106 protein-coding genes and 1 riboswitch (1 of these 107 running past the window's edge) are annotated in these 111,601 nt (G+C 62.6%); of the genes, 56 read left to right on the top strand and 50 right to left on the bottom strand.

Translation table 11 applies throughout. The annotated features are described in order from the left end of the window. Positions 1–684 carry the 3' portion of a LacI family DNA-binding transcriptional regulator gene (locus ACNAOT_RS19920; RefSeq protein WP_420179101.1) on the top strand. It extends 303 nt beyond the left edge of the window, so the window shows 684 of its 987 coding nt (coding positions 304–987); its start codon lies off the left edge, out of view; it ends in the stop codon at positions 682–684. Between the two features lie 28 nt (positions 685–712). On the opposite strand, the gene ACNAOT_RS19915 is transcribed toward ACNAOT_RS19920, so the two are convergent. Then, on the bottom strand, positions 713–1,348 hold the full coding sequence (locus ACNAOT_RS19915; RefSeq protein WP_420179100.1) for a TetR/AcrR family transcriptional regulator: 636 nt from the start codon (positions 1,346–1,348) through the stop codon (positions 713–715). Between the two features lie 92 nt (positions 1,349–1,440). On the opposite strand from ACNAOT_RS19915, the gene ACNAOT_RS19910 reads away from it, so the two are divergent. The 5 genes from ACNAOT_RS19910 to ACNAOT_RS19890 all read left to right on the top strand — a co-directional run bounded on the left by ACNAOT_RS19910 (position 1,441) and on the right by ACNAOT_RS19890 (position 6,911). Beyond that, positions 1,441–2,484 carry an agmatine deiminase family protein gene (locus ACNAOT_RS19910; protein WP_420179099.1) on the top strand — a complete coding sequence of 348 codons (1,044 nt, stop codon included), beginning with the start codon at positions 1,441–1,443 and terminating at the stop codon, positions 2,482–2,484. Then, a complete protein-coding gene (locus ACNAOT_RS19905; RefSeq protein WP_420179098.1) occupies positions 2,484–4,202 on the top strand; it encodes an amidase in 1,719 nt (572 codons plus the stop codon). Before ACNAOT_RS19910 ends, ACNAOT_RS19905 begins: the two co-directional genes overlap by 1 nt. Positions 4,203–4,291: 89 nt before the next feature. Continuing rightward, entirely contained in the window at positions 4,292–4,633 is a 342-nt protein-coding gene (locus tag ACNAOT_RS19900; protein ID WP_014922851.1) for a hypothetical protein, read from the top strand. A gap of 446 nt (positions 4,634–5,079) precedes the next feature. Then, positions 5,080–5,742, top strand: coding sequence for a GntR family transcriptional regulator (locus ACNAOT_RS19895; RefSeq protein ID WP_364309059.1), 663 nt, complete (start codon positions 5,080–5,082; stop codon positions 5,740–5,742). Next, positions 5,739–6,911, top strand: coding sequence for an MFS transporter (locus ACNAOT_RS19890; RefSeq protein ID WP_420179097.1), 1,173 nt, complete (start codon positions 5,739–5,741; stop codon positions 6,909–6,911). Before ACNAOT_RS19895 ends, ACNAOT_RS19890 begins: the two co-directional genes overlap by 4 nt. A gap of 26 nt (positions 6,912–6,937) precedes the next feature. Here ACNAOT_RS19890 and ACNAOT_RS19885 read toward each other — a convergent pair whose 3' ends face one another. Further along, positions 6,938–7,636, bottom strand: a complete 699-nt coding sequence (locus ACNAOT_RS19885) for a helix-turn-helix transcriptional regulator (RefSeq protein WP_364309062.1) — start codon at positions 7,634–7,636, stop codon at positions 6,938–6,940. Positions 7,637–7,709: 73 nt separating this feature from the next. Between ACNAOT_RS19885 and ACNAOT_RS19880 the strand changes: the two genes are divergently transcribed. After that, a complete protein-coding gene (locus ACNAOT_RS19880; RefSeq protein ID WP_364309063.1) occupies positions 7,710–8,450 on the top strand; it encodes an alpha/beta fold hydrolase in 741 nt (246 codons plus the stop codon). A 24-nt stretch (positions 8,451–8,474) separates the two neighbouring features. On the opposite strand, the gene ACNAOT_RS19875 is transcribed toward ACNAOT_RS19880, so the two are convergent. Beyond that, entirely contained in the window at positions 8,475–11,930 is a 3,456-nt protein-coding gene (locus ACNAOT_RS19875; RefSeq protein ID WP_420179096.1) for an SNF2-related protein, read from the bottom strand. Between the two features lie 165 nt (positions 11,931–12,095). Between ACNAOT_RS19875 and ACNAOT_RS19870 the strand changes: the two genes are divergently transcribed. The 4 genes from ACNAOT_RS19870 (at position 12,096) to ACNAOT_RS19855 (ending at position 15,849) form a co-directional block, all read left to right on the top strand. Beyond that, on the top strand, positions 12,096–12,944 hold the full coding sequence (locus ACNAOT_RS19870; RefSeq protein ID WP_420179095.1) for a DMP19 family protein: 849 nt from the start codon (positions 12,096–12,098) through the stop codon (positions 12,942–12,944). A gap of 284 nt (positions 12,945–13,228) precedes the next feature. Then, a complete protein-coding gene (locus ACNAOT_RS19865) occupies positions 13,229–14,023 on the top strand; it encodes an ABC transporter permease (RefSeq protein WP_091470063.1) in 795 nt (264 codons plus the stop codon). A gap of 55 nt (positions 14,024–14,078) precedes the next feature. After that, the gene (locus ACNAOT_RS19860; RefSeq protein ID WP_420179094.1) at positions 14,079–14,870 is read left to right on the top strand and encodes an ABC transporter permease; all 792 of its coding nucleotides are present in this window, start codon (positions 14,079–14,081) and stop codon (positions 14,868–14,870) included. Position 14,871: 1 nt separating this feature from the next. After that, positions 14,872–15,849 (top strand): ABC transporter ATP-binding protein, encoded by a 978-nt coding sequence (locus ACNAOT_RS19855; RefSeq protein WP_420179093.1) that lies wholly within the window; start codon positions 14,872–14,874, stop codon positions 15,847–15,849. Between the two features lie 97 nt (positions 15,850–15,946). Here the strand turns inward: ACNAOT_RS19855 and ACNAOT_RS19850 are convergent, their stop codons facing one another. Further along, on the bottom strand, positions 15,947–16,540 hold the full coding sequence (locus tag ACNAOT_RS19850) for a DUF5655 domain-containing protein (RefSeq protein ID WP_420179092.1): 594 nt from the start codon (positions 16,538–16,540) through the stop codon (positions 15,947–15,949). A gap of 165 nt (positions 16,541–16,705) precedes the next feature. Between ACNAOT_RS19850 and ACNAOT_RS19845 the strand changes: the two genes are divergently transcribed. Next, positions 16,706–17,656, top strand: a complete 951-nt coding sequence (locus ACNAOT_RS19845) for a hypothetical protein (RefSeq protein WP_420179091.1) — start codon at positions 16,706–16,708, stop codon at positions 17,654–17,656. A 92-nt stretch (positions 17,657–17,748) separates the two neighbouring features. Here the strand turns inward: ACNAOT_RS19845 and ACNAOT_RS19840 are convergent, their stop codons facing one another. Then, positions 17,749–18,288: a hypothetical protein gene (locus tag ACNAOT_RS19840; RefSeq protein ID WP_420179090.1), complete on the bottom strand. Its 540-nt coding sequence runs from the start codon at positions 18,286–18,288 to the stop codon at positions 17,749–17,751. A 145-nt stretch (positions 18,289–18,433) separates the two neighbouring features. On the opposite strand from ACNAOT_RS19840, the gene ACNAOT_RS19835 reads away from it, so the two are divergent. Further along, a complete protein-coding gene (locus tag ACNAOT_RS19835) occupies positions 18,434–18,931 on the top strand; it encodes a sigma-70 family RNA polymerase sigma factor (protein WP_420179089.1) in 498 nt (165 codons plus the stop codon). Then, entirely contained in the window at positions 18,928–19,602 is a 675-nt protein-coding gene (locus ACNAOT_RS19830; protein WP_420179088.1) for an anti-sigma factor family protein, read from the top strand. The genes ACNAOT_RS19835 and ACNAOT_RS19830 overlap by 4 nt, the downstream gene beginning before the upstream one ends. Positions 19,603–19,605: 3 nt before the next feature. Here the strand turns inward: ACNAOT_RS19830 and ACNAOT_RS19825 are convergent, their stop codons facing one another. Genes ACNAOT_RS19825 through trmB form a run of 3 tightly spaced genes read right to left on the bottom strand, consistent with a single transcriptional unit; the run spans position 19,606 to position 21,419 of the window. Continuing rightward, a complete protein-coding gene (locus ACNAOT_RS19825) occupies positions 19,606–20,100 on the bottom strand; it encodes a type II toxin-antitoxin system RatA family toxin (protein WP_420179087.1) in 495 nt (164 codons plus the stop codon). After that, positions 20,100–20,492 (bottom strand): hypothetical protein, encoded by a 393-nt coding sequence (locus ACNAOT_RS19820; protein WP_420179086.1) that lies wholly within the window; start codon positions 20,490–20,492, stop codon positions 20,100–20,102. Before ACNAOT_RS19820 ends, ACNAOT_RS19825 begins: the two co-directional genes overlap by 1 nt. A 21-nt stretch (positions 20,493–20,513) precedes the next feature. Then, on the bottom strand, positions 20,514–21,419 hold the full coding sequence (gene trmB, locus ACNAOT_RS19815; RefSeq protein ID WP_364309079.1) for a tRNA (guanosine(46)-N7)-methyltransferase TrmB: 906 nt from the start codon (positions 21,417–21,419) through the stop codon (positions 20,514–20,516). Between the two features lie 644 nt (positions 21,420–22,063). Here trmB and ACNAOT_RS19810 point away from each other — a divergent pair. Next, positions 22,064–23,341, top strand: coding sequence for a CynX/NimT family MFS transporter (locus ACNAOT_RS19810; protein WP_420179085.1), 1,278 nt, complete (start codon positions 22,064–22,066; stop codon positions 23,339–23,341). A 75-nt stretch (positions 23,342–23,416) separates the two neighbouring features. On the opposite strand, the gene ACNAOT_RS19805 is transcribed toward ACNAOT_RS19810, so the two are convergent. Together ACNAOT_RS19805 and ACNAOT_RS19800 are read right to left on the bottom strand one after the other, a co-directional pair. Then, complete coding sequence (locus tag ACNAOT_RS19805; RefSeq protein ID WP_178995951.1) at positions 23,417–24,709, bottom strand: MFS transporter; 1,293 nt, start codon at positions 24,707–24,709, stop codon at positions 23,417–23,419. A gap of 30 nt (positions 24,710–24,739) precedes the next feature. Further along, positions 24,740–25,957 carry a M20 metallopeptidase family protein gene (locus ACNAOT_RS19800; protein ID WP_420179084.1) on the bottom strand — a complete coding sequence of 406 codons (1,218 nt, stop codon included), beginning with the start codon at positions 25,955–25,957 and terminating at the stop codon, positions 24,740–24,742. A 141-nt stretch (positions 25,958–26,098) separates the two neighbouring features. Here ACNAOT_RS19800 and ACNAOT_RS19795 point away from each other — a divergent pair, with 141 nt between their 5' ends. Continuing rightward, positions 26,099–27,136, top strand: a complete 1,038-nt coding sequence (locus ACNAOT_RS19795) for an Lrp/AsnC family transcriptional regulator (protein WP_178995955.1) — start codon at positions 26,099–26,101, stop codon at positions 27,134–27,136. A 13-nt stretch (positions 27,137–27,149) separates the two neighbouring features. On the opposite strand, the gene ACNAOT_RS19790 is transcribed toward ACNAOT_RS19795, so the two are convergent. Next, on the bottom strand, positions 27,150–27,863 hold the full coding sequence (locus ACNAOT_RS19790) for an SAM-dependent methyltransferase (RefSeq protein ID WP_420179083.1): 714 nt from the start codon (positions 27,861–27,863) through the stop codon (positions 27,150–27,152). Positions 27,864–27,908: 45 nt separating this feature from the next. Then, positions 27,909–28,364 (bottom strand): redox-sensitive transcriptional activator SoxR, encoded by a 456-nt coding sequence (gene soxR, locus ACNAOT_RS19785; protein ID WP_026005695.1) that lies wholly within the window; start codon positions 28,362–28,364, stop codon positions 27,909–27,911. A 65-nt stretch (positions 28,365–28,429) separates the two neighbouring features. On the opposite strand from soxR, the gene ACNAOT_RS19780 reads away from it, so the two are divergent. Then, the gene (locus ACNAOT_RS19780; RefSeq protein WP_420179082.1) at positions 28,430–29,884 is read left to right on the top strand and encodes an MFS transporter; all 1,455 of its coding nucleotides are present in this window, start codon (positions 28,430–28,432) and stop codon (positions 29,882–29,884) included. 510 nt (positions 29,885–30,394) lie between these two features. Then, the gene (locus ACNAOT_RS19775; protein WP_178995961.1) at positions 30,395–32,116 is read left to right on the top strand and encodes a DEAD/DEAH box helicase; all 1,722 of its coding nucleotides are present in this window, start codon (positions 30,395–30,397) and stop codon (positions 32,114–32,116) included. Between the two features lie 142 nt (positions 32,117–32,258). On the opposite strand, the gene ACNAOT_RS19770 is transcribed toward ACNAOT_RS19775, so the two are convergent. The 5 genes from ACNAOT_RS19770 to ACNAOT_RS19750 all read right to left on the bottom strand — a co-directional run bounded on the left by ACNAOT_RS19770 (position 32,259) and on the right by ACNAOT_RS19750 (position 35,615). Then, a complete protein-coding gene (locus ACNAOT_RS19770; RefSeq protein ID WP_420179081.1) occupies positions 32,259–32,909 on the bottom strand; it encodes an MBL fold metallo-hydrolase in 651 nt (216 codons plus the stop codon). A 9-nt stretch (positions 32,910–32,918) separates the two neighbouring features. Next, positions 32,919–33,926 carry an aldo/keto reductase gene (locus tag ACNAOT_RS19765; RefSeq protein WP_364309083.1) on the bottom strand — a complete coding sequence of 336 codons (1,008 nt, stop codon included), beginning with the start codon at positions 33,924–33,926 and terminating at the stop codon, positions 32,919–32,921. A gap of 211 nt (positions 33,927–34,137) precedes the next feature. Further along, entirely contained in the window at positions 34,138–34,539 is a 402-nt protein-coding gene (locus tag ACNAOT_RS19760) for a DMT family transporter (protein ID WP_420179080.1), read from the bottom strand. 2 nt (positions 34,540–34,541) lie between these two features. Then, on the bottom strand, positions 34,542–34,856 hold the full coding sequence (locus ACNAOT_RS19755; protein ID WP_089596307.1) for a DMT family transporter: 315 nt from the start codon (positions 34,854–34,856) through the stop codon (positions 34,542–34,544). A gap of 9 nt (positions 34,857–34,865) precedes the next feature. Further along, positions 34,866–34,931, bottom strand: a riboswitch (guanidine-III (ykkC-III) riboswitch). 57 nt (positions 34,932–34,988) lie between these two features. Next, a complete protein-coding gene (locus ACNAOT_RS19750) occupies positions 34,989–35,615 on the bottom strand; it encodes a HutD family protein (protein ID WP_420179079.1) in 627 nt (208 codons plus the stop codon). Between the two features lie 98 nt (positions 35,616–35,713). Here ACNAOT_RS19750 and ACNAOT_RS19745 point away from each other — a divergent pair, with 98 nt between their 5' ends. The 3 genes from ACNAOT_RS19745 (at position 35,714) to ACNAOT_RS19735 (ending at position 37,369) form a co-directional block, all read left to right on the top strand. Next, on the top strand, positions 35,714–36,310 hold the full coding sequence (locus ACNAOT_RS19745) for a phosphoribosylanthranilate isomerase (RefSeq protein ID WP_420179078.1): 597 nt from the start codon (positions 35,714–35,716) through the stop codon (positions 36,308–36,310). Between the two features lie 109 nt (positions 36,311–36,419). Then, the gene (locus tag ACNAOT_RS19740) at positions 36,420–36,872 is read left to right on the top strand and encodes an SRPBCC family protein (RefSeq protein WP_091470117.1); all 453 of its coding nucleotides are present in this window, start codon (positions 36,420–36,422) and stop codon (positions 36,870–36,872) included. Positions 36,873–36,967: 95 nt separating this feature from the next. Further along, complete coding sequence (locus tag ACNAOT_RS19735) at positions 36,968–37,369, top strand: YccF domain-containing protein (protein WP_091470118.1); 402 nt, start codon at positions 36,968–36,970, stop codon at positions 37,367–37,369. Positions 37,370–37,471: 102 nt separating this feature from the next. Here ACNAOT_RS19735 and ACNAOT_RS19730 read toward each other — a convergent pair whose 3' ends face one another. Both ACNAOT_RS19730 and ACNAOT_RS19725 read right to left on the bottom strand, forming a co-directional pair. Beyond that, entirely contained in the window at positions 37,472–38,341 is an 870-nt protein-coding gene (locus tag ACNAOT_RS19730; protein ID WP_420179077.1) for a DUF4031 domain-containing protein, read from the bottom strand. 130 nt (positions 38,342–38,471) lie between these two features. Then, complete coding sequence (locus ACNAOT_RS19725; RefSeq protein ID WP_420179076.1) at positions 38,472–39,806, bottom strand: FAD-binding oxidoreductase; 1,335 nt, start codon at positions 39,804–39,806, stop codon at positions 38,472–38,474. Between the two features lie 246 nt (positions 39,807–40,052). Here ACNAOT_RS19725 and ACNAOT_RS19720 point away from each other — a divergent pair, with 246 nt between their 5' ends. The 4 genes from ACNAOT_RS19720 to ACNAOT_RS19705 are packed head-to-tail and all read left to right on the top strand — an operon-like array spanning position 40,053 to position 43,159. Further along, entirely contained in the window at positions 40,053–40,463 is a 411-nt protein-coding gene (locus ACNAOT_RS19720; RefSeq protein ID WP_054809108.1) for a TOBE domain-containing protein, read from the top strand. After that, complete coding sequence (gene modA, locus ACNAOT_RS19715; RefSeq protein WP_420179075.1) at positions 40,460–41,260, top strand: molybdate ABC transporter substrate-binding protein; 801 nt, start codon at positions 40,460–40,462, stop codon at positions 41,258–41,260. Before ACNAOT_RS19720 ends, modA begins: the two co-directional genes overlap by 4 nt. A gap of 16 nt (positions 41,261–41,276) precedes the next feature. Then, positions 41,277–42,089, top strand: a complete 813-nt coding sequence (locus ACNAOT_RS19710; protein WP_420179074.1) for an ABC transporter permease — start codon at positions 41,277–41,279, stop codon at positions 42,087–42,089. After that, positions 42,086–43,159 carry a sulfate/molybdate ABC transporter ATP-binding protein gene (locus ACNAOT_RS19705; protein WP_420179073.1) on the top strand — a complete coding sequence of 358 codons (1,074 nt, stop codon included), beginning with the start codon at positions 42,086–42,088 and terminating at the stop codon, positions 43,157–43,159. Before ACNAOT_RS19710 ends, ACNAOT_RS19705 begins: the two co-directional genes overlap by 4 nt. 27 nt (positions 43,160–43,186) lie before the next feature. Here ACNAOT_RS19705 and ACNAOT_RS19700 read toward each other — a convergent pair whose 3' ends face one another. Further along, a complete protein-coding gene (locus ACNAOT_RS19700; protein ID WP_420179072.1) occupies positions 43,187–43,804 on the bottom strand; it encodes an MSMEG_1061 family FMN-dependent PPOX-type flavoprotein in 618 nt (205 codons plus the stop codon). 148 nt (positions 43,805–43,952) lie between these two features. Between ACNAOT_RS19700 and clpB the strand changes: the two genes are divergently transcribed. Further along, a complete protein-coding gene (clpB, locus tag ACNAOT_RS19695; RefSeq protein ID WP_420179071.1) occupies positions 43,953–46,610 on the top strand; it encodes an ATP-dependent chaperone ClpB in 2,658 nt (885 codons plus the stop codon). A gap of 9 nt (positions 46,611–46,619) precedes the next feature. On the opposite strand, the gene ACNAOT_RS19690 is transcribed toward clpB, so the two are convergent. Further along, positions 46,620–47,525, bottom strand: a complete 906-nt coding sequence (locus tag ACNAOT_RS19690; RefSeq protein WP_420179070.1) for a septum formation family protein — start codon at positions 47,523–47,525, stop codon at positions 46,620–46,622. Between the two features lie 243 nt (positions 47,526–47,768). On the opposite strand from ACNAOT_RS19690, the gene ACNAOT_RS19685 reads away from it, so the two are divergent. The 3 genes from ACNAOT_RS19685 (at position 47,769) to ACNAOT_RS19675 (ending at position 49,725) form a co-directional block, all read left to right on the top strand. Further along, complete coding sequence (locus ACNAOT_RS19685) at positions 47,769–47,993, top strand: DUF3073 domain-containing protein (RefSeq protein WP_011776148.1); 225 nt, start codon at positions 47,769–47,771, stop codon at positions 47,991–47,993. A gap of 182 nt (positions 47,994–48,175) precedes the next feature. Then, the gene (locus tag ACNAOT_RS19680) at positions 48,176–48,958 is read left to right on the top strand and encodes a VOC family protein (RefSeq protein ID WP_420179069.1); all 783 of its coding nucleotides are present in this window, start codon (positions 48,176–48,178) and stop codon (positions 48,956–48,958) included. After that, positions 48,955–49,725, top strand: coding sequence for a VOC family protein (locus ACNAOT_RS19675; protein WP_420179068.1), 771 nt, complete (start codon positions 48,955–48,957; stop codon positions 49,723–49,725). Before ACNAOT_RS19680 ends, ACNAOT_RS19675 begins: the two co-directional genes overlap by 4 nt. A 210-nt stretch (positions 49,726–49,935) precedes the next feature. Here the strand turns inward: ACNAOT_RS19675 and purM are convergent, their stop codons facing one another. The 7 genes from purM to ACNAOT_RS19640 all read right to left on the bottom strand — a co-directional run bounded on the left by purM (position 49,936) and on the right by ACNAOT_RS19640 (position 55,649). Continuing rightward, positions 49,936–51,084: a phosphoribosylformylglycinamidine cyclo-ligase gene (gene purM, locus ACNAOT_RS19670; RefSeq protein ID WP_091470140.1), complete on the bottom strand. Its 1,149-nt coding sequence runs from the start codon at positions 51,082–51,084 to the stop codon at positions 49,936–49,938. Continuing rightward, on the bottom strand, positions 51,081–52,712 hold the full coding sequence (gene purF, locus ACNAOT_RS19665; RefSeq protein WP_091470142.1) for an amidophosphoribosyltransferase: 1,632 nt from the start codon (positions 52,710–52,712) through the stop codon (positions 51,081–51,083). Before purF ends, purM begins: the two co-directional genes overlap by 4 nt. Before the next feature lie 136 nt (positions 52,713–52,848). Then, positions 52,849–53,181 carry a hypothetical protein gene (locus ACNAOT_RS19660; RefSeq protein WP_014922809.1) on the bottom strand — a complete coding sequence of 111 codons (333 nt, stop codon included), beginning with the start codon at positions 53,179–53,181 and terminating at the stop codon, positions 52,849–52,851. Between the two features lie 91 nt (positions 53,182–53,272). Next, a complete protein-coding gene (gene uraH, locus ACNAOT_RS19655; RefSeq protein ID WP_017199951.1) occupies positions 53,273–53,614 on the bottom strand; it encodes a hydroxyisourate hydrolase in 342 nt (113 codons plus the stop codon). After that, the gene (gene uraD, locus ACNAOT_RS19650) at positions 53,611–54,120 is read right to left on the bottom strand and encodes a 2-oxo-4-hydroxy-4-carboxy-5-ureidoimidazoline decarboxylase (RefSeq protein ID WP_420179067.1); all 510 of its coding nucleotides are present in this window, start codon (positions 54,118–54,120) and stop codon (positions 53,611–53,613) included. The genes uraH and uraD overlap by 4 nt, the downstream gene beginning before the upstream one ends. 155 nt (positions 54,121–54,275) lie before the next feature. Continuing rightward, the gene (locus ACNAOT_RS19645; protein ID WP_420179066.1) at positions 54,276–55,106 is read right to left on the bottom strand and encodes a phosphatase PAP2 family protein; all 831 of its coding nucleotides are present in this window, start codon (positions 55,104–55,106) and stop codon (positions 54,276–54,278) included. An 81-nt stretch (positions 55,107–55,187) separates the two neighbouring features. After that, positions 55,188–55,649, bottom strand: a complete 462-nt coding sequence (locus ACNAOT_RS19640; RefSeq protein WP_420179065.1) for a winged helix-turn-helix transcriptional regulator — start codon at positions 55,647–55,649, stop codon at positions 55,188–55,190. Between the two features lie 63 nt (positions 55,650–55,712). Here ACNAOT_RS19640 and ACNAOT_RS19635 point away from each other — a divergent pair, with 63 nt between their 5' ends. From ACNAOT_RS19635 to ACNAOT_RS19625, 3 genes are read left to right on the top strand one after another with little or no spacing between them, the layout of a single operon-like run. After that, positions 55,713–56,348 carry an MFS transporter gene (locus tag ACNAOT_RS19635; RefSeq protein WP_420179064.1) on the top strand — a complete coding sequence of 212 codons (636 nt, stop codon included), beginning with the start codon at positions 55,713–55,715 and terminating at the stop codon, positions 56,346–56,348. Continuing rightward, positions 56,336–56,986 carry a hypothetical protein gene (locus ACNAOT_RS19630; protein ID WP_420179063.1) on the top strand — a complete coding sequence of 217 codons (651 nt, stop codon included), beginning with the start codon at positions 56,336–56,338 and terminating at the stop codon, positions 56,984–56,986. Before ACNAOT_RS19635 ends, ACNAOT_RS19630 begins: the two co-directional genes overlap by 13 nt. A 26-nt stretch (positions 56,987–57,012) precedes the next feature. Further along, complete coding sequence (locus ACNAOT_RS19625; protein WP_420179062.1) at positions 57,013–58,107, top strand: pyridoxal-phosphate-dependent aminotransferase family protein; 1,095 nt, start codon at positions 57,013–57,015, stop codon at positions 58,105–58,107. Between the two features lie 65 nt (positions 58,108–58,172). Here the strand turns inward: ACNAOT_RS19625 and ACNAOT_RS19620 are convergent, their stop codons facing one another. The 15 genes from ACNAOT_RS19620 to ACNAOT_RS19550 form a co-directional block, all read right to left on the bottom strand. Next, on the bottom strand, positions 58,173–58,580 hold the full coding sequence (locus tag ACNAOT_RS19620) for a hypothetical protein (protein ID WP_420179061.1): 408 nt from the start codon (positions 58,578–58,580) through the stop codon (positions 58,173–58,175). Between the two features lie 313 nt (positions 58,581–58,893). Then, positions 58,894–60,113 (bottom strand): IS3 family transposase gene (locus ACNAOT_RS19615; RefSeq protein ID WP_420181171.1). Its coding sequence is split into 2 segments (ribosomal slippage): positions 58,894–59,846 and positions 59,846–60,113, totalling 1,221 coding nucleotides; the frame shifts between segments, so codons are not numbered across the junction. 185 nt (positions 60,114–60,298) lie between these two features. After that, the gene (locus ACNAOT_RS19610) at positions 60,299–60,718 is read right to left on the bottom strand and encodes an ATP-binding protein (protein WP_420179060.1); all 420 of its coding nucleotides are present in this window, start codon (positions 60,716–60,718) and stop codon (positions 60,299–60,301) included. Beyond that, on the bottom strand, positions 60,711–61,043 hold the full coding sequence (locus tag ACNAOT_RS19605) for an STAS domain-containing protein (protein WP_091470163.1): 333 nt from the start codon (positions 61,041–61,043) through the stop codon (positions 60,711–60,713). The genes ACNAOT_RS19610 and ACNAOT_RS19605 overlap by 8 nt, the downstream gene beginning before the upstream one ends. Further along, positions 61,033–63,009, bottom strand: a complete 1,977-nt coding sequence (locus ACNAOT_RS19600) for a glycosyltransferase family 2 protein (protein ID WP_420179059.1) — start codon at positions 63,007–63,009, stop codon at positions 61,033–61,035. The genes ACNAOT_RS19605 and ACNAOT_RS19600 overlap by 11 nt, the downstream gene beginning before the upstream one ends. Before the next feature lie 19 nt (positions 63,010–63,028). After that, positions 63,029–64,147 (bottom strand): PP2C family protein-serine/threonine phosphatase, encoded by a 1,119-nt coding sequence (locus tag ACNAOT_RS19595; protein WP_420179058.1) that lies wholly within the window; start codon positions 64,145–64,147, stop codon positions 63,029–63,031. A 147-nt stretch (positions 64,148–64,294) separates the two neighbouring features. After that, positions 64,295–64,762, bottom strand: coding sequence for a thioredoxin-dependent thiol peroxidase (bcp, locus tag ACNAOT_RS19590; protein ID WP_420179057.1), 468 nt, complete (start codon positions 64,760–64,762; stop codon positions 64,295–64,297). 98 nt (positions 64,763–64,860) lie between these two features. Beyond that, complete coding sequence (locus ACNAOT_RS19585) at positions 64,861–65,601, bottom strand: winged helix-turn-helix domain-containing protein (protein WP_420179056.1); 741 nt, start codon at positions 65,599–65,601, stop codon at positions 64,861–64,863. Between the two features lie 10 nt (positions 65,602–65,611). Beyond that, positions 65,612–66,961 carry an allantoinase AllB gene (gene allB, locus ACNAOT_RS19580; protein ID WP_011776129.1) on the bottom strand — a complete coding sequence of 450 codons (1,350 nt, stop codon included), beginning with the start codon at positions 66,959–66,961 and terminating at the stop codon, positions 65,612–65,614. Next, positions 66,954–68,123, bottom strand: a complete 1,170-nt coding sequence (locus tag ACNAOT_RS19575) for a glycerate kinase (protein ID WP_420179055.1) — start codon at positions 68,121–68,123, stop codon at positions 66,954–66,956. Before ACNAOT_RS19575 ends, allB begins: the two co-directional genes overlap by 8 nt. 25 nt (positions 68,124–68,148) lie before the next feature. Further along, the gene (gene gcl / locus ACNAOT_RS19570; RefSeq protein ID WP_364305879.1) at positions 68,149–69,924 is read right to left on the bottom strand and encodes a glyoxylate carboligase; all 1,776 of its coding nucleotides are present in this window, start codon (positions 69,922–69,924) and stop codon (positions 68,149–68,151) included. A 130-nt stretch (positions 69,925–70,054) separates the two neighbouring features. Further along, entirely contained in the window at positions 70,055–70,933 is an 879-nt protein-coding gene (locus tag ACNAOT_RS19565) for a 2-hydroxy-3-oxopropionate reductase (RefSeq protein ID WP_420179054.1), read from the bottom strand. A 128-nt stretch (positions 70,934–71,061) separates the two neighbouring features. After that, the gene (locus tag ACNAOT_RS19560) at positions 71,062–71,865 is read right to left on the bottom strand and encodes a hydroxypyruvate isomerase family protein (RefSeq protein WP_420179053.1); all 804 of its coding nucleotides are present in this window, start codon (positions 71,863–71,865) and stop codon (positions 71,062–71,064) included. 1,256 nt (positions 71,866–73,121) lie between these two features. Continuing rightward, positions 73,122–76,583 (bottom strand): helicase-related protein, encoded by a 3,462-nt coding sequence (locus ACNAOT_RS19555; RefSeq protein WP_420179052.1) that lies wholly within the window; start codon positions 76,581–76,583, stop codon positions 73,122–73,124. Continuing rightward, positions 76,580–80,587, bottom strand: a complete 4,008-nt coding sequence (locus tag ACNAOT_RS19550) for an Eco57I restriction-modification methylase domain-containing protein (protein ID WP_420179051.1) — start codon at positions 80,585–80,587, stop codon at positions 76,580–76,582. The genes ACNAOT_RS19555 and ACNAOT_RS19550 overlap by 4 nt, the downstream gene beginning before the upstream one ends. An 869-nt stretch (positions 80,588–81,456) precedes the next feature. Here ACNAOT_RS19550 and ACNAOT_RS19545 point away from each other — a divergent pair. The 7 genes from ACNAOT_RS19545 (at position 81,457) to ACNAOT_RS19515 (ending at position 89,277) form a co-directional block, all read left to right on the top strand. Further along, the gene (locus tag ACNAOT_RS19545) at positions 81,457–82,452 is read left to right on the top strand and encodes a LacI family DNA-binding transcriptional regulator (RefSeq protein ID WP_420179050.1); all 996 of its coding nucleotides are present in this window, start codon (positions 81,457–81,459) and stop codon (positions 82,450–82,452) included. 200 nt (positions 82,453–82,652) lie between these two features. Further along, positions 82,653–83,966, top strand: a complete 1,314-nt coding sequence (locus tag ACNAOT_RS19540) for an ABC transporter substrate-binding protein (RefSeq protein ID WP_420179049.1) — start codon at positions 82,653–82,655, stop codon at positions 83,964–83,966. A 2-nt stretch (positions 83,967–83,968) separates the two neighbouring features. Continuing rightward, on the top strand, positions 83,969–84,940 hold the full coding sequence (locus ACNAOT_RS19535; RefSeq protein ID WP_420179048.1) for a carbohydrate ABC transporter permease: 972 nt from the start codon (positions 83,969–83,971) through the stop codon (positions 84,938–84,940). After that, positions 84,937–85,839: a carbohydrate ABC transporter permease gene (locus ACNAOT_RS19530; RefSeq protein ID WP_420179047.1), complete on the top strand. Its 903-nt coding sequence runs from the start codon at positions 84,937–84,939 to the stop codon at positions 85,837–85,839. Before ACNAOT_RS19535 ends, ACNAOT_RS19530 begins: the two co-directional genes overlap by 4 nt. Positions 85,840–85,884: 45 nt before the next feature. Continuing rightward, positions 85,885–86,988: a Gfo/Idh/MocA family protein gene (locus tag ACNAOT_RS19525; RefSeq protein ID WP_420179046.1), complete on the top strand. Its 1,104-nt coding sequence runs from the start codon at positions 85,885–85,887 to the stop codon at positions 86,986–86,988. Between the two features lies 1 nt (position 86,989). Further along, positions 86,990–87,739 (top strand): ThuA domain-containing protein, encoded by a 750-nt coding sequence (locus tag ACNAOT_RS19520; protein WP_420179045.1) that lies wholly within the window; start codon positions 86,990–86,992, stop codon positions 87,737–87,739. A 224-nt stretch (positions 87,740–87,963) separates the two neighbouring features. After that, on the top strand, positions 87,964–89,277 hold the full coding sequence (locus ACNAOT_RS19515; protein WP_420181201.1) for an Nramp family divalent metal transporter: 1,314 nt from the start codon (positions 87,964–87,966) through the stop codon (positions 89,275–89,277). 28 nt (positions 89,278–89,305) lie between these two features. On the opposite strand, the gene ACNAOT_RS19510 is transcribed toward ACNAOT_RS19515, so the two are convergent. From ACNAOT_RS19510 to ACNAOT_RS19500, 3 genes are all read right to left on the bottom strand, one after another. Then, a complete protein-coding gene (locus tag ACNAOT_RS19510) occupies positions 89,306–90,166 on the bottom strand; it encodes a nucleotidyl transferase AbiEii/AbiGii toxin family protein (RefSeq protein WP_420179044.1) in 861 nt (286 codons plus the stop codon). Continuing rightward, on the bottom strand, positions 90,163–90,699 hold the full coding sequence (locus ACNAOT_RS19505) for a type IV toxin-antitoxin system AbiEi family antitoxin domain-containing protein (RefSeq protein ID WP_420179043.1): 537 nt from the start codon (positions 90,697–90,699) through the stop codon (positions 90,163–90,165). The genes ACNAOT_RS19510 and ACNAOT_RS19505 overlap by 4 nt, the downstream gene beginning before the upstream one ends. Positions 90,700–90,830: 131 nt before the next feature. Further along, positions 90,831–91,724 (bottom strand): LysR substrate-binding domain-containing protein, encoded by an 894-nt coding sequence (locus tag ACNAOT_RS19500; RefSeq protein WP_420179042.1) that lies wholly within the window; start codon positions 91,722–91,724, stop codon positions 90,831–90,833. A gap of 116 nt (positions 91,725–91,840) precedes the next feature. Here ACNAOT_RS19500 and ACNAOT_RS19495 point away from each other — a divergent pair, with 116 nt between their 5' ends. From ACNAOT_RS19495 to ACNAOT_RS19485, 3 genes are read left to right on the top strand one after another with little or no spacing between them, the layout of a single operon-like run. Then, a complete protein-coding gene (locus tag ACNAOT_RS19495; protein WP_420179041.1) occupies positions 91,841–92,605 on the top strand; it encodes an enoyl-CoA hydratase/isomerase family protein in 765 nt (254 codons plus the stop codon). A gap of 17 nt (positions 92,606–92,622) precedes the next feature. Further along, positions 92,623–94,215, top strand: coding sequence for an acyl-CoA synthetase (locus ACNAOT_RS19490; protein ID WP_420179040.1), 1,593 nt, complete (start codon positions 92,623–92,625; stop codon positions 94,213–94,215). Beyond that, complete coding sequence (locus tag ACNAOT_RS19485; RefSeq protein ID WP_420179039.1) at positions 94,212–95,534, top strand: MFS transporter; 1,323 nt, start codon at positions 94,212–94,214, stop codon at positions 95,532–95,534. Before ACNAOT_RS19490 ends, ACNAOT_RS19485 begins: the two co-directional genes overlap by 4 nt. 86 nt (positions 95,535–95,620) lie before the next feature. Here ACNAOT_RS19485 and ACNAOT_RS19480 read toward each other — a convergent pair whose 3' ends face one another. Beyond that, positions 95,621–96,142, bottom strand: a complete 522-nt coding sequence (locus ACNAOT_RS19480; RefSeq protein ID WP_420179038.1) for a hypothetical protein — start codon at positions 96,140–96,142, stop codon at positions 95,621–95,623. 217 nt (positions 96,143–96,359) lie between these two features. Between ACNAOT_RS19480 and mpaB the strand changes: the two genes are divergently transcribed. The 13 genes from mpaB (at position 96,360) to ACNAOT_RS19415 (ending at position 106,704) form a co-directional block, all read left to right on the top strand. Then, positions 96,360–97,457, top strand: a complete 1,098-nt coding sequence (mpaB, locus tag ACNAOT_RS19475; RefSeq protein WP_420179037.1) for a daptide biosynthesis RiPP recognition protein — start codon at positions 96,360–96,362, stop codon at positions 97,455–97,457. Beyond that, a complete protein-coding gene (gene mpaD, locus ACNAOT_RS19470) occupies positions 97,457–98,743 on the top strand; it encodes a daptide-type RiPP biosynthesis aminotransferase (RefSeq protein WP_420179036.1) in 1,287 nt (428 codons plus the stop codon). The genes mpaB and mpaD overlap by 1 nt, the downstream gene beginning before the upstream one ends. Continuing rightward, positions 98,740–99,954, top strand: coding sequence for a daptide-type RiPP biosynthesis dehydogenase (mpaC, locus tag ACNAOT_RS19465; protein ID WP_420179035.1), 1,215 nt, complete (start codon positions 98,740–98,742; stop codon positions 99,952–99,954). Before mpaD ends, mpaC begins: the two co-directional genes overlap by 4 nt. 6 nt (positions 99,955–99,960) lie before the next feature. Continuing rightward, positions 99,961–100,104 carry a daptide-type RiPP gene (locus ACNAOT_RS19460; protein WP_166660324.1) on the top strand — a complete coding sequence of 48 codons (144 nt, stop codon included), beginning with the start codon at positions 99,961–99,963 and terminating at the stop codon, positions 100,102–100,104. A gap of 48 nt (positions 100,105–100,152) precedes the next feature. Continuing rightward, the gene (locus ACNAOT_RS19455; protein WP_256870618.1) at positions 100,153–100,278 is read left to right on the top strand and encodes a daptide-type RiPP; all 126 of its coding nucleotides are present in this window, start codon (positions 100,153–100,155) and stop codon (positions 100,276–100,278) included. Positions 100,279–100,325: 47 nt separating this feature from the next. Then, entirely contained in the window at positions 100,326–100,463 is a 138-nt protein-coding gene (locus ACNAOT_RS19450; protein ID WP_166660325.1) for a daptide-type RiPP, read from the top strand. An 85-nt stretch (positions 100,464–100,548) separates the two neighbouring features. Further along, positions 100,549–101,367, top strand: coding sequence for a daptide-type RiPP biosynthesis methyltransferase (gene mpaM, locus ACNAOT_RS19445; protein ID WP_420179034.1), 819 nt, complete (start codon positions 100,549–100,551; stop codon positions 101,365–101,367). Continuing rightward, entirely contained in the window at positions 101,364–102,593 is a 1,230-nt protein-coding gene (locus tag ACNAOT_RS19440) for a YcaO-like family protein (RefSeq protein ID WP_420179033.1), read from the top strand. The genes mpaM and ACNAOT_RS19440 overlap by 4 nt, the downstream gene beginning before the upstream one ends. A 38-nt stretch (positions 102,594–102,631) precedes the next feature. Continuing rightward, complete coding sequence (gene mpaP / locus ACNAOT_RS19435; RefSeq protein WP_420179032.1) at positions 102,632–104,308, top strand: daptide biosynthesis intramembrane metalloprotease; 1,677 nt, start codon at positions 102,632–102,634, stop codon at positions 104,306–104,308. Then, positions 104,305–105,015: an ABC transporter ATP-binding protein gene (locus tag ACNAOT_RS19430; RefSeq protein WP_420179031.1), complete on the top strand. Its 711-nt coding sequence runs from the start codon at positions 104,305–104,307 to the stop codon at positions 105,013–105,015. The genes mpaP and ACNAOT_RS19430 overlap by 4 nt, the downstream gene beginning before the upstream one ends. Further along, the gene (locus ACNAOT_RS19425; protein ID WP_420179030.1) at positions 105,012–105,779 is read left to right on the top strand and encodes a hypothetical protein; all 768 of its coding nucleotides are present in this window, start codon (positions 105,012–105,014) and stop codon (positions 105,777–105,779) included. The genes ACNAOT_RS19430 and ACNAOT_RS19425 overlap by 4 nt, the downstream gene beginning before the upstream one ends. Further along, positions 105,780–106,484, top strand: coding sequence for a hypothetical protein (locus ACNAOT_RS19420; RefSeq protein ID WP_420179029.1), 705 nt, complete (start codon positions 105,780–105,782; stop codon positions 106,482–106,484). A gap of 31 nt (positions 106,485–106,515) precedes the next feature. Next, a complete protein-coding gene (locus ACNAOT_RS19415; RefSeq protein WP_091470216.1) occupies positions 106,516–106,704 on the top strand; it encodes a hypothetical protein in 189 nt (62 codons plus the stop codon). A 45-nt stretch (positions 106,705–106,749) separates the two neighbouring features. Here the strand turns inward: ACNAOT_RS19415 and ggt are convergent, their stop codons facing one another. The 3 genes from ggt to ACNAOT_RS19400 all read right to left on the bottom strand — a co-directional run bounded on the left by ggt (position 106,750) and on the right by ACNAOT_RS19400 (position 110,737). Then, on the bottom strand, positions 106,750–108,585 hold the full coding sequence (gene ggt, locus ACNAOT_RS19410) for a gamma-glutamyltransferase (RefSeq protein WP_420179028.1): 1,836 nt from the start codon (positions 108,583–108,585) through the stop codon (positions 106,750–106,752). A gap of 221 nt (positions 108,586–108,806) precedes the next feature. Continuing rightward, positions 108,807–109,709 (bottom strand): hypothetical protein, encoded by a 903-nt coding sequence (locus ACNAOT_RS19405; protein WP_420179027.1) that lies wholly within the window; start codon positions 109,707–109,709, stop codon positions 108,807–108,809. 8 nt (positions 109,710–109,717) lie between these two features. Continuing rightward, positions 109,718–110,737 carry an SPFH domain-containing protein gene (locus tag ACNAOT_RS19400; protein WP_420179026.1) on the bottom strand — a complete coding sequence of 340 codons (1,020 nt, stop codon included), beginning with the start codon at positions 110,735–110,737 and terminating at the stop codon, positions 109,718–109,720. 78 nt (positions 110,738–110,815) lie between these two features. Between ACNAOT_RS19400 and ACNAOT_RS19395 the strand changes: the two genes are divergently transcribed. Next, a complete protein-coding gene (locus ACNAOT_RS19395) occupies positions 110,816–111,577 on the top strand; it encodes an NUDIX hydrolase (RefSeq protein WP_420179025.1) in 762 nt (253 codons plus the stop codon). Positions 111,578–111,601 lie beyond the last annotated feature (24 nt).

Below are 111,601 nucleotides of genomic sequence, written 5' to 3'. Positions count from 1 at the left end.
GCGCGCGAACTCACTCCCCGGATGGCTTTCCAAGTCGATGGAGTCATAGCCATCGACCCTGCTCCGGGGGAGCCGCTCGTGGCGGCCCTGCTCGCCGACGGCATCCCGACTGTTAGCGTTGGACGGTACGCCGGTCCTGGTGAGGAGCGTGTCAAAGGAACGCTGGAAGCGCATCACGTTGAATTGCAGACCGAGGTGTTGGAGCATTTGCTGGACCGTGGGCGTCGTCGTCCGGCGTTGCTCGCCGTCGACGACGCGATCGCTTCGTCCTGGGCCGTTGACACGCGCCGCACCTACACCGACTGGTGTGTCCGGAACGGCCTTGAGCCCCGCGTCCATGAGGTTGGTGCGGGTGCAAGCCCGCGGGACCTGGTGGCTGCCATTACCCAGGCTGTGGACATCGGTGGCGCAGATGCGCTGGTCTGCGGTGCCCAGGGGCAGGCTGCCCAGAGCCAGATCGTTTTGGAAAGCCGGGGGATTCTGCTGGGCAGGGACCTGGATGTTGTCTCGTTCGCAGGTGCGGCCACTGTGGAAACGGGCAATCCGCTGATCAGCTCAATCGACCTCGCACCCCGCGCCTACGGGAAGGCGGCTACTGAGCTGTTGGATGCAATTATCAGGGAACCGGACGGCCCGCCAGTGCATCGGTGGTTTGAGGGCGCGAGCGTATTGTTGGCGCGCTGATCTGGCGCCCATGGCCGACGCGCTCGCCCTAAAGCGCGGTGTTAGAAGTGAGTGAACCTCGCGCCGCGCCCACCATTCCCTCGACGGCGTGGGCCAGGTGGGTGCCGCGGTCGTTGACCCCATCCCAGCGGACCAAGGCCTGGGCGTTCAGGCCGTCGACCATGCCCAGGATCTGCCATGCGACGGCGGCGGGATCGGAAACATTGAAGGCTCCCGTCGCGTTTCCGTCCTCCACCACTCCCTGGAAGACCTCCTGCCAGGCATCCATTTGCTCACGGACAGAGGCGGCCAGGGTTTCGTTGCGGCGTCCCAGTGTCCAGGCTTCGACCCAGATTGCGGTGACGTCGAGCCTGCTGTTGTCCAGGAGCGTCTCTACCAGGAGGCCAAGGCGTTCGGTGGGGTTGGGGCGCTGGCTCAGCAGGCCTGCGATTTCTTGTGTTTCGGCGGCCACGATGGTGGCGAACGTGCTTGAGACGAGCGCGTCCATATTGGGCTGGTAGTGCGCCACCAGGCCGGAAGCGACACCCACGCGGGCGGCAACATTGCGCAAGGTGAGTGCTGTGAGACCTGCTTCGAGTGCGATCTCGCGGGCGGCCTCGGTGATTTCTGCGGCGCGTTCCGCCGGCGACTTCCGGATTGCGCGCTTCTGTGGGGTGCTTGACATCAAGGACCAGTCTAGATTACCTTTTTAGCATTGTTGATCGTGTGATCAACAAGAGAATCGCCGCAACGCGTAAGAAGACGAAGGAGTCACCCATGGCTTGGAGAATGCCGGCCGAAACCGCACCGCATGAGCGCACCTGGATGGCGTTCCCCCGCACCGGCCTGACACTTGGTGACGACGCCGCTTCTGCCGAAGAGGCCTACGCGACGTGGACCGCCGTCGCCCACGCAGTGGCGGAGTTCGAGCCGGTCGCTATGGTGGTGGACCCCAGCGAGCGCGATCGGGCCGCCCGCATGCTGGGCAGCGGCATCGAGCAGGTCGAGGCGCCGCTGGATGAGTTCTGGATGCGCGACGTCGGACCCACCTTTGTGCTGGATGACGAGCGTCCCGGCGTGCTTGGCGCAGTGGACTGGATCTTCAACGGCTGGGGCGCGCCGGCGTGGTCCGAATGGGAGAAGAGTGCCGGCATGGCCCGTTTCGTCGCGGAAAAGTCCGGTGCCGAGCTGGTGAGCTCGTTGCTGGTGAACGAAGGCGGCGCTATCCACGTGGACGGCGAAGGAACCGTGCTGGTCACCGAAACAGTGCAGCTGGATCCCGGCCGGAACCCCTACGCGGACAAGGCAGCAGTCGAGGCTGAACTGGCCCGCACCATCGGCGCCACCAAGATCATCTGGGTTCCCCGCGGCCTGACCCGCGACTACGAGGACCTGGGCACCCGCGGCCACATCGACATGGTGGCCGCCCTTCCCGCTCCGGGCCGGATCCTGTTGCACTCACAGACCAACCCGGAGCACCCGGACTACGAAGTCAGCCGCACACTCCAATCGTTCCTGGAAACGCGGACCGACGCGGCAGGCAAACCTTTCGAGATTGTGCCACTGCCCGCACCGGAAACGCTGCGCGACGAAGACGGCTTTGTGGACTGGAGCTACGTCAACCACCTCGTGGTCAATGGCGGCGTCATCGCCTGTGGTTACGGCGAAGAGCGCGCGGACTCGCTCGCGGCAGAAATCCTGGCTGAGGCCTATCCTGGCCGGCGCGTTGTCACCGTCGACGCACGCCCCATCCTTGCCCGCGGCGGCGGTATCCACTGCATCACCCAGCAGCAGCCCAAACTCAACGGCGGTGCAAGGTAGTGGCTCACTTCGACGTCGTTGAAGCCTCCATCGCGCAGCTTCGCGAGGCACTGGAAGCAGGGGAGGTGACCAGCGAACAGCTCACCCAGGCATACCTTGACCGCATTGATGCTTATGACCGCAACGGCATCAAGCTCAACGCACTGGTGGTCATGAACCCCGATGCTTTGGCGGACGCCCGCGCATCGGATGAGCGCCGGGCCCAAGGCTCGGTAAGGGGTCCGTTGGATGGCATTCCCTACACCGCCAAGGACAGCTACTTGGCCAAGGGGCTCACTGCCGCGGCCGGATCGCCCGCCTTTGAGCAGTTGGTGGCGCAGCGTGATGCCTTCACCATCGAGCGACTCCGCGATGCCGGCGCGGTGCTCATCGGCCTGACCAACATGCCGCCCATGGCCAACGGAGGCATGCAGCGCGGCGTCTACGGCCGGGCTGAAAGCCCGTACAACGCAGACTTCCTGACAGCCGCCTTCGGTTCCGGTTCCTCGAACGGTTCCGGCACCGCGACGGCCGCCAGCTTCGCCGCTTTCGGCTTGGGCGAGGAGACCTGGTCGAGTGGCCGCGCACCGGCGTCGAACAATGCTCTGTGCGCGTACACGCCCTCCCGCGGCGTCATTTCGGTGCGCGGCAACTGGCCGCTCGTCCCCACCATGGACGTGGTGGTCCCGCACACGCGGAGCATGGCTGACATGTTGGAGTTGCTCGACTTGATTGTGGCTGACGACGCAGAAACCCGAGGCGACTTCTGGCGCGCGCAACCCTGGGTACAGATCCCGAAGTCCTCCGAGGTCCGGCCGGAGTCGTATGTGGCACTGTCACCGGAAAACCTCGACGGCGGACGGTTGGCGTTGCGGGGAAAGCGCTTCGGAGTTCCGCGAATGTACATCAACGCAGATCCCGACGCAGGGACCAGCATCAAGCCGGGGATCGGCGGGCCCACCGGGCAACGCATAGAGACCCGGGCTTCCGTGATGGAACTGTGGGAGGCTGCCAAACGCGACCTCGAATCAGCCGGGGCCGAGGTTGTGTTGGTGGATTTCCCGGTGGTTTCAAATTACGAAGGCGACCGCCCGGGCGCACCCACCATCGCCACCCGCGGCCTTGTCAGCCCTGAATACTTGAAGCGCGAAATCGTGGACCTTTCCTCCTGGGCTTGGGACGACTTCCTACGCGCCAACGGCGACCCCGCGCTCAGCAGACTCGCCGATGTGGACGGTGCAACGATCTTCCCGCACCCTGAAGGCGCCTTGCCGGACCGGTACGCCGGGTTCGACGACGACATCGCCGAGTATCCAGGACATGTCCGTGAGCACGGAGTTTCCCGATTCACCGAGATCCCCGAATTGGAGGGCGGTGTGCGGGGGCTTGAGGAGACAAGGCGTGTTGACCTTGAGGAGTGGATGGACGCACTCGGATTGGACGCTGTCCTGTTCCCGGCAGCCGCGGATGTCGGTCCTGCCGACATGGACGTCAACCCTGCGTCTGCGGACCTCGGCTGGCGCAACGGCGTCTGGGTGGCCAACGGCAACCTCGTCCCAAGGCACCTGGGCATCCCCACGGTTACTGTACCGATGGGAACCATGGCGGATATCGGCATGCCCGTGGGCCTCACTTTTGCCGGCCGCGCGTACGATGACACGGCACTGCTGCTGCTGGCTGCAGCCTTCGAAGCCACCGGTTCGCGCCGGACGGTGCCACCCCGTACGCCGGCGCTGTAACGGATTCGACGGCGGCCCTACGGGACCCAATGCGTGATGGGGCGTCGGCTCTGATTACAATCAAAGGGACGTCGACCACTGAGGGAACCATGAAGAAACTCACCACTGTCCTGATCGCTGCCGGGCTTATTGCCTCGGCATCCGCCTGTTCCGCTCAGCAGCAGCTGACCACCGCGGAAACCTGTGACCGCGTTGGCGTCGCCGCAGCCAGTATTCCGCAGAACCCGAGCCAGACGGCTTCGAACCGCGCAGCCAACGCCATCAGGCCCATCGAACCGGTGGCGTCCACCGAGATGAAGCCTGTAGTCACAGCCATCCTTGAGTATTTGGATGAGCAGGCGAAGGAAGAGCCGAACGAAGCAAAGATGGGCGAGCTCACGTCGGCCTTCCAGGAAGCCGGCGCCAAGTTCGGCGAGCTCTGCCGCGGCTAATGACGCCCGCGCGCTGAACGCACAGACGTGCTGAACACACAGACGTGCTGAACACGCAGAAGGGGACCGGTTGGATAACCGGTCCCCTTCTGCGTGCCCAACCCCCTATCACTTTCCCGCCCTAAAAACGGAACCCTCTCTCACCTCCCGTCGCTTTGGTGCCAACCGTCTATCACCTCCCGACCCTTTGGTGCCGCACCGTCTATCACTCTTCTGAAGAAAGGGAGAGAGGGTGGGTGGGAAGGGCTCGGGATGTGAGAGAGGGTTACTTTTCGTCGGGGCCAAGGTCAGGCCCGACGGCGAAGCTCACCTCGCGCGTCGCGCTTCCGTGGAGTCCCACGGCATCGACTGGCTGCCTAAGTGGTCGCAGCTGAATCTCTTTTGCTCACCCGCCTGAGAGCGGTGTATAGATGTATACAAGTACACTTCCCTGAAGGCGGCACGTCATGGCAGAACAACCACGAAATACGGGGGCGCACCTTGTCTACGGCGAGCTGAAGCGCCAGATCCTCAGCCTCGAACTTAAGCCAGGTGCGCGCATCTACGAACCCGCCATGGCCACAGCCCTGCAGGTCAGCCGTACCCCACTGAGGGAAGCTATCCGCCGCCTGATTTCCGAGAGCCTGCTGGAACAGCAGGCCACCGGAGGAGTCCTGGTTCCCGCGCTGGATGAGAAGGTGATTTCTGAGCTGTACGATGTTCGCGCAGCGTTGGAATCCCTGATGGCACGTGAGGCCTGCGCCAACGCCACCGCGGCGGACCTTGAGGAACTGCGCGGCATCCTGGCCCGCAACGCCGCGATGGTGGAGTTTGCCGACGAGGCCATGAAATACGGGGTTGCCCTGCACGCTGCGATCGCCAGGATTGCGCGGAACTCCTGGGCCCAGCGCTTCCATGAGCAGATCGCCAGCCAGGTTGAACGCTACCGATACTTCACCAACAACGCTCCCGAACGCCGTGACGAAGCGCTTGCCAATCACCGGCTCTTGGTCGAAGCCATTGTTTCCAAGGATGCGGATAAGGCAGCCAAGGTCGCCTTCGATCATGTCATTGGCGCACGTGATGAGACCTTGCGCGTCATCTCGAGCACTGGCCTCGTGGTCGAATGATCGGCGAACTCGGACGGCGTTCGTCCACCGCACTCCTGGTCCACTCGGCCCTCATCCAGGCTGTCACCTTCCTGGTCCGGCCGGCCACCACGTACCGCGCCTTGGAGCTGGATGTTCCTGGGTTCGCCCTCGGCCTTCTTGCCGCGAGCTACGCTGTGTTTCCCCTACTGCTCGCCCTGCCCATCGGCGGACTGGTGGACCGCCTTGGTGAGCGTCGCCTCATGGCGATCGGGGCCGCCGTCGTGCTGGGTTGTTCCGCCTTTCTGCTGTTCTGGGGGACGTCAGTCCCCGCGCTGGTGGCGGGCACAGCGCTTCTGGGCGCAGGGCAGTTGGCCTGCGTGGTGGGGCAGCAGGCTGTGGTTGCGAACAATGCGGCGTCAACGCGCCTGGACTCCGCTTTCGGTTATCTGACCTTCGCAGCCTCTCTGGGCCAGGCTCTTGGACCGTTGGCCATATCCGTGGTTGGCGGTGCGTCTGTTCGCCCGAACACCAACGCGATCTTCCTGCTCGCGACGGCGATGAGCCTGGTGCTCTTCCTGACCACGTTCGTGATTTCCTCGAAGGTCAGCCGAGGGAGACGCACTGCCAAGGGAGGACCAAAGGGCAGTGCGGCCGCCCTTCTCAGGACTCCCGGCGTCGTCCGGGCGTTGGCCACCAGTGCTACTGTCCTGGCAGTGGTGGACCTGACCGTCGTGTACCTGCCGGCACTCGGCGCCGAACGTGGCCTGACTGCGGCCACCGTGGGTCTGATGCTGACGGTTCGCGCCGTGTTTTCCATGGTCTCCCGGCTTGGGCTGGGCAACATGTCCCGCAAACTTGGCAGGATGAAACTGCTGGTCCTCAGCTTGGCCATTTCCACGGTATCGCTGGGGGTGGCCGCGATTCCCATGCCCGTGTGGTTGCTCTTCATCGTCATGGCATTCCTCGGTTTGGGGCTCGGAATCGGCCAACCACTGACCATGTCCTGGCTCTCAGCCCAAGCGCCCGAAGGCCAACGCGGCCGTGCGCTCGCCTTGCGGTTGGCGGGTAACAGGGTGGGCCAAGTGGTCCTGCCCAGCGCGATAGGCGTCGTGGCGGTAGGACTCGGTGCGGCGGGAGTGTTCCTGGCATCCGCAGTAGCCGTGGGTGGAACCATGTTGTTGCTGCGTGGTGTGCGGCTGGACGACTAGCTGTACTGAGCTGAGAAGTTCGCGGCTTACACGCCCCGACCGTGCACGGGTCTGGCGTTCGCAGGGGGTTCTCCGACCTCGTGGATAGTATGGCCGCCGCAAGCCGTTTTGGTTACGCTGGCCCGATCGATGCGCGACACGATGAACCATCTCATGGCGTCGCGGAGTCGACACCAGCCAACCAAGTACCACTGGCCGTTCGTTGAGGCGAACAGCACGGGTTCGACGTCGCGGATGGTCGTACTCCCGTCCTTCGATGTGTAGCGGATGCGGATTACCCGCTGCTCGGACATCGCCTGCTCCAGAGCCGACCTGATGGTGCGCGAGGATGGGGGACCCGCATTAACCCAGACACGGCCAGCAAGCTCGTCGGCTCTTGCTCGGGTCTTGGGATCGAGGACATCTACGATCTTCCGAATCCCGGCTGCTGCCAGATCGGCATAGGGGGCGTCGGGTGCAGCAGACACGGCTGCCATGAGCGCTACGGCCTGCGTTGGGGACAGGCTTACGGGCGGCAGGGAAGCGCCAGCGGCCAACCCGTAGCCACCGCCCGGCCCTGGGCGCGACCATACGGGGGCACCGCTGCTCTCCAACGCATCCAGGTCCCTCTTGACTGTGCGCACGGACACTTCGAACTCTCTCGCCAGCCGCTCGGCGGAGACCCCCCGCGTTCCGCTGCGGCGAAGCATCTCGGACAGAGCATGGAGGCGTTCTGTTCGCTTCACCGTTCAGGCCGCACGAAATTCATGACATAAATAGTGACACACACTTGTCCTTGGCGCCTGCGAGGGTAGTGATATGACAACAACTACAAGCAGTCCGGACATCATCCTCATCGCCGGCCACTGGCTGGGCGCCTGGGCGTGGGATGAAGTCCTTGAACACCTGGAAACCGACCACTCCCGTGCAGTTGCGGTGACACTCCCGGGTCTCGATGGGGACGATCCTCAACGGGCGACGAAGACCCTCGACGATCAAGCTGCAGCCATCCTGGACATCTTTGCCGGACTCGGTACTTCCGAAGATCAGCCCGCGACAATCGTCGCTCACAGTGGGGCCAACGCCCCTGTCAGCCTTGTCCTTGACCGACACCCTGAGCTTGTTCATCTGGTGGTGTGGGTCGACTCCGGCCCCCTTGCGACAGGGAGCGTCTTCGCCCCTGATCTCCCGGAAGGGTTGGAGGAGCTCCCGCTGCCGTCCCTCGAAGTCCTCGCACAGCAGGCCAGCCTCGAAGGTTTGAGCACAGAGGTCCTCGAGCGTTTTCGGTCCCGTGCAGTCCCTGAGCCCGGTCCAGTACTTCGTCAGCCCGTCGAGCTGCGGAACGATGCCCGCCGCAAGGTCCGGACCACCTTGGTGTGCTGCTCCATCCCTGGCGCGCAGGTGCTGGAGTTGGCCCACACAGGCCATGCCATGTTTGCTGAAGTCGCGAACATCGAGCATCTCGACGTCATTGACCTCCCCACGGGACATTGGCCCATGTGGAGCCGCCCCCGGGACCTGGCCAAGGTCATCCAGTCAGCTTCCTCACGAGCCAACTGAACCAGTGCAGGCTGTTCGGGGAGGTCACTCCGCGAACAGCGCCGCCAGGTCGTCCGCCGTCAGCGAGCCACCGGCCAGCGCGTCTCCCTCCATCACATCCGCGAAGAGCTGCGACTTCTTGGCCTTCAACGCCATGACCTTCTCTTCGATGGTGTCCTTCGCCACCAGACGGTAGACCATCACGTTCCTGGCCTGCCCAATGCGGTGCGTGCGGTCCACGGCCTGCGCTTCGGACGCAGGGTTCCACCAGGGGTCCAGCAGGAACACGTAGTCGGCCTCGGTCAGGTTGAGCCCGAAACCACCTGCCTTCAACGAAATCAGGAACACCGGAGCGGCACCGTTCTTGAACTCGCTGACCACATCGCCGCGGTTGCGGGTGCTGCCATCGAGATAACAATACTCAACGCCCTCGGCATCCAAACGCTCCCGAACCTTGCCCAGGAACCCCGTGAACTGGCTGAAAATCAGTGCCCGGTGGCCCTCGGAGATGAGGTCCTCCAGCTGCTCAAAAAGCACGTCCAGCTTGGATGACCGCACCCCGGACAGCGACGAATCCACCAACGACGCATCCAAGCTGAGCTGACGCAGCAACGTCAACGACTGGAAGATCGTGAAGCGGTTCTTGTTGACGTCATCGATCAGCCCAAGGATTTTTTGCCGCTCACGTTGCAGGTGCGTCTGGTAGACCTTCTGGTGCCGCGGGTTCAGCACCACTTCCAGGATTTGCTCCTGCTTGGGCGGCAGATCCTTGATGACCTGCTCTTTGGTGCGGCGCATCATGAGCGGACGCACACGACGCCGGAGCTTGCCCAGCTGCGCGGAGTCACCGTTCTTTTCTACCGGCTTTTGGTAGTTCTCGGCGAACCGTTTGGGGCTCGGGAACAGTCCCGGCGCCACGATCGATGTCAGCGCCCAGAACTCCATGAGGTTGTTCTCCAATGGCGTGCCCGTGATGGCCAGCTTGAAACGGGCCGGCAGTTTGCGTGCACACTGGTACGCCTTGGACTGGTGGTTCTTGACGAACTGCGCCTCATCCAGCATCAGCCCTGCCCATTGGAAGGAGGCGTAGGCATCGTAATCAATCCGGAACAGGGCATAGGAAGTAATAACGACGTCGGCGCCCGCCAACGCTTCGGATGGTGCCAGCCCGCTCTTGGCGAAGGTTTCACCGACGGTCCGCACCACGAGCCCCGGAGCAAAGCGCTGCGCTTCAGCAGCCCAGTTGCTCACAACACTCGTGGGCGCAACAACCAGGAATGGAGCCCTCGGCGCCACCGCCGAGGCATCACCTTGGGCGGCGGCAGCAGTCTCCGCAGCCAGGTCCTTCGCCGCACAAATCAACGCGATCGCCTGCACGGTCTTACCCAAGCCCATGTCATCAGCCAGCACGCCACCGAGGCTGTGCTTGTACAGGAAGCTGAGCCAGTTGAAACCCTCGAGCTGATACGGACGCAGCTCAGCGTTAAGGCCTGCCGGCAGTGGCAGCCCGGTCACGCCGTCGTCGAGCAGTCCACCAACTGCTTCACGCCACGCGGCCGCCTGCTCGTCAACGATCCCCAGCTGGGCGAGCTCATCCCAGAGCCCGGCCTGGAAGCGGCTGATCTGCAGGGTGCCGTCCTTGTTGTCCGGGTTGTCCTGCAGGGAGCGGGCTTCGTCGATCAGGGCGCGGAGCTGGTGCAGCTCGGGAAGATCAAGCGAGAAGTAGGCGCCGCTGGGCAGCAGCATGCGGCTCATTCCGGCAGCAAGCGCGGAGAACACAGCAGCGAAGGAGACGGGTTCGCCTTCGAGAGTGATCACGATGCCGAGGTCGAACCAGTCGCCGCTTGCCGTTTCCTTCGTGGAAATGGACACCACCGGCGCTTCGGCGGCTTCGCGGTAGTCGGCGATGTCGCCGGACGTTTCAACCACGACGTCCGGCAGGTCCTTGAGCGCGGGCAACACCTCTTCGGTGAACGCCAGTGTGTCCAAGCCGCCGAGCTCAGCGGAGGCAGCGATGCGCGGCGCACCCCAGCCGCCCGTTGCCGATTCGGCCAGCGCAGGCACCACATCCCACGGACGTCCGAGTGACTCGAGGATCCGTGCTTCTTCAAGGTCGTCGCGGTAGCCCCGGTCATCCGGGTGCCGCCACAACGGCTGCGCGGTGACCAAGGTTCCGGACTTGTAGTGCCACTCCCAATGCAGCCGGACCTTGTGGTCGTTGCCGTAATTGGCCAGCAGGGACAGGGTGGGGACGGCCAGTGTGGGCAGCTCCACCGATTCATCCGCGGCCTGCACCGGCGTGGACTGCCGCAACTTCGGATAGAACGAGGTCAGGAACCGGCTCTCATCCTCGGCCGGGATCTGAAGTGTGTCGCCATCCATGACGAATTCCAGCAGCTCATCGCTGATGCCACCCTCAATCGGTGCAAGCGTGATGAGGTTCTTCTGCTGCGGCACCCCCGGCAGCGTTTCCCCGGAGTGCGTGAAGAAAATACCGTTGGCCGGTTTGCCCAGGAACCCCACGGACCCCGGATCCACGGGTTCCCCGCCCAAGGTCACCGACGGCGCGAGCTGCAGGCCGCCGTCGGGCCCTTCCGGTTTTGCGGTGTCCGGAGCGGCTTCAAGTCGCGCCAAGCTGAGGCCGACGACGGCGGGTTGCGACTCAACGCGGACAGGCTCGCTACCAGCGGAGTGGATGAGCGGAATGCCGGCCTTGGTGGCATCGGCGAGGAGGGTCCAGAGGTTCTTGGCTGCGAAATCGTTCAGGCTCAACCACATGGCACCGGACGGTTGCTGCCGGCCGTTGCTGGAGCCGTGTGCCGCGAGGAAAGTCTGAAGCCACTCGACGTGGACCTCATTGAATTCACGCCGGAAACTGACGTAGCTCAGGTTGTTCCACGAGACGTCGCCGCGGATCCACTTGCCCTTGGCGCCCATCATGACCGGGCGGGCCTTGAGTTGGCGGACGCTGCGCATGGGGTCGCGGCGGCCTGTGTAGGAGAAGTGGGCCGCGGGCTCTTCCACCTCGAACTGAAGCGCAAGCTGGATGCCGGCAGCGCTGGGCGCCGTGCCGGGCTTGGCGATCAATCTGTTGAGGGCTTGTTCCCACGCAGGACGTGCCGAGCCGCCCTGTTGGCCGGAGCCCGCCCTCGACGTTTGAATTCCGGGAGCCTGGGAAAGGAGTTGGGCGCGGATGGTGGGGTGGTCTTCGGCAGTGAAGAGCAACGCGGCCACGTGCTTGCAGTCCTTGCGGACCGGGCAGCTGCAGATACCCACCGTGCAGCTCCAGCCGCTGGGCTTACGCACCAGTTTTGCCGACGTCGAATAAGGCTGCGGACCGGTGCCGCGGACCTTGCCCATCAGGAGGCCCGTAGCCGCGTCGAAAGAAATCCCGTTCACGCGGCTGCCCATGGCATAGGCCAATCCGGCCGCGAGCGAGCGGTCCGTGATGGCAGGAGTCTGAATGGCCAGTTCCCAGTTTTCGTCTGTGTGGGACGGCATGCGTAGGGCTACTTTCGGCAGGAGGTTATCTGTTCAATCTTAGTCAGCAGAAAACAGCTCCCAAACTTCGCCCTCCGTTAACCTCTTCCTCGATTGCCACGCCGCTCCCACGCGTACGTTGAAAGTGTCCGGAGCACCATCAGCTTTCAGCAGTGAGGATTCCCCATGACTACCAACGAGTACCCCGTCATCCTGAGCAAGACCAGCTTCGAAGCCGGCAGTGCGGATGTAGTGGATTCCAACGTCAAAGTGGTGAACGAGATGTACGCGGAGCTCCTCAACAGTGACGAAATCGCGACCCCTGCGCTCAACAGCTACTTTGTGGACTTTTACCTGACCCAGGCACCGTCCGGCGGTTTCGCCCAGTACGTCTTCACCGCACCGGAGCGTGAAGAAGTGGACGCCTACATCCGCGCCGGGCTCGAGGGCATGGGAGCCACCCGGCACATTGACCTCTTCAACCGCACCGCCGCGGCCTTCGACGCCCTAACCGAAGATGAAGCCGAGGCCTACCTCGACGGCGACCTGGACGAGTCCGAAACGCCGCCTGCGGCTGTAGTTACCCTGGACGAGCTCGACGGCGAGTTCGAGGCACTGCTGGAAGAAGAGGACATCATCGATCTCAACGCTGCCTACCTTCGCGGCCAGTCCGAACTGCTGGTTCTTTCGGACGAAGAAATCGAAGCGCACATTGCCGAACGCGTCGCCCAGATCCCGGACCTCGCCGAGCGCCAGGCCGAAGCCGACGAAGAAGCCCTCGCCAACGCCCCCGAGTTCGAGGTCATCATCCGCGAACTCTGCGACGTGGCTGGCTACGCCTTGGAAAAGATCACCATGGGCGATCCCAACTACGAGCACGACGGCGTGAAGACCCTCGCCTGGCACTTCTCCACCGACCACGGCGACTACATCATGGTGGAAGATGACGACGAGGCCTTCATGATTCACCCGGAGACCAAGGAGATAGTCGCGGCCGTAGAGTTCGAGGAGTCTGAGGAATTCGCCGACGCGTAGGTCCCTGGTTGGTCTACCGGACGGCAGACATCCTCTGTGTCTCTATGGCCGGACGGCAGACATCCTCCGCGTGTACCCCACCGTCCCCCTAGCCTCGCAAGCTCGGCCAGGGAACCCTGACGGTGTGGGCCCACTTTGCGCTTTGACGCACGCTTCCGGATGCCTGCCGTCCGGCCGCTTGCCACGCTTCCGGATGCCTGCCGTCCGGCCGGCGGTTGCGGACACCGTTGCGACACTCTCAGAGCTCTGGGAGTTGGGGGTGTGTGTCGTAATAGACTCGACCGGTGCGTGCGTATTGGGAGCTGGCCAAGTCATCGTTCCGACGCCATTCCACGTACCGTACTGCCGCCGTCGCCGGCGCTTTCACCAACTCGGTCTTCGGACTCATCCGGGCGTCGCTGCTGCTGAGCGCCATTACGACGGCGGGTGGGGCCATCGGCGGATACTCGGCGATGGAGGCCGCCACCTATGTGTGGTTGGGTCAGGCGCTCCTGGCACCTTTGGGCCTGTTCGGCAACACTGAGCTGGCAAGCCGCGTGAAGTCGGGGGACGTCGCCGTCGACCTTTCCCGGTCAGTCAACCTGACCGCGTCCTACTGGGCTCAAGACCTGGGCCGCGCCGCCTTCGACGTGCTGCCGCGCGGGTTACCGCCGCTCATCGTCGGAGCCCTGGTGACAGGGCTGGCGATGCCCGGAAGCCCCGGGCCCTACCTGCTGGGATTCGTGTCGATCGTGGCTGCCGTATCCCTGAACTTTCTGGGCTTCTTCGCCATCAATCTGTTGTCCTTCTGGGTGCTCGAAATCCGCGGTTTCTGGATGCTGTACATGGTCCTGATGAACCTGCTGTCCGGGTTCCTGGTGCCCGTGACCTGGTTTCCTGACTGGCTGCTCGACTTCGCCCGGGCAACGCCGTTCCCGTCAATGCTGCAGACCCCGGTGGACATTCTCGCGGGAAGGACCGTTGGCGCCGAAAGCCTTGCCATGGTGGGTCTCCAACTCCTCTGGCTGGCCGTGCTGCTGGGGGTTGTGCAGGTGATGGTCCGCTTCGGTTCGCGGAGGCTGGTGGTGCAAGGTGGCTAGTCCGCGCGCGACCTCTCGGCGAGAAACCCGGGACCCTCACGCCCCGGTCACTAACTTGGTCCTCCTCAAACTCCTTGTTTCGGCCAGGCTGCGCTCGCAGCTCGCCTACCGGGGCAGTTTCCTCTCCGACGTCGCCGGGCAAGTCCTGCTGGGATTAACTGAGTTCGTGGAGCTCTACGCGATCGTCCACAACGTCTCCACATTCGGCGGCATGACCTTGGCCCAGACACTCCTGGTATTCGGGCTCGCCTCGGTGTCGTTCGCACTCGGTGACCTGTTGATGGGGGAGACCGATTCCATGTCCGAGACCATCAGGTCCGGCAAGTTGGAGGTGCTGCTGGTCCGGCCTTTGCCTGTGCTGCTCCAGTTGGCGACCTCCGATTTCCAACTGAGACGCGTCGGGCGGCTGATCTTCGCAGTGGCTGCGCTTGTTGCGGCGCTCCTACTCACGGAAGTCGACTGGGACCCTGCCAAGGTCACGTTGGCCCTCATCACACCCCTTGCAGGGGCGGCGATCTTCTGCGCACTCTTCCTTGGCGCTGGAGCCATGCAATTCTGGATCCTCGACGGCAGGCAATTCGCCAATGCTTTCACCTACGGAGGGCGGTATGTGGCCTCCATGCCCGGAGCGGCGCTGTTCTTCCCAATCCAAATCTTCTTCACGTTCGTCATCCCGGCAACGTTGGTGGCCTACGCTCCCAGCCTGGTCATCCTCGACCTCGACGGCCCAGCCGGTATCCCGGCCTGGACGGGTTGGCTGGGACTGCCGGCCGCCCTCGTCCTAAGCGGACTCATGCTGCTCCTCTGGCGGGCGGCCATCAAAAAATACACCGGCGCAGGAGGCTGACATGCCCATCATCGAAGTGGAAAACCTGAGCCGGGAATTCCAAGTCATGGAGTCGGTCGGGCGGTTCCGGCGACGCAAGAAGACGGTTCACGCGGTCCGTGGGATCGACTTCACAATGGAACCGGGGGAGGCCGTCGGTTACATCGGAGCCAATGGGGCAGGCAAGTCCACCACCATCAAGATGCTGACGGGTGTCCTGGTGCCAAGCTCGGGACGCGTGACCGTCTGCGGGTTCAACCCGGTGCCTCAGCGGAAAGCGTTGGCCCGGAAGATCGGCGTCGTGTTCGGACAGCGCTCACAGCTCTGGTGGGACCTTCCGTTACAGGACTCTTACCCGATCCTTGGTGCCATGCATCGCATGTCCGAGGCGGATTGGAGGCCCAGGTTCCGTGAGCTCGCCGATCAGATGGATCTGGGGGAGTTCCTCACCACACCTGTTCGGCAGCTCTCCTTGGGCCAGCGGATGCGGGGCGAGGTTGCGGCTGCCCTGCTGCATCGGCCGGAGCTGGTGATTCTGGACGAGCCGACCATTGGCCTGGACATGATCAGCAAGGAGAAACTGCGCCAGTTCCTGGACGCTGAGCGTCGCGAGAACGGCACCACGCTGCTGCTGACCACTCACGACATGAGCGATATCCAACGTTTATGCCAGCGCGTTCTGGTAGTCGACGACGGCGCCATCGCCTACGACGGCGCGCTCACCGGTTTGGCTGAGGTGGCCGGAGCCGTGCGCACCATGGTGGTTGACCTTGCCGTCCCCGTGCAGTCGGCTGTTCTCTTTTCGCTTCCTGACGGCGCCGTGCACGAAGGTATTGAAGCCGATGGAATCAGGCACAGCGTTTCCTTCGATCCGCGTAGGCTCTCAGCGGCCACCGTGCTTGCCGCGATTTCCAGCACGGCCGAGGTTGCCGACCTGTCACTGCACGAGCCGGACATCGAGCACCTGGTGCGACAGCTCTACGGGAGTGCGAGGCGATAGTTGTATTGCGCGAGTTCGCTGGAACCTTGTGTGCTCGCCCGGAACCTTTCGGCGCTACGGCAGGTTTCCCACGAACCCGGCGCGCTGGGCTTGCAGTCTAGCTGTTCTGGTCCAGCGCCTTGGCGAGGTATCCGAGTAGCTCGTCGTCGACGTCGTCGATGGATTTCAGCCGTACCCGGCGGTCGAAGGAGTCTCCCTCCCGAATCTTCACGGCCTCGAGCCTGCCCTCGGCTGGAGCGTCCAAACGCAGGGCGATATCAACGGTGGTGTTGTTGGTCCGGGTGACCTGGGCAAACTTCCGCCGAGGGCTGTGAAGCGAAACGTAGCCCTTGCGCATCTGGATCACTACGCCGTCGGTCTCAGCGGACCATGCCATCAGAGCGTCCGCTATGGGACGTAACTGGGGGTGGTTGGCGTATTGGCCGTCAAAGAGTTCATCGGCGTCCCGGAGCATGAACTCGGGGTAGCCGAACATTTCCCACGAGACTGCGTATTGCGCGTAGCCCGTGATTCCGTGTTCGTCGCGCATCCAGTCGCGGAGCCCGGCGTCGTTCTTCAAGCCCTTGGCGCGGCCCTCTTCGGCCCACCAATGGACGTCGTGTCCGGACTTGCGCAGAAGCAACGCCTGGTTGCTGTCCACCATGGTTTGCCACGTCTTGGCCGCAGCCTTGAAGTCAGAAGTCTCGCCCATATCCCGATCGTAGCCCGGCGCTGTTTCTGACTTCGCTGGAAACGTGGGCCTTCGTGGGCAAACTTTCGGCATATTCGCACCGTTCCCGCGGCCTCGGCGCTCGGATTTCCACATAGCGCCGCGCACCTCTTTAGCGACTGTACGTTTGGTTGCCATGCTGAGCCGATGGAGCCGCCGTCATCGCGTGAAAGCACCGCCCCGATAGTCCGCCCGCTTCCTGTGCGTGGGTATATGTGGAGGACCGATGAATTACTCCGATTCGGTCTCAACAGTCGAAATATCAGGGCGCTTGTGGAGGCCGGTGAACTGCATCGCTTGAGATATGGCTGCTATATCAGGGCCAGCAAGTGGAACTCCTTGGGGCCGAGGAGGCAGGCCAGGGAGCGGATCGTGGCACATGCGCATGGGACACTGACCACGTCAACAGGTGGTTTCGTTTACAGCCATTTGTCGGCGGCACGACTCCATGGTCTCTTCGTGTGGGGTGTAGATGACAAGGTTCACGTCCTGCACCAAGCCAGGCCTTCCTCCGACCGTTGGGGCAGGGATGTCCGGGGACACACAGAAACTTTCACCGAGGACGATGTGGTGCAGGTTCAGGGTTTGCGGGCGACCACACTCGAACGCACCATCTTTGACAGTGCCAGGATGCTTAGCTATCCCAAAGCACTTGTGATTATGGACCATGGTTTACGAGTCGGAGCCGACATCAGCGCACTTGCCGACATGGCAGCCGTCTCCTCCGGAAAGCGGGGAATCCGCACGCTGCGCAAGGCTTTGGACAACGCAGACCCGCGCTCCGAGTCTGCCGGCGAGACGCTGACCCGTGAGTTGATGCAAAGGCTCAGAATCAGGCCCCCGCAGCCCCAATTCGAGGTGCAGTCCCGTTTGGGTCGCCATCGCATGGATTTCGCTTGGGAAGAGGAAAAACTGGCTCTGGAGTTCGACGGTCGAACCAAATACTTCGACTTCAAACCGACGGACGAGGTCATTTTTCAAGAACGACGGCGGGAAAAGGCACTGGCAGAGGAGGGCTGGCGGTTTATCCGAATCGAGTGGAAGGACCTTTTTCAAGAGCGCACCTTCAAGGAACGCATCCTTCGGGCGCTCAGGTGATCAGTCCGGACTGCGAGTTCGTGGGAACCCTGCCTGTTCGGGAGGAACCTTTCGGCGACATGGCAGGCTTCCCGCGATCTCGGTGCCACGCCTCAGTAGCCCGAACCCCCAGTGCCCTTGATCATCTCCCCGGACGGGCTGACCAAGTACCAAACGCCGCCCACGCCCTGACCCGTCACGTCGCCGGGAGCTTTGTCCTTGGCGTAGTAGTACAGGGGCATGCCGTTGAGAGTTACCTGCTTCTTGCCGTCAGGCGTCACAATGGTTCCCACAGTGCCGGTGACGCCTTCAACCGTGGGCGAATCCGACGTCGTGGTGAAGACGGGCCAAGCTTCCAGGCAAGCGTCCACGCAAGCGCTGGTTCCCAAGTCCTTGACGTCCTTGGTGAAGAAGTAGAGGCTCATGCCCTTGCTGTCCGTCACGATCTGACCTGCGCTGGAGGATGACACCTTCATTTCGGCGCCAGCTGCGGTGGTGGAGTCCACTGTCGGGGACGCGGAGGTTGCTGCCGAAGAGGGAGTAGCCGCGGGAGGTGGTGCGGAGGTAGCGGTGGTTCCAGGACTTCCGCCACACCCGGCCAAGGCAGCGGTCAGGATCAACACACCGAATCCAAAACTGAGTCGTTTCTTCATGTCTAGCTCCTTTGACGAGCCGGCCGGAAAGGACCGGCGCTAACCCCTACGACGCCGCTGGGGGAAGAATGGTTCATGGGGCTGAACCTTTTCCGTTCGCTCGTCGTCGTATAGGCGAAGGGGCAGCTGAAAGAGGGAGGTGGCTATGCCGTTGGATGAAGACGTGGTGGCTGCGATCTACCGCGACCACGGCACTGCTCTGAAGCGCTTCGTTCTCAGCTGCACGTCCGACGCCCATCAAGCGGACGACGTCGTTCAGGAAGCTATCCTCAAGGTATGGCAGCACGCCCCGCAGATCACGGGAAGTTTGCGCAGCTACCTTTTCCGGACGGCCCGCAACGTCATCATCGACAACTACAGGAAGGCCCAGCGCCGCCCTGCCGAGGCCGGCGAGCAGGACCTCCCGGACCATCCTGCAACGGAGCGCGTTGATGAACTCCTGAACAGGGTCCTCGTGGAGGAAGCGCTGCTGCGCCTGAGTCACGAACACCGCCAGGTTTTGGTGGCCCTCCACTATCAAAGGTTCACCGTTAACGAGGCAGCACTGCAGCTGAACATCCCGGCGGGAACCGTGAAATCCCGGGCTTTCTACGCTGTGAAAGCCCTCCGAACGATCCTTGATGAAATGGGGGTGGAACGATGAACGGCAACTCCGCACACCAGTCGCTGGGCGCCTATTTGCTGGGTGGGCTCGAGCCCGAGGAGGCACGCACGTTTGAGGATCATCTCGCCAAATGCCCTGAATGCCGCCACGAGTTGGAGCAACTGGAAAGCCTGCCCGCCTTGCTCGACGCCCTTCCTGCAGCTGACGCCGTCGCCCTCACCGTTGCTGGTGGCGCGAACGCGCTCTCACCATTGGAACCGAAACCTGAGGCGCTCCCCGAGAAGGTCTTGGTGGACCTGTCGATCCGCAGGCGGCAATCACGACGGCGGTGGGCGGCTTTGGTGGGCGCGGTTGCTGCTGCTTGCCTCGCTGTTGGCTTCCTTGCCGGGCCCCTGCTGAACCAGCCCGCGAAACCGGACGCAAGCTATTCGGTTCAGTCGGAAAGCGGATTGCAGCTGACCGTGGGCATGGTGAAGAAGAACTGGGGTACCGAACTCGCTGTGGAGGGCCGGTCCATGCCGCAGGAAGGCACGCTTTACCTGTGGGTGAAAGGCCGGGATGGTGCCGAAGAACGCACGTGCGGATGGACGGCCACTCAGAGCGGCCGGATCAAGATCACGGGTGCCACGCCCGTGCAGTTGGCCGGCATCGCCGGTGTTGAGCTTCGTGATGAAGCAGAGAAGACCGTGGCCTCGATTTCGGTGCCGTGAACCTTAGCGGTCCGTGACCCCTGAGCCCTGGGCACGCAGTTCCGCAATCAGGGCATGGTCTTCGCAAGCCCGGGCGAACGCCTCAATGCGACGCTCAATCTCCCGGCCCAGGAGCCAGGTTCCGATCCTCTCGGCCAACGGCTTCACCAGGGCCGGGCGGCAGGAAAAGGTGTACTTCCAGACTGCCCGGGTGCCGCCGTCGTCCGGGGTGAACCGCCAGCCGCCGCCGAAATTCTCGAAGAACCAAGGCCCGGACACCATGGTCATACCCACGTTTCGTGGAGGCGTGTACGAGACGTATTCACTGACCATTTTCAGGCCCATGCGGGAAACAGTCCGGGTCCTGACGCCCTTGCCAGCCGATTTGGCCCCATCCAGAAAGGCTTGGGCGGAGATGAACGGATCCCATTTGAGCCTGAAATCACCCGTGGTCTGGGAGAGGGCAAAAGCGGTCTCGGGATCCAGCCGGATCAGCCGCTCGGCACGTACCTGCGGCATTAGGATCCCTGCCCAGCGCCGAGGACCAGGAACACCATGAAGGCAACACCAAAGACATTGACCGCCATGATCGCCAATCCGACGATTCCCGTAATGCGGCCCGCGTTCATGCGACCCGCCCGGAAGACCGCGAGCAACCCACTGACTATAGCCACAATAGCCAGAAGGACCGCGACTCCCGCCAGGATCAGTGCACCGAACCACCAAGCGTCGTTGCCCTGGTTGTAGCGGCTTATCGACGAGGCGATAGCGGCAATACCCAAGGGAATGCTCACTACGGCCGCGACGGGGGAGAGGACAGCAGCGACGATGCTCGTGATGCCGGCGCCCAGGCCCCGCGTGCCGGACCGTTGTGGTTGCTGGTAGTAGTCGATCGGCGGCTGATAGCTCATGGTTCCCCCATAGTCCGTTGGCTAAAGCTTGCGGTACGTGAGGTCAAAGATCATGCGCCCGGCCTCGTGGGCTTTGTTTTCAAAGCTTGTCCGGATTCTGCCATCGAACCGGGGAGCCCAGCCGCCTTCTTCATCCACGCCCTCGTTCGGACCGGTGTGCTCGGTGCTGACCGGCGCACGGCCTTCGCGGACGGGCGCACCACCCACAACAGACTCGACGCCGGACTGCCAGACCTGCGTCAGCGGGCTCTCCTCGCCGCTGCGCTCCCCTTCGTGCATGTTCTCGAACTCTGTGGACCCGGCCAGCACTTCGCGGACGTGCACGGCATAGTTGGACCAGTCCGTGGCGATGCGCCAGTAACCGCCCTTTGCGAGAGCCTTGGCAGCTACTGAAGCGAAGGCAGGTTGAATAAGGCGTCGCTTGTGGTGCCGTGCCTTGTGCCAAGGATCCGGGAAGAACACCCAAAGCTCGCTGACCGACCCCTCCGGGAGCATCGACTCGAGAACCTCTGGGGCGTTGGCTTCCACCACCCGCACGTTGGTCAGCCCACGGCTGTTGATCTTGATGATGGTGTTGGCCAAACCTGGTGTGTAGACCTCTACCGCAAGGAAGTCCTTGTCCGGGTTCTGCTCCGCGGCATGGACCACAGCGTCACCCAGGCCCGAACCGATCTCCACAATCAGGGGTGCCTTGCGCCCAAAGACTGCCTCGGCGTCGAAGGTGTAGTCCGGGTGGACCGAGGTGTTGGCAACATGGCGCGGCACCTGAATGGCCCAGCGTTCTGCGTGCTCTTCCCATGCGGCTTGCCTGCGTCCCTGCAGTCGGGTGCCACGGCGCACAAAGCTGACTGGCCGACCACCGTAGGTACCGAAGGAAGCCTGGCTGCCGGGCGTGACTGGTCGCGGGGAATCTGGGGTTTCACTCATCCTTTCCAGAATACTTTGGTTCCGACGAGACGTTCGGCGGACCCGATCGAGTACGGGTAGCGGGCGTTCTTAGAAGGGGATCAGGTAAGGACGCGTTATCAATACCCAAATGCCGATCGAGACCTCCAGCGCGACAACAGCCAAGCCGGACATGCCCATAAACCATGCCTTCGTGTGGCGTCCGCCGGGTGAGCGGCCTCTGGCCAAAACCATCGACGATATGCCCAGTATTAGTGCCACAAATGCGCATGTGCACGGGAGGCTCCACACAACGGCAGGCACGACCCAAGCTAACCTGCCGGATGATGGGCCTGACCTCGTAAGAAGCACCGCGAGCAGAGAGAAGGGAATGGTCACGTACCAGCACAATGGCGCAGCCAAAGAAAACACGACGCTTGCAATTCCTGTATTCAACCCCGGTGGCTGCGCCGGGGGGGACGAGCACGTAACCCAGCGCGGGCTTATCACTCTTAGTGGTGTTCGGCGAAGATTCAGGCTCTCTATCCATGAGCTCAACGCTATGGATCGCCAAGCAACACAGGCAGGGGTGATCAGCCCTATGTGGATAACTGCACTGGAAATCGTCCACTGGTCACATCCCGCCCAACAAGCCCGGATCAGGACCGACTGACAGAATAGGACGGGTGACCTCCTCCAAGACGCCCGGCTACCGAGAAAAAACCGTTCTTCCCGATATTGCGGTGGATGCCGAGATTGACGATGAACCAGCCGCGGACCCCACTCAGCTCCGCGGCAAGCGGGGTCTCGTTTACTTAGGCATTTGCCTGGTGCTGATCGGCCTGAATCTGCGGACGGTCTTCTCCAGTTTTTCCGCCGTGCTTCCGGAAATTACATCCGACGCGGGCCTGCCGGGCTGGTCGCTGGTTGTCCTCACCACGGTGCCGGTTACCTTGTTGGGCGTTTTCGCGCCTCTTGCTCCAGTCCTCGCCCGCAGGTTCGGCGCGGAACGTGTGCTCCTGGGCGCCATGGCTGTCCTCACCGTAGGGCTGGTGCTCAGGCCCTTGGAGATCCCCGGAATGGGCCACCTGCCCGCCCTTCTGGCCGGAACGGCGGCCTGCGGTGCTGCCATCGCACTGTGCAACGTCCTCCTTCCGGGCGTCGTCAAGCGGGATTTCCCACACCGCCTTGGCCTGATGGGTGGGCTCTACACCACGGCGATCTGCGCTTCGGCGGCACTGGGCGCGGGCTTCACGTATCCGGTCTTTACGGCAACCGGCCACTGGACATCGGCGCTGTGGTTCTGGGCGGTGCCCGCCGCCGTCGTACTTTTGCTCTTCCTGCCCCTGGCAATCCGTCAGCCCTCCGTAAAACACCAAGCGGTCCACGGTGGCGTCAACGTGTGGCGTTCAGCCGTGGCCTGGCAGGTGACGCTGTTCATGGTGCTGCAGGCAATGATGTCGTTCAGTGTGTTCGCTTGGATGGCCCCGATCTTGCGCGACCGGGGGATCGACGGCGGAACGGCGGGGCTGATCGTGTCCGTGTCTATCGTGCTTCAGATGCTCGGCTCGCTGTTTGCCCCTGCCCTGGCCACGCGCTTCAAGGACCAGCGAATCATCAACATGGTGGTGGCGCTGATGACCGGCGGCGGTTTTGCCCTCACCATCTTTGGCCCCACCGAGCTGATCTGGATCTGGACAGGACTCAACGGGCTGGGCCAGGGATCGTTGACCGCCGTGGCCCTCACGATGATCATGGTCCGTACCCGCGACGCCCACACCGCGGCACACCTGTCCGGCATGATGCAGGGCGTCGGCTATGGAGTGGGTTCGCTCGGCACACTGATGGTAGGCCAGCTTCATCAGGCTACGGGCGGCTTCGCAGCGGCTGGAATCCTGTTCCTGGTGGTCGGTTCCCTGGCGGCTTTCTTCGGATATCGGGCTGGCCGCGACCGCTTCGTTTAACCCAAGTAGGTGACAGCACACGTCGCAATGAGGGCTCATTGGAACATGTGCTGTCACCTAGTTGGGGAGGAGAACTTAGACCGTGAGGTCTTTGCCCTTCGTCTCCGGGATGGAGAAGGCGAACGCGATGCCCACCAGCAGCAGGATCACTGCGTATACGTTGAACAACTGGGCCTGCCCGATGCTGCCGAGCCACGTCTGCAGGTACGGAGCCGTGCCACCAAAGGCAGCGACGCAGATGGAGTACGGAACACCCACGCCAATGGTGCGAATGTGCGTCGGGAACAGCTCGGCATAGACAGCCGGGACGATCGCGGCGCTACCGGCGATGAAGAACAGCATCACGGACATGGACACGGCGAGCTGCCACGGTGAGTCCTTGAGCAGCCACGTCATGGGGAAGTGCAGGAGCGCGGCGCCCGCGGCCGAACTGATGATCACAGGCTTGCGGCCGATGCGGTCGGACAGCTTGCCCCAGAACGGCAGCGCGGCGATGAACACCACGTTGGCCACCACGCCGGCCCAGAGCGCCTCTCCGCGGTCCATCTTCAGCGAGGTCGCGGCGTAGCTCGGAGCCACGACACCCCAGATGTAGTACACAACCGTCAGGCCCACGGTGAGGCCGATAACCTGCAGGGCCTGCTTGCGGTACTTCACGATCTGCGGCCATATGGGCAGGCGCTTCTCAGTGGGCGCCTCGGCCTCGAACGCTTCGGTTTCCTTCATCTTGGCCCGCATGAACAGTGCGTAGATCCCCAGTGCGCCGCCGATGAGGAACGGGATGCGCCAACCCCACGAGCTCATGTCTTCCTTGCTCAGGGTTGCCGTGAGGATTGCGCCCAGCAGCGTACCGGCCAGGATTCCCGCGGTGCCGGAGGTGTAGATGAGGGTCGCCCAAAAGCCGCGGTGTTCCTTGGGCGCCATCTCGGACAAATACGTTTGCGACGACGGCAGCTCACCACCGTGCGCCAGGCCCTGGATGAGGCGGGCGATCAGGAGCATCACCGAAGCGAAGGCGCCAACGGCAGCGAACGTTGGGGCGATGCCGATGAGGAGGCTACCGACGGCTCCGAGGGCAACAGCCACCGTCATGGAGGTCTTGCGGCCGATCCGGTCGCCGATCCAGCCGAACACGAAGCCGCCAAACGGACGGGCAACGAAGCCGACGGCGAAGATCGCCAAGGTGGACAGCACTGCTGATGTGGGATCGGCCTGGCTGAACAAGGCGCTCGCGATAAACGGCGAGAACGTGGCGTAGATGGCCCAGTCGTACCATTCAACGGCGTTGCCGATGCCGGTGCCAACAAGCGTGCGCATGTGCGACTTGTGGACTTTGACGTCGGGGGACGTTCCTACGGTGGTGGTCATGTGCTTCTCCAAGATCAGGCGGGCAGGGAGTTAGTTGCCGGCGAGGGCGGCGATACGGGACACGGCGAGTTCGGCGTACAGCGCGGCACCGTCGGTGAGGACACCGTCGTCGAACATTGCGTAGGGCGAATGGTTGAACGGCGACGTCGTGTGGTCGGCGCCGGGGGCAACTGCGCTGAGTCCCACGAAGGTGCCGGGGACTTCGGCCAGGACCCGGGAGAAGTCCTCGGAACCGCTCAGGGGAGTGGCCATGCGGGTGTGCCGGGACTCGCCGAACATTCCGGCGATGACCTTCTCCGCAGTGGTGGTCTCGTTCTCATCATTGATGGTGAGGGGGTATTCCTCTTGGTAATGCACGTCCGCCTCCAAGCCGTGGGCTGCAGCGATGCCATGAAGCAGCCTGGGTACTGCTTCCATCATCTTCCGACGGGACTCCTCGGAGAAGGTCCTGATGGTGGCTTCGATGCGGGCGGTCTCGGGGATGACGTTGCGCTTGGTTCCGGCGTGCAGGACGCCAACTGTGAGGACCACGGGATCGAACATGTTGAACTGGCGCGTGACCATCACCTGAAGTGCCGTGACCATCTCGGCAGCTGCAGTGACGGGGTCTTTGGCGGAGTAGGGAGCGGAGCCGTGGCCGCCCGCGCCCAGCACAGTGACGACAAGGCCGTCGGAGGAACTGAGCATGACGCCCGGCTTGGTGACGAACTGGCCATGCGGTTCAAGGGAGGAGAACACGTGCATACCGTAGGCAGTATCTGCGCGACGACCGGCCGCGTCCAGGACGCCTTCCTTGATCATGTAACTTGCGCCGTCGAAGCCCTCTTCGCCGGGCTGGAACATGAGGATGACGTCGCCCGCCAACTGGTCGCGGCGCTCGGCCAGCAGGGTGGCGGCGCCGGCCAGCATGGAGGTGTGCAGGTCATGGCCACAGGCGTGCATGGCTCCATCCACGCGGGAGGTGTAGTCCACGCCGGTGGTCTCCTGCACAGGAAGTCCGTCCATGTCGGCACGCAGCAACACCACGGGCTTCTCAGCTGATGCGTGAGCCGCACCACCGCGCAGAACCGCGGTGACCGACGTCGTCTCCTTGCCAAGGGTGATCTCGTAAGGCAGTCCATCCAGCGCCTGGAGTACCTTCTCCTGCGTGCGGGGGAGCTGCAGGCCGATCTCCGGTTCGCGATGGAGGTCGTGGCGGAGGCGGACGATGTCCTCCTGCAGTTCCTTGGCGTCGGCGGCGATGGTCATGTGTTCTCCTGGTCTTCCTAGGTGACGTGTTCCTCATGCCATTCTGGGGTGACGTGATTCACATGATGCTAAACATCTGTAAATATGCACCGACTAGTGCTTTCGAGCAGGAATCATGCACGCTTCTGCAAGAATGGGCTCATGGAGCTCAGTGAGGAAGACCTGCGCCTGGTCAACGCCCTGCAGATCTCGCCACGGATCAGCTGGTCCGACGCCGGAGAAGTCCTGGGCGTCCACGCCACCACGCTGGCATCCCGATGGGAACGCCTGAGGGGAGCCGGTGCAGCATGGACCACCGCACACCTCATGGGCGACCCCAAGGATATGTGCCTGGCCATGGTGGATATCGACTGCGAAATGCACCTTAGGCCGGATGTCACCTCCGCAGTCGCCCGACTTCCCGAGGTCATCACGGTAGAAGAGGCTGCCAGCAACCGCGACCTCACGCTCACTGTGATCACGCAGGACCTGGGGCAGTTCAGCACACAGGTGTTGCCGAAACTCAAGGAGATCAGAGGGCTCACCAAGTACCACACAGCCCTCTGCACTCGGATTCACACCAGCGGATATGCGTGGCGGCTCAACGTCCTCACCAAGGCAGAGCAGCAGGCACTCAAGGCGCTCGCCGGACCTGAATCGGCAAACCCGTCAGCCCACGACGCCATGGTGCTCCCGCTACCGGAGAGTCATCTGGCGATCATCCCGTTCCTCGCCCGCGACGGCCGTGCCACAGCCGCCGAAATTGCCCGCGCCTTGGGCCGAAACCCCGCCACAGTCCAGCGGCAACTGGGCAGGGTCCTGAGTAGCCGGATGTTGTCGTTCCGCTGCGAAATCGCCCAACAATTCTCCGGCTTCCCCATCACGGTCCAGTGGTTCGCAAACGTTCCCGCAGGTGAGCACGAAGCAGCGGCCACAGAGTTGCGGGCCATCAGGAACATCCGCTTCTCCGCGTCCACCACAGGCCGCACCAACTTCACCATGATCATGTGGTTGCGCTCGCTGGCGGACGTCATGGAAATGGAGCTCACCATCCAGCAGCGGATCCCGGGCGTCCAACTCGTGGAGAGCGTGGTCATGCTGAACACGGCCAAACGCGTGGGATGGATGCTCAATCCGGACTCCACCGCCACAGGAACAGTGGTGCCGCCCTACGGAGAGCTGCTGCCAGCCGGTATTTAGGGCGTGCAGGTTTCTAGGCGTGCTTGGTTGCCCTCAGGACCGTGTCCAGGGTGGTGCCGGGCTCGCCGTCGGGTCCCGTGACAATACGCGCCCGGTCTGTCAGGACGTTGACGAACCACGGCTCGCGGTCCAGCCTCAGGGCACCTGCCAGTTGCTCCGGCGTGAAGAACATTCCGGACTCATGATGATGGCTCCACGACGGGAGTCCATGCGGGTGATGGCCCACCACCAGCAACGTGCCGCCGGGTGCGACGGCTGCCGCGGCTGATGCCACCGAATCCCGCCACGGCAGGAGGGGAGAGTGCAGGAACTGGGCCGAAACCAGATCGAAGACGGGCTCAGGCTCCCACTCCGTGAGGTCCTGTTGCTGCCACGTGATCCGCTCGCTGACGTCGCTTTCTGCTGCATGCGCGGCTGCACGTTCAAGCGCGACGGCGGACACGTCCATTGCGGTAACCGTCCAGCCTTGCGCCGCGAGCCAGATAGCGTCAGCGCCCTCCCCGCAGCCGAGGTCGAGGGCTCTTCCGGGTTTGATGCCTGCAACTTCCGCCACCAGCTGCGGATTCGGGTTTCCGCTCCACACCTTGGGACGCTCCCGGTACATACCGTCCCACATGTCCACGGCATTGTCGGCGTCCTCGTGGAGGTTCAATCCGCTCTGCTCGGCCCCTTCGTGGGTGTGTTGACCGTGTTGGTGAGTGGCGGCGTCGTGCGTGTGTTCAGTCATTACCCAAGCGTGCCGCGACGCCGCGTTGAAAGGCAATGGCTGTTGCTATTCCGGCAAAGTCCAGCGTTGTGCGCCGGCGCCCGAGGCTCCGAGTTCGTCCGAAGGGTTCTGCAACGTACAGGATTTCAGGCTGAGGCAGCCGCACCCGATGCACCCGTCGAGGTCGTTGCGCAGATGCTGCAAGGCAGCGATCCGTTCGTCCAGTTCCTTGCGCCAACGCAACGACAACCTGGACCAATCGCGCTTGGTGGGCGTGCGGCCATCGGGAAGGGATTCCAACGCCTCACGGATGTCTTTCAGGGGCAGGCCCACCCGTTGGGAGGTCTTGATAAACGCGACCCGCCGCAGTGTGTCCCGCCGGTAACGCCGCTGGTTGCCGGCCGTTCGCTCCGCCTCGATGAGCCCGTTCCGTTCGTAGAAATGAAGGGCCGACGCCGACACTCCACTCCGTTCGGACAGCTCACCAATGGTGAGTGGCCGGTGCGTTTCGACTGGCGGCATGGCGTTCTTCCGTGACTGGGTGGTGGATTGACCTCAACATTAGTTGAGGTTCTAGGCTGACGTCCATGACCTCTGACACCTCAACGGCCGGGATACTGCGCCGCCCATACCTGCTTGCCACCGTAGGGGCGTGCGCACTTGTGTTCCTGAGCGCGTTCGAGTCCCTCGCAGTGACCACCATCATGCCGCTCGTCAGCCGCGACCTGGACGGAGCCAGCCTCTACGCGCTGGCTTTCGCAGGCCCACTGGCCACAGGCGTGATGGGCATGGTGGCGGCAGGAAACTGGTCGGACCGTCGTGGTCCGGCGGCGCCTTTGTACACCTCCGTGGCGTTGTTCGTGGCTGGCCTGCTGATCGCCGGTACGGCCGGAACCATGGAGATGCTGGTGCTGGGGCGACTAGTACAAGGACTTGGTGGCGGCGCGATGACCGTGGCCCTCTACGTGTTGGTTGCCCGCGTGTACCCGCCGGTGCTCCACCCGAAGATTTTCGCCGCCTTCGCCGCGTCCTGGGTGGTTCCTTCCCTGGTGGGTCCATTCGCGGCCGGTGTGGTGGCCCAACTGAGCAGTTGGCACTGGGTGTTCCTGGGGGTGGTGGGCCTGGTAGTTCCAGCTTTGCTGATGGTGGTGCCAGCCGTGCGGGGGATGAATTCCGAACCCGCCTCCGAGCCCGTTCCCTGGGCCTTCGGTCGTATGGGGTGGGCGGCGCTCGCCGCCGTCGCTGTCCTCGGACTGAACCTGTCCGCGGAGGTGCCCGGCTTCGGTGGGGTGATTGCCGTCGTCGCGCTGGTCATTGCCCTTATCGCGGTGAAGCCGCTGGTTCCGCGGGGAACCCTCACTGCCCGACGCGGTCTGCCCAGTGTGATCCTGGTCCGCGGGCTGGCATCTGCGGCCTTCTTCGGGGCCGAGGTGTACCTGCCGTACCTGCTGACCGAGCGCTACGCGTTCACGCCGACGTTCGCCGGGCTGACGCTGACCGGAGCCGCACTGGCGTGGGCCGGGGCATCGGCGATCCAGGGGCGGCTCGGTGCCCGATTGGCCGACGATCTCGCCGTGAAGATCGGCGCTCTTTTGGTGCTGGTCGCCGTGATCTCGACGTTGGTGACCGCGGCGTTTAGCCTGCCCGCGGCAGTTGCCATCGCTGGTTGGATCCTTGCCGGTGGCGGCATGGGGCTCATGTACCCGAGGCTGTCCGTGATGACGTTGGCGCTCTCCACCAAGGAAAACCAAGGCTTCAACAGCGCGGCCATGTCCATCTCCGATTCCCTCGGCGGGGCACTGTCCCTCGCCGCTACGGGACTTGTCTTCGCTGCATTCACGACGACGAACTCGTTTGCGGGGGTCTTCGCACTGACGGCGATCATCGCCGTCGTCGGGGTAGTCATCGCGCCGAGGGTCGCCGCCCGCTCGGGTGGGATGAGCAGGGGTGGGGCGGGCATGGGTGAGCCAGGTGCCCAAGCGGGCGCCCCGGACGCCCCGGACGCCCCGGACGCCCAACCCGAGCTCACGCATCACGCCTGACTCGTTGTGGGGCCCGCTCTGCAGGGTATTGCCGCCTGGAAGGGTGCAGATCGGGCCTCGCAACGCGGGGTGGGCTCGTTGTGGGGCCCGCTCTGCAGGGTATTGCCGTCTGGAAGGGTGCAGATCGGGCCTCGCAACGCGGGGTGGACTCGTTGTGGGGCCCGCTCTGCAGGGTATTGCCGCCCGGAAGGGTGCAGATCGGGCCTCGCAACGCGGGGTGGGGCGGGGGCCTGACCAGCCCCGATGCGGGCCCGCAGGAGAAACACTGCTAAGCTAGGAACACTTGATGTGCGGTGACGCCCTGAAGCAGGTGGCCTAACAGGCTACGCGACGGGGCATTTTTCATGTGAGAGGCACATCCTGCGTCGATGAACGCGTTCCATTTGGTCCCGGCCAACGCTGTTGAAGCGAACCGGTAGACCACCTGACTTTTCCTCGGCGAACCCCTGGCCCAACCGGCGTCGGGGGCCGATGTCCGCAACTGGACACCGCCCGAAAGACATGAAGTTTATGACTACTTTTGCTGCCCTTGGCACGCCCAAGCCCATTGCTGAATCCCTCGCCGCCGATGGCATCGAAGAGGCATTCCCCATCCAGGTGAAGACCCTCCCGGATACGCTCGCAGGTCGCGACGTCCTGGGCCGTGGCCGCACCGGCTCCGGCAAGACCATCGCTTTCGCCATCCCGCTCGTGGCCCGCTTGGCCGAGCGCGAAGCAAAGCACTTCCGTAAGCCGGGCCGCCCCATGGGCCTCGTCCTTGCACCGACGCGTGAACTGGCAACTCAGATCAACGCCACCATCGAGCCGCTGGCCAAGGCCATGGGCCTGAACACCACGGTCATCTATGGCGGCATCTCCCAGGCACGCCAGGAAAAGGCGCTGCGCGCCGGCGTCGACATCGTCATCGCCTGCCCGGGCCGCCTCGAAGACCTGATCCGCCAGCGCATCCTGACCCTCGAAGCCGTTGAGGTCACCGTGCTGGATGAGGCAGACCACATGGCTGACCTGGGCTTCCTCCCGGTCGTCAAGAAGCTCATGGACATGACCCCCACCCAGGGTCAGCGCCTGCTCTTCTCCGCAACGTTGGACAACGGTGTTGACAAACTGGTCAACCGTTACCTCTCCAACCCGCTGACGCACTCCGTGGACGATCCCCAGGCCGCTGTCACCACCATGGAACACCACGTCCTGGTGGTCAACGACCAGACCGTCAAGAAGCAGCTCATCGTTGAACTGGCCTCCGGCGCCGGCCGCCGCGTCCTCTTCATGCGGACCAAGCACCACGCCCGCAAGCTTGCCAAGACCCTCACCGACGCCGGCATCCCCGCCGTCGACCTTCACGGCAACCTGTCGCAGAACGCCCGCGACCGTAACCTTGCCGAGTTCTCCAACGGTGACGTACGAGTCCTGGTGGCCACTGACGTCGCAGCCCGCGGCGTGCACGTTGACGACGTCGAACTCGTCATCCACGTTGACCCGCCCACAGAGCACAAGGCATACCTGCACCGCTCCGGCCGTACGGCACGCGCCGGTTCCGATGGCACCGTGGTTACGCTGACGCTCCCCGAGCAGCAGAGTGACGTCAAGAAGCTCATGAAGGCTGCCGGCGTTGACGTTTCGTTTGAGCGCGTCACGGCAAGCTCCCCCTTGGTTTCAAAGCTCGTGGGTGACATCGCGGACAAGGTTGATCCCCGCACCCGTGCGGCCCTCCTCGCTGCGAAAACCCAGCAGGGTGGCGGCACATCCACCGGCGCCAACGCCCAGCGCAAGCGCGCACGCCGTTCCACGCAGGCTGCTCCCACCGCTGGTGGTCGTGGCGGTCGCAATGGACGCGGCAAGGTCGCGGCTGAGCCGGTTCGCACCGACGTCAACCGCGCTGAGCGTCGCGCAGCAATGAACGACGACGTCGCCCGCAGCCCCCGCGGTCGCGGCAAGGCTGGCGCTACTCACCGCAACGACGTTCCAGGCTCGCAGGGTCAGAACGGTCGCAGCGGCCGCCCGGCTACCGGCCAGCGTTCAGCTTCGGCTCCGCGCACGGCATCCACCACGAGTACTCGTACCGGCGGAAACAAGGCCGTTTGGTCTTCCGCAACGGGCGCTACGTCCGGTGGATCCTACGGCTCGGGTGCCTCAGGCAACTCCGGTCGCGGTGGTTCCGGTGCAGGTCGTCCGGCACGCAGCGGTCCTCGTCGTGCGTCGGCTCCCGCGTCCAACGAGCGTCGCGGCCGCTAACCTCCCCGTTGTGAGGCCCGCTCTGCGCACTATTCCCTAGGTTTGGCGTGCAGAGTAGGCCCCGCAACTCATAGGCTCCCCGTTGTGAGGCCCGCTCTGCGCACTATTCCCTAGGTTTAGCGTGCAGAGTAGGCCCCGCAACTCACCAGCCTCGGGCGCGCCACTCCTCAAGGTGTGGCCGCTCGGCGCCGAGGGTCGTGGGCAATCCATGGCCCGGGTGCACCAGGGTCTCGTCCGGATAAGCGTCGAACAGTCGCTCCGACACGTCGTTCAACAGAGAAGTGAAGCGTGCAGGATCTTTCTGTGTGTTGCCGACGCCTCCCGGAAACAACGAGTCTCCACTGAAGATGTGGGCAGGTCCGTTCGGATCCTGGTACACGAAAGCGATCGAGCCCGGGGTGTGTCCGCGCAAGTGGACCGCCGTGATCTCGAAGCCATCGAACCGTTCGACGTCGCCGTGACCAAGCCGGACATCCACTGGAACCGGCAACGCATCGGCGTCGTCCGCTCCAGCTGAGGTGGTTGCCCCGGAAACGGCGACCAACTCCGGCAGCGCCCGGACGTGGTCCCAGTGCTGGTGAGTGGTGGCAATCCTGGCGAGCTTCGGCGTCGCGGCAGTATCTGCGGCACTGTCCTGGAGCAGCTGCTGAATGGCCGGAAGGTCGTCGGCGGCGTCGATCAACAACTGCGCACCCGTGGACTTTGCGGTCAACAGGTACACATTGTTGTTCATCTCGCTGACCGAAATGCTGCGGATAGTGACGTCACGCAGTGAGTGAATAAGCGAATCCATCGTGTCAGTCTATGCAGTTGCCGGGTTGGCTTCGCGGCCCTGTGAAACCCAGTTGGGGTCGGCAGAGCGTGAACCCACGACGGCGGCCGCAGCTTGGTCGAGCCTCTCAAGCTGCGCTGTTCCCAGTTGCAGGGACAGCGCCCCAAGGTTCTCGTCGATCCGGTGCGTCTTGCGCGTGCCGGGGATGGGAACCACAGAAATCCCGAGGCGCTGACCTTGGGTAAACAGCCAAGCCAGGGCTACCTGGGCCGGAGTTGCATCCAGCCCGCTGGCTACCTCGCGGACCGCGGCCACTACGGCCTGGTTCGCATCAAGTGCCTCGTCACCAAAACGGGGGATCTTATGGCGGAAGTCATTTTCGCCAAGGTCGCTCGCGCTGACGGTTCCCGTAAGGAATCCGCGGCCCAGCGGCGAATATGGCACGAACCCGACGCCAAGTTCCTTGGCCGCAGGCACAACGTTGAGCTCAACATCCCTGCTCCAGATGGACCATTCACTCTGGACCGCGGCAATGGGATGTACGGCGTTGGCCTGCCTGAGCTCCTCGGCTGTCACTTCAGACAGTCCGAGGTGCCGGACCTTGCCCTCTCGGACCAGCTCCGCCATGGCCTCCACGGTTTCCACTATCGGAACGCGGAGGTCACGGCGGTGCATGTAGTAGAGGTCAATCACGTCAGTGTCCAGGCGGCGGAGGCTCGCTTCCGCCGCTTGCCTGATGTAGGGCGCATCCCCGCGGACTCCCGTGTACCCGTCCGCGGGGTTGCCCTCAATTCCGAACTTCGTGGCCACCTGGATCTCGTCGCGCCGCTCCTTCAAGAGCCTGCCAACCAGTTCCTCGTTACTGCCCGCGCCGTAGACGTCTGCGGTGTCGATGAACGTGATGCCCGCGTCCACTGCATGCCTGAGCGTCTGCAGGCCTTCCTCGGGTTCAATCCCACCGTAAACAGGGGTGAGGGCCATTCCACCGAAGCCGAGGGGGCTGACCTTGAGGCCGTCGCCGAGCTGAACTGCAGTCATGAACTTCTCCAATGCGCGTTTGGGTGCTCTTGAAAGCATGAACTCAGTGGCTCACATGGGTATTCCTGTTGGCGCCAGAATTGGGCGAAGGGTGCCCGGTTGGCTTGCCCGATTCGGGGGTTCCCTGCGTGACGTGCCGCGCGAACGGCACGATGGGCAGCGAGCCATCGAAACGGAGCAGTGCTACACGGGGAACCGGGCAGGAGCAGTGCTACTCGGCCTTGGCTGCGGCCTTGTCAGCGGGCAGGGCCTTCAAACCGGCAGCACAGCCCACGATTCCCGCGATGAACAGCAGCTTCAGCGGGCTCGCGGATTCCACTCCTGTCATCATGGCCCACCCAACGGTCAGTGCAGCGCCGATACCCACCCACACCGCGTAGGCAGTGCCGAGGGGGATTCGCTTCACTGCGATACCCAGTCCGAGCATGCTCAGGAGGGCAGTGATGGCGAAAACCACAGTTGGCATGAGTTGCGTAAAGCCGTTGGAGAGGCCCAAAGCTGTGGCCCATACGGCTTCGAGCAGCGCTGATGCCAAGAGGATGATCCAGAAGACTCCGTTGCCGGAGCTCCCGGTGTTGCCGGTGTTCTTGATGTTTCCAGTGTTCTCAGTCATGGCTACGCCACCACCTTCAGGCCAACTACACATGCACCGATGCCCGCAAGCAAAAGCAGCCGGGCCGTCGTCGCACGTTCAACCTTGGTGACCATCGCGTACGTTGCGGTCAGTACGACGCCGACGCCAACCCACACCGCATAAGCCGTGCCTGTGGGGATGGACTGCATCGCGATGGCGAGTCCGGCCATGCTGGCAACAACGGACACCAGGAAGACGACGGTCGGAACGGGTTTACGGAAGCCCTTGGACCGGTGGAGCGCTGCGGCCCAGACGGCCTCGAGTGCTCCGGAAAGAATGAGAATTATCCACGACATGACGTTTCCTTTGGCCAGTCTTGTCGCATGCCGGGTACTGAACCGTCGTCCGGAGGTTCCAGAGGGGAACCTTCATTTCAGGCTAGCAACTCCCGCGCGGGGTGGCCACCTCTGGTGGTTAACGTCACCAGCTCAGGAGTGGGACTCCACATGGTCGATCGAGATCACAGCGATGAAGCCGCGGCCCGAGATTTCCGGGCTGCGGGTATCGGAGCCGACCACGGCGTCATACCGTGAGAGCTCAACAGGTTCGGCCGCGCTGATTGCCGGGGCGTCGCCGTCGGACTCTTCCTCCACAGCCGCGCCGGGCGCAACAGTCGCCTTACCCTCCAGCAGGACGGCAAGCTGGCCTTCGAAGACCGGGTGCGCACGCTTCTTGGAAATCTCCACAATGGACGTGTAGCCCTTGAAGGCTCCCTCTCGGGCGATGACATTCAGATCCCGGATGTCCCCTGTCGGAAGAGTGGCCCCCGACGAAGCCTCGCCCGAGAAGCGGAACGGACGGTACTTCTCCAGTGGGTGCTCGGAGCCGTCCACCGTGAGGAGGAGCAGTTCGCCGTCGATGATGGTGATCACGCGCTCCATGCCCGGGAAGACGGAGAAATCTCCGGCCTTGGAAACGTCTGCGATGCTGACTCGCCAATCCCAGGCATTGTCCTGCGCCGAGGCGGCCTTAGGATGGCTGGCGAGTTCGCGCGTCACCCCGCCCCCGTTGCGCCAAGGTTCGGGACGGATGTCGGCAAAGCGGATAATCTCCATTCGACCAGCCTAGTGGTGGACGCGGCTTCTGCGTTGGCATTGCGGCTTGCTACCGTCATATGTGGAAAACGTTGCGACTAAAAGCTGGAGGCGCTGGAATGTTCGTCAAAGTGTGCGGCTTGAGTACGCCGGAATCCGTGCGTGAAGCCGTCGACGCCGGTGCAGACGCGGTCGGCTTCGTGCTCACTTCCAGCCCCCGCGAAGTCAGCCCGGACCAGGTGCGCATTCTGCTGCCGTTGGTTCCGGAAGGTGTTCACGCCGTGGGTGTTTTCCGGCACGAGGATGCCGCTGACGCCGTGGCAACGGCTCGAGCTGCCGGACTCGAGTGGGTGCAATTGCACGGTCACCGAACGGCCGGCGACGTCAAAACAGTGCACGACGCCGGGATGCGGCTCATTCGGGCCGTCACCATGGGCGCATCCCAGGACGAGTTCGCGGATCTGGGCGAAGAACTATTCCTGATCGATGCCGCAGTGCCAGGCTCGGGGGAGTCTTGGGACTATGCGTCAGTGCGGGCGAAGGGGCTCGATAACCGGGAGTGGCTGCTTGCAGGGGGACTCGAATCCGGCAACGTGGCTTTCGCTGCGGCTGCTGCCGGTGCTTGGGGAGTGGACGTCTCCTCCGGCGTAGAGGCTTCCCGCGGAGTGAAGGACCTGGCAAAGATCCGCGCTTTTGTCGAAGCTGCCAAAGCCTAGGCCCGATTACCGTGTCAGTGGGACTGCCTAGACTCGCTCACGACGACACGATTTACTCCAACGCACCACTACTTGGATATCGAACATCACCGAAACCAGGAGTTAAGCAATGAGTACGGAACAGCACACCCTGACCATGAGCCGCGAGTTTGATGCTCCCCGCGAGAAGGTTTTTGAGGCCTGGATGGAGCCGGACAAGCTCACCCAGTGGTTCGGGCCCGTGGAGGTGGAAGCTCCCCGGGACCAGATCATCGTTGAGCCCCGCGTTGGTGGCATCTGGCAGGTGGTCATGGTGTGGTCGGACGAGAACGGTGAGCAGTCGGCCCCCATTGAAGCCACCATCACCGAGCTGAATAGCCCGGCTCTTTTGGTTGCCCAGGCCAAAGCTGCTCCTGACGCTGACCACGAGTACGAGGAAATGCACCTTGAATTCGAGGACCTCAACGGCCGTACCCGGATGAATCTTAAGCAGGGTCCGTTTGCCTCCGAAGAGTGGGTTGAGATGACACGCGACGGCTGGGGCACCTCGTTCGACAAGCTGGACGGGCTCTTGGCTGGTTGAGCTAGTGGCCCCGCAGGGAGTGCCGCTGCAAGTCAGGGAAGATTCAGGGCAGACCCCTAGGCTTTTTGTCGTGCCCGCAGGGGAGAATGAAGACTATGAAAACGCTCCTTAACATCATCTGGCTTGTCTTCGGTGGGTTCTGGCTGGCGTTGGGTTACTTCGCGGCGGGCATCATTTGCTGCGTGCTCATCGTCACCATCCCGTGGGGCATCGCTTCGTTCCGGATCGGCGCGTACTGCCTGTGGCCCTTCGGCCAGATGGTGGTTGAGAAGCCGGGCGGTGCCGGGGTGTTCGCGCTCCTCGGTAATGTGATCTGGCTTCTGGTTGCGGGCATCTGGATTGCGATTGGTCACGTGGTCACCGCAGTTGCCATGGCCATCACCATCATCGGAATCCCGCTGGCCATCGCCAACTTGAAGCTGATCCCGGTTTCGCTGATGCCTCTCGGTAAGCAGATTGTGCCCACCAACCAGCCGTTCGTCAGCACCTACCGCTAGGCCGGCACTGCCCATTTAGACGACTCGCTGCAGGCCAGACGATTCCTACCGTCTGGCCTGCAGCGGAGCGTCTAATTCGGGCAAAAGAGCGGGGGGAGCCGCTCACGCGAGTTCGCTGGCGAGGTTCCGGCGCGCAGCGTCGAGCCAGAGTGCTTTGGCGCGTTCGCCATGGAACAGCGGGTCCAGCCGCAGGAGACCGCGCACGACGGCGGCGCGACCCTTCGCGAAGTCTTCGTCGCTGACGCGGGCGTAGTCTTCGCGGACGGCGGCCAAGTAGCGTGCGTAGGACTCCGGGTCGCCGCCGAGCACGGAGAGGTCGGCGTCGCAGAGAAGTGCACCGGCGTAGTCACCCGTCTTTGGGCTGTGCGAAGCCGTGAGGCGGACCAGGCGCGCCACCTCCGCCACCTCGTGGGGAGCCAAACCAGCGGCGGTGAGCCGGTCCTCGGCCAAGCGCGCGGACTCTTCTTCGTCCTGCCCCGCAACCCCTTCGTAGACGGCATCGTGGAACCACGCCGCCAGCAAGACGGTTCGCGCAGGCTGTTCGGGTTCTGTCAGCACGTCCAAGGCTTCAAGGACTGCCAGGAGGTGGGTCCGGCTGTGGTATTTCCTGCCGTCCTCGCCCCAACGTTCAAGCAATTCAAGGCCCAGCTCCTCGTGACCTGGGTAGCTGCTGTTCCAACGTTCCATCAAAGGTACTGTCAATGCCTTGCTCCGTTCACGAGCCGGGATGCGCAGTCCGCTGGCAATGAGCTTGCGGACCAGGATGCGGGCCTCCACAGGGATGGCACCCGCGGAAACGAGGTCGTCATAGCGGCGTTCCGGGACATCATAATGATCTCCGTCGAAGGCCCGTTCGGGAACCCCGGAAGCGGCCGCGAAAGCGTGCAGCTCCTCCAGTGAGGTGTCCGAAACGAGGTGCGAAAAAACGGTTCCGTGCGCTGGCCACAGGGGCGGATCGACGTAGATGGCCATTGCCAAAGTGTACCCATGTGATCCTTCCCAGTTGCCGGCCATCGGGACGTCTACCGCCGTGCTGCCGTCCCGGAAGTACAGGCTTCACTGCCCGCGCTGATCACGGCAACTGGGAAGGAGTGCAGGGAACTCAGTGCTGGGCCGGCAGGATGTTCTGGTTGCCGCGGAACACGTTGTCAGGATCGAATTCGCGCTTCACCAAGGACAGCCGCCGGTAGTTCTGTTCTCCATAGGCCGCCATGATCCGATCTTGCCCTTCGTCACCGATGAAGTTCAGCCACACGCCGCCCGTGGTGTGCGGGGCGATGTCCTGCCGGAACTGTTTGACCCAGGCTTTTGCCTCCTGTCCGCCCTCCCGTGTTTCGGAAAGGCCGAACGGGTGGCTGACCCAGGCTGCACCCCGGTGCTGCAACGGAGTGTTCGCCGCAGCAGGGCCGCCCACGGCCCCGCCCCAACGTGCCACCAACTGCTGCGAGTGCGGTCCCGGAAGGCGTTGAGCCGAGTCGACCAGAAGATCCAGTGCGTCGTCATTGAGCTCGTTATGGTAGTCCGCGCTCCAGTAGTTGTAGTGGTCCGGAGGGTCGTCGATCATGCATTGGAAGTCCGCATATTGCATGGGCGAGACCAGATCCACGGAGGGGCCGAGTTCCTTGAACGGTTTGACGTGCTCTTCGCCAGCTTCAACATCACCCGCGTAGATGTAAGCCATCCCGACGGCGAGTTTGCCTACCATCTCTTCCGGGACGAATTCTTCCGGCGGGGCGGTGAGGTACACGAGGGCTGTCCCCACGGCGTCGGGCGCCTCCAACGCAAGCCCCCGGAAGGCGCGCGACAAATCCTTCGCATCGTCCCCTGGGAACAACATGAGGCCCGCCATCACGGTGGGGCCAAGGTCGTGCAGCTTGAACGTCAAGGACGTAGCCACACCGAAGTTACCGCCCCCGCCGTGGAGGGCCCAGAACAACTCGGGGTTTTCGCCGGGACTGGCGGTAACCCGTTGCCCGGAGGCCGTGACCAGATCGACGGAGAGCAGGTTGTCGCACGCGAATCCGTACGAGCGCTCCAGCCATCCCGAACCACCGCCCAACGTGAATCCCGAGACTCCCGTGGTGGATGCGCGCCCGCCCGTGACAGCCAGCCCGTACCGCTGGGTTGCGCGGTCGAACTCGCCCCAGGTCAGCCCTGCGCCCACCGTGGCGGTCTTCATCCTGGGGTCCACGCTGATGGACTTCATGGGGCGGACGTCAATTACCAGACCGTCGTCGTTGGTGGACATGCCCGCCACCGAGTGACCGCCTGAGCGCACGGCGACGTCCAAATTGTGGTTGTGCGCATAGCTCAGGGCTTCAGCCACTTCGCCGGGATCAGAGCATTTGGCGATGACAGCCGGTTTGCGGTCGATCATCGCATTGAAGAGTTTTCGGGCTTGGTCATAGTCCGGGCTGTCCGGACGAATCCATTCCATGGGACGTTCCTTTGCATCGGAAACTCCCCCCTAGAACAGGGTACGTCCGCACCTCCCATCGGACCATGGGTAAAGCAAAGAAGTACGACGACGGCGGCGCACCACTTCGCGCCAAGCGCACCAGAGCTTATGGGCGCGTCATGCGGTAACGGGGGCACTGTGCAGCTCACTATCGCTTGGCGGTCACATAACGTATGCGGCGGGTTTGATGGCGAAGAACCGCAAATACGGAACTATGATGCATTTATGCCGCAGATACGAATATCCGAGGCCGCGCGCTTTCTTGGTGTCAGCGACGACACCGTGAGGCGTTGGACGGAAAACGGAACGCTTACTGCCCGGAAGGACTCAGCCGGGCGCCTCGCAGTGGATGGCTTGGAACTGGCCACGCTTGCCCGCGACCAATCCCATCTCCCCGACGACCCCTCCCGGGCAGGAAGTTCGGCCCGCAACCGCTTCATCGGACTGGTTACCGGCATTACCGCGGACAAGGTCATGGCCCAAGTAGAGCTTCAGTGTGGTCCGTTTCGCGTTGTGTCGCTGATGAGCAGCGAAGCCGTCCGGGAGCTCGGGTTGGAACTCGGTTCGGTAGCCACAGCCGTGGTGAAGGCCACCACTGTCATCATCGAAACACCGCAGGGAAAGAGTGTCATATGAGGTTCAGCCGCAAGCCTTTCGCCGCAGTGTTGGTTGCGGGTACGCTGGCGGTGAGCCTGGGAGCCTGCGCCTCCGGGACAACACGTCCGTCCACGGGCTCGGCAAGCCCCGGGTCCTCCATGTCCGGAGAGATCACCGTTTTCGCCGCGGCATCCCTGAAATCGACCTTCACCCAGCTGGCCAAAGACTTCGAAGTCCAGCACCCGGGCACCAAAGTAACTCTCAGCTTCGCAGGGTCCTCTGACCTGGTCACGCAGATCACCCAGGGTGCCCCAGCGGACGTCTTCGCTTCAGCAGATGCCAAGAACATGGCCAAGCTCGCCGACGCAGATCTCGTGGACGGCACAGCAACCAACTTCGCCACCAATGTCCTTGAGATCGCAGTCCCGCCCGGCAATCCGGCGTCGGTCTCTTCCTTCGCGGACCTCGCAAAGCCCGGCGTCAAAGTGGTGACCTGCGCCAGCCAGGTCCCCTGCGGCGCTGCAACGAAGACCGTTGAAAAGGCGACAGGAACCACGTTGAGCCCGGTCAGTGAGGAATCGTCCGTGACCGATGTCCTGGGCAAAGTCACCTCGGGCGAAGCCGACGCCGGCCTGGTCTACGTTTCGGACGTCAAAGCGGCCGGCGATAAGGTCCAGGGCATCCGCTTCCCCGAGTCGGACACGGCCGTCAACACCTACCCCATTGCCACGGTTGGCACCAGCAAGAACAAAGAACTCGCAGCTGCGTTCATTGCAAACGTCACTAGCGAAGCCGGCAAGAAGGTCCTTATGGACGCCGGCTTCGGAACGCCGTAGCGGAGGCCAGGGCATCGTGATCAGGCGCAGCGGCTACCACGGCATTCCGCGGTGGATTTATGCCATCGCAGCTGTGGGTGGACTCCTGATGGTGCTTCCCTTGGCGGCGATGCTGCTGCGGGTGAATTGGCCGCAATTCATTCCACTCATCACGTCGGAGTCGTCCCTTGCCGCCCTGGGCCTGAGCCTTAGGACGTCGGCTGCCAGTACCGTCCTCTGCGTCGTCTTGGGGGTTCCGTTGGCGCTGGTGCTTGCCCGCGGCGAGTTCCCCGGACAAAGGCTCCTCCGCTCCTTCGTCCTGCTGCCGCTGGTGCTGCCGCCCGTCGTCGGCGGACTTGCTCTCCTGTACACGTTCGGGCGGCAGGGGCTCCTCGGAAAGTCCCTTGAACTGGCTGGGATCCAGATCGCGTTCTCCACTTCGGCGGTGGTTTTGGCCCAGGCTTTCGTGGCCCTGCCGTTCCTGGTGGTCAGTCTGGAAGGCGCACTGAGATCGGCCGGAAGTAGATACGAAGCTGTGGCGGCGACCCTCGGGGCGCGGCCTACTACCGTTCTTCGTCGCGTCACGCTTCCATTAGTGCTGCCTGGGCTTGCGTCCGGTGCTGTGTTGTCGTTCGCGCGAAGCCTTGGCGAGTTCGGTGCCACCTTGACCTTTGCCGGCAGTTTGGAAGGCATCACCCGCACCTTGCCGCTCGAAATTTACTTGCAGCGTGAGGCCGATGCGGACGCCGCCGTCGCGCTGTCGTTGGTGCTGGTGGCGGTTGCAGTTGCGGTGGTCGGGCTCAGCTATGGGCGCCGGCGAAGCAGCACTCCTGTGGAGGTCCAGCCATGAGCTTCGAGCTGCAGGCAAGCGTCCGCGCCAGGAACTTCGACATGTCCCTAAGCCTCGCTGAAGGCGAGACTGTGGCCGTACTCGGTCCGAATGGTGCCGGGAAGTCCACTCTGCTGGGCGTGATCGCCGGGCTGCTGCGGCCGGATGCCGGCTCGGCGCGAATCGGCGACAACGAACTGTTCAAGCTCGACGACGGCACCCACTCTTGGAGCCCGCCACATCTGCGGGGGACTGCGCTTCTGGCCCAGGAGGCTCTCCTGTTTCCGCATCTGAATGCCTTGGACAACGTGGCATTCGGGCCGCGAAGCGGGGGTGCTTCGAAGGCTGCCGCACGGGAGACTGCACAACACTGGCTGGCCGAAGTTGATGCCCTGCCACTGGCTGACCGGAAGCCCGCCCAGTTGTCCGGAGGGCAGGCCCAACGCGTCGCCGTGGCACGCGCCCTGGCTGCTCAGCCCGAGTTGTTGCTCCTTGACGAGCCGATGGCCGCCCTCGATATTCACGCAGCACCATTGCTCCGCCGCGTCCTCAAACGAGTCCTGCGGGACCGCAAAGCCATCATCGTCACGCACGACATCCTGGACGCCTACATGCTCGCCGACCGAGTCATCGTGGTGGAGGAGGGGCGCATCACGGAAGAAGGACCCACTCGTCAGGTCCTTGAAAGACCACGAAGCCACTTTGCCGCCGGCCTCGCCGGCCTCAACCTCGTCACCGGGACCATTGCTTCCGAGGGAATTACGACGCCGGATGGCCGGCTTTTCGCGGGCCGCCATGATCCGGACTGGTCACCAGTACCCGGCCAGGCAGGCGTGGCCGCCTTCCCGCCGTCGAGCGTTTCCGTCTTCCTGGGCGATGTGCACGGAAGCCCCCGCAATTCCTTCCCGGTAACCATCACTGACCTGGAACCCTACGGTGATCAGATCCGCGTCCGTGCCAACGGGGTGCAATCGGCACAAGCTTTGTCAGCCGACATCACTCCCTCCGCATCCGCCGACCTTGGCCTGGCGCCGGGCATGGAAGTGAGGTTTGTGGTCAAGTCCGCGATGGTGGCGGTCTACCCGGCCTGAAATACGCTTGGCCGAATACCCCTGGCGTTATTCGCGATACATCCGCTCCGCATAGGACGGCCCGTAGTAGGCCTCCAGATCCTCCAGTGGTGTTTCGGGTTGCGTGTAGGTCTGGGACAACATGGCGATGCTCGGCAGGCCGTCAGTGTCCCAGGTTTCCGGTTGCCACAGTCCGCTCCGCATGAAGGCCTTACCGCAATGGGTGAACACTTCCTCCACAGCAACCACAACAGCGGCGCGCGGCCGGTGCCCCTTGACCACCAGGTGATCGAAGAAGCCGGCGTCACGGACAATCTGTGCCGTGCCATTGATCCGCAGGGTATCCGTTCTGCCCGGGACTATGGACAGGATTCCTACGTTCGGGTTCTCCAGGATGTTGTGGAAGCCGAACGCGAGCTTGTTGCCGGGGCGTTCCGGTATGGCGATTGTGTGCTCGTCCAGGACATGAATGAAGCCAGCTGGGTCGCCCTTGGGTGAGGCGTCCACGCGGCCCTGCGCGTCCGAAGTCGAGATCACGCAAAACGGGCTGGCTGCCAGCCATTGGCGGTCAAAATCGCTGAGGGATGTGCGCACTTTCCGGCGCACACGGTCCAAGGGCAATCCGATCAGTTCTTCGAGTTCATCCACGCTGGAAATGGGGTCCATAGGCCCAGCCTACTTCCCTTGATTTCGGTGGACTCTGGACACTGGTTTCGCCGTGGGCAAACATGGAACTCAATGGACCAAATGCAAAGTTGAGCGTAGTAGACTCAAGTTTGTAATCATAGGTATCACTCCAGAAAGGGAGCACTCTTTGGACGTCAAATTCACCACCAAAAGCCAGGAGGCCCTTTCTGCGGCCGCCATGAACGCCTCAACTGCCGGCAACCCGCAGCTTGAGCCTGCCCACCTGCTGAAAGCCCTCATGGACCAGCGCGAAGGCGTTGCCGTTGCGCTGTTGCGTGCCACGGGAGCGGACCCTGATGCCGTGAGCGTTCAGGCTAGCTCAGCCATTAAATCGCTGCCGTCGTCATCGGGCAGCTCGGTCCAGCAGGCCCAGTTGTCCCGCCAGTCCATGCAGGCCATCCAAGCTGCCCAGAACGAAGCTGACAAGCTCGGCGATTCCTTTGTGTCCACGGAGCACCTGCTCCTCGGACTCTCGGCCGGAAGCGACGCCGTGGGTAAGTTAATGCGCGACGCCGGCGCCTCCCACGAAGCGCTGCTCGCCGCCCTGCCGGGTGTCCGGGGGGACCGGAACGTCAACTCGCCGGATCCGGAAAACACCTTCCAGGCCCTGGAGAAGTTCGGCACGGACCTCACTGCCGTGGCCCGTTCAGGCAAACTGGATCCCGTCATCGGGCGCGACAGCGAGATCCGACGCGTCGTGCAGGTTTTGAGCCGCCGCACCAAGAACAACCCTGTGCTGATTGGTGAGCCGGGCGTTGGCAAGACCGCCGTCGTCGAAGGCCTTGCGCAGCGCATGGTGGCCGGCGACGTTCCCGAAAGTTTGCGCGGCAAAACGCTCATCGCCCTGGACCTCGCGTCCATGGTGGCCGGAGCAAAGTATCGCGGCGAGTTCGAGGAACGCCTGAAGGCCGTTCTGGAGGAGATTAAGAACTCCAACGGGCAGATCGTGACGTTCATCGACGAAATCCACACGGTTGTGGGTGCCGGCGCCACGGGTGAAAGCGCCATGGACGCGGGGAACATGCTCAAGCCCATGCTGGCGCGCGGTGAACTGCGCCTGATTGGTGCCACCACCTTGGACGAGTACCGCGAGAACATTGAGAAAGACCCTGCACTGGAACGCCGCTTCCAGCAGGTATATGTTGGCGAGCCCAGCGTTGAGGACACCATCGGCATCCTCCGTGGCCTGAAGGAACGTTACGAGGCCCACCACAAGGTGGCCATCGCCGACTCCGCGCTGGTGGCTGCTGCAACGCTGTCCAACCGATACATCTCCGGACGCCAGTTGCCGGACAAAGCCATCGATCTGGTGGACGAGGCCGCGTCCCGGCTCCGCATGGAGATCGATTCCGCGCCGGAAGAGATCGACCAGCTCCGCCGCGCCGTCGACCGCCTGACCATGGAAGAACTGGCCCTCCAGGGCGAAACTGACCCTGCGTCGGTGGAGAGGCTGGCTGCGCTCCGCGCGGACAAGGCGGACAAGAACGAGGAACTCAGTGCGCTGAACGCGCGCTGGGAGGCGGAGAAAGCCGGACTGAACCGCGTCGGCGACCTCAAGGCCAAGATCGACGAACTGCGTTCCGTTGCGGACAAAGCCCAGCGCGAAGGCGACCTCGAATCGGCCTCACGGATCCTTTACGGAGAACTGCCTGCCCTGGAACGGGAGCTGAGCGCCGCTGCTGAGGAGGAGTCCGCCCGGAGCGATTCGAAACCGGAACTCATGGTGGCCGAGGACGTGACCGCTGACGACATTGCAGAAGTCATCTCCGCCTGGACCGGCATCCCTGCCGGACGCATGCTCCAAGGTGAGTCCCAGAAGCTCCTCCACATGGAAGAGGAACTCGGCAAGCGCCTCATCGGCCAGACAAAAGCCGTGCAGGCTGTGTCAGACGCCGTGCGGCGGGCACGAGCCGGAATCAGCGACCCCAACCGCCCCACTGGTTCGTTCCTGTTCCTCGGTCCTACGGGCGTCGGTAAGACGGAGCTGGCCAAGGCCTTGGCGGACTTCCTCTTCGATGACGAACGCGCCATGATCCGGATCGATATGTCCGAGTACAGCGAGAAGCACTCGGTCGCCCGACTGGTGGGCGCCCCTCCTGGATATGTCGGCTACGAAGAAGGCGGCCAACTCACAGAGGCTGTCCGTCGCAGGCCCTACTCCGTGGTGCTGCTGGACGAGGTGGAGAAGGCCCACCCTGAGGTCTTCGACATCCTCCTGCAGGTACTCGACGACGGCCGCCTCACCGATGGCCAGGGCCGCACCGTGGACTTCCGCAATACCATCCTGGTGCTGACCTCCAACTCCGGAAGCCAGTTCCTTGTGGACCAGTCACTGGATGCCAAGGCCAAGCGGGACGCCGTCATGGCCGTGGTCCAGGCATCCTTCAAGCCCGAGTTCCTGAACCGGCTGGATGAGATCGTCCTCTTCGATCCGTTGACAGTAGAGGAACTTGCCCGGATCGTTGAGCTGCACGTCGCCGAGCTGAGCAACCGGCTCCGCGATCGCCGCCTAAGCCTTGAGGTAACCGATGGGGCACGCGCATGGTTGGCCATGTCCGGCTTTGATCCCGCCTACGGTGCACGGCCGCTGCGCAGGCTGGTTCAACGGGAGATCGGCGACCGCCTCGCCAAGGAGATTCTTGCAGGCGAAATCAGCGACGGCGACACAGTGCTCGTGGATACCGCTGCGGACCTCGACGAACTCACCGTTGAAGGCTTCGAAGCGCTGACAGGTCCCGACGGCGGCACTTCCGCAGGTACGGGCCTCACGGTTCGTCGGAAGTAGCGTTTCAGGCTACTTCGCGAGGAGATCTTCGGAGATGGTGTTGCCGGAATCCACCACGATGAAGCAATCAACGCGGCGGTCGCCCCGATCCCAACTGGTGGTGCTCGGGTAAACGTTCTGCTGAAGCAGCACGTAATTGTCGGCCGCTGCGTTGAGCTTCACGTCCTTGCAAACCTCGCGCCCTTTGTCCCTGAGAGCATTGGTTCCAGGGAAGGATTCATCAGATCCGTATGTGTGGACGGCGCCGAGTTGGGCTGAGTGCTCGGTGTCGCAGGCTACGGCCCTGGCTTTTGAGGCGTTGGCATCAAAGTCGGCAAAGCAGTCGCCCACTTGGAAGTCCTTTGCCTCTGCATCGCGGGGGAGGGGGCCCGCGGTCGGAGCCGCGCTGGGCGTGGACACGGCTGCTTCGGGACGGGTGCCCAGCAGGTTGAGCAGGACCCAAATCACCACTCCGATGAGTATGAGCACGCCAACAACGATTCCGCCGATAACCAACCGCTGCCGCTTGACCGGATCACCATGAGGTTCCGGCTGTCCGTGCAGGGCTTGATCGCCCTGTGGTTCCGGCCTCCATTCCTGACCCGTGTATGGCTGTTGGCCCGCTAAGGGTTGCTGCCCAGCGTAAGCAGGCGCATTGGCGTAAACGGGTGCATGGGCATTTTCCGGCGACGCTGAGTCCCCAGCCGGCTGTGCATCCGTGGGTGGCAACGCGGGATCGGGCTGGCCTGCCGGATTGGTAACAAAGTCAGGATCGAGCTCGGGTGCGGGATCCGGTTGCAGACCTGAGGGCGGCGCCCAGGGAGCGGATGACGGTTGCTGACCCGGCGAAGGTGGTGTTTGGGGCGCAGGGGGCACTCCATCCTCGCCTTGTTCGCGTCGTGAACCGTCACGGGGTGAAGTGTTGTCCTGGCTCATATTCCGGGGTGTGCCTTCCTGCTGTGGAGCCGCATTGAGGCAGACTCTACCCAATTTTTGCTTCTCTTGGAGGTGTAACCGCGTGGTTTCAACCGTAGTCGGCTCGGACGCGGGGCCGTGGTGGCGCGCGGGCACCCCCGAAAGCATGTAATCTAGACATACGACAAATTGACCAAACATTCCGGGGCCTCACCGATAGCCAAGGTGACCACCTCCGGTCCAAGTACAAAAGGGGGTCACGCCATGGGGCGCGGCCGTCAAAAGGCAAAAGCTACCAAGCAGGCTCGGGATATTAAGTACTATTCCCCGAACACTGACTATTCGGCACTTGAGCGGGAGCTCACGGGTCCGTCCAGTCGTGTCAAGAGCCACTTCCCCGACGATCCCCCGGAGCCGGACTATTCGGCCTACGAGGACAAGTACGCGGAAGATGACGACGACGAGGTAGACACCCGTCGGATCGGATAGCTGTCGCAACCAACAGGTGCTTATGGCACTGAGTTGCGGACCGCCGTCGTACAAGGTCATCGCGCATTTCCGAATGCCGTATATCTTTTGAAAAAGGGCCTCCAGGCCACGCCATTCTTTGGCGTACCCTGGGGGCTCTTTTTTGCGTAGGCTGGAGTTCGGGCGCATCGAAAGGGAAATCCATGCCGGAGGTCGAGAGTTATCAGCAGGGAACACCGTGTTGGGTGGACCTGTCCTCCACCGACATAGAAGTTTCCAAGAAGTTTTACAGCGACCTCTTCGGGTGGGAGCTGGATGCGATGGATGCCGGAAATGGCATGACCTATTACATGGCCAAGCTCAAAGGCCGCTTCGTCGCCGGAATGATGCAGCAACTGCCCGATGCCCCGGAGGGAATGCCTTCCTATTGGGCGAACTATCTTGCCGTTGATTCCGCCGACGAGGCCGCCCGGCGCGTGGAAGGCGCTGGCGGAACCCTGCTTTTCCCTCCAGATTCGGTTCCCAACGGCAGCGGACGTATGTTTTTCGCCACAGATCCGACGGGCGCTCAGATCGGCTTCTGGGAAGCCGGCAACCATCCCGGTTCGGGTTTGGTCAACGAGCCTGGGACCATGATTTGGAATGAACTGCAGACAGATGACGTCCACAAGGCCGTGGCGTTCTACGAGGCTGTGACAGGTTGCACCAGCGAGACTGCGCCGGCCGGTGACCTGCAGGAGTACACGAGCCTGCTGGTGGATGGAAAGCGAATCGCGGGTGCCCTTAAGTTGCCTATTGAAGGCCTGTCGCCGTTCTGGATGACGTACTTCAACGTGGTGGACATTGATGACACGGTGAAGCAAGCCGTTGAGCTGGGCAGCCATATCATTGCACCGGCTTTTGATGTGCCGGGAGTTGGGCGCATGGCAGTTCTCATGGATCCAGCGGGAGCAGCGTTCAGCATCATGACAGGCTTGGCAGCATGACATCACGAAAGCACTATGCCAGTGGAGAGCCGTGCTGGGCCGACCTTCAGACACGGGACGTCGCGGCAGCCAAGACTTTCTATGAACAGGTCTTCGGCTGGACTTTCAAGGACCTGCCCACGCCGGATGGCCGCAGTTATGCGCAGGCCTTCGTCAAGGATCAGTTGGTGGCTGTGATCGCCCCGCAGAACTCCATGCAGGAGGCCGCCGGAACACGTGGCCAGTGGAACATCTACATTTCGGCCACCGACACCGAGGAAATCGCGGAGGACGCGGTCCACGCGGGAGGGAAACTCCAGTTCGGCCCAGAGGCTGTGGCCGACACCGGGGTCTTGGCGTTCATCGAGCCTCCGGGCGGCGGCACCACGGGCATCTGGCAGGCCGGCACTCATGTGGGTAGTCACTTGTTCAACGAGCCCGGGGCGTTGGCCTGGGCGGAATTGCTGACGCCCGAGCCGCAAGCCGCCGTCGCGTTCTTCCAGCAGCTTTTCGGGCATGAGGTCACCGAATATCCCCAGGACGACGGCGGCAGCTACAGCACGCTGATGGTCAAGGGCGACGAAGTGGCTGGCATAGTTCCTGCCGATGAAGGTGACGAGGCCGGCTGGCAGATCTACTTCGGCGTAGCGGAGCTGCGAAAAGCAGCGGAAGCAGCAGCGGCAGCCGGGGGCGAGGTCCTCGTTGAGCCGGAGGACAAACCCGAAACGGGGTCACTTGCCACCATTCAGGACCCGCAGGGTGGTGTCCTAAGCCTGGTACAAGTCTAGGAGGGGCAGCAGCAGAAAAGAGCGGCCGGGCGCCGCGCATATTCCCAAGTGCCTCGCAAACGGGTCGGCGCTGCCCGGATGTGGGTGTCGGACGCCCTTTTCCGCAGCGGGAACGAATATGGGTGTCCCTACTGACTCAAATGCATACAAAAAGAGCGGCCGGGCAGTCCATGACTGCCCGGCCGCTCTCTTTATGAAGCGATAACGCGCTTAGGCGTAGGCGTTCACCAAACGGACAGCGCCGCCGTCGACGCCCTTGGCGCCCTGGACGTAGTCCGGGCCGGTCTTGTCGATCGAGTCGCTGTCAGCCGAAACGGTACCCATGACCCAGGACGGCAGGCCGCGGTCGTTGAGGCGGGCCACTGCAGCATCGGCTGCTTCGGCGGAAACAATGGCAACCATGCCCACACCGAGGTTCAGCGTGCGCTCCAGGTCGGCCAGCGGAACGTTGCCGAGCTCGGAGACCAGCTTGAAGATCGCAGGCAGTTCCCAGGTGTTGCGGTCCACGGTGGCTACGAGGCCCTGCGGGAGGACACGGGCCAGGTTGGCAGCCAGGCCGCCACCGGTGACGTGGCTGAAACCGTGCACTGCTGCACTGCCCGTGACCGGGAAGGTGCGGGCGAGGTCAAGGCAGTCAGCTGCGTAGACGCGGGTGGGCTCCAGGAGTTCTTCGCCCAGCGTGCGGCCGAGTTCGGAGACCTGGCGGTCCAGGGCCCAGCCGGCGTGGTTGATGACGCGGCGGACCAGGGAGTAGCCGTTGGAGTGCAGGCCGGAGGAAGCCATGCCGATGACCACGTCGCCAGCGCGGACGCGGTCCGGGCCGAGCAGGGCGTCTGCCTCGACGATGCCTGTTGCGGCACCTGCGACGTCGTACTCGTGCTCACCCAGGAGACCCGGGTGCTCAGCGGTTTCGCCACCCACCAGGGCGGTGCCGGCCACGGAACACGCAGCAGCGATACCGCGGACGATGTCCGCGATGCGCTCCGGGACAACCTTGCCGCAAGCGATGTAGTCGGTCATGTAGAGGGGCTCAGCACCCACCACAACGATGTCGTCCACCACCATGCCCACTAGGTCAAAACCGATGGTGTCGTGGATGTCCATGGCCTGCGCAATGGCAACCTTGGTGCCAACACCGTCAGTGGACGTTGCCAGCAGGGGCTTCTTGTAGGTCAGCAGCCGGGAGACGTCGTACAGGCCAGCGAAACCGCCGACGCCGCCAATCACCGAGGAGTTATGCGTCGCCTTGATGGCGCCCTTCATGAGTTCGACTGCGCGGTCGCCCGCTTCAACGTCGACACCCGCAGAGGCGTAGGTGATACCGGAGTTATTCTCAGCGGCGGGTGTTGCGGAGCTCATACAGACTCTTTCTTGTCGGCGTCGGTCAAACGATCAGCGTCGGTAAGCAGGTTTTCGAATTCGGCGTCAGGTCCTGGATCGCAACCCGTGGCGCCCGGCTTTTCGGCAGGGTCCTCGGAATCGTCTACGGAAGCGGCCTCGTCTGCAGCAGGCAGGCCGCCCAGATCGGTGCGCTCCAGCAGGTTCTTGCCCAACTTGTCCGCGTGCGGCAGCTCGATGGGGTACTTGCCGGTGAAGCAGGCCGTGCAAAGGCGTTCGCGCGGCTGCTGGGTAGCGCCGATCATGCCGTCTTCGGAGATGTAGGCCAGCGAGTCGGCGCCGATTGCCTGGGAGATCTCCTCGATGGTGGCGCCGTTGGCGATGAGTTCCGCGCGGGACGCGAAGTCGATGCCGTAGAAGCAGGGCCACTGAACCGGGGGAGAGGAAATCTTGACGTGCACTGCGGCGGCGCCGGCTTCGCGGAGCATCCGAACGATGGCCCGCTGGGTGTTGCCGCGGACGATCGAGTCATCCACCACAACAATGCGCTTGCCACGGATCACGGATTCCAGGGCGTTGAGCTTGAGACGGATACCCAGCTGGCGCAGGGTCTGCGACGGCTGGATGAACGTGCGGCCCACGTAGGCGTTCTTGACGAAGCCGTGCGCAAACGGAATGCCGGACTGCTCTGCGTAGCCCACAGCGGCGGGTGTGCCGGACTCGGGCACCGGGATAACAAGGTCTGCCTCGTGCGTGTTTTCGCGGGCCAGCTGGCGACCCATCTCCACGCGGGCCTCGTAGACGGAGCGGCCGGCGATGGCAGCATCCGGGCGGGCGAGGTAGACGTATTCGAAGACGCAGCCGGCGGGGGTTGCCTCGGCGAAGCGCTGCGAACGGACGCCGTCCTCGTCAATGGCAATGAACTCGCCGGGCTCGATCTCGCGGATGAAGCTCGCGCCAACAGTAGCCAGGCCGGCCTGCTCGGAAGCGACAACCCAGCCACGCTCCAAACGGCCAAGGCACAGCGGACGGATGCCATAGGTATCGCGGGCTGCGTAGAGGGTTCCTTCATCCATGAAGACGAAGCAGAAGCCGCCCTTGATCTTGGGCAGCAGCTCCAGGGCGGTCTGCTCCAAGGTCTTGCCCTCTTCGCCCTCGAGGAGAGCGGTCACCAGTGCGGTGTCCGAGGTGTTGCCCTGCTTCATTTCACCGGTCAGCTGGCCATCGTTGCGCTCAAGGATCATTTCCCGAAGCTCAGCGGTGTTGGTCAGGTTGCCGTTGTGAGCCAAGGCAACCGTGCCGGTTGCTGTCGCACCCAGGGTTGGCTGCGCATTGGCCCAGTGGCTTGCACCGGTGGTGGAGTACCGGCAGTGGCCAACGGCCAGGTGTCCGGTAAGGGTGTTCAGGGTTGTCTCATCGAAGACCTGGGACACAAGGCCCATGTCCTTATAGACATTGATGCGCTTGCCGTCACTGGTAGCAATACCAGCCGATTCTTGTCCGCGGTGCTGCAGCGCATACAGCCCGTAATAGGTGAGTTTTGCTACTTCTTCACCGGGAGCCCAAACCCCAAAGACGCCACAAGCGTCCTGGGGGCCTTTTTCGCCGGGGAGAAGATCATGAGAAAGTTTTCCGTCGCCACGTGCCACTGGTCGATTGTCTCATGTTGTGGCCGTGGTACGTTCCCCCGCTGCCTATGTGACCCCTTGAATTGGCGTGTTCCCGCGAAAATGCGGTGTGTCTCACATTCGGGACCCCTGTGAAGAGGCGGGCCGGGCGCCTGACTTAGCGGACGTCGTCGTTCTCTGGTCCTTCATCCGGAACCGAGTCCGGAACGGGCTCCACCACGGCGCGCTGGGTGCGCTTGACGCTAAGGCGGTCCAGGATCAGGGCGAGGATGGAGAACAGGATGACGCCGCCGCCTGCGCAGACGATGAGGAAGAATCCGAACACCGTGCCGGCATCAAAAGCGGGGTCGGCTTGGCGGCCGTAGGCGATGATTGCAGCCACGATTGCACCGACCACGGCTCCCAGAATCATGAAGGGTACGAACTTAGGTGCCCGGCGAACCGTGATCTCGCGGCGGGCGGAGTTGGGGGTGGTGTCCTCTGAAGCCATGCCTTCAAGCGTACCTTTCTCCGCCCAAGTGACAGATAAACCCCATGTTTCCGAAGAACATGGGGTTTATCTGTGAACTCGGTGGGGGTGGCTAGCTGCCGCGGTAGGTCGAGAAGGCGAACGGGCTCAGCAGGAGCGGCACATGGTAGTGCTCGCCGGCGTCCGAAACTGTGAAGTTCAGGTCGACTTCCGGGAAGAACGTCTCCGTGCCGAGCCCCTCGTAGTAGGCGCCGGTGGCGAAGTTCAGGCGGTAAGCACCACCGGGAATCCGTTCCGGACCAAGGGTCTTGATGCGGCCATCGGCGTCGGTTTCGCCCTTCGCCACCAAGGTCCAGTCGTCACCTTCCCGGACGTAAAGTACGACGGCGACACCCGCCGCCGGGCGGCCGGAACCGGTGTCCAGGATGTGGGTTGTTACTTGTGAAACGCTCATGCGTTGACTCCTTCGCTGATCAGTCCGGAGAGGCGCAGCAGTGCGATCTCCCGCAGCTGGCCGGCCACGATTGTGTCTTCTTCTTCGGGGGTGTGGGTCAGGCGCTCTTGAAGGGCACCCAGCATTTCCTGCGCGCTGCGGCCTGCAGCGCGGATCAGGAAGACCCTGCCGAATTTTTCTTCGTAGGCCCGGTTTCCCTCGGCGAGTGCTGCTGTTGTCTGGTTGTCGCCGGGATCCACACCTGCCTGCTCCGAACGCGACATGGCCGCCTCGGTGCTCTGGGCCTTGGGACGTTCGCCAATCCGCGGGTGGTGTGCCATGGCGGACTCCACCTCGGCCGCGGTAAACGGCTCGGCGGCGCGCTGGGCTTGCCCCAGCAGCTCGTCGACGCCGGCGTAGGGGCGCGCGTCGACGATTGCTTCCACCCAGCGGCTGATGTCCAGGCAGGGGGTGAGAGTCCTGATGGCCTCGTCACGGTCAACACTGTTGAATACTGCAAGCTCCATGCTTGTGTCATCCTCATGCAAAATGCTGGCATCCATGGTGTGGGCTATGCGGAACTCCTGCTGGTACAGGAGGAAGCCCGTGCTTCAAGCTTCCGCATCATGGAACTGTTATTTCAGCATACGTAATTCAATTAAGCCGAGTGAGCGGGCTGGTGTCAAGAGACTATCGCCCTGTGACGGCGTGTGCGGACCGTGAGGTAGAGGCGATGGGCGGTAATTACCAGGGCTAGCCAGGCGATGCCAATGGCCCAGGCTGCAAGGACATCCGTCAGCCAATGATGACCTAGATAAACGCGGCTTAGACCCATGGTGAAAGCGAACACTATAGCCACGAGTACCGTGATGACCCTGGCCTTTGCGGTCTTGAGCCTGAGGATGATCAAGTAGGCCACGATTCCGGCGATCACTATTGAGTTGAGCGAGTGGCCGCTGGGGAAAGATGCCGAGTGCTCATAGGGTGGAATTGCATCTGCGATATCCGGGCGGGTGCGGCCGAAGATCGGCTTGCCGAGCAGGGTGATGATCAGGGATCCCAGTCCGGCTGCGAGCATCAGGATCACGGGTGTCCATGATCGCCTTTTGGCAGCCAGGAAAATCATGATTCCCACGGCGATGAGGGGCATTCCCACGGTGCCGCCAATATTGGTATAGGCCGTGGTGGCCATGTCCAAGGCGGGGGAGCGCGCCGATTTGGCTGCCGCCAGCACGGGATCATCCAGTCCGGCCACGCCGTCGGCTTCCGTCACCGACTCGTAGACCTCGCCGAACACAAGGGCCAGTGACAGGGCGATGCCAAGTCCTGCAATAAGCGTGATAATCAGCGCTGCATAAGGGCCGAGCAGGGACGTAACTTTTTCAGCGCCGCCTGCCAGCGCCCGGCCGGCAGGGGATTTCCAGCGCGTCAGGTCCTGCCCGGCGACGAATCGGTCTTGGCTTACCTCGCCGCTGACGCCTTGCTCGGGCGCCTGTTTTCCTTCAGTCGTCACTCTCGTCCCCTATCCGTGGCGGCCTCAGTATTGGTGAGTAACCTTAGCAGTTTGGACTTGGCGGGTCCTGAGAGGGCGGCTTTACGGCAGCGATTCGCCAACCTTGACCAGCAGCGTTTGTTCCGGTGTAAGTTCCGCGCCGTTACCCCGGAGTGGGCGGAGCTGCGGGACCGGCTCGCCCGTCGCCGGGTCCACGAGTGCGGAGTGGGCTTCGCCGGCGTTGAAGGCGTTGCGTTCGCCCCATTGCCGGAGGCTGAGGATCAACGTAAAGAGGTCTCGCCCAGCGCTCGTTAGCTCATATTCACTCCGCGTCCCGCGGTCATTCGGGATACGGGTCAGGACGCCCCTGTCCACGAGGAGGCGAAGGCGGTCCGAGAGGATGTTTTTCGCCACTCCCAGCGACCTCTCAAATTCTGAGAACCGCCGCTTGCCGTCCAGTGAGTCCCGAATGATCAGCAGGGTCCACTTGTCGCCCACGAGGTCTGCTGCCCTTGCCACCGGACATTCGGGGTCAGTCCATGCGATATCACTTGGTTGCAACATGAAACCATTCTGCCATAGGCTCGGATGGTTGCATATTGAAACCGAAAGTTTGAGGCCGGAAAAATGAGCAGTAATCAGCTGACGAAAACCACACAGGGACTCAGCCGTAGCCTCTTGCTGCTGCTCGCCGTCGTGGCCGGGTTCATGGTGTCGAACATCTACTACGGCCAGCCCCTCCTGGAGCGCATCGGTTTCGACCTGAGTATCCCCGCGGCGAGCATCGGATGGGTCGTGGCATCATCACAAGCCGGGTATCTTGTGGGGCTGGTTCTCCTGGTGCCATTGGGAGACTTGGTGGACCGCCGCATACTCATCACCGTTCAGGTGGCAGCGAGTTCTGTGGGTGCCTGTGGCGTGACCCTGGCTTCATCCCAAGCTGCCTTGCTGCTTGCGTTCGGGATACTGGGGTTGGCCTCATCCGTTGTACAGGCCATCGTCGCGTACACCGCAGCCTCCAGTACCCCGGACAAAAGGGGCGGAAACATCGGAACTGTCACCGCCGGCGTCGTGAGTGGCCTCATCCTTGCGCGGACCGTGGCCGGTGGCATGACGGACCTCTGGGGTTGGAGGTCGGTTTACATCTTTGCCGCACTTGCTGCTGTGGTCCTGTCGCTGGCAGTCCTCCGCGCCATGCCACGGGAGCAGACATCAAGGGGGAGGCGCGCTATTGGCAGGCCGTTTCATCAGTGGTGGTCCTGACGCGGCACAATCCCGTTTTCCGTACCCGTGCGCTTATCACCATGCTGCTGTTCGCGTCTTTTGGAGTGCTGTGGAGCGGCATGTCGCTGTTGCTCAGCGGTCCCTTGTGGAACCTTCCGCCGGGCGTTGTCGGGCTCTTTGGGCTTGCCGGTCTTGTAGGGATACTGGCCGCATCCAAGGCCGGTGCTGCGGCCGACCGCGGATGGGGACAACGGGTCACGGGCATCAGTTTGGTGGCGCTTCTGGGCTCGTGGCTTGCGTTGTCCCTGGGGTGCTGGTCGCTGCTCTGGTTCATCGCCGGCATCGTGGTGCTGGACGCCGCGGTGCAGGCCGTCCACGTGACCAGTCAGACCATGATCGTGGCGGGCGCCGAAGACTCGGCCAGCAGCATCATTGGCAGCTACATGGTGTTCTACTCGGTGGGAAGTGCCGTGGGAGCAGCAGCCGTTGCGCCGGTCTTCGATGCCTGGGGTTGGGCCGGTGCCAGTGTTCTTGGGGCAGTCTTCGCGCTGGGCGCTTTGGTGATCTGGGGCGTTGACCGGACACGGCTGCAGGGTGCTGGGGTGCGTTTGGTTAGCTCCGCGCAGCCCGCTGGGGTGCGTCTGGTTAGCTCCGTGCAGCAGGCTGGGGCAGAATGACCTCAACCAGCTGAAGGAGTTCGCACATGCCGCACATTCTGACGTCCAGGTTCCTGTTCGGTCCCGGCCCGAGCAATTGCTACCCCGAAGCCATGGCTGCCCTGGCCTATCCCGTGCTCGGCCACCTTGATCCTGTGTTCATCGAACGGCTCGACCACACCTGCGAAGGCCTCCGGACTGTTTGGGGTACCTCCAATGCGCGCACACTCCCGTTGAGTGCCACAGGTTCCGGCGGGATGGAAGCGGCTTTCGTGAACACCGTGTCCGACGGCGACGTGGCAGTAATCGCTGTCAACGGACTCTTTGGGGCGCGCATGTGTGAAGTCGCCCGGCGTTGCGGGGCCACGGTGATCCGCGTCGATCACGAGTGGGGCCAGCCCGTAAATGCCGAGCGCGTTCTGTCCGCGCACCCGAATCCCAAGGTGATCGCCGCCGTCCACGCTGAGACTTCCGTCGGCGTGCTCTCGGACATCGCCGCGCTGGGTGCCGGTAAGAAAGACGCCCTGCTGATCAGTGACGCCGTGACGTCCATTGGCGGACTGGAGCTCCGAGCGGACGACTGGGGGATCGACGTCGGATACGCCGGAACGCAGAAATGCCTTGGTGTGCCGCCAGGACTTTCGCCCTTCACGGTGTCCGACCGTGCCTTTGAGCGCCGCGTCAAAGATCCGCGCTCCTGGTACCTCGACATCGGGCTGCTGGGCGGGTATGTCGGCGCCGCCAGTGGTGCCCGGACGTACCACCACACAGCGCCGGTCACCATGATCGCCGGGCTCGAAGCCGCCCTGGACCGCATCCTTGCTGAGGGCCTTGAGAATGTGCAGGCCCGGCACCGTGCCGCTGGCGCGGCTTTGCAGGCTGGGCTTCAGGAGATGGGGCTCGAATTGTTCGCTGCCGAGGGCGCCCGGTTGCCGAGCCTCACCACCGTGAAAGTGCCCGACGGCGTCAACTCGGCTGCCGTCCGCGCTTACCTTCTGGAGAACTTCAGCATGGAAATCGGCTCGGGTGTCGGGGAGTTCGCGGACACTGTGTGGCGCATCGGCATGATGGGCCCGAACGCCAACGGCGCTTCTGTCACGCTGGTGCTCGGAGCGCTGAAAGAGGCCATCGCGAAAGCCTAGCCCGCACGCTCTCTCACGTCCCGCGGGTTTGGGTGGGTCGCTCGCTCACATCCCGCGGGTTTGGGTCAACTGGCGGGGATTTCCTTCGGGTCGCAGCTCTCGGACCTAACCGGGGCTGTGAGTTCGAGGTAGGCCGGGAACTTTGATCGGATGCTCACCGTGGCGCCAACAGCATCTGTGCTGCGCGTTACCACCCACCCGCCGGGGACGGGATCGATGCCGTTGAAGGCAGGGAATCCGTGCTTCTCCAGGACGGGATCGGCCGCAGCGAAGAGATCCTCAAAGTTCCTGGACGGTTCCACGATGTCCGCGCTGCTTTGCATGCTTTGCAGATAGAGCATGCATCTGCCGTCTTGGGCTGGACTCATGTCTGCCGTATCGTCCACGGCCCAGGTGATGCCGGGCATCTTCTCTTCCAGGGCGGCAACAAGTTCCGCGGTCAGAGCGTCGTACTTGGCGATGCTTTCAGCCACAGGAGCAGGTTCGGAAGTAATGGGAGGTGCCTTGCTGGGTTCCCGTTTGGTTTCGCCGGGGACGCTGCAGCCGGCAATCCCAACAGATCCCACGACAAGGGCAGCGGCCAGCGCGAAGGGGCGTGCTGATGTTCGAAGCGTGCGGCAATTCATTTAGTCCCCAGTTTCGTTTAGCGCTCGACGGCGGATCTCACCGAATGCTTTCACGCAGAGTTGTCGCGCGGCGATGGGCAGAACAACCCGTTGCGCTCAAGCGCGCGGGAGGTGATTGCGGTCGTCAAGTTTTTGAGACAGGTTTCGTTGTCGTTGTTGGTTAGGCGGCCAGGGGTTTCCGGGTGCTGGTTTTGTAGGCGGTGTGGGCGGTTAGTGGTGCTGTGCCGCCGGCTCGTTTGTTGGGTCGGCGGCGGTTGTACCAGCCTTCGATGTATTCCATCACTCCGGTTCGGGCAGCGAGCCGGGAACCGTAGCGTTGGTGGTGGTAGAACTCGGTTTTCAGGTGCGAGAAGAAGTTCTCCGCGACTGCGTTATCCCAGCACACCCCGATCTTGCCCATGGACTGGGTGACGCTGTTGCTGCCGCACCAGTTCTGGAATTCGTCGGAGGTGTACTGGGTTCCCCGGTCGGAGTGGAAGATGATCGAGGATCCGCTGAGGTGTCCGTGGTTCCGGGCCATCTGCAGTGCGGCGGTGCACAGGCTCGCGCGCATGTGGGCGGCCATGGCCCAGCCGATGACCATGCCGGAAAACAGGTCGATGACGGTGGCTAGGTAGAGCCAGCCCTCACCGGTGCGCAGGTACGTGATGTCACCTACCAGACGGGTCCCGGGCACTGATGAGGTGAAGTCCCGTTTGCCCTCTGAGTCGAGCATGTGGTTCTCAATATGTGCTGTCCTGGCCTGCGGGTCCTGAACAGTGGTGGTTTTCCAGGCTTGGGTGCGCACCGCCCGCAACCCGTTCGCCCGCATGATCGAACCGACGGTCGGGGCCGAGACCTTCACGCCCTTCTCATTGAGAATCAGAGTCAGCTGGTCCCGCCCGGCACGGCCTTCCTCATCTGTGTACAAGCTGGTGACAGCGGTGACCAGTTCCTGATGCCGGACCGCCCGCGGTGATGGCGCCGAGGGTTTGCGCCACCGGTAATACGAGGCCCGGGATACCTTTAGAGCCCGACACAGCCACACCACGGAATGGTTGGCCTTCTCCGCTTCGATGAATTCGTAGAAGTCCTCTACTTTTGCTTCGCGGCAAAGAAGGCGCTGACTTTTCCCAAGAACTCAACCTCAGCCTTCAACCGCGCGTTCTCGGCCAAAGCCTTCTGATGCTCTTCCCATTCCACGGGCCCACGATCGGGCACCGGGACCAGTGCCGGACCACCAGGGGAACGCTGACGGGCCCGCGCGAGCCAGTTGCCCAACGTGCTTTCCTTCACCCCGATCTCCTCAGCTACCTGTTTCACCGACCGATCAGTGGACAAAACCAGCTGCACTGCTTCCTCGCGGAACGCAGCGTCATATTTTCTTCTGGGCGTGGTCATCTGAAGCGAATCTCCCATCAAGCTGTCTCAGAAAACCATACGACCGCAGATAGAGCGTGGCGTTGAAGGGCACGGGAGGTGAGAGACGGTCGCGTTGAAGCGGGTGGGAGGTGATAGAGCGTGGCGTTGAAGCGCGCGGGAGGTGATAGAGCGTCGCACTCAAACACGCGGGACGTGAGAGAGGATCAGGTGTTGCGGGTCAGAATCCACGTGTTGGTGCCGTCTTGGCGCTCGAAAGTCACCGTGGTCACCAGCGCCTCGATGAGAGCCAACCCGCGCCCGGACTCCGCATCCGAATCCGGCATCGAAGCCTGCATGTCATTCGCAAATGGCTCACGGGCGTTGAACGCACTAACCCGTGCCACCAGCCGAGTGGGACGGACGCTGATGTCGACGTCGATCTCCACGGGCTTGTCCGCCACAGGAAGCGCATGCTGCACGATGTTCGCCGCAGCCTCGATGACGGCCGTAGCGAAGGTCATCCGGTCCATGTCGGGCACGAAGGAGGCGTCGTCCCACAGGGCGTCCAACTCATTGTGGATGGCCTCGATGGCTTCCTCGTTGGACGGCCCGTGAAAGCCCCGGTGGGCGATGACCTCAGTCATCGCCGAACGCAGCTTCTGCGGTGGGGTACGCCGTGAGTACCCTGTCCATGTTGGTCAGTTCCAGGACCATTTTGACCTGCGGCTGCACTCCCGCGATCCGGAGGTCACCGCCTGCCTGACGCGCAGCTTTGAGGCAGCCGATGAGTGCGCCGAGCCCGGAGGAATCCATGAAGTCGGTTTCTGCCAGGTTCACCACAACGCGGCTGGAGCCGGCGGCCACAACCTCGGCCACTACTTCCCGAAGCTTGGGCGCTGCCACCATGTTCAGCCGGCCCACGCTCTTCACCTCCGCGTAGGAGTCGTTGACCTCATAGCTAAACTGCATCTGCATTCCTCTCCTCGGGGCGCTCTGGCCCGACAACTTCGGGCACGAAACCCTTATACAAAACTGCTTTGACCAGCACGCTCAGGACCACCAGATCGAACGCAACCCATGCCACGTTCACCAGTGTGCCCAGGGGCTCGGACATTCCGGCGAGCAGCCGGATAAGGCCAACAACCAGCGCCACCGCCAGCAGCACCGCGACGATGATCTGCGGCCGGATCAGGCTCCAACTGGGCCCGCCGCTTTGCCGGGCTTTGGGGGTGACCGCGAACCCGAGGGGACGCCCGAACCAAACGTTCCGGGCCGCCGTCGTGCAGGCCTTGATCCAGGTGGGGAACAGCGCGAGGCTGTACTGCTGTCCGCGCCAGGTGGGAATGCCGTGACCGGCCACCAGGAACAGCAGTTGATTCACCACCATGAACGGGATGAAGCGGATGAAGAAGTCGAAACTGATGCTGTTGACCGGGAGGATGCCGAGCGTCAGGTAGATGATGGGCGCCGCGAAATAGACCACGGCAGCGAAGCCGCTCAGGTAGGTCCACATGGTGGAGAAGTACATGAGTCGCTGGCCCCACGTGAGCCGGCGTTGGACCAGCGGGTTCTCGCGGAGGAGGACCTGCATGGTGCCTTGGGCCCAGCGGAGACGCTGGGTCAGCATGGTCTTGACGTCCTCAGGGGCCAGCCCATTGGCGAGGATTTCGTGGTGGTAAACGCTCTTCCAACCCAGGCCATGCAGGCGCATCGCGGTGGCCATGTCCTCGGTGACGGAGATGGTGGCCAGCGGCATGATTGGCTGGGCCTCGTCGGTGCGTTCCACCGAGATGGCGTCCAGGACAGCGTGAACCGACTCGAGCGCACCCAAGGGGGACCAGTCGCGTCCGGACATACGGTCGACGGCGTCAGTCGCCACGGTGGTCACGCCCGACTCGCCGACGTGAGCGAGTTCCATGGCTGCGATCTCCTCGAGGTCCGATTGGAGTGCTGAGAAGTCGGCGGCCACGAGGGTGCGAACGGCATCGTCCACTTGGCGGCGAACCCGGTACGTGATTTCGCTGAGGGACGCTCCTGCTTCGAGTTCCTTCTGCGCGGATTCCGTAGCGGCCTCCACCTCGTTCAGCATTTGCTCCACCAGCGGGTTCTCTGCCTCGGGTGATCGGCGTGCCTTCTTAATGGCGGTACGCGAAGCGGCGAGGGCTCGCCGGACACTCTTCTCGGTGGCTTTGACGTAGCCCACCAGGCCCAGCTGCATGAGGGCTTCCCGGCGGAGGACCGCATTGGACCCGCAGAAGAAGGCGGCATTCCAGCCGTCCTTGCCCTGTTGGATGGGGCCGTAGAACAGGGGCGCCTGGCTGCCGAGGGGGTCGTCGGCGGGGACATTGATGAAGTACTGCGGAGTCTGGACGAGCGCCACTTTGTCGTCGTTGAAGTAGCCAAGCGTCTTGTCCAGGATGTCAGGCTCGGGGATCTGGTCGGCGTCGAGAATCAAGAGGTACTCGCCAGAGGTGACCATGAGCGCGTTGTTCAGGTTTCCGGCCTTGGCGTGCCGCGGCATGTCCGGCGTCCAATCGGCGCCGCGGGTGACGTAGCCGATCCCGTTGGACTCGGCGAGTTCGCGCATTTCGGGCCGGTCGCCGTCGTCGAGGATCCACGTACTGTGCGGCCAGCGGATGTCCTTGGCCGCCAAAGCCGTGGTCATCACCAGATCCAAGGGCTCGTTGTACGTGGTGATGAAGACGTCCACTGTGGCCGTCTCCGGGGCAGGGGGTGGCGGTTTCCGGAATTTGATGTTCCACACGGTCAGGCCGAACAACATGACGTCGATCAGGCTGTACGTCTCGGCAATCACCAACGGAACGGCGATCCACCACGCCTCCCAGTTCAGCGACGCCATCCACCGCCACGCTACGTAGTTGACGCCCAAAATGACCGTCAGCACAACGATCAGCCGAGTCCAGAAACGTGTCACAAATCCCCCCTTTTGCGGTCTACAGTCCTGCGTTTGGTTTTCGGCGTACGACGACGGCGGTCACGTCATCTTCGGCGGTCGCCGCAGGTGCCAACTCGAGCAGGGCGGCGCACACATCGTCTGCAGTTGCTCCGCTCCGTGCAACCTTCTCCACGTTCCGCTGGAAGTCCTCCAAGGAATTGTGGGCGTCGAGAACGCCGTCGCTGACGATCACCAGGGAATCGCCCGGCTCCAGGTCCAGCTCCGACGCAGGCCACAGCTGGTTGTCCAGGATCCCGACGGGCGGTCCGGCGGAGACCAGCCTCCGCGCCGCCCCCTCAGCGGGAACGTGCAGCGCAAGCCCATGGCCGGCGTCGATATAGCGGAGCGTACCCGAGGCGCTGTCCAGCCGCGCGTGGAACATGGTGACGAAGGAACCGGACTGGTCCAGGTCAGAGGCAATGGTGGCGCTGGCCGAGCCGAACGCAGCGTCTATGGCCGGGGTGTCCGCCACGGACCGCATCACGGCGCGGACCGTTGCTGCGATCAGTGCGGCACCCATGCCCTTGCCCATGGCGTCCGCGAACGTGAAGTGCATGCCGTCACGGGTCTGGTACCAGTCATAGAAGTCCCCACCAACGCTGCGCGAAGGGCGGAAGGCGCCAGCGACGTCGTAACCGCTGAGGCGGACCGTTTCGCGCGGCAGGAGGCTCTGCTGCACCACTGCTGCCCGGGCGAGTTCGTCGCTCTGGCCGGTGTCCTCGGCGGGCGCGGCAGGCGTGCGGGCGCGGCGGAACAGGGCACGGATGCGCGCCTGTAGTTCCTTGGGGCTGAAGGGTTTGTTGATGTAATCGTCCGCGCCGGTGTCCAGCCCGTTGAGCCGGTCAATCTCGTCGGCCCGGGCGGTGAGCATCAGGATGTAGGCGTCGGAGAATTCACGGAGGCGACGGCAGACTTCCATGCCATCGATGTCCGGGAGGTTGATGTCCAGCGTCACCAGTTCGGCGTTGGTTCTGCGGACAGCTTCGACGCCGGAGAGACCGTCAGGTGCTTCCGTCACCACGAAATCGAGCTGCTCGAGGACGAGGACGAGGAGGCCGCGGATGTCAGCGTCATCTTCGACGACGACAGCGTGGCGCACGGGTGGGGAAGAGACCATGGCTCCATTAACTAGTGCTGCTGGGTATTTGTCACGTTTAGTCACGACACATGAAACGCCCGCTCACAAAAGTGGGCGGGCGTTACACGATTTGTGCAGTTATATGCGAGAGGGATTCCCCTCAAGCACGCGGGATGTGAGAGACGGTTAGACGCCCAGCTCATCCTTGAGCGCCTGGACGTGGCCCTGCGCGGAAACCTGGTACTGGGTGAGCTTCACGGTGCCTTCGCCGTCGAGGACAACGGTGGAGCGGACCAGGCCTTCGACGATTTCGCCGTCGACCAGCTTCTCGCCCCAAGCGCCGTAAGCGAGGGCCACAGAGTGGTTTTCGTCGGAGAGCAGCGGGAAGGTCAGGGCGAATTCACCGGTGAACTTAGCGAGGTCCTCAGGGCCGTCCGGGGAGATCCCGATGACGTCGTAGCCCTTGCCCTGCAGGCTGGCGAGGTTGTCGCGGAAGTCGCAAGCCTCGGTGGTGCAGCCGGGGGTGGCTGCCTTCGGGTAGAAGTACACAATGACGTTGCGTCCGCGGTAATCGGACAGCGAGACCTTGGTGCCGTCGGCGTCGAGAAGCGCGAAATCAGGTGCTTGCGTTCCGACGAGGAGTTTCTGGGTCATGGCGATCCTTTACGTTTCACCGGCAAACAGCCGGCCTTCATTTCAAACAACAGCGGTCATGCAAATTGCGGGGGCGTTGATCTTTAACAACAGCGAACTTAGATGCTGTATTCCGCAGGTCCGCGCACTGTGGCATAGGGCCCTGGCACGAACTGGTAGCCGCCACCACGGACGGTGGCGACGGTGTGTCGGGCGGAGCCTAGCTTCCGCCGCACCCTTCCAACATAAACGTCGATCGAACGAAATGCCGCGCCGGGGAGGTCAAATGACTCCAAAAAACGTTGCAATTCTTCACGACTGATGGCCCGTGAGCAGTTGACCACGAGGTATCGCAGCAGCTTATATTCCATGCCAGTAAAGGAAACCGGCTCGCCGTCCAGCAGCACTACTTCAGCGGCGAGGTCCACCGCAAGTTGGCTGCGTCGGCTCGCCAACGTTACGGGCTCGACGGCGGTGCTGTCGCCCTCTGCTGCGCCCTCTGACTCTTTCGAACGAGTCTCCAAACGTGCCTCCGCCAGGGCATCGGCGAGTGACAGCGAACCATTGGTACCGGCGTCGGCGGCTTCCTGCGGAGTGCCGCCCCAGGAAGTGTCGCCGACGCCGGAGTGCTCTGCCCCGGTGGCGGGCCAGATGCGGACTTCCGCCTCCGGGGCAAGTTTCATGGCGCGGGCCAGCACAAGGCGTGCGGCCCGTTCCCAAACTGCGGGATCGATCTCGTCGCCCTCGGCCGGGTTGACCCAGAGCGCCAGGCCGTGTGCGGTCATGCCGTTCCGGCGCGCGGAAGACCCGCGGGCCGCGGATCCTCGCGACGGCGGTGGCCCGTAGGCATTGACTGCCATGACGGTTGACCTAAACGTTGCCGCGGCGGAGCAGCTTGCCGCCGGGGTTCTGGCCGTCGATCGGGGTGCCGCGCAGGTAGGTCTTGCGGACGACGCCGGCCAGGGGACGGCCGTCGTACGGCGTGATCGGGTTCTTGTGCTTGAGCTTGGTGACGTCCACAACGAAGGCTTCGTCCGGGGCGAAGATGGAGAAGTCGGCGTCGTAGCCCAGGGCGAGCTGGCCCTTGTTGTGCAGGCGGGCCAAAGCGGCGGGCTTCTCGGCCATCCAAGACACGACCTGCTCCAGCGGGATGCCGCGGTGGCGGGCTTCGGTCCAGATCAACGAAAGGCCCAGCTGCAGCGAGGAAACGCCGCCCCATGCCACTGCGAAGTCGCCGTTCTCCAGGTCCTTCAAATCCAGGGTGGAGGGGGAGTGGTCCGAAACGATGCAGTCGATGGTGCCGTCCTGCAGGCCCTTCCAGAGGAGCTCGCGGTTGGAGGCCTCACGGATGGGCGGGCAGCACTTGTAAGCAGTGGCGCCGTCAGGGATTTCTTCGGCCATGAGCGTCAGGTAGTGCGGGCACGTCTCAACGGTGAGGTTGACGCCGTCGCGCTTTGCTGACGCGATCATCGGCAGCGCGTCCGAGGATGAGAGGTGCAGGATGTGGGCGCGGGCGCCGGTCCAGCGGGCGCGTTCGATGACCTCGGCGATTGCCTTGTTCTCGGCACCGCGGGGGCGGGAAGCGAGGAAGGTTTCGTAGTGGTCGCCGCCGGGGTGGGGTGCGCGGTCGATCGCGTGGGAGTCCTCGGCGTGCACGATCATGAGGGAGTCGAAGGACTTGAGTTCCTTCATGTCCTCTTCCATCTCATCCGCGTCCAGATGCGGGAACTCGTCCACGCCCGAGTGCAGGAGGAAGCACTTGAAGCCGAAAACGCCTTCGTCGTGGAGCGGGCGGAGGTCGCTCTTGTTGCCCGGGATGGCACCGCCCCAGAATCCGACGTCCACGAACGCCTGGTCCTTGGCGACGACGCGCTTCTGCTCCAGGCCGTCCACGGTGGTGGTGGGCGGGATGCTGTTCAGCGGCATGTCGATGATGGTGGTCACGCCACCGGCTGCTGCGGCACGGGTGGCGGAGGCGAAGCCTTCCCACTCGGTGCGGCCGGGCTCGTTGACGTGGACGTGGGTGTCCACAAGGCCGGGGATGAGGGTTTCGTCGTCTGCGAGTTCGATGACCTCGTTGCCCGTCAGGCCGTTGCCCAGGGGTTCGATGGCGACGATGATGCCGTCGCGGATGCCAACTTCGCGGGCTGCGAGGCCGGCGGTGGTCAGGATGCGCTGGCCCCGGATAACGAGGTCATAGGCGCCGATTGCTTCAGACATTGAGGTACTCCTTGTTTTCGGTCCGTTCCGCCAGGTACACGCCTATGTGCTTACCTAATTGTTCAAGCAACGGACCTGCTTCAGCGATACATTTTTGGACATCTTTTTCCAGATCGGTCAGTGCATGGACCGTGTGGAAGCCGGCGTCCGTGAGTTGTTCACGGCTCAGGGTACTCCGGCCGCACACTGCGATCACGGGAACCCCGTTCCTCTGTGCCGCCCGCGAGACGCCCATGGGGGTCTTGCCGAGCAGGCTTTGCTCGTCCAAGCTGCCTTCTCCGGTGATCACCAGATCGGCGCCCTTCAGGCGTTCTTCAAGCTCAGTGAATTCAAGCACGACGTCGATACCCGGCCGGCGCTCTGCCTTCAGTGCCGCTATGGCTATGTAGCCAACGCCGCCTGCCGCTCCGGCGCCTTCGGCTTTGGCCGCAAACTTGGCGTGCTGCCCGGTTGCTGCTGCGAGCACGTCCACGAAGTGGCTCAGTGCGGCGTCGAGCGAGGTGACGTCGTCCGGCGTCGCGCCCTTCTGTGGACCGAAGATGGCTGGGGCTCCGCTGGCCCCCAAAAGGGGATTGTCGACGTCGGACGCCAACACGAACTCCGTGGCCTCGATGCGGACGTCGAAGTTGGAGAAGTCGATGCTGTCTATTCCCGCGAGGGCCGCGCCGCCTCCGGGGAGCTCGTTGCCGTTCTTGTCCAGGAAGACGGCGCCGAGGCCCTGCAGGACTCCCGCGCCGGCGTCGGTGTTGGCGCTGCCACCCACACCCAGGATGATCTTGCGGCAGCCGAGGTCCAGTGCGGCGCGGATGAGTTCGCCCGTGCCGATGCTGGTTGCGGTTTTGGCCGTTTCAGACGTGGGGCCGGCAGGAAGGAGGGCGAGACCGGAAGCTGCCGCCATTTCGATGACAGCCTCCTGGTCCCGCACCGCGAAGTCGGCCTTCACCGGCTCGCCGAGCGGGCCGGTGACTATGGTGGTCCGGCGGGTGAAGCCGGAGCCGATGGCGGCGTCGATGGTTCCTTCGCCGCCGTCGGCCACCGGAATGCGTGTTGCTTCAAAACCCTTCGAACCGAACCCCGCGAGCAAGCCTGTTGCCAGGTGCTTGGCGACGTCGGGCGCGGACAGCGAGCCCTTGAATTTGTCCGGGGCGATGACAACACGCATTCCGGTGCCTCCTTCCTTTACTTACTTACGCTTTGGTCAGGATCGCGGTGGGTGCGTCCGCCGCGGTTTCTGCCAACTCTTCGAACTCGTTCACGCCGTTGATCTCAACGCCCATGGAGATGTTGGTGATCTTTTCCAGGATCACTTCAACAACCACGGGAACCTTGAACTCGCCCATGAGTGCCTTGGCCTTGTCGAAAGCGGCAGGCAGATCGTTCGGGTCCTCAACGCGGATGGCCTTGCAGCCCAAGCCTTCGGCAACCTTGATGTGGTCAACGCCGTAGCCGTTGGTCTCCGGGGAGTTGATGTTCTCGAACGCCAGGGAAACGTTCTGTTCCATGTTGAAACCGCGCTGGCTCTGACGGATCAGGCCCAGGTAGGAGTTGTTCACCACAACGTGGATGTAGGGCAGGTTGAACTGCGCGCCCACGGCCAGTTCCTCGATCATGAACTGGAAGTCGTAGTCACCGGACAGGGCAACAACGGTGGCGTCCGGGGTTCCACGAACAACGCCCAGTGCAGCGGGAGCGGTCCAACCCAGCGGGCCGGCCTGGCCTGCGTTGATCCACTTGCGGGCACCGAACACGTGCAGCATCTGTGCGCCGGCGATCTGCGACAGGCCAATGGTGGACACGTAGGTGGTGTCGCGGCCGAAGGCCTTGTTCATCTCCTGGTACACGCGCTGCGGCTTGATGGGCACGTTGTCGAAGTTGGTCTTGCGGTGCAGGGAGCCCTTGCGCTCCTGGCACTCGGCAACCCAACCCGAGTAGTCCGGCAGGGTCTTTGCAGCCTGGCGTTCGCGGGCCAGCTCCAACAGACCGTCCAGCGCCGCACCGGCGTCGGACGCAATGCCCAAGTCCGGCGAGAAAACGCGACCGATCTGGGTCGGCTCGATGTCGATGTGAACGAACTTTCGGCCTGCCGTGTAGGTGTCCAGGCCGCCGGTGTGGCGGTTGGCCCAACGGTTGCCGATGCCGATCACGAAGTCGCTCTGCAGGAACGTCTCGTTGCCGTAGCGGTGAGAGGTCTGCAGGCCAACCATGCCGGCCATCAGCTGGTGGTCATCCGGAATGGTGCCCCAACCCATCAGCGTGGGGATAACCGGAACGTTTAGGATCTCGGCCAGCTCAACCAGCTGGGCCGAAGCGCCGGCGTTGATGATGCCGCCACCGGCAACGATCAGCGGGTGCTTGGCAGCGGTCAGCAGATCCAGTGCCTTTTCCAGCTGCTTGCGGGAAGCCTTGGGCTTCTCCACCGGCAGGGGCTCGTAGGCGTCGATGTCGAACTCGATCTCGGCCATCTGAACGTCGATGGGCAGGTCCAGCAGAACCGGGCCCGGGCGACCCGAGCGCATCAGCTGGAAAGCCTTCTGGAACGCGCCGGGAACCTGGCCCGGCTCCAGGATAGTCATAGCGAACTTGGTCAACGGCTTGGCGATGGACTCGATGTCCACGGCCTGGAAGTCTTCCTTGTGCAGCTTGGCTACCGGTGCCTGGCCGGTGATGCAGAGCATGGGGATCGAGTCGGCCTGGGCTGCGTACAGGCCAGTGATCATGTCCGTGCCTGCGGGGCCCGACGTGCCGATGCAGATGCCGATGTTGCCATCAGCTGCGCGGCTGTAGCCGTCGGCCATGTGGCTGGCGCCTTCAACGTGGCGGGCCAGCGTGTGGCGGATGCCGCCGTGGGCACGCATTGCTGAGTAGAAGGGGTTGATCGCTGCGCCGGGCAGACCGAAAGCTTCGGTTGCGCCTTCCTTTTCCAGGATGGCTACGGCCGCATCAACGGTGCGCATCTTTGCCATGGTGTACTCCTTGTTTTTGCCCTTGCGGGCGAAGTCTGTGGTGTTTTTGGGTGTGGTGAGGGAGCCGCCGTCGTTTATATACGACGGCGGGTTCCCTGCTTTGTGTTGCTTGGTGCCTTGGGCGGGTGCTTTACTTCCGGCCGCTGAGCTGGAGGACCTGCTTGAAGAGGCCCGAGTGGTCGAGGCCGCCGTCGCCCTGGTTGACGGTTGCGGCGACGAGCTGGGCGACGACTGCGCCGAGCGGGACAGCGACGTTGGCTTCGCGGGCTGCGGAGGTGACGATGCCGAGGTCCTTGTGGTGGAGGGCCAGGCGGAAGCCGGGGTCGAAGTTGCGGTCGAGCATCTTCTGACCCTTCTGGTCCAGGACCTTGGAACCGGCCAAGCCGCCGCCGAGGACCTTCAGTGCTGCGTCGGTGTCTACGCCGTAGGCCTCAAGGAAGGCGATGGCTTCGCCGAGGACCTGAATGTTGACGGCTACGATCAGCTGGTTGGCTGCCTTGACGGTCTGGCCTGAGCCGGACGGGCCGACGTGGACGATGGTCTTGCCCACTGCGTTGAGGACATCCTGTGCTGCCTCGAAGTCCTCCGCGGAGCCGCCGACCATGATGGACAGAACGGCGTCGATTGCGCCCTGTTCGCCACCGGATACGGGAGCGTCGAGCGGGCGGATGCCGGCTGCTACTGCGTCGTCCGAGAGGCGCTTAGCGACATCCGGGCGGATGCTGGATGCGTCGACCCAGATAGTGCCCTTCTTCGCGTTAGCGAAGACGCCGTCCTTGCCGCTGACTACACCCTCAACATCGGGGGAGTCCGGGACCATGGTGATGACGACGTCGGCGTCCTTGACTGCGTCCGCGATGCTGGTGGCACCCTGGCCGCCCTCGGAGACGAGCTTGTCGATCTTGTCCTGGCTGCGGTTGAAACCGGTGACCGTGTGGCCGGCCTTGACGAGGTTGATGGCCATGGGGAGGCCCATGATTCCGAGTCCGATGACTGCAACGTTGCTCATTGTGGTTCTCTTTCTGGGGAAGTCTGTGTGTGTTTTAACCCGGGTGTGCTTACCCAACTAGGTCGCATTAGTGCGCGTTTTGAGGGTTCTAAACGCGCTCTGCTGCTACTTAGTTGGGCGCCCCGTGCTTAGTTGGCGTTGGCGCGCTGGCGGATGGCCCAGCTGAAAGCCGATTCCTGCGGTTCCTTGTACTCGAGGCCGATGTAGCCGTCGTAGCCGAGTTCGCGGCTGCGGGCGATCCATTCGCCGAGGGGGAGCGTGCCGGTTCCGGGAGCGCCGCGGCCGGGGTTGTCGGCGATCTGGATGTGGCCGAAGTCCTTGGCGTGGTTCTCGATGACGGATTCGACGTCGTCGCCGTTGACTGCCAGGTGGTAGAAGTCGGCGAGGAGCTTGATGTTCTGTGCGCCGGATTCTGCCTTGACGCGGGCGATGACCTTGAGTGCGTCTTCGGCGGTGAGGAGCGGGTACTTGGGTGCGCCGCTGACCGGCTCGAGGAGGACGGTGCCGCCGATGCGGGCGACGCCTTCCGCTGCTGCGGCGAGGTTCTTGGCGGCGAGTTCGTCCTGCTCTTCAGGGGTGAACTCGTCCTGGCGGTTGCCGTAGAGGGCGTTGAAGGCCTTGCAGCCAAGGCGCTCACCGATGCCTGCTACGACGTCGATGTTGTCCTTGAACTCGGAGCAACGTCCCTTCCAGGACACCAGGCCGCGGTCGCCGCCGGGCATGTTGCCGGCGTTGAAGTTCAGGCCCGTGAGCTGAATGCCGGCGTCCTTGATGGCGGTTTCAAACTCGGTTGTCTCTTTGTCGGTGGGAACCGAAGTGGCGAAGGGCCACCAGAACTCGACGGCGTCAAAACCGGCTGCCTTCGCGGCGGCGGGGCGCTCGAGCAAGGGCAGCTCCGTCAGGAGGATGGAGCAGTTCACTGTGTACGTCATCGTAGGTCCTTCCGAGGAGGGGCTTTGATCTATCTTCCGAGTGCTTGGCTGCTGCCTCGGTGCTTGGCCTCAGTTTCCGCCTTGTGGAATTTAGATTCTGCTTTATGAAAAGTTTAGAGAAGGTGGGAGCGGGAGTCAAGGGGTGGGTGGGGGAGCAGGGTTTGGGAGACCAGAGAAACGTCCGGCGGGACCACCTATGAGTCGCGTTGAGGACGGGGTGCACAACCTAATTGTGCAAAGGGACTCTGCACGACGCTGGCGGCGGAGGGCTGTCGAGTGTGAGCTTCCCGTATCTTCTGAGTATCTGAGTGCTGCGTAAGATGGCCACCATGTCCTTTGCAACTACGGATGGTCAGCCGCGTCGTCTAAGCGTCGAAGGCATCGTCGCTGGTCTGAACGACCCTCCGGGTGAGTGAGTAGCTGCCCAGATCACAATCATCGGCTCAGCTTGGAAAGGTTGGGAGTGCTGGATTTCCTTTGTCCAGGACCAAAAGTCACGCGCGCTCCTTTGTTTGAAACCCAGCCGCCCAAGGCTCGGTCTCCAGGCCACGCACACGGATGATATTCTGCCTCTCCACGAGAGATATGACTGAGGCATTTCCTATCTAAGTTGCAAGTCCGATTCGCGGTCAACCGAGCCATAGCCGGCAGGCAAACTGACAATTAGAGCCGTAATAAGCCCGCCATATGATGGGAGACGAGTAGGTCTGGAACAGATTTCGAGACCGTCTAATGAGGAGGGATCTTGGGGATGCGGGTCTGCGCGGACAAGTGCAACAGACGTCTCAGACCAAGGAGATGGGGCATTCGAACTCCTGCACTCACCCTTGTCGTTATGAAGTATTGAGGATCGGAAAGACGGCAGCGGACTGCTCGTCCCATGGGAGCGTTAAGCATGCCTCTCGTGGAAATTGCTTCGGCCTAGCGTTCGTGCGAGTGACCGCCAGATCAAGCTCCGGACCTTGGCTCCCCACCCGGCCGGACCGAAGCTAGGAGCACTAGTTCCGCAGAACCAAGCGCTGCACGGACAAAAGAACTGGGGCAAGCTGCTTCGTAAGCCGCTTGTCCCGAACGATGATTGGGAGACGTCATCCCATTAGAGCGCGAGCGGCAGAACGACCTGCATGTGTTGGGCGAGTCTCAAGCGAGCAAAAACCAGCAGGATAGGCTGCCATTTTTAGGCCTGCCTCTACGGCGGCGAACCAGTATTTCTGCTCCTGATGAAGTCTAGTGGGCAGGCAGCTTGGCCTCGAACGTCATTCGGCTGACTCCTGAAGACCTCGGGTCCCTCGTATCGCCATCCACGTCACGAGTCGCACTTCGTGTGGTTCGATGTCGGGTAGCGGCTCACGCGGCGGGGGCGCTGTGATGCCAGCCTCATCGAGGACTTCGGAAACCAGGCGGATTCGTTCCTCGTCGGTTCGCCCTTGATTGAGGGCTCCGCGTACTTGACGGGAAACTTTGGCAGTTGGGACGCTGCGCAGACGGTTGGCCAGTGCGATTTGTGCTTCCCGTCCCAAGTATCCACCTCGGTGGAGGACGATCGTGTACGCGTCCCTGAACGAAAGCGGGAGGTCCGGCTGGAAGGCGTTGGGGTCGGTCATTTGCTTCCACGTGAAGTAGACGCTGTCACAAGCGACCTTCCAGGCATCGAAGGCCTTGTCGTAGACATCGGTGGGCAGCCAACGATCGGCGGTAGCGTTCCGCGGGTCTGCCACCCGGAGGGAGAGGAGTGTGTCTGACGATACAATCGGACCGCCATCCTCGGCGTACTTGACGGACCAGTCGTCGTTTGTGGGGACGAACCGGAACCACGGCTTGGTGCTCTTGCCGATCTTGACGCAGAACACGTAACCGTTGCCCTGTACAACTGGATTCACGAATCCGCTGCCCGAGCCGTAAGGGAGGCTGAGGACGTGGGTGTTCAGTACTGGTTCCATGTCGAAAGCACCGTAGAGGCGTCGGCGGTACTCCTCACCTGAGAGTGAGGCACTGGACCCACCCGCATCGAGCAGCCTCTCGAACTCGTCAACCACTTGGTCGTCAGCTAGGTTGACCTCGTGGCCAGGCCCTCTTCCTGGCAGGACTTCGCCCGCGCCGACGGCGGCGTCGGCAAGGGCGAGCTTCGACACAAGCCGGGCTTCCAACTCAAGCAGCGCATCGAGGCGCTCCGCGGGGAAGAACAGACCGAGGTGCACATAGTCGTGCTTGGACCCGATGCGGTCGACGCGGCCGTGGCGCTGCACGATACGCATCGGGTTCCACGGCAGGTCATAGTTGATCATTTGGCCGGCCTGCTGGAGGTTCACACCTTCGGCCAGCACGTCAGTGGTGAAGAGAATATCGAACTCGTCCTTTGCCGTCGGTTCACCGGCGGCATTTCGCGGTCCAGCAGTCTGCGGAGCAAATGCCGCAATGGTCGAGGCACGTCCGCCTTGGTCGACACCACCGCTTGCACCGCGTTCGTGCGCCTTAGCGTAGGTGCCCATCATAGGAGGGGCAACTCTGTCCTTGTAGTCGGCCAGGGGCGAACCTGGCGGAGCAGCGTATATGGCCTTAACCACCGCGTCATGGACAGGGATGATCGTGTCCGTGAAAGCTGAGAACACGATCACCTTGCGGCGATCGGCATGCGAGAGGCCACGCGGGTCAACCCGCTGTGCCTCCTTGGCGATCTCGGTGAGCTCTTCGATAAGCTTCTCCGCTTTGGGCTCTGACCCGTCAATCACGACTTTGGCTAGATCACGTAGCTCGCGTAGTAGGACGATGTCGGACCTAATGTCGGTCTCGAGTTCGGAGAGGTGGTAGCCGTCGACAGATTCGATCTGCGTGTCCTTGTCGAACCCTGCAACGAAATCATCGAGGTCGTCGGAGTCTGACGACACCCAATCATTGAGCGCTTCGCCTTTGAGGACGAATCCTTGGCCGAGGGCTTCAAGGAACGCCTCATGGGAGTTGATCATGTTCTGCAGCGAAGCGTGCAATGCCTGCGGACTGGACTCCAGTCGCTTGAGCAGTCCTGCGCGGAGTAGGCCGGTGTTGGTGATTTGGTATTCCTGCAGGTCGTGGTCGACCGTGTACATGCTCGATAGGTAGCGGGCGAGCATGAGCCGCTTTGGGTCGCGGCTGCGTTCCTCCCACGCTCGGGGTGCGTGGGGATTGGTCGGGTCATCGAGCGAGTAGACCATCGCGTCGATGAGCGCGAGGCCAGCTGCGTCGAGGGCGTAGTTGATACGACGTACTTTCGGCTGCGGGAACTTTATGGTTGTGGGCTTCCCGTCAGGGCCGATGATCAGTTCATTGACGTAGTGCTCCTTGATGAACTTCCGGGTACGCCGCACGGCAACCTGGTCCATCAGGTCGAAGAGGTGCTCCGGAGTTAGGTTCGCTGGGTCGACTGCCTGTGCCTGCTTGATGTACTCCCGAATGCTAGGTATGCCCAGGGCCGCGAATCGGGCATCGTCGCGGATGAAGTACCTGATAAGCGTTTCGAGGTCCGTCAGCGAGTTGTTAACTGGAGTCGCCGTCAAGAGCACGACCTTTTTGGGACTACCTGCGGTGATGACACGGTCTACAGCACCGGACCGCTGGGCACCCGAATTACGGAGGTTGTGGGCCTCATCGATTACGACGAGAGAGTAGTCCTCAATCTCCTGCAAGAACGCGTCGACCGGTCCTTTCTCAGGATCAAGCCGATTGCGCACTTCCTCGTAAGAGTAGACCTTCACCCACCGACTGAAGTCGTGGGTAACTAGGAACGGCTCCCACATCGAGATTTTCAGTGCTGCTGGGGCGACGATGAGCACGCGCTGCCGGTTGATGTTGGCCGTGCGGTAGATCACCTCACCGGCGAGGAAAGTCTTGCCAAGACCTACTTCGTCGGCGACGAGCACTCCGCCATGCTCATCGAGCAGCCGCTCCATACGCGCCACACCGTCGGCTTGGAAACGGGTCAGGTTCAGACCGGTCCGTACGTTCGGATTCTCCTCGGCATCGAGATGTTCACCGTAGAGCTCCCAAAGCATGCGCAGGTAGACCAACCACGGGGTGTGCGGCTCCCATAGACGGCCGTACAGCTCAGCCAAATCGTAGGGGTCGCTAATCTTCCAGAATTGCTCGAACCACTCACCGACCTTGGCCGCCGAACTTGTACCGCCGCCCGTTCCAAGGTTGAGCTCCGCGTTGTGCGCGAGCCCGGCGTAGGTCATGTTCGATGATCCGGCGATCGCGGCCGGAGCGGCGCCGTCCTCGACGAGATAAGTCTTGCCGTGCAAGAAGCCGCCCGAGTATCGGCGTACCTCGACCTTTGCCGAACCCCCGGGATCGACGCTGCGAAGCCACTCGACCATACGCTTCGCCTCGGCGGTCGGGACGCGCGCAAAGCCCATAGTGTCTCGCTCGGCTTCAAGCCATGCCTGGTGGTGTTGGACCGCGGCGTCCCGGCGTGAGTCTTGATCCGAGTCTCCGGACGTGATTGCTCGCACTGCCGCGGCGTCTGGCTCCGCACCCAAGAGAAGCCGTACGCGTGGCGCCGTTTCCAACTCGTCGGCAAGCAGAGCATACCCGGCAGGGTTGATGTACGCTGTCGCGATCGCGATGGGCGGAGGAGTGACTTTGTTGTCCCGTAGAAGGCGGAAGAGTTCGTTGACCTTGTCGGCCACGGTGACAGCCACCTCGCTAGGCGAGTGGTTGGTTGCGAAATCAGGAAGCTGTGTCATGCCTTGCCCTTCCATGCCCGATAGTGCTGCAGGACCATGTCGAGCCGGGTCTCATAGGTCCAGCCACGGTGGAAGGTGGAAAAGACGTGCTCCACTTGATCTTCGCTCAGCCCGTACAGCAGGCCGACGATGGCATCGAGTTCTGTGATGAGGTCGTCCTTCTCGGCGGGAGTCTTTACCGACCCAACCGGCACACCCACTTCGGCCGCCCAATCCGCATAGCGGTCGTCGCGGGCGGCGAGCCGCCCTGCAATCTCGACAACCCTTTTCGCACCACCCGAGTCAGGGTCGTACACAGGGACCGGAAGAGCATTCAACAACTCGAAGGTTAGGTGCAGTTCTACCCAGCGACGCGCGCCCCAGTCAAACGGGATGCTTGACATGACGCCGAGAAGGAACGCTTCGGCTTTCTCGTCTCCCTGGCGCCTTACCAGGAGCGGTGACTGATGTACGGCAGCCGTGCCCGGCGGAACAAGACACGGGATCGCGGTTCGCGTGTCGGTCGCTCGCGCAATGTCTCGGAAAGCAATCCGGGCCGCGTCCATCGGAAGCGTGTTTGGTGCGAACTTTAGGCCGTTATACGCCGACCGAGAGTTCCTAACGGCTCCAGCGACTTTGCTCGCGAGATGCGGACGAAGCACCTTGGGATCACCATAGGCGAACGGCGTCCCGGCATTGGGGTCCCATAGGTTGTAGCTCGCCCCAGCCACGACGGGAATCCGGTCGCGAGTTGCCTCGGTATCGAACTCCATGACGCGGCGGTCACTACTTGCGTTCAAGTCGCCTTGTATCGGACGGAACTCCCAGCCCTGGCGTACGGAGTCGAAGCGGGCCACCTTCTTCATCTGACGAAAGACCTGAGCAGAAACACCGTCGGGGATCAGCGGGAAAGCCGCACTATTCGACCACGAGACGAACTCGTCGCCAGGTACGTCCGCAAGGTCATCCGCACCTTTGAGGAAGTCCTTCTTGCTCGCGAACGGACCAGACCATCGGACGACCGGATTCCCGCCCTTTTCTAAAACAGTAAGGCCAATCGTGTATTGGGGGTGGACTTCCGGGAACACCCACTGCTGGTTATTCAGCAGGAAGCATACGTCGGCGAATGAGCCCTGGGAGAGGATCTCTCTCCTCCATGCCGTGAGCGACGACCCTGCCAAGGCACCGCGAGGCAAGACGAGTGCTGAGCGGCCAGCAGCTCGGAGCAATTGCCAGTTGCGCCATGCGAAAGCTTGGTAAAGGTCTAAATGGGCAGCACCGAGGCCGGTGTAAGGACCGGACGACACCGCCTTGGCCATCGCTCGGACACGTTCGATCTCGGCCAGATACTCTTCTTCAAGATTGGACCGGCTGACACGGAACGCCGCCAGCGTGGCATCCCTTTGTTTCGTCGGCATAGAGCGCAGCCCGGGGAGCCGGAGTCCCCACCACTGGTGTTCTTCGACGTGCAGCTTCTCCCAGGGCGGGTTGCCGAGGAGGACATCGAATCCGGGGTGGTCCCGAAGGAACACCTCCGGAAACAGGAAAGGCATGTGGGCCGGCTGCAGCCTTTCTGCTGCTTCGGCCACCTCGGGTAGATCCAGAACGCGCTGCAGTGAGTCCTCGTCGAGGATCGCCCCGGGATGAATTTCGCCAATACGAGCAGCTACGGCGGCGTCGAAGATTCGGCGGGCAGTGTCCGCTGCAGACCGGGCCTCGGCCAGCAATCGGGAACCCTCTTCAACTTCGGCTTTATTGGCCTCGCTCGCATTTGCGACGTCAATGAGGAGCGTCTTCGCTGAGGCCAGGTTGTCGAGGATGATGTCATCAAAGATCGTAGCGGCACCCACGATACGCCCAGGCTGCAATGCATCCAACGCCTCTTCGATGGTGCCGATCCCGGTGAGGCTGTTCGCACTGACGAGCCCGTGATCCAGATTACTCATAGGCAAACCGGGCACGAAGGTGTGAATCCAGAGTGCAAGACGGGCCAGTTCGACTGCCATTGGGTTGATGTCTAGGCCGTATATGCAGCGCCGAGCAACCTGTCGGCGGAGCAACCCGATCTCGTCGACTTCGCTCTTGGCGACTTCGTCGGAACCGAGTGCCTCCTTAGCGACGCCCGCGAGTCGGAGTAGCTCTTCGGTAACGCCCGGTACTGTGTGCTCGGTGAGGAAGGTGCGCATGAGGGCTTCGATCTTGTCCACCGCTGCGACCAGAAAGTGGCCTGAGCCCATAGCAAGGTCTGCCACGCGGAAGTCGAAAAATTCCCGGGCGGCTGTGGCTGCGTCGCCCTTCGAGAGATAGCCCGCGATCTTTTCCAAATGCGCCGTGAGAGCTGGAACGATTGAGCGCTCGATAAGGTGGTCCACTACGACCTTTGGTGTGAAATAGGAGCCCGTTGCTTTCCGCTCGCCCGAGGCAGTGTGGAAGTACACTGAGCCGCCTGGCGCCCAGACTTGATCGCCTTTCTTGGCTGGAACCCATGCGCCGCTAGTGTCGACTGTGAGATCCTCTTCTGCCAGCGAGAGCGAGCTCTCCAAGAGGCCTTCGTAGATCGTCCCGAACTCTCTAACGCTGAGACTGCGGAAGTCGACCGGGCCGAGTACGCCGTCGGCGCTCGCGTCGATGAGCAGGCTCTTCAGCGCCGGACCAAGGACGCTGTCGGGAAGCTCGATCTTCTTGATCAGCGCACCCTCCGATGAACGCTTCGGATCAGTGGAGAAGAGCCCACCGTTGTAGGAGGGCACCTGCCACTGCGGGTTGCCGTGGTCGATCGCGTTCCACACTTGAACTAGATCGAGCCATATCGTAGAGGCGTCCCCGAACTCCTCTGTGTCAGAGTCGAGCAGGCGCCGGGCGTTTGCCTTGAGGCTGTTGGCATCAAAACCCTCGTTACGGCCAGAGGGCAGCAACCCACGGTCCTCGGCGTAGGCCTGGAAGAGCAACCGAAACAGGATGCGAAGGGTTACTCGGTAGGCAGTCGAGAGACCGTAGGCGTCGAGCTTAACGCCGGCGTGCTTCTCGAGTCGTCGCGCGACCTCAACGGCGACAGGCGGGACGACCTTGTCATAAATGCGCTCACGAAGACGCGCCCCCAGCTCGGTGGCATAACGTGCGCTGTCGCGCAGCAGCTCATCGGTGGTGTTGTCCGCTGTGAGCGCCCTCGCGGAGAAGATCAACGGAAGGAGAGCAGCGTATGAGGAATCGATGGTCGACAGGTCGACCTCGAAGAAGGTGTCGGCTTGGCCCTTCGAACCCACTCCCACACCGTCGCGTCCTGGGTACAGGCGGATCTGGTCCTTACGCAGGACAACCAGCCACGGGACTTCTTGGCGGGACGCCACCGCAAGTCCAAAAGCTACGGGCGACAGCTGGAACCGCTGAGTTTTGGTATCGAATTGCTCGGTATCGTCGAGCAGCACAGCGACTGCGCGTGGCGGACGGCCGTCGATCGAGAGCAGCAGCGTACCGTTTGGGCCGACCTGAGTCTTGAAACCGAGAGCCTCGATAAGTTGCTTCTTGCGCAGGCTCAGTAGCGGTACGGCTTGATTGCCGAGCACATCCCAATCGGAGCGCTTCGGGACGTTGTCCATAATGTGGTGCGTCGCAAACAGCCCGCTGTTGGTGAATCCCGCGACGCCAGTCGAGTCACTCGCTTTGCGAAAGCCGGCGAACCGTTCAGTCGCGGCAAGGACATCAGGCTCAGAAAGGACGGACTGAAGCTGACGCTCTGCCTGTTCGACAGGGAGTGTAATTGACTGCGCCTGAGGGTCGGGGCCGAGCATTATTACCGCACCGTCGTGGACGACCGCGACCACGAGCTGAATCTGTGTCTTGCCCTTCCGTGCCGTGAACAGGTCACGCAGGGCTTGGCGGGTCGGAGCGACTACGGCCGTACCGACGGCCACCTGGAACCCGCCGAGGCCAAACGGGTCGGGACCAAGGTAAACCTTCTGCGGGACAATACCTACAGGCTGGCTAGCGTCGCTCCACGTGACAACGCGATCGGCATTCAGACGCACGTTGTACCTCCCCCGCACCTTCCGTTGATCATCCTCAATAAACCCCTTTCAAAGGTCATCAGACGGAAGCAGTTTAGTCGCCTCGTTTACCCCGCCAGGGCACGCTCTCCGGCAACCTTTGGCCCATTCGAACGCGTCTAAACCTAGAATGTCAGACGCCGACGGAATCGGAGACCTTTTGGACGTGTCTTGTGGTTTCGTCGGCTGTTGTTGCAGTTACGGTTTGCGCGCTCTATTCGATTCTTGGTGTTGGCTCTGTCACGTCGGCTCACTGTCGGAGCTTACGCTCGTGACCGGGGGGTGGAGGAAGCCCGTCAGACTGGCTCTCGCTTGAATTCTTGGCCGATGGACGGTTGGGATAGCCCCACAAGTATCCCGACGTCAGTTCTTTTACCTTACCGTCTGGGCAGGTTTGCTACCGGCGGTCAGATCGTGCACGCGTCGTTTACGTCCTGAATCAGCAGACGCCAGCGAGCCTCACTCCACTTCTCCATGCCGAGAATTCGTACCAGCGGATCCTCTGAGGCGACCTGTCTCCTGAGACCAGGGTCAATCCATATACCTTTGAATCAGAGGTTGCGATGTCCTCGCAACTGCCTCAGCTTGATTTTCTTAATGGTGATGAGCTCACGCCTTAACGCGACTTTGGGAGGTCATTTTGATTCCTGATGTCGCCATAGTGGCGGCACCAGCCCCCATCAATGAGTCGGTAACCCTATGACCGCTTTTAGTTATAGCGCCAGCGGTCGAACTGCGACTGACCGTCAGCCCTGGTTGATTTCCTTACTCCGGCTAAGCTGAGGAGCGCCGCTCGGCATGCCACGGCAATTGCGCAGAAGCGGCGGAACGGCTCGAGGAAGGACAATCGCATGGCTCGGGCGACAGTTCAGGACGTCGCTAAGACTGCGGGCGTGTCCGTTGGGACGGTGTCGCGCGTCTTGAACGGGAGCCCGGCTGTCAGCGCGTCGGCCAAGGAGAAGGTCAACGCCGCTATCAAGACGCTGAGCTACCGCCCGCTAGCCTCAGCAAGAGATCTCCGAAGAGACCGAACAATGCGCGTCCTGGCACTCGCGAAGAACCTGGACTCACTAGTTATCAGCGAAGTCTTCCGCGGTGTCGGCGACGCTGCGGCAGACTCGGGCTACGTCAGCCTCATTGCGGCCACTGACGGGGACCTTGACCGCGAACAGCAGTTGGTGGACATGCTGAGGAACGGCTCCGTGGACGGACTGGTGATCTTTTCGCCAACCATGCCGGACGACGACGTCAACACAGTCGCGGAGCAAATGAGCGTCGTCCAAGTCTGTGAGATCGTCGACGCTGAGGCAGCATTCGGAGTGTCCATCGATGACCGCCGGGCTGCCTACGACATCACCAAACACCTGATCACCACCGGCGCCCAGAAGCTGGCCATGCTCGCTCATAGAGGCGCCCGCTCGGGTCGGCTGCGCGAAGACGGCTTCCGTCAGGCACTCAAGGAAGAAGGCTTGGAGCAAGACCAGATCCTGCTCGGCGAAGGCAACTTCGGATTCCACGCCGGCCGCGATCTTACGAAGAAGCTCCTGGAAACGAAGGACCTTCCGGATGCGATTTTCTGCGGCACCGACGTGGTCGCCGCTGGGTGCGTCCGTGAACTCACGGACGCCGGACTACGAGTTCCACAGGACATCGCAGTCGCAGGTTTCGATGACTCAGCCCAGGCAGAAATGTGCGTTCCCGAGCTGACCACAGTCAGGCAGCCGGCTTACGAAATGGGCCGCGTCGCCTTCGCTGAACTCCTGGAACGGATGACCGTCGAGGGCTCACATCGCAAGGGAAGAACCTTCCTCCCGCACGAACTCGTCATCCGAGACTCCACGAAATAAGGAGGGTTGACAGCCCTCAGTGGTCCCTGTCACACTACTTTGGAATCGATTCCACGGCCGCAAGGCCGATTCTTTTGAACACATTTGGAATCGATTCCACGGATCACAAGAACCACCGGCAAAGAAGCCACCCTCAGCACGCGGGACAGCCCAAACGCGCACTGAACGCCACCCACCCACAGCCACCAAAGGAGCCACTTGTGGACTTGAACCGACCTGCCTTCCCGCTCCAGAGCCAGAACAAAGCCTCAAACCGCAAAGCCCTAGCGGCAACCGCAATAGCCGCAGCCCTCCTCCTCAGCGCGTGCGGCGGGGGAGCCGCACCCCAAGGTGCCGAGCAAGCGGCAGCTGCCGATCCGGCGTCGGGCGCTAATGCCAGCGGTGCCGTCAACATCTGCGGCGTCAAGGACGCGAGCGGGATCTACAAGGGCACGGCGGAGGCGTTCACCAAGGCGAACGGCAAGGTCACGGCCAAGTACACGGAGATCGGCGCCACCACGGATGAAGCCCGCACCCAGATCGTGCAGCGGCTCGAGGGCAAGTCCACCGAGTGCGACCTCTTCATCACGGACGTCATCTGGACCTCCGAGTTCGCTTCCCAGGGCTGGCTGCTGGATCAGACCACGCTGGTGGAGGCCAACAAGGACCGGCTCATTCCCTCCACTGTGGAAACCACCAAGTATGAGGACAAGTACTGGGGCTCGCCGTTCTTCACCAACGCCGGCTTGATCTACTACCAGAAGGACAAGGTAGCCAAGCCCGAGACCTGGCAGCAGCTCTACGCGGAAGCCGCCAAGGCTCCCGGCAACGGCTTCGTCTACCAAGGCAAGCAGTACGAAGGCCTCACGGTGAACTTCCTCGAAATGCTGTACAGCGCAGGCGGCGAAGTCCTCGACGACCAAGGCAACGTCAAAATTGACTCCGAAGAGACCCGCGAAGTCCTCGACTTCATGAGCAAGGGCCTCAAAGACGGCTCAGCCGACCGCGCCGTCCTCACCTACAACGAAGACCCGGCCCGCCTCGCCTACGAGTCCGGCGACTTCGGATACCAGCGCAACTGGCCGCACGTGTACCGGCTGCTCAACGCGACTCCGCTGGCATCGAGCTTCGGCGTCGCGCCGCTGCCGGCATGGGAAGGCGGTAAGGCCTCCGGCGTGCTGGGCGGCTGGAACCTGGCGATCTCGGCCCACTCCACCAACCAGGCCGGGGCCGTCGCGTTCATCGACTTCGCCACCACCCCGGACTGGCAGAAGCACGTGGCCATGGACTACTCCCAGGCACCCGTGAACGAAGCTGCCTACTCTGACGCGGCGGTACTCCAGAAGATGCCGTTCGCCACGGAACTCCTCGCCTCCGTGAAGGGTGCCAAGCCGCGCCCGATCTCCCCGGTCTACCCGCAGATCAGCCAGGCGATCTACAAGAACGTCTACGCCGTCCTCTCCGGCACCGCCTCCACCGAGGAAGCCGTGCAGAAGATGGCCGAGGAAATCACCGCCGCCAAGGCGAGCTTCTGATCATGGCCATCAAGACACTCCTACCGGGCCGCAGCCCAGGCGGCGCGCCGAACCGCGGCGCACCGGCCCGCCCAACAAGCGGCCGCGACCGCGCCGAGCGCAAGCTCGCGTTCCGCATGACCGCGCCGTCGCTGGTCATCATGGCTCTGGTTGCGGCGGTCCCCATCGGCTACGCAATCTGGCTCTCGCTGAACCAGTACAGCGTCCGCACCGCCGGCCTGTCCCGCTTTGTCGGTCTGGAAAACTACATCAACGCCCTGAGCAGCCAAGAGTGGTGGGCGGCTTTCGGCCAGACCTTCCTGTTCGCCGGCCTCTCCGTCAGCCTGGAACTCATCCTCGGCACGGCCATGGCGCTCCTGCTGAACCTCGCGTTCAAGGGCCGCGCCGTCCTGCGCACCGTGGTGCTGCTGCCGTACGCGATCATCACCGTGGTCAGCGCCATCACCTGGCAAACGATGTTCCAGCCCAACATGGGCCTGGTCACCAACGTCCTCTCCACCCTGGGGCTACCCGGCGGCGATGTCGTGTGGCTCGGTGAGCACGGCTACGCGATGGCCGTGATCGTCATGGCCGACGTCTGGAAGACCACCCCGTTCGCGGCGCTCATTATCCTGGCCGGCCTGCAGGTCATCTCCGCCGAAACGTACGAGGCCGCGGAACTCGACGGCGCCAGCAAATGGCAGACCTTCTTGAACATCACCCTGCCGCTGTTGCGCCCGGCGATCGTCCTCGCCGCGATATTCCGCACCATGGACGCCCTCCGCGTCTTCGACCTGCCGTTCGTCCTCACCCGCGGCGCCAACGGCACCGAATCCATGTCCATGCTCGCCTACACCCAGCTGCGCGAAAACCGGCTCGTGGGCGAAGGCTCGGCGCTGTCCATCCTGACCTTCCTCACCGTCATGGTGGTTTCGGTCATCTACGTCCGCTTCGCCGGCGGCAACATCCGCGACGTCGCGAAGGAGGAACAATGAGCACGTTGACTGCAGAACGCCCGACGGCGGAACTCGCCACTCGCGCCAAGGCGCCGAAGCGTCGTCGGTTGCGTGGGGAAGCGAAGCTGCATCCGATGGTTTGGGTGTTCGTCATTGCCGTGATGGGCTTCTCGCTCATCCCGTTCTACTGGCTGGTCAACACCTCCCTTAAGAAGGGCGCGAGCCTGTCCCAAGGTGAGCTCTTTCCGAGCCAGCCGACCCTTGAGAACTATCTGGTGGTCTTCCAGAACCCCGAGTTCCTCCTGGCCTTGCGCAACTCGGTGATTATCGCCGTCGTGACTACAACCGTGGCGCTGGTGTTCGCGTCCTTCGCCGCCTATGCGCTGGCCAGGCTGAAGATGCGCCGCAAAGCGATGATTCTGACGCTGATCCTCTCGGTGACAACGTTCCCGGCCATCGCCATCGCGGCCCCGATGTTCTCCATCTGGCGCGAAATCGGCCTGTACGACACTTTGCTGGGGCTGATCATTCCGAAGCTGACCTTCGCGTTGCCGCTGGCGATCTACACGCTGACGTCGTTCTTCAAGGAGATCCCGCGTGAGCTGGAGGAATCCGCGTATATGGATGGCGCCACACCGTTTGTCGCCTTCCGGAAAGTCATCCTGCCCTTGGCCATCCCCGGCCTGGCGACGACGGCGATTCTGGTGTTCATCTCGGTCTGGAACGAATTCCTCCTGGCCGTCACATTGACCACATCGCCGGAATCACGCCCCGTCCCGGTGGCTATCGCGTTCTTCAGCGGCACCAGCGAGTTCGACCAACCCCTCGGCACCATCAGCGCCGCGTCGGTGATCATCACCATCCCGCTCGTTATCTTGGTGCTCCTCTGCCAGAAGCGCATCGTGTCCGGCATGACGGCCGGTGCCGTCAAAGGCTAGCCCTTTCAACCCGAACCTAGAAACCCCAGAAAGAACAGGAACAACGTGAGCATTCAGCAGCAGGCCCCGTCCACAACCCTCAAGGTGGGAGTTGTGGGCATTGGTTGGGCCGGCCAGCAGCACCTCAAGGCGTACAGCAACATTTCCGGCGTCGAGATTGTCGCCGTCGCCGGCATGGAAGCTGAGCTTCTTGCCCAGCTGAAGGAGGAGTACAACATTCCCCACGCCTTCGCCCGCTGGGAAGACATGATCGAGCTCGAAGGCCTCGACGCCGTGAGCGTCGCCGTGCCGACGTTCCTGCACGCGCCGATCGCCATTGCGTCGCTCGAGCGGGGACTGCATGTGCTGAGCGAAAAGCCGTTGGCGCGCAACGCCGTCGAGGGTCAACAAATGGTGGACGCCGCCCGCAAGGCCGGCCGCGTCCTTGACGTCGCGTTCAACCACCGCCGCCGCGGCGACATCCAGGCGCTCAAGGAAGTGATCGACGCCGGCACGCTGGGTCGCCCGTACTACGCCAAGGCGTCGTGGCTCCGTCGCCAGGGGATTCCGATGCTGGGCAGCTGGTTCACCAATCCTGAGCTCGCCGGTGGTGGTCCGCTGGCTGACATCGGCGTCCACGTGCTGGACTACTCGTTGCACCTCCTGGGCGAGCCCAAGGTACTGTCCGTCTCGGCGTCGACCCACTCCGAACTCGGTCCGCGCGGCCTCGGCGGCAACGCCCGCTACACAGCCAGCAACTCCAGCCATAAGTTTGAAGTGGAAGACTTCGCATCTGCGTTCATTCGGCTGGAAGGCGGCGGTACCTTGATCCTGGAAGCGGGATGGGCCACGTACCGCGACGAGCGGGACCTGATGGATTTCACCGTTTACGGGACCGACGGCGGAGCGGACCTGCGCTCGGTCGGCGCCTCCGAGAACCCGGTAGCGGATGTTCATGTCTTCACCGAGAAGGACGGCGAAAACGCCGACTTCGAGGTGGTGGCCGAACCCGGGCGAGCCCACCAGGCCGTCGTCGACGATTTCATTGCCGCCGTGCGCGGTGGCGAAACTGTATGGGGAAGTCATGATGGATCGCTTGCTCTGAGCCGTGCGCTGGTGCTTGACGCCTGCTACAAATCCGCCTTGGAACAACGTGAAGTGGTGCTCTGAAATGACTGATTCCAAACTCAAGATTGTTGTGTGGAACGAAGCGGTGCACGAGGCACGAAACGAGCCATCAACCATCGGCGAGATGTACCCGGAAGGGATCCACGGTGCCATCGCCGCCGGACTCCGCGGCTTCTACCCGGACTCTGAAATCTCGACAGCAACGCTGGCCGATCCCGAGCACGGGCTGTCCGAGGAAGTCTTGGAGCAGACCGATGTGCTGCTGTGGTGGGGGCACATTGCGCATGGGGAAGTCGCTGATGAGGTGGTGGAGCGCGTGCAGCGCCACGTGCTGGCCGGCATGGGCTTGGTGGTGCTGCACTCAGGGCACTTCGCCAAGATTTTCACTCGATTGTTGGGGACCACGTGCTCCCTGAAATGGCGCAACGAGGGCGAACGCGAGCTCGTATGGACGGTCAAGCCCTCGCACCCGATCGCGGCTGGTATCGAGAGCCCGATCGTGATCCCTCAGCAGGAAATGTACGGCGAACTGTTCGACATCCCCGAACCCGATGACCTGATCTTTATCAGCTCGTTCACCGGGGGAGAGGTGTTCCGCTCCGGCGTGACATTCTCGCGGGGCAAGGGCAGGATCTTCTACTTCAGCCCGGGCGACCAGGAATACCCGGTGTACCACCAGCCGCAGATCCAAAAGGTCATCGCCAACGGTGTTGGCTGGGTGGCCCAGCCCGGTGTTTTCCGGGAGGTGCCCGAGGTCTCCAACCCTGCGCGTGGGTGGTTCGAGGGGGCTTAGCCGCCGGGGCGGATGGCGGGGCGCGGACTGAACCGCCCCCGCGACCTCCGCCTCGCGAGCATCGAAACCTAAGAACGTGTTAGGAAATCTGGAAGTGACTTGGACGTGGCATGAATCATAAATAGATTGTCTGCAGTTCTCTGTTTTCAGGGTGCACTCAACGTCGAGGAGAAGCCATGAGCAACGATGCCGCGGGCAACACAACCCCCAGGAACACGGGGGCGATGGGGGCCAATCAGCAGGTTCCACCCGGGGGCAGCCACGCTGACCGGATTGACGACGACGGCGGCCGCCCGGCCAAGTGGCGGATCATCGGCCCTGGTCTGGTTGTGGCCGCCACCGGCGTGGGGGCGGCTGACATGGTCGCCACCTTGGTGGCCGGCTCACGGTTCGGTTACGGCCTGCTTTGGGCGGTCATCGTTGGTGTGGTGCTGAAGATCATCCTCGTCGAAGGAGCCGGCCGATACACACTGGCAACTGGAAAGACGATTTTTGAGGGGTGGCGATCCCTCGGCAAATGGACCACCTGGTACTTCGGCCCGTACATCATGATCTGGGGCTTCGTCTACGGAGCCACGGCCATGTCCTCCGCAGCCTTACCGTTGGCGGCAGTGTTCCCGATCCTGCCGTTGTGGGCGTGGGCCATCCTGATGGGCCTGGCAGGTTTCGCCATGGTCTGGTGGGGAAAATATGCCACCTTTGAGAAGATCACAGCGGCCCTGGTGGGCATGATGTTTGTGACGGTGGTGGGCTTGGCCATCATCGCCGCCCCAAACATTCCGGAAATGCTGACCGGACTGATCCCGATAATCCCATCGTCCGACGGCGCCATCTTCTACACGCTTGCACTGGCTGGGGGAGTGGGTGGAACCATAACCCTCGCCGCCTACGGCTATTGGCTTCGGGAAAAGGGCTGGTACACACCCAAGTGGATGAAGGTCATGCGAATCGACAACTCCATGGCCTACGTGATGACAGGCGTCTTCGTGATCGCCATGCTCATTGTGGGCGCCGAAGTTGTCCGGTCCGCAGGTGTTTCCCTGAGCGCGAGCGATGAAGGCCTTCTGGATCTCTACGATGTCCTGAAAGCAGAATACGGCGACGTGGTGGGAACCGGCTTCCTTATTGGTTTCTGGGCAGCTTCCTTCTCCTCCATCATTGGCGTCTGGAATGGAGTCTCCCTGATGTTCGCTGACTTCTGGGGCAACATGCGTGGCAAGGAATCAGGACACCCTGATACCCGTGTTGGTGGAAAGTACTTCAAGTTCTACCTCCTCTGGCTGACCTTCCCGCCCATGATCCTGTTCGCCCTGGGTCAGCCCATCGGACTGATCCTGCTCTACGGAGCGCTGGGTTCGTTGTTCATGCCATTCCTTGCATTGACGCTGCTGGGGCTGCTCAACGGCAGGCGAATTCCCAAAGCTTGGGCCAACAAACTGCACTCCAATCTTGCCCTGGGAGTGTGTGCCCTGTTGTTCGTTGTCCTGGGCATCCGCCAGCTCTGGACCTCCCTCTCGCCACTCTTCGGCGGCGGCTAGGCACGTGAGGTTCGAGGAAGCGTAGGCCTCACCCAACTTCAGAGGGCGACGGCTGATCGTTTGGTGAGGCCTGGTCAATCCGGGCGATGAAGTTTTTCAGCCACTCGATGGCGGGAGCGACTTCAGATGCGACATCAAGGCCCTCGGCAGCCTTCGCGTAGAGGGTCGCCCAATCCGCTCCCTCTACAACTTCCGGAGGCCAGGCATGAGCCTTTCTGTAGTCGAACAGACGAACACAAGTGGCTCGGACCATTGCCAGGTCAAGCTGCTCGCGGGCGCCCAGAAGTTGCAGGTCTACGAGGTCTCGGGCGCGGTCGCTTCCGGACACTGTTGACGCGTGTATCTTTTGGGCGATCTGGTGGTCGGCGGGCATTACCGCCACTGGGTCTGGAGCGGGGAGGCCCACAGAGGTGAACATTTCACTGATGCTGGGCGCCAGAGCGAACTCGGGATCGTCAGCATCACCGATCTCGTTGTGACCGAGTTCGAAGGGCACTGTGCACCACGGCTTTCCCTCGTAGTCGAGTTTCACGTCGAACGGCTTCATCACGTACGGCGCGGGGATTCCCTCGGGTTTCGGTGCTTTTCGCTCGGCCAGACGGCCAGTGAACCCACTCCAGCCTTCCCGCAGGCGCTCTTCGAAGTCTGCGCGGAAGGCCAATATTCCTCCTGTGCGGGCGGCGTCAAGGTCGCGGGTAAACCTTGTACTGGAGCCGTATCGCAGCGCCATGGCACTGCCACCTTTCACGGCACCTTCGGGCAGCATCTGTCCGATCACGACCAGAGCCATCGTTGTCCTCCGGCGAAGGGTAAGAGTTTCGTCTACCTCTAGGTTCTTCAGTCTCTGGTTGAGGGCCGCAAGGTTCCGAGGCGGGGTGCCGTAGCTCATGCGGCGAGCTCCTTGCGCACGCGGTTCCACTCCGCCGTTGTCAGCAATCCCTCAGCGCGGGCCTTGACTGCAGCGTCTCGCAGCCGCGAGCTGGGGACCCGGCCCAGGCATTCGAGGAGTGCTTCACTGAGCTGCTGGGCGCGGATCCCGCGGTAGCGTGTAACCTTCGCGCCGGCCTGCCCCTGGATGACCTTTACATAGTCGGGCATTGTGCGTCGGACACGACGGCCAGTACCCACGGTGATATTCGTAGGATTCACGTCCCCCAGTCCGAGGAGGGCCAGGACGGATTCCCCGCGCAGGTAGGCGTCCCCTCCTGCGCGCAAGGTCGCTTCGGCAAATTGATCATCGTCGGTCGGCGGGATGTCAGTCATTCGGTAAAGGCCGTATCCAACGTGATCGAGCCCGCCCCGGGCCGTGAGCTTTGGCAACTCGACGGCGGGCACACCGGCGCCCACTGCGTCCGCGGTGGTGACATAACCATGGTTGTCATAGGCGATCTCACGCAATATGTCTCGATATGTTGATCTCATGTCAAAATTCTACCGTGATCGGTATTGTTTTGCCATCCCAGAGAAACGGCTTGGAGTGTCAAAAGTATACCTTAGACGGTATGCTCTTGACATCGTGTCACTGAGGTTGCGAGTAACTGCAAAGGCACCAGTCACCCGTGCCCACCCGCCTCCAACCCCGCCCCCACGGCCTCAACGAACGCGTCCGTCTCAGCTGACCGCCGGCTCTTCAGCCACAGCGCCGACGTTCGCCAAGCCAGCGGATCGCTAACCAGAGGCCGCCAGACGATCCCCTCCGGCAGCGGCGTCCAAGGCTCCTCATTGAAGTGCACCCCGCGGCCGGCCATGATCAACCCGTGCGTGAAGTGCTGATTCCGCGCATGAACAATAGCCGCGGGAAGATACCCGGCATCTCGGCACGTTTGGAGGAACGAGTCGTACAACGTAGGTGCCATGTGCCGCGGGAAGATGATCAACGGATTCCCGGCCAGGTCACCCAGCGGCACAGAAGCCAAAGCAGCCAATGGATGCGCTGCATTCATCACCACCCCGAGCGCCCGCGAGTACAAGGCCCCCGATTCGAAACCCACGCTGCTCAAAGGGTGACGGACCACCGCAACGTCCAGTTCGCCGTCGCGCAATCGCTCGACCTGCTCAACAGTGGTCAGCTCGTGCAGGTTCAACAGAACATCAGGGGCAAGCGAGCTAAACGAAGAAACCATCGTGGACAAGGCAACGGGGTTCGTATCCGGTGGCACGGCCACCTGCAGGATTCCCGACGCGCCAGGCCGGATCCGACGCATTGACTCCTGCGCCATGGCCACGTGATCCAGCACCCCAAGCGCGTGCTCCAGTAGCAACGCCCCTGCTTCGGAGAGCTCCACACCGGTGCGCCGGCGGTGGAACAGCAGCACTCCCAGCTCCTTCTCCAGATCCTTGATCCGCTGCGACAGCGGAGGCTGGGCCATATGCAGACGTTGTGCGGCACGGCCGAAATGAAGCTCTTCGGAGAGCACCACAAAGTACTTGAGATGGTGGAGGTCCATCGCCGCACCATATCAGTTTGGTATCAAGGCGAGTAGATATTGATGTTAGACGGGTCACATTCGCCGATGGTCAGATGGGACTCAAGAAGCCCCAACGAACCAAAGGAAACTCCCCAATGTCCCAGGACGTCCTCTTCGAACAGACCGGCCCCACCGCCATCATCACCCTCAACCGCCCGGACAAGCTCAACGCCTGGACCGAGGCCATGCGCAACGAACTCATCGACTACCTGGAAAGCCTCAAAGGCAACGACGAAGTCCGCACGGTCATCCTCACCGGCAGCGGCCGTGCGTTCTGCGCCGGGCAGGACCTCGCCGAGACCGCATCCATGAACCCCGAGGATCACGAATCCGCCGAGGCCTGGATCGACGGTTTCGATCGCCTCTACCGCGCCGTCCGCAACCTCGACCAGATCACCATCGCCGCCGTCAACGGAGTCGCCGCAGGCTCCGGGTTCCAGTACTCCCTCCTCGCTGACCTCCGCGTAGGCGACTCCAAAGTCCGCATGGGCCAGCCCGAAGTCCTCTCCGGCATCCCCAGCATTACCGGCATCTGGGCCATGTGGAGCATCCTCGGCAAGTCCAAGACCTCCCAGTTCGTCCTCACCGGCGAGCTGGTGGACGCTGCCGAGGCTCAGCGGCTCGGCCTCCTTAACTACCTGGCGGACGACGGCGGCGTGCTGGCTTACGCCACGGACCTCGCCGCCCGCTTGAGCCTCCTTCCCCCGGGCGCGGTCCGCTTGACCAAGAACCGCCTGCGCAGCCTGGAGGACGACGACCTGAGCGATGCCATGGCAGAAGCCAAGCGCGTGCACCGCGAGGCCTACGGCACCGGTGAACCCCAGCGCGAGATGGCCCGCTTCCTGGCCGGCCGGCGCTGAAGGGACGGGACACCAAAGTGAAAACAGCAACCCAAGACCGCTATACCGAACTGCGGAACAGCCACCGCTGGGAGGTGCCTGAGCTCTACAACATGGCCGTCGACGTCGCCGACCGGCACCCAAGGGACAAGCGGGCACTCATCCTGGAGTCCGCCGTCGAAGGTCAACGTGAGGTGAGCTGGGGCGAAATCCAGGACCGGTCCCGGCAGATCGCGGCCTCACTCCAAAAAGCCGGCATCAAGAAGGGCGACCGCGTCGCCGTCCTGCTGCCGCAGCGTTCCGACACCCCGGCCGCCTACCTCGGTGTGCTGCGGACCGGCGCCATCCTGGTCACGATGTCCCTGCTCTGGGCCGCGGAGCCCATCCGGTTCCGGCTGGAGGACAGTGGCGCGTCGGTGATCATCGCCGAGGAGTCTGCGAAGCACTTGTTCAAGGACTTCGAGGGCACTTTCATCGACATCGACAGCCCGGCTATCAAAGAGGCGTCCACAGAGTTCCAGGATGTCGAAACCACAGCCGACGACCCCGCCCTCATCTTCTACACCTCGGGCACCACGGGCCGGGCCAAGGGAATCGTCCACGCGCACCGGACGCTCCTTGGCCACAACGAGTTCGAGTACTGCCACCAGATCGGCGACGGCGACGTGTTTTACGGCGCGGGGGACTGGGCGTGGTCGCTCGCCAAGCTCATGGGCCCGCTGCGACTCGGTGCCACGCATTTGGTCTTCCGGCCCAGCGGCGGCTTCAACCCCGCAGCCCTCTTGGACAGCATGAGCCGCCACCGCATCACCAGCGCCCTCGTCAATCCGACGTTCCTGCGCAAGATGCGCGAAGACGTGCCCGACGCCGGTACCCACTTCCCGCTGCACCTGCGGACAGTTTGCTCGTCCAATGAGCCGCTAACGCCGGACTTGATCACCTGGTTCGAGGGGCAATACGGGGTGACGCTGCTGGACTACTACGGTTCCACCGAGTCCTACCCGCTGCTGGGCAACTATCCGGATGTGCCCGTGAAGCCGGGCTCGATGGGCAAGCCGCTTCCCGGATGGGAAGTCCGCCTCTTGGACGAAAACGAGCAGGAAGTCCCCGCCGGTGAGACCGGTGAGGTCTGCCTCCGCGCGCAATCCAACCCGCAATTTCCCTTGGGATACTGGAACATGCCGGAGGCGTCCGCCACCGCATTCGGGGGCGATTGGTACCACACGAAGGACCAGGCCTACGCGGACGAAGACGGCTACTTCTGGTTCCTAGGGAGGACCGACGACGTCATCAAAACGTCCGGCTACCGTGTTGGACCCTATGAGCTGGAGGCTGTCATTCGCGAGCTCGATCCCGTGCGGGACGTGTCGGTGACTGGCGTGCCCGACGAGCTCCGCGGCCAGTCCATCAAGGCATGGATCGAACTGATGCCCGGTCACACTGGGGGAGCGGACCTGAGCGAAACCATCGTGGCCCACGTGAAGGAGAACTTCTCCCGCTTCGCGTACCCGCGATTCATTGAATACGTTTCCGCACTGCCGAAATCAGCCACCGGAAAAGTCCAGCGGGCCCAGCTCCGCGAACTCCCACACGTTGTAGCCTCTCCCCGCTTTGAAGGACAACAATCATGAATACGATGACTGAGAAAGTTGCTGAAACCGAGTCTTCCCCGCGCCGCAGCCTGAAGCGCGTCGCCGCGGCAGCCGCCGTCGGAAATTTTGTCGAATGGTTCGACTCCGCGGCTTATGCGGTCATGTCCGTCACCATCGCGAAGCTGTTCTTCCCGGATTACTCCACGACGGCGTCACTTCTGGCCGTGTGGGCGATCTTCGCCGGCGGCTTCATCGCCAGGCCGCTCGGCGCGGCCTTCTTTGGACGCTACGGTGATCGGATTGGCCGAAACAAGATGCTCGGCCTGTGCGTGCTGATCATGAGCGCGGCCACGTTCTGCATCGGTATCCTGCCGACGTTCGCGGTGATTGGTATCTGGGCTCCGATTCTCCTGTTCGTGTTCCGCGCTGTTCAGGGCTTCACAACCGGCGGCGAGTACACGGGGTCCTCGGCGTTCATCGTGGAATACGCACCAGAGGGCAAGCGGGCAACGTACGCCAGCATCATCCCGGCCACTGTCGGCCTGGCTTCGGTTGCCGGTGCGTTGCTGGGTGCCGCGATCACCGCGACGTTGGGCACCGAAGACCTCCAGGCTTGGGGCTGGCGGATTCCCTTCCTGCTCGCTGCACCGCTGGGACTGATCGGACTATATATCCGCTCCAAGGTGGATGACACTCCGGTGTTCCGCGGCCTGGAAAAGACAGGCGAAGTGGCAAAGCGACCCCTGGGAGACGCCATCCGGATGTGCTCGCGACAGATCTTCACACTCTTCGGATACAGCATCACCAATGCCATCGCGTACTACTTGATGAGCAGCTACATGATCGCTTACATGACCTCGAGCCTGGGGTACTCCTCGGCCGAATCCATGATCACGAGTGTGATTACCATGCTGGTGTACACGGCGGTTTGTCCTCTGGCAGCGCGCGGCAGTGACCGGTTTGGTCGAAAGAAGATGCTGCTGGTGGCCTGTGTTGGCTTCGTAGTGATGACCATTCCGGCATTCTCGATCATGCCGTTGGGGCTCGGGTTCGCGATTCTGGGTACGAGCATCCTGGGTGCACTTGTTGCCGTGATTGGTACGTCCAACGTGCCGGCTCTGGTGGAGATGTTCCCTTCCTCGGTCCGGGCTTCCGGCTCAGCCATCGGGTACACGCTGGCCTACGTACTGTTCGGGGGAACCGCTCCCTTCGTAGCCACGGGGTTGGTAGCTGGATTTGGAACCCCGCTGGCTCCAGCCTTCTACCTGATGGGCATGGCTCTGGTGTCCGCAGTGGTTGTGGTGCTGTTCTTCCGCGAGACGAAGGACCTGTCGCTGACGCGGACCACGGTTCTGTAAGTCCATCTGCGTTGAAAGAGGTTGGGTTGGGTGCACGTCAGCGCCCAACCTAACCTCTTGCTTTTTCCCTCGCTGAACGTCCGAGGCTAGCTCAGCCCCGCGGCAAACGCCTCAACCCGCGCGAACACTTCGGCCTGAGCTTTCTGGGAGGCCCGCCAATCGTTTGGAATCTGCAAAGAGTGGTCGGCTCCCGGCACCTCAACAAACGCTCCAGCACCCTCAGACTTACGTCCTCCGTCCCAGAGCTTGTCCAGTGAACCTCCGATGAACAGGTCGTCCTTCGACGACGTGCCGATAGTACTTCTGACTCTGTCATCTGTGAGCAGGGGCGTCAGCCAGATCCCAGGGATGTCAGCTTCCTCGGCCCAAGGAATACACAAAGTGCTGAATGATTTGGCGACAATCAGTCGGTGATCGGCTTCGGGCGAGGCAGCAAAAGCTTGCTCGGCAGCATTGGCCGCAAATTCGTGAGGCGCAGCACCCGGCGAATCGTCAGGAGTCCACCGGACAGCCTGAACATGCCATCCAAGCGAACCCAACATTTCGCCTACCCAGAAAAGGACCGGGCCTTCCACTGGATATCCGGAACCAGGCAGCAGAACGGCCACTTTGTTTGTATCCGGTTGATTTGTGGAGGCTTTCACCCAGGTAAAGGATTCCATATGACATGGTAATGGCCGGCTTCGCGCTCCATATCTGATCGAGCGAAGTCACCACCTAGACAACCCCTGGCCACCACCTAGGGGCACCCAAATCACACCTATTTTCGGCCCACCCACCACCTAGTTCCTCCTTTCCAGCCTGTGGCCTCCCAGCACGCCCATAGTGTCCTTCTCAGAACGAGCCCCGGCCAACCGCCGGCGGCTCCCGGGAAACACGGACAACTTGTGGGGTTTGGAATTGAAGCTGAGCCAGGAACAGAGCACCGCCGCCGCAATGGATCAGTGGATCACCGGCATCCCTGGGCGAATCCCGGGCCACGTGATCTTCGTGGAGAACCCCGAACATACCGACTACGCGAAGACGCTGGCGAGCCAAGGCTCCACCATCCTGGTCCTCAACGGCGACACGGATGTTGAAGGCACCGTAAGGGTTTCGGGATCGTATGACGCCGCCGGGGAGGAACTCCTGGTCGACAGGTCCCTGAGCTTGGAGATCCAGGATTACGTGGCCATTCCGTTCGTGAACCTTGTGGGTGTGACCATTGTCCGGATCACTACCGAAGAGGACTGGCAAGCATTCTTTGACGATGCCCGGGAAGCCTGGACCTCGGGGCACTTCATCCAACAACTCACTGAAGCCAATGCCGTGTTGGCTGAGCGCGCGTTGCTGACAGGGCAAAACAAAGAGGATCGCCTCCTTACAAGGCTCCACATCGCTTGGGATGGAACCGTCCTCAATGGACCTTACGGAACCATGATCGGCAAGGTGGGGGACGGACTGGCAGACTTACGCGTGAGGTCCGTTGCCCTGCGTCCGGAGTCTGCTGTCGCCTCGGCCTCACCGTCAATACACATTCGCGACCTACTTGCCGCCTCACCGTGGATTCCCCGCTACTTGGCGGCGCTGGACGCATGGAAGTTCATTCCCCGTGAAGAACGTGCCGGAACTCGCTTGGTCGGCTTCGGAGTCAGCCTGTACGGCTCCGCCCTCAACGATGGTCCACCGTCTGCAGGTGCTCCGTTCATCCTGGTAAAGGGAAGCCAGCACACGCTTTTGGACACCTCAACGGGCAGGCGCTTCACCATCGGAGCTGATGCCGCCGTCATTGTGGAAGCACTATCCAACATGGGGCAGCTCACCAAGGCTGCCAGCGTGGTAGCAGCTGCCATCAACGTGTCACCAGCAGTAGCCGGCGACGCTGTGCAAGCGGTCTTCACACATTTCGAGCAGCTGGGCATCGACGTCATTGGGGCGCGCTGATGACGTCCGTAGTAAGCACAGCTCCCGGTTTGCAGCGCCCGCTCTGGGTTCCCCTCACCACGCAGCACGACTTCCCGGACAGGAGCCACACGGCAGCCAGCGCCCACGGCGTCCACGTCTCGTTTGAAGACGGGCAGCAACGGATCTGTGCCAAGAGCGGCCTCTGGAACACCAACTTGGGCTACGGAAACCCACACATAGAAGCGGCGATCACGGGAGAGCTCCGCGCGGCTTCCTACCTTCCACTCTTCCGGACGGCGCACAGCAAAGCCATCGAGGCTTCACGAGCCCTTCTCTCACTACCCGCACACAACTTCCAGCGCGTGATCTTTTCCACCTCGGGAGGAGCGGCGAACGACGCCGTAATGAAGTTGGCACGTCAGTTCTTTGTGCTTGACGGTCAACCCGAACGGAAGCTCATCATCGGGCTGAAGGGCAGCTATCACGGGCTCACTTATGGGAGCCAAGCACTCAGTGGAGATGAACTCGGCCAATCCGTGTATGGCGTGGACCGACGCAATATTCGCCACATCGCGTTCCAAGATCAAGGCCAGGAGCTGGCTCAGCTGATGCAGCGGGAAGGCCACAGGATCGCAGCGGTGATCGTGGAACCGGTTTTGGGTTCGGGCGCAGAGGCAGTGCCGGGCGAATTCATAGCCGCCCTGCAACAGCACCGCCAAGACCACGGATTCCTCCTGGTCGCAGACGAGGTTGCCACGGGTTTCGGACGCGTCGGCGGCTGGTTTGCGTCGGACGAATGGCAACAACAGCCGGATGTCATCGTGACTTCCAAAGGACTGACCAACGGAACCAGCGCATGCGCCGCCCTTCTGATAGCCCAGCGCGTGACCCAACTCTTTGACACAAGCGAGTCCGTGTTTGTCCACGGCGAGACCCAGGCCGGCACACCGCCAACATGCGCCGCCATCCTTGGCACCATCGCCGAAATGACAAGGCTTGATCACAACACCCTGAGCAAACAGGTGGCCGCTTGCCTCAACAAGCTCATAGAAGAACTTCAAGGCACCCGCGGCGTAGGTGACTCAACAGGTCGCGGCTGCATGAGGGGAGTCAAACTCCACAGCAGGAACGGTATGCCGCTCTCCTCCGAAGGTGTCTTGGCAGTGGTGAGGAGCATCCACGAAGCGGGTGCCATCGTCCAGCCCGGTCCGGGCCGAATCCAACTCCTGCCAGCCCTTATTTACACCGAGGAGAACTTCGCTGAACTCCAAACGGCAATAAAGGCAGGCCTTGCTGGGGCCCAAAGCGACGGAGTCTTCGAATGATCGCCGATCACCTCTGGAGGACCCGTTGTGTCATCGTCGACGCCGGAGAGGCGCCCAAGTTCGTCGGCGGACTCACCCGCGGAAGAACGGGTTTGGTGGTGGACAAAGAGCTGCCAGAGCACCGGGATGCGCTGATGGCGGGCGACCTCAAAGGCGTGCCGGTCCTTGAACTGAACGCGGCTCCCGTCACGGTGGGAACTTTGCGGGAGGTGGGCAGCTTCATTCGCGAGAACGGTCTTCAGACCGTTGCAGGGCTCGGCGGAGGCTCAGTTTTGGATGCCGTGAAACTCGCCGCACTCTTCACCGCAGACCCCGGCCTGACCATCTTCGCCGAACGTCACGCCAAGCGTTCCGGCCTGCTCGTCCTGCCTCCCATCACAAACCCCAAGGACCGTCCGAAAACCATTCTGATGCCGTCCACCGTGGGGACCGGCGCGGAAGTCAGCGCTGTAGCTTGCCTGGACACCGCCGTCGGCCGCCGCCTGATTGTCTCGCGGCATCTGGCAGGCGACGTGGCAGTGCTCGACGCCGGACACCTCGCCACCCTGCCCAAGCACCTGGTGTTTGAGGGTCTGCTCGAAGCCTTCCTAAGGGTGGCGGGAACCATGATTGGCAGCAAAGAGAGCATCTTCGACGACGACGGCTACGTTCTCATCCAGCGGATAGTCCGGTTAGGGCAGAGGCTGACACGCGAGGATTCGCCCATGCTGCGCCTGGCCGCAGGGCACCTCAGCATGGAGACCCACACTGGATGGGCGCTGATAGGTCGCGACCCCTACGGAGCTAAGCACTGGTACCTTGCCAGCGAGCTCGCATACGTCACTGGCGCCAGGAAGATGACTGCCACGGCCTCGGTGATCGGTCCCGTCTGGGAAGAAATCGGCAAGGGCGCCAGCGCTTGGGGCGACGCAGGACGCCTTCAACGGCTCTGGTCCATAGTGGCCGCTGCTGAACCCTCTGTGGATCCGGACCCCGTGCAGGGCATCAAGGAACTGATGTGGAACTGGGGCATCACCGGGCTCGAGCACATCAGCGAGGAAACGCTGCTGCGAACCACTGACGCAACCATCCGCAACTGGGGCAGGGCGCTTCCCATGCTGCGAGGAATCGATGCTTTCCAGATTCAGCATGTCCTCAACGCGGCAGCTGGCGGACAGCACATCTTGCCAAGCCCAACGGGCGAACGAACAGCGGCAAGGGAAGGGAGGTGAACACACATGATCAGCAGCTCAGCACTTAAGAGCCTGGACCTCACCGTCCAGGAACTGGAGCCGATGGATGTCCCGGACGACTGGGACGAACGAATCAAGGGAATCTCAGCAGGACTGGCGTTGGTAGGCATCGCCGTCGCGATTACCTGATCCAGCCCCGTGCATCAAGGAATTCGCAAGGAAGGGAGGTGAACACATATGCAGAACCAGCTCAACATCTCCATCCAGGAGATCGAGTCATTGGATACGCCGGACTTCAACAACTGGTTTATCGGCGTTACCCAAGGCGTTGCCATAGGCATCATCGCCGTCAGCATCACGTAAGGCAGCAACGCCGGGTCCATACGCACAAGCCAGGAAAGGAGGAGCCAATGATCGCAAACTCGAACCTTCAGCTATCCATCGAAGAGCTGGAGAACCTCGACACCCCGGATGATACGCCGTGGTACATCCGCGTTGGTGACGTCATCATCATCGCCGGCATCGTCGTCGGAATCGCCGCCACATAGCCGTTGCACGCGGGTGGTGCACATGATTTTGCCGCCGCCCGCGTGTACCCCGGACCTCCACCAAACTCCCGGAGAGCACACGCTGATGAACAACGAACCTGACAAGACCGCTGATGCCATCCTTCGCATCTTGGGCCACCTGGATCCGCCGGAGGATATGTACAGTGCGTCAGGATCCCGTCTATACGACCAAATCACGGCCAACGATCTCACTGAACTCCCCGAGATCCTCGCCGCGGCGCGCAAGACCGCTGGGCCAATCCTGGAGTTGGCCGCCGGTTCCGGCCGGATCACCCGCGCACTCCTTGCCCTCGGGCGTCCGCTGACCGCCATCGATTCTTCGGTGGAAATGTTGGCGATGCTTAAGGAGAAGGCGAACGACCGCTCCTTCAACCCCCGCAGTGTGCCGGTTGAGTTGGTGGAGGCGGACATGTCCAGCTTCGAGGTAGAAGGCGAATTTGGTTGCGTGGTGCTCGGCGCGAGTTCCATTACCCTCCTTGACCCGCGCGGACGGCGGGAGCTGTTCCGCAGAGTGCGCGAATCTTTGGCGCCGGACGGCCGATTCCTGCTGACAGTCCTGAATGCTGACGGTACGGCGGGGTCGGAACATCACGACGGCGGCTCAACAGTTTCGCCGTTGGGGGAAGATTCCTTCCTGATCACGGTCGAAAGCCGGGACATTGCCAATGGTGCACGGCACGTGACCATGATCCAGGTGGGCTTCAACGAAGGCGGCACGTATAAATCCTCCGCCTATTCCAGCCCTATCGCCTTTGTCAGCAACAGTCTTATCGAGGAAGAAATCCTTGCTGAGGGCCTCACTATCGTGGAACGTCGCCCCGTCCGGATTGCCACCCGTACTCCAGGACTGAACGACATCGAGCTATGGGTGTGCAGCAAATGAGCATCGACGCTGCACGCACCCTTGACCCTGCCCTGGGGCTGGTATCCGAGGCATCCATATACCTGCCGAATGAGGTGGGCCTCTGGCGGACGGTGGGGCTGCTGGCCAATGCCGGCACGGGCGTAAGCGGGTTCGCGTCCGCAGTGGGTGCCTTTGACGTCAACAGACGGGCCTCCATAACGAGAGGGGCCGGAGAAGCTGTTGAACGTTTTGCGCTGATCCCGGCGGACGCTGACTCCGATTGCCTGTTAACGGCACACCTCCAAGGCGCAGACATGGCCAGTCAACGGATTGACTACGTGACGCCAAGCTTGGGAATGGCCTCGGCGCTCGCCTATGAGCTGCCCTGGTACGCGGCAACGGACCTGCTGACAGGGAAGGAATCCTGCGTACCGGCACCAGTAGTGGATTACGGCGGCGGCATTCTGAACCCTTGGGACGCCTTCTTTGATCCCTCACCAAACGGCGCGGCATCGGGACCGTCCGAGGCTTTCGCCAAGGCTTCCGGTGTTGCCGAAGTGATTGAGCGTGACGCATTTCTTGCTGCCTGGCGGACGCGCACGGCGCTGCAGCTATTCCATGACGGCGGGATTCCGGATCCATTGCGCGGGACCCAGGAAACCCAGCGCCTCTTGGGGCTCCTCTACGCTGCCCATGCCCGCGGCATCTCGCCCACCCTGGCCTTCATCCCGTCCGAAGAGGGGCCGCTGCACACTGCCGTTTGCATCATCATCGGTAAACCTGACGACGGCGCTGCCCACCAACGGCAGTTTGGGGCCGTGGGTATCAAAGCAGCCTCGGATCCCATGGCAGCACTGAGGGGAGCGCTTCAAGAAGGCCTGCAAATTCGCGAGCTCTTCCTTGCCCGCACGCCTTCCGTCATGCCGGTGCTAGAGGTTACTGATGACGAATCACGGGCCGGCTATTGGACTCGCCCAGAGGCCATCGCCGAACTTTCCGAATGGGCCCGGTCCTTCGGGGCTTCAGAATTTCCAAGGGTAAAAGCGGCAGCCGATGTAGACACATTGGTGGAATGGCTGGGCCGTGGGGGCATCCCTTCTTATTGGGTCAGCCTCACCCATAGGCTGCCTCCAGCCATTCAGGAGCTTGGATGGGTTACGGGCAAAGCGGTTTGCCCAGGCGCCATTCCCTTGACCATGGACGAAACCAAGGGGCTGGCCCGGATGCCGGGTGGTTCGTCCACGACACCCCATCCGTTGATATGAGGGCTTTTAGAAGGGACTCTTCTGAAGCCGCGCCCGGAGTGGAATGGCCCGTAAAGCTGGCTTCCTCGGCATCCATCGATGCTCCTCTGAAAGCTGGTGCGCCTTGGATCGTTGCCATGGCCAGTGTCCCCAAAGCGCGTGTTTCCGCCGACGTGGCCGCTGTCCTGAACGCGCTGGATGGGGTCCGGAACCCTGCGCAGGTGGCTCAGTACCTTGGGATTCCCTGGACTGCCGCCGACGTCATGGGAATCGTCCGGCAGCTGGCCAAGACAGGAATTTTCGACGCCGGTAAGCAGCCGAGCGGGAATGGAAGGATCCAGTTCAGGCCACCCCTGACTGTTCAATTCACCTTGTTCAACCCAGCACCCCTGCTGCAGTCCATCCGCCCGCTGATGACGACCGTGTCCGGACCGAAGGCGGTGGCGGCTGCTGTGCTGCTCCTGCTCGGCGGCGTGGCAGGTGTCTTCATTGCTGGACCCAGCATCGGCCGCGTCTTATCAACGCCACTTCCATTGGAGGCCTATCTGTTTGTAGCGGTGGCCATGTTCGCTTCCACGCTGCTCCATGAATTCGGGCACGGGCTGGCGCTCACTTGTTGCGGCGGCACTCCCAGACGTATCGGAATCATGCTGTTCTACCTGTCGCCGGCCTTCTTTTGCGATGTAACCGATGGATGGAGGCTGGGGTCACGGAAGCAGCGGGTATTCGTGGCGCTCGCAGGTCCACTGGTTCACCTCGGTCTCGGAAGCTTCGCCCTGTCGGTCCGCGGCTTCCTCCCGGTGTCATGGCTGCAGGATGCAGTTCTCCTCTACGGGATCATTTGCTACGCGGTGGCCATTCTGAACTTGTTTCCGTTCATCAAATTGGATGGCTATGTCGCTTTGATGTCAGCCGTGGACGTTCCGCATCTGCGGAACAAGTCCTTGAGCGTCACGGGGGATTTTGTGAGTTCACACGTGCTGGGTTCGCTGCCCAAATACCGAAGCTACGGTTGGCTGGCCTGGTTCGGGCTCGCGAGTTTCGTCTCCGGTATCGGGTTCATGGTGATTGGGTACCAGCGGCTTGTCCCTGTCTTCCTCCAACTGGGGATTGCAGGGCACATAGTTGTCGCGGCGGTCCTGTGCCTGCTGCTGACGATGGCGGGAAGGTCTATCGTCCGGTTCTTCAGTACTGCTGCGGCGAACGGAAGTCCGCTGTGGCGGCGGGCGTTCGCAGCGCTCCTGGGAACACTGGCGATCACACTCCTGGCGGTTTTCATCCCGGTGAAAGCGGTGACGGTGGCCGGATACACGTATTCGGACGGTGCGCTGCAGGTCGTGATGCCTCCCGATGCCGCAGGCAGGACGATCCGGCCGGGAGATGAAGTTGTACTTCAGTCGCAGGGAATGATCTTCCACGAAAAGCTGGGTAGTGCCACGATCGGTGACCAACCGCCGTCGGGATCCTTGGCACCGCTGGACACGATCGTTCCCATCGCTTTGGAAGGCAACAGCCTGCCCGTGCTTGCCTACCCAAGCCACCTCACCGGGGAGTCCAAGCTTGCTGCCGCGGAACGTCTTCCCGTATCCGGACGGGCCGAAGTGACCAGCCAACGCCACATGAGCCTAGGGGAGTGGCTGTGGGATTCCGTGACCCATTCGATGCTGTGGCCCGGCCGAAACGCGGATGCCAGTGACCACTCCAAGACTGAGGATTCCATGAAAGGGCACTCATGACAGTCACTGCCAGCTTTGAGCAGTTCAGTAAGAAGAGGGGCGGGCGGTTCGCGGTCCAGGAGCTGACCTTCGATGTTCAGGCCGGCCGGGTAGTGGGCCTCATCGGCCCCAACGGCGCAGGCAAGAGCACAGCGCTCGCAGGCTTGACCGGTCTGGTGGAACCCACCTCTGGACGGGCAACAGTCTTTGGAACCGACTACCGATCGCTGCGGAGGCCCGCCACCAAAGTAGGAGTGAATTTGGACGGAATGGACATAGAACCCGGGCTGACAGGACTCCGGCACCTTCAGATCTGCCAGCTTGCTGCCGGTGCTGAGCGTCAGGACGTGGATCAGATTCTTGAGCAGGTTGACCTTGCTGCAGAGGGCAAGAAGAAGGTCCGCGACTACTCGCTGGGGATGCGGCAGCGGCTGGGGATCGCATCCGCGCTGATAGGCAGACCCCAGCTACTGGTGCTGGACGAGCCTGCCAACGGCTTGGACCCGGAGGGCATCCAGTGGTTGAGGCGATTCCTTAGGGACTTCGCTGCTTCCGGCGGAAGTGCGTTGGTCTCGAGCCATCAGCTGATGGAACTGGAACAGGTTGCCGACGAAGTGGTGATCCTCAAGCAAAGGACGCTTTTCCGGGGAACGCTGAAGAAGGCCAAAGCTCTGGGTGGCGGAAGCCTGGAATCTGCCTACTTCAAGATTCTGGATCGAGCCCGATGACCAGGGATGTTGTGGCCACCAAGGACCGTGTGGCCTGGCTGCCCACCGGACTTCGATCGGAGCTACTGCGGTATTTCAGCGGGTATTCCGTGGTGGGTATTCTGGCGTTCAGTGCCCTGGTGCCTTGGTTCGTTGCCAACTTCGTTGGATGGCCGGGCAATTCAGGGGAGCTTTCGGCCGCGCAGAATGTCCAGGTGTTCTGGGCCCTGGCCGCAAGCATTGCACCGGTGGCTACGTTTGCCGGGAGTTATCTTGTGACCCGGGAGTCCTACTACGGCACGCTTCGGCGAAGCATCGTAATGACCGGACTGCGGCAAGTGCTGCGGGCCAAGTACGTGGCCGCGCTGGTTATCGGCCTTGCCACTGCCATCACAGGAGTAGTGGTGTGGGGTGGAAGCGTGGCGTTGTCGCTCCCGCCAGAAATGCGGGGAGCCCTTTTGTCTGCGGAGTCGTGGCGGGAACTGCCCGGCGTGGTGATGGCCTCGGCGCTGGGATCTATTTGGGGGTGTTCGCTCGGCTGGATCATCCGGCATTACTACGCGACGACGATCCTCACGTTACTGATCCCACTCGCCGTTGAGTTGCCCTTGTTGCTGAGCAGCTCGGAGGTTGCCCGCTGGCTTCCATCAGGCGCCTTGGCCGGAATCGCGTCACTGCCCTTGGAAGGGTTACTCGAGCCCGTGCCGGCGTTCCTGGTGTCATGCGGGTGGCTGACTGCTGCGGGTGCCGGGGCCGTGCGGACGGTCAAGGGGCGGGAGTTCTAGATGCTCAACCTGGTGCCCGCTTTCTGCTCTGATCTGCAGCGGCCATGGCTGTGGAAGGGCTCGGCCTTGGGGGCTTTGTTGGTATTGGGGCTTCTAGGGTTGCTCATTGTCGCTGCCAGCCTTGAGTCCCAAGCACCAACGCCGGGGTTGGACCGAGTTCTGCGTAAAACCGGGCTCTCCCTCATGCTCACCGGGGCCTCCATTGTGGGTGCATTCTCATTCACCGCGGACTACCGCACCGGTAGCTTCAACAGGAGGGTTTTACTGTTTCAGCGGGGCCCTGCATTTACCGGCCGGGCTGCAACAACCACCTTGGCAGCCCTCATCAGCGGCGCACTGGTGGGGACTGCCTTCGGCTTGTTCGGAGTATTTGCGGACGGCGCGTGGCATCTCGACCCGGTTACCGTTCTGGGCTTCTGTGTGACTTCCGGCATGGGGTCGTTATGGGGCTTCGCCCTGGGATCCATCATCCGCAACCACTTGGTGAGCCTCTTCGTTGTGCCTCTCAGCTTGGCACTCCCGGAACTCCTGTCCCCGTCTCTGGGGGAGACCGGGCGGCTCCTCTTCCCAACCCTCGCCGCCAACTGGGCGGAGAACGTGGCTGTCAACATACCCGCGTTCGCATCTTTCGCCGGGGCCCTTTGCTGGCTTGTAGTGGTATCAACGGCAGCCAGCTGGGTGTTTCTCAGGCGAGACCTGGCCTGACACTCCAATCATCAAAATTAAGGAACACATAGTGAATACCAAACCGTTGGTCTGGCTCCTCCTGGCCCTCACGCTCGCTGCCTATGCTGTCTCCATCTTCATCTCGAACCGCGGTGAATCAGTGTGGTCAACTGTTTCGGGAGTCATCATGGTGGTCGCAGCACTCGTTATGTTTTGGCGATATCTTCAGGGACGCAGAGCAGGCCAAAACGAACAGTGACCCGCTTGCCACGGAATAGTTGGTCCGCGGCAAGCGAGCCCGTCGTTACTTGCCCGGTTTTGCTGGTTTGACCACCATCGCCGATCCACCACCCCGGCGGTCAGGTTCGGCAGCGGCTGTCAGCGATCCATCCGGGTTGAACTCGATGGCTGTGGCCGCACCGATTTCGGCCGCTGATGTAAAGGCATCGCCAGCCGGAACCAGATCATGCCCCAACGATTTCAAACCTGGACCGTAGGCCTCGATGAAGGCGGGCTCGGAGGTGACTGTGAGGCCATTCCGGGGTGACGTCCGCGGAGCTGCGAGGGCTTCGGAGACGTCCATTCCCAGGTCAATGCGGTTCAAAATTGTTTGCAGCACGGTAGTAATAATGGTCGAACCGCCGGGGGAGCCGAGAGCCAGGAACGGATCGCCATCCTTCAAAACGATGGTCGGCGACATCGACGACCGGGGACGCTTACCAGGTTGAATCCTGTTCGGATCAGTCTCGCTGTAGACGGTACTGAAATCGGTCAGCTCGTTGTTCAGTAGGAAGCCACGGCCCGGCACAACGATTCCCGAACCACCGGTCTGCTCGATCGTGAGCGTGTACTCCACAACGTTGCCCCACTTGTCGGCGACAGTCAGGTTCGTCGTGGAGATATTCTCTGTATCCGTTTCATCGGCGAGCGGTGCAACAGCAGCCGGGCAGGCGCCGTCGTAATCTTCCACGTTCCCCGGGGCGAAAGGCTCGGGGGCGGCCGCCGTCGGATTGATATTGCAGGAGCGTTCCTTAGCGAAGACGTCGTCCAGCAGCTTCTCGGTGGGGACATTCACGAAGGCCGGGTCGCCAACGTAGGCGCCACGATCCGCGAACGCCAGGGAGCTCGCTTCAAGGTAATGGTGGAGGGCGTTGACGGGCTCCATTCCCTTGAGGTCGTAGTTCTCCAGAATGTTCAGCGCCTCACCCACGGTGGTGCCGCCGCTGCTGGAAGGAGCCATGCCATAGACCTCGTAGCCGCGGTACTCCACCTTGGTGGGGTCCTGGTTCAGCACCTTGTAGTTGGCCAGGTCCTGCGTGGTCATGAAACCGACGGGAACGGGGAGATCAGTGTCGCCCGACTTCGGCGGAGCCTTTACCGTGTTGACAATTTCCTCCGCGAGCGGACCGCCGTAGAAGGCGTCAATGCCCTCCTTGGCGATCAGGCGATACGTGGCAGCAAGCTCGGGGTTCTTGAAGACACTTCCGACGGCGGGAGCGTCACCGCCGGGAAGGAACAGATCCTGCGTGGACGTGAAGGTGTCGAACCGGGCCTCGTTGTCCAAGGTTTGCTGCCGGAAGGTTTCATCCACCACGAAGCCGCGGTTGGCTACCTTGATGGCTGGCTTCAGTGCTTCTCCCAAATCCAACGTCCCCCAACGCTCCAGAGCCCGCTCCCATGTTGCAGGTGTGCCCGGGACGCCCACGGAGACGCCGCTGGTGACGAGTTCCGGGGTGAATTTGTAGGGCTTGCCGGTAGCGGGGTCGATGAACGCGTCGGTCGGCATGCCCGCCGGAGCGGTTTCGCGGCCGTCAATAGTGCCCACTTGCTTGGTCTTAGCATCATAGAAAACGAAATAACCGCCGCCACCGATGCCTGCGCTGTAGGGCTCGGTAACTCCAAGGGTTGCTGCCGCGGCGACGGCGGCGTCGGCAGCATTTCCACCCTTCCTCAGTACTTCGATGGCGGCTGCGGAAGCTTCGGGATCGACGGTGCTCACCGCACCGCCGTAGCCCGTGGCCGTCGGGTTTTTCTCGGTTTCGCGGGGATCGGCGAAGGCCGGACTGGCCATCGCGCCGCTCGTCGCGGTTAGCGCCAAGGCTGCCGTGACAGCAGCCAGTTGACGTCTCACATGTGTCATGGTGTCTCCCAGAGTTGTTCCAGACGATGATGTGGGTGGACGGTCCGGTCACCCTATCGCGGGGCTTGGCGAGGAACAACGGTTGAAATCTGGAGCATAATCGGCATAAAGCGGGCCGTCACCACTAACTTTGAGGGGCCGTGGCGCCGCGACACCCCTTGAAAGCGGCGTGGCGGCCCGGATTGGAAATTAATGTAGGTGGTGGCCGCACGGCTGCCAAATCAAACAACCAACCGCAGCGGCCGCTTCCCCAACTGCACGGTGATTTCCTGTCCCCACGACGCCGTCAGCCGGTCATCTTCCATGCCGTCACCGAACACCACCAGTTGATCGGACGCCACGGTAATTCGCAGTGTCTCGCCGGTTTCGAGGATGCCTTCGGTCAGCGAGGCTCCCGTAACGGGCGATGGCCACGCTTCCCGGACGAACCATGCGAGCCTCGGATCGGTCGGGGAGGGAAGGGCACGTCCACCGCGTTCCAAGGCGATCGAGGCGCACCACCCGGTAGCGCCGGTGCCGGTGGAAACGATCAGGCCCGACGACGACTGCCGCTCAGCTTGTCCGCCGGGCTGGGTGAAACTCGGCGCTGTGATGGAGTACTTGGCCGACTGGTGCGAAGCGTGCCCGACGAAGACTTCATTGAGCGCCGAAAGCTGCTGGCCGTCGTCGAGCGTTGCCGTCACGGTGGTGAGGCTTTGGCAGCGCAGGCGTCCAACGTCGCCGGCACCCAGAAGGGCAGCGGCTGCCGACGGTGTGTGCCGGACAAGGATGCCGGGGTTCGCGCCGGGCTCGGGGTCGATGCCGATCACCGGTTGGCCGTTCAGATACTTGGCAACGTTCGCCACCAGGCCGTCCTGCCCCACCACGGCGATGATGTCTTCTGCAGTGAGCAGGAAACGGCTCAGGTCCGCGCGTTCCACTTCCGCTTGCCGCCAATCGGACGGTACTGCCGCCCTGATGGTTGCCAGGGCGGAGGTTAGCCGATCATGCCGGTCTTGCGCGTCCTGGATGCTGCGACCGCGGCTACGAAGGAAAAACTCGGCTTGGCCGCGGGTGGCGTGCCGGTCCAGGAGTTCCTGGAGTTCGGTTCGCCGGTGGACGATGACGATGCGGGGGGTTGCCATGACGGTCCTTACTTGGTGGCTTCTACAGAAGCGGCGGGTTCCTTGAACAGACCGGCAAGTGCTCCGCTGAGCAGGTCCGGAGTGATGGTGAGGTTCCCGATGTTCGGCAGGCTACCGGCTGCATCCTTGAGCGCCAAGGCGAGGAGCGTGGCCTGTTCCATACCGCGGTAGACCTCCATGGTTGCGGCTTCCCGGGCTGCGGCTGCTTCGCCAACCAGCCGGATCTGGTTTGCCTCCGCGGCGGCGCCGATGCCCTTTCGTTCAGCAGAGCCTTGGGCCTCAATCAAACCAGCGGCGGCCTTCTCTTCGGCAGCGCGGCGGGCGTTCGCGCCTTCCTGCGCCACCAGGTTCTCGCGGCGGACAGCCAGTTCGATTTGGCTCGCCATCTCATTCTCGGAGATCGTGCGTTCACGCTCGACGGCGACCGCCCGCCTTTCGTACACGGCCCGGTCCGCTTCGGCTTGGAGCTGCTCACGAACCGGAGTTTGCAGGGCACGTTCAACATCAGATTCGGGTCGCACGGCCAGGACCTGTACTCCGAGAATTTCGATGCCGGTGGACTGCAATCTGGCGTCCGCCCGGAGTGCTTCGGTGAGGACGAGCCGGAGCTGGCTCACTCCACGTTCGAGTGCTTCGGCGAGGGTTGTAGTGGCGATCTGGTCGATCGCGTGGCTCTGGCACAGCTGACCGATGATGGTGGAGACCTGCTCGCGTCCGGTTGCCGGAGCCTTGCCAGCAGTTTGCAAGCCGAAGTCGAGCCGCATCGAAACCGCCACGGGATCGATGAAGCGGTACGTGACGTTGGCTTGAACGCTCACGTCTTGGTGATCACGGGTGATGGCGTGGAACAGGGTCGGCAGTTCCTGATCGTCTACCGGAACTTCGCTCAGAACGGAGTTCGCTGGCCGGAACCAGAAGGCTTGGCCCACTCCTTGGTGGCGCACGGCACCCTTCTGCAGGTGCACGACGTAACCGGTGGGGCTGCCGAGGAAGTGGCTGATCCAGGGGTAGCGCTTGATGGTGGCCATGATGTTCGCCTCTTTCGTTTAGTTGTCGTCAACTTGACGATAACTAAACATTAGGGGCAGTCCGGCTTTATTGTCAACATGACGATAATTACCTACGATTACTTTATGCCTGAAACCCACGCGGCGCCTGAGCGCTTTCCGGTGACTGTCGACGTCGTAGCCCTCACGGTGCGCGACGGCGAGCTGCACGTCCTCCTCATCACGCGCCTCCTCGAGCCTTTCCGCGGAAAGCTGGCGCTCCCTGGTGGTTTCGTCCTCGCAGGTGAGGACCTGCTGGAGGCGGCTGGCCGGGAGCTCGCGGAGGAGACCGGCGTCGAACATCTACCGGGGCACTTGGAGCAACTGGGCAGTTACGGCCCGAAGGGGCGCGACCCCCGTGGTGACGTCCTTACCGTGGCGCACCTGCTGCTGGCGCCGGACTTTCCGGTGTTGTCGGCTGGAAGTGACGCTGAACAGGCTGCGTGGTACCCGGTTCGCGACGTCCTGGAGGGGAAGCTTGAACTAGCTTTCGACCACGCGCGGATCCTTGACGACGCCCTGGAGCGGGCAAAGTCGAAGCTTGAATACTCGCCCCTGGGCGCGGCCTTCTGTGGCGAGGAATTCACCATCGCTCAACTCCGAAGCGTGTATGAGGCTGTGTGGGGCACGCGCCTGGACCCGCGGAACTTCCACAGAAAAGCCACGGGGACGCCAGGTTTTCTGGAGGACACCGGCCGAATGACAACGGGCGACGCCGGACGGCCGGCTGCGTTGTTCAGGCTCGCCCCCGAAGCGCGTTCGACGCCGGGCCAGCCCACCCGGGCGGTACTCAACCCGCCGCTGATGCGCCCGCGGGATTAGGCTGCGCGCCGAACCAGGGGGAAG

The sequence above is a fragment of the Paenarthrobacter sp. TA1.8 genome (assembly GCF_048595705.1).
Classification (GTDB): domain Bacteria; phylum Actinomycetota; class Actinomycetes; order Actinomycetales; family Micrococcaceae; genus Arthrobacter; species Arthrobacter nitroguajacolicus.
Note: the sequence above shows the minus strand (reverse complement) of the source record. Positions and strands in the feature narration are given on the sequence as shown.

Excerpts from the sequence above, each read along its gene's own strand:
- ACNAOT_RS19900 (WP_014922851.1), top strand. The coding sequence starts at position 4,292 with ATGAAGAAACTCACCACTGTCCTGATCGCTGCCGGGCTTATTGCCTCG.
- ACNAOT_RS19850 (WP_420179092.1), bottom strand. The coding sequence starts at position 16,540 with ATGGGCGAGACTTCTGACTTCAAGGCTGCGGCCAAGACGTGGCAAACC.
- modA (WP_420179075.1), top strand. The coding sequence starts at position 40,460 with ATGAGGTTCAGCCGCAAGCCTTTCGCCGCAGTGTTGGTTGCGGGTACG.
- ACNAOT_RS19605 (WP_091470163.1), bottom strand. The coding sequence starts at position 61,043 with ATGCAGTTTAGCTATGAGGTCAACGACTCCTACGCGGAGGTGAAGAGC.
- ACNAOT_RS19740 (WP_091470117.1), top strand. The coding sequence starts at position 36,420 with ATGAGTACGGAACAGCACACCCTGACCATGAGCCGCGAGTTTGATGCT.
- ACNAOT_RS19750 (WP_420179079.1), bottom strand. The coding sequence starts at position 35,615 with ATGGAGATTATCCGCTTTGCCGACATCCGTCCCGAACCTTGGCGCAAC.
- ACNAOT_RS19685 (WP_011776148.1), top strand. The coding sequence starts at position 47,769 with ATGGGGCGCGGCCGTCAAAAGGCAAAAGCTACCAAGCAGGCTCGGGAT.
- ACNAOT_RS19460 (WP_166660324.1), top strand. The coding sequence starts at position 99,961 with ATGATCAGCAGCTCAGCACTTAAGAGCCTGGACCTCACCGTCCAGGAA.
- ggt (WP_420179028.1), bottom strand. The coding sequence starts at position 108,585 with ATGACACATGTGAGACGTCAACTGGCTGCTGTCACGGCAGCCTTGGCG.
- ACNAOT_RS19500 (WP_420179042.1), bottom strand. The coding sequence starts at position 91,724 with ATGGACCTCCACCATCTCAAGTACTTTGTGGTGCTCTCCGAAGAGCTT.
- ACNAOT_RS19875 (WP_420179096.1), bottom strand. The coding sequence starts at position 11,930 with ATGCCGTCCCACACAGACGAAAACTGGGAACTGGCCATTCAGACTCCT.
- ACNAOT_RS19610 (WP_420179060.1), bottom strand. The coding sequence starts at position 60,718 with ATGACTGAGGTCATCGCCCACCGGGGCTTTCACGGGCCGTCCAACGAG.
- ACNAOT_RS19725 (WP_420179076.1), bottom strand. The coding sequence starts at position 39,806 with ATGGAATGGATTCGTCCGGACAGCCCGGACTATGACCAAGCCCGAAAA.
- ACNAOT_RS19555 (WP_420179052.1), bottom strand. The coding sequence starts at position 76,583 with ATGACACAGCTTCCTGATTTCGCAACCAACCACTCGCCTAGCGAGGTG.
- ACNAOT_RS19895 (WP_364309059.1), top strand. The coding sequence starts at position 5,080 with ATGGCAGAACAACCACGAAATACGGGGGCGCACCTTGTCTACGGCGAG.
- ACNAOT_RS19530 (WP_420179047.1), top strand. The coding sequence starts at position 84,937 with ATGAGCACGTTGACTGCAGAACGCCCGACGGCGGAACTCGCCACTCGC.
- soxR (WP_026005695.1), bottom strand. The coding sequence starts at position 28,364 with ATGCCGCCAGTCGAAACGCACCGGCCACTCACCATTGGTGAGCTGTCC.
- mpaC (WP_420179035.1), top strand. The coding sequence starts at position 98,740 with ATGATCGCCGATCACCTCTGGAGGACCCGTTGTGTCATCGTCGACGCC.
- ACNAOT_RS19430 (WP_420179031.1), top strand. The coding sequence starts at position 104,305 with ATGACAGTCACTGCCAGCTTTGAGCAGTTCAGTAAGAAGAGGGGCGGG.
- ACNAOT_RS19485 (WP_420179039.1), top strand. The coding sequence starts at position 94,212 with ATGAATACGATGACTGAGAAAGTTGCTGAAACCGAGTCTTCCCCGCGC.
- ACNAOT_RS19790 (WP_420179083.1), bottom strand. The coding sequence starts at position 27,863 with ATGACTGAACACACGCACGACGCCGCCACTCACCAACACGGTCAACAC.
- ACNAOT_RS19440 (WP_420179033.1), top strand. The coding sequence starts at position 101,364 with ATGAGCATCGACGCTGCACGCACCCTTGACCCTGCCCTGGGGCTGGTA.
- ACNAOT_RS19565 (WP_420179054.1), bottom strand. The coding sequence starts at position 70,933 with ATGAGCAACGTTGCAGTCATCGGACTCGGAATCATGGGCCTCCCCATG.
- ACNAOT_RS19495 (WP_420179041.1), top strand. The coding sequence starts at position 91,841 with ATGTCCCAGGACGTCCTCTTCGAACAGACCGGCCCCACCGCCATCATC.
- ACNAOT_RS19805 (WP_178995951.1), bottom strand. The coding sequence starts at position 24,709 with ATGACCACCACCGTAGGAACGTCCCCCGACGTCAAAGTCCACAAGTCG.
- ACNAOT_RS19775 (WP_178995961.1), top strand. The coding sequence starts at position 30,395 with ATGACTACTTTTGCTGCCCTTGGCACGCCCAAGCCCATTGCTGAATCC.
- ACNAOT_RS19545 (WP_420179050.1), top strand. The coding sequence starts at position 81,457 with ATGGCTCGGGCGACAGTTCAGGACGTCGCTAAGACTGCGGGCGTGTCC.
- ACNAOT_RS19800 (WP_420179084.1), bottom strand. The coding sequence starts at position 25,957 with ATGACCATCGCCGCCGACGCCAAGGAACTGCAGGAGGACATCGTCCGC.
- ACNAOT_RS19825 (WP_420179087.1), bottom strand. The coding sequence starts at position 20,100 with ATGCCGCAGGTACGTGCCGAGCGGCTGATCCGGCTGGATCCCGAGACC.
- ACNAOT_RS19575 (WP_420179055.1), bottom strand. The coding sequence starts at position 68,123 with ATGCGTGTTGTCATCGCCCCGGACAAATTCAAGGGCTCGCTGTCCGCG.
- ACNAOT_RS19755 (WP_089596307.1), bottom strand. The coding sequence starts at position 34,856 with ATGTCGTGGATAATTCTCATTCTTTCCGGAGCACTCGAGGCCGTCTGG.
- uraD (WP_420179067.1), bottom strand. The coding sequence starts at position 54,120 with ATGGAGCTTGCAGTATTCAACAGTGTTGACCGTGACGAGGCCATCAGG.
- ACNAOT_RS19420 (WP_420179029.1), top strand. The coding sequence starts at position 105,780 with ATGCTCAACCTGGTGCCCGCTTTCTGCTCTGATCTGCAGCGGCCATGG.
- ACNAOT_RS19405 (WP_420179027.1), bottom strand. The coding sequence starts at position 109,709 with ATGGCAACCCCCCGCATCGTCATCGTCCACCGGCGAACCGAACTCCAG.
- ACNAOT_RS19720 (WP_054809108.1), top strand. The coding sequence starts at position 40,053 with ATGCCGCAGATACGAATATCCGAGGCCGCGCGCTTTCTTGGTGTCAGC.
- ACNAOT_RS19595 (WP_420179058.1), bottom strand. The coding sequence starts at position 64,147 with ATGGTCTCTTCCCCACCCGTGCGCCACGCTGTCGTCGTCGAAGATGAC.
- allB (WP_011776129.1), bottom strand. The coding sequence starts at position 66,961 with ATGTCTGAAGCAATCGGCGCCTATGACCTCGTTATCCGGGGCCAGCGC.
- ACNAOT_RS19830 (WP_420179088.1), top strand. The coding sequence starts at position 18,928 with ATGAACGGCAACTCCGCACACCAGTCGCTGGGCGCCTATTTGCTGGGT.
- ACNAOT_RS19855 (WP_420179093.1), top strand. The coding sequence starts at position 14,872 with ATGCCCATCATCGAAGTGGAAAACCTGAGCCGGGAATTCCAAGTCATG.
- ACNAOT_RS19705 (WP_420179073.1), top strand. The coding sequence starts at position 42,086 with ATGAGCTTCGAGCTGCAGGCAAGCGTCCGCGCCAGGAACTTCGACATG.
- bcp (WP_420179057.1), bottom strand. The coding sequence starts at position 64,762 with ATGACCCAGAAACTCCTCGTCGGAACGCAAGCACCTGATTTCGCGCTT.
- uraH (WP_017199951.1), bottom strand. The coding sequence starts at position 53,614 with ATGAGCGTTTCACAAGTAACAACCCACATCCTGGACACCGGTTCCGGC.
- mpaM (WP_420179034.1), top strand. The coding sequence starts at position 100,549 with ATGAACAACGAACCTGACAAGACCGCTGATGCCATCCTTCGCATCTTG.
- ACNAOT_RS19640 (WP_420179065.1), bottom strand. The coding sequence starts at position 55,649 with ATGTTGCAACCAAGTGATATCGCATGGACTGACCCCGAATGTCCGGTG.
- ACNAOT_RS19915 (WP_420179100.1), bottom strand. The coding sequence starts at position 1,348 with ATGTCAAGCACCCCACAGAAGCGCGCAATCCGGAAGTCGCCGGCGGAA.
- ACNAOT_RS19425 (WP_420179030.1), top strand. The coding sequence starts at position 105,012 with ATGACCAGGGATGTTGTGGCCACCAAGGACCGTGTGGCCTGGCTGCCC.
- ACNAOT_RS19585 (WP_420179056.1), bottom strand. The coding sequence starts at position 65,601 with ATGGCAGTCAATGCCTACGGGCCACCGCCGTCGCGAGGATCCGCGGCC.
- ACNAOT_RS19910 (WP_420179099.1), top strand. The coding sequence starts at position 1,441 with ATGGCTTGGAGAATGCCGGCCGAAACCGCACCGCATGAGCGCACCTGG.
- ACNAOT_RS19510 (WP_420179044.1), bottom strand. The coding sequence starts at position 90,166 with ATGAGCTACGGCACCCCGCCTCGGAACCTTGCGGCCCTCAACCAGAGA.
- ACNAOT_RS19450 (WP_166660325.1), top strand. The coding sequence starts at position 100,326 with ATGATCGCAAACTCGAACCTTCAGCTATCCATCGAAGAGCTGGAGAAC.
- ACNAOT_RS19890 (WP_420179097.1), top strand. The coding sequence starts at position 5,739 with ATGATCGGCGAACTCGGACGGCGTTCGTCCACCGCACTCCTGGTCCAC.
- ACNAOT_RS19870 (WP_420179095.1), top strand. The coding sequence starts at position 12,096 with ATGACTACCAACGAGTACCCCGTCATCCTGAGCAAGACCAGCTTCGAA.
- ACNAOT_RS19395 (WP_420179025.1), top strand. The coding sequence starts at position 110,816 with ATGACGATAATTACCTACGATTACTTTATGCCTGAAACCCACGCGGCG.
- ACNAOT_RS19820 (WP_420179086.1), bottom strand. The coding sequence starts at position 20,492 with ATGAGCTATCAGCCGCCGATCGACTACTACCAGCAACCACAACGGTCC.
- trmB (WP_364309079.1), bottom strand. The coding sequence starts at position 21,419 with ATGAGTGAAACCCCAGATTCCCCGCGACCAGTCACGCCCGGCAGCCAG.
- gcl (WP_364305879.1), bottom strand. The coding sequence starts at position 69,924 with ATGGCAAAGATGCGCACCGTTGATGCGGCCGTAGCCATCCTGGAAAAG.
- ACNAOT_RS19730 (WP_420179077.1), bottom strand. The coding sequence starts at position 38,341 with ATGGCCATCTACGTCGATCCGCCCCTGTGGCCAGCGCACGGAACCGTT.
- ACNAOT_RS19770 (WP_420179081.1), bottom strand. The coding sequence starts at position 32,909 with ATGGATTCGCTTATTCACTCACTGCGTGACGTCACTATCCGCAGCATT.
- ACNAOT_RS19660 (WP_014922809.1), bottom strand. The coding sequence starts at position 53,181 with ATGGCTTCAGAGGACACCACCCCCAACTCCGCCCGCCGCGAGATCACG.
- mpaD (WP_420179036.1), top strand. The coding sequence starts at position 97,457 with ATGACGTCCGTAGTAAGCACAGCTCCCGGTTTGCAGCGCCCGCTCTGG.
- ACNAOT_RS19735 (WP_091470118.1), top strand. The coding sequence starts at position 36,968 with ATGAAAACGCTCCTTAACATCATCTGGCTTGTCTTCGGTGGGTTCTGG.
- ACNAOT_RS19625 (WP_420179062.1), top strand. The coding sequence starts at position 57,013 with ATGCCGCACATTCTGACGTCCAGGTTCCTGTTCGGTCCCGGCCCGAGC.
- ACNAOT_RS19765 (WP_364309083.1), bottom strand. The coding sequence starts at position 33,926 with ATGACTGCAGTTCAGCTCGGCGACGGCCTCAAGGTCAGCCCCCTCGGC.
- ACNAOT_RS19635 (WP_420179064.1), top strand. The coding sequence starts at position 55,713 with ATGAGCAGTAATCAGCTGACGAAAACCACACAGGGACTCAGCCGTAGC.
- ACNAOT_RS19760 (WP_420179080.1), bottom strand. The coding sequence starts at position 34,539 with ATGACTGAGAACACTGGAAACATCAAGAACACCGGCAACACCGGGAGC.
- ACNAOT_RS19835 (WP_420179089.1), top strand. The coding sequence starts at position 18,434 with ATGCCGTTGGATGAAGACGTGGTGGCTGCGATCTACCGCGACCACGGC.
- ACNAOT_RS19400 (WP_420179026.1), bottom strand. The coding sequence starts at position 110,737 with ATGGCCACCATCAAGCGCTACCCCTGGATCAGCCACTTCCTCGGCAGC.
- ACNAOT_RS19520 (WP_420179045.1), top strand. The coding sequence starts at position 86,990 with ATGACTGATTCCAAACTCAAGATTGTTGTGTGGAACGAAGCGGTGCAC.
- ACNAOT_RS19845 (WP_420179091.1), top strand. The coding sequence starts at position 16,706 with ATGGAGCCGCCGTCATCGCGTGAAAGCACCGCCCCGATAGTCCGCCCG.
- ACNAOT_RS19745 (WP_420179078.1), top strand. The coding sequence starts at position 35,714 with ATGTTCGTCAAAGTGTGCGGCTTGAGTACGCCGGAATCCGTGCGTGAA.
- ACNAOT_RS19535 (WP_420179048.1), top strand. The coding sequence starts at position 83,969 with ATGGCCATCAAGACACTCCTACCGGGCCGCAGCCCAGGCGGCGCGCCG.
- ACNAOT_RS19880 (WP_364309063.1), top strand. The coding sequence starts at position 7,710 with ATGACAACAACTACAAGCAGTCCGGACATCATCCTCATCGCCGGCCAC.
- ACNAOT_RS19780 (WP_420179082.1), top strand. The coding sequence starts at position 28,430 with ATGACCTCTGACACCTCAACGGCCGGGATACTGCGCCGCCCATACCTG.
- ACNAOT_RS19455 (WP_256870618.1), top strand. The coding sequence starts at position 100,153 with ATGCAGAACCAGCTCAACATCTCCATCCAGGAGATCGAGTCATTGGAT.
- ACNAOT_RS19675 (WP_420179068.1), top strand. The coding sequence starts at position 48,955 with ATGACATCACGAAAGCACTATGCCAGTGGAGAGCCGTGCTGGGCCGAC.
- ACNAOT_RS19840 (WP_420179090.1), bottom strand. The coding sequence starts at position 18,288 with ATGAAGAAACGACTCAGTTTTGGATTCGGTGTGTTGATCCTGACCGCT.
- ACNAOT_RS19505 (WP_420179043.1), bottom strand. The coding sequence starts at position 90,699 with ATGAGATCAACATATCGAGACATATTGCGTGAGATCGCCTATGACAAC.
- ACNAOT_RS19795 (WP_178995955.1), top strand. The coding sequence starts at position 26,099 with ATGGAGCTCAGTGAGGAAGACCTGCGCCTGGTCAACGCCCTGCAGATC.
- ACNAOT_RS19680 (WP_420179069.1), top strand. The coding sequence starts at position 48,176 with ATGCCGGAGGTCGAGAGTTATCAGCAGGGAACACCGTGTTGGGTGGAC.
- ACNAOT_RS19560 (WP_420179053.1), bottom strand. The coding sequence starts at position 71,865 with ATGACGTACACAGTGAACTGCTCCATCCTCCTGACGGAGCTGCCCTTG.
- ACNAOT_RS19515 (WP_420181201.1), top strand. The coding sequence starts at position 87,964 with ATGGGGGCCAATCAGCAGGTTCCACCCGGGGGCAGCCACGCTGACCGG.
- purM (WP_091470140.1), bottom strand. The coding sequence starts at position 51,084 with ATGAGCTCCGCAACACCCGCCGCTGAGAATAACTCCGGTATCACCTAC.
- ACNAOT_RS19700 (WP_420179072.1), bottom strand. The coding sequence starts at position 43,804 with ATGGACCCCATTTCCAGCGTGGATGAACTCGAAGAACTGATCGGATTG.
- ACNAOT_RS19690 (WP_420179070.1), bottom strand. The coding sequence starts at position 47,525 with ATGAGCCAGGACAACACTTCACCCCGTGACGGTTCACGACGCGAACAA.